At 41.6% G+C, this 103,795-nt stretch carries 82 protein-coding genes and 1 pseudogene; 37 read left to right on the forward strand and 46 right to left on the reverse strand.

Translation table 11 applies throughout. From position 1 onward, the window contains the following. Positions 1–431: 431 nt before the first annotated feature. From CJ305_RS15255 to CJ305_RS15270, 4 genes are all read right to left on the reverse strand, one after another. A complete protein-coding gene (locus CJ305_RS15255) occupies positions 432–2,348 on the reverse strand; it encodes a putative porin (protein ID WP_223248890.1) in 1,917 nt (638 codons plus the stop codon). A 202-nt stretch (positions 2,349–2,550) separates the two neighbouring features. Continuing rightward, the gene (locus CJ305_RS15260) at positions 2,551–5,811 is read right to left on the reverse strand and encodes a VCBS repeat-containing protein (protein ID WP_099647162.1); all 3,261 of its coding nucleotides are present in this window, start codon (positions 5,809–5,811) and stop codon (positions 2,551–2,553) included. A gap of 80 nt (positions 5,812–5,891) precedes the next feature. Next, positions 5,892–7,406 (reverse strand): RagB/SusD family nutrient uptake outer membrane protein, encoded by a 1,515-nt coding sequence (locus tag CJ305_RS15265; protein ID WP_099647163.1) that lies wholly within the window; start codon positions 7,404–7,406, stop codon positions 5,892–5,894. 12 nt (positions 7,407–7,418) lie between these two features. Further along, positions 7,419–10,664, reverse strand: coding sequence for a SusC/RagA family TonB-linked outer membrane protein (locus CJ305_RS15270; RefSeq protein ID WP_099647164.1), 3,246 nt, complete (start codon positions 10,662–10,664; stop codon positions 7,419–7,421). A gap of 225 nt (positions 10,665–10,889) precedes the next feature. Here CJ305_RS15270 and CJ305_RS15275 point away from each other — a divergent pair, with 225 nt between their 5' ends. The 3 genes from CJ305_RS15275 (at position 10,890) to CJ305_RS15285 (ending at position 14,975) form a co-directional block, all read left to right on the forward strand. Beyond that, positions 10,890–11,492, forward strand: a complete 603-nt coding sequence (locus CJ305_RS15275; RefSeq protein WP_099647165.1) for a ribonuclease HII — start codon at positions 10,890–10,892, stop codon at positions 11,490–11,492. Positions 11,493–11,594: 102 nt separating this feature from the next. After that, a complete protein-coding gene (locus CJ305_RS15280) occupies positions 11,595–14,081 on the forward strand; it encodes a hypothetical protein (protein WP_099647166.1) in 2,487 nt (828 codons plus the stop codon). Between the two features lie 180 nt (positions 14,082–14,261). Beyond that, entirely contained in the window at positions 14,262–14,975 is a 714-nt protein-coding gene (locus CJ305_RS15285) for a TapB family protein (RefSeq protein WP_099647167.1), read from the forward strand. Here CJ305_RS15285 and lipB read toward each other — a convergent pair. Both lipB and CJ305_RS15295 read right to left on the reverse strand, forming a co-directional pair. After that, a complete protein-coding gene (gene lipB, locus CJ305_RS15290; protein ID WP_099647168.1) occupies positions 14,950–15,675 on the reverse strand; it encodes a lipoyl(octanoyl) transferase LipB in 726 nt (241 codons plus the stop codon). The genes CJ305_RS15285 and lipB overlap by 26 nt on opposite strands. A gap of 35 nt (positions 15,676–15,710) precedes the next feature. After that, entirely contained in the window at positions 15,711–15,863 is a 153-nt protein-coding gene (locus CJ305_RS15295) for a YqaE/Pmp3 family membrane protein (RefSeq protein ID WP_099647169.1), read from the reverse strand. A gap of 166 nt (positions 15,864–16,029) precedes the next feature. Here CJ305_RS15295 and lysS point away from each other — a divergent pair, with 166 nt between their 5' ends. Beyond that, positions 16,030–17,724 carry a lysine--tRNA ligase gene (lysS, locus tag CJ305_RS15300; RefSeq protein ID WP_099647170.1) on the forward strand — a complete coding sequence of 565 codons (1,695 nt, stop codon included), beginning with the start codon at positions 16,030–16,032 and terminating at the stop codon, positions 17,722–17,724. Between the two features lie 53 nt (positions 17,725–17,777). Here lysS and CJ305_RS15305 read toward each other — a convergent pair whose 3' ends face one another. Next, complete coding sequence (locus CJ305_RS15305) at positions 17,778–18,032, reverse strand: hypothetical protein (protein ID WP_099647171.1); 255 nt, start codon at positions 18,030–18,032, stop codon at positions 17,778–17,780. A 124-nt stretch (positions 18,033–18,156) separates the two neighbouring features. Between CJ305_RS15305 and CJ305_RS15310 the strand changes: the two genes are divergently transcribed. Next, positions 18,157–18,648: a hypothetical protein gene (locus CJ305_RS15310; RefSeq protein WP_099647172.1), complete on the forward strand. Its 492-nt coding sequence runs from the start codon at positions 18,157–18,159 to the stop codon at positions 18,646–18,648. Between the two features lie 76 nt (positions 18,649–18,724). On the opposite strand, the gene hemL is transcribed toward CJ305_RS15310, so the two are convergent. Genes hemL through CJ305_RS15325 form a run of 3 tightly spaced genes read right to left on the reverse strand, consistent with a single transcriptional unit; the run spans position 18,725 to position 21,796 of the window. Then, complete coding sequence (gene hemL, locus CJ305_RS15315; protein ID WP_099647236.1) at positions 18,725–20,014, reverse strand: glutamate-1-semialdehyde 2,1-aminomutase; 1,290 nt, start codon at positions 20,012–20,014, stop codon at positions 18,725–18,727. Between the two features lie 2 nt (positions 20,015–20,016). Beyond that, the gene (locus CJ305_RS15320; RefSeq protein WP_099647173.1) at positions 20,017–20,850 is read right to left on the reverse strand and encodes a glucosaminidase domain-containing protein; all 834 of its coding nucleotides are present in this window, start codon (positions 20,848–20,850) and stop codon (positions 20,017–20,019) included. 1 nt (position 20,851) lies between these two features. Continuing rightward, positions 20,852–21,796, reverse strand: a complete 945-nt coding sequence (locus CJ305_RS15325) for a 1-aminocyclopropane-1-carboxylate deaminase/D-cysteine desulfhydrase (RefSeq protein ID WP_099647174.1) — start codon at positions 21,794–21,796, stop codon at positions 20,852–20,854. 264 nt (positions 21,797–22,060) lie between these two features. Between CJ305_RS15325 and CJ305_RS15330 the strand changes: the two genes are divergently transcribed. The 3 genes from CJ305_RS15330 to CJ305_RS15340 all read left to right on the forward strand — a co-directional run bounded on the left by CJ305_RS15330 (position 22,061) and on the right by CJ305_RS15340 (position 25,007). After that, positions 22,061–23,848 (forward strand): hypothetical protein, encoded by a 1,788-nt coding sequence (locus CJ305_RS15330; protein WP_099647175.1) that lies wholly within the window; start codon positions 22,061–22,063, stop codon positions 23,846–23,848. Positions 23,849–24,231: 383 nt separating this feature from the next. Continuing rightward, a complete protein-coding gene (locus CJ305_RS19505; protein ID WP_394340053.1) occupies positions 24,232–24,390 on the forward strand; it encodes a DUF5522 domain-containing protein in 159 nt (52 codons plus the stop codon). 65 nt (positions 24,391–24,455) lie between these two features. Beyond that, positions 24,456–25,007 carry a DUF4136 domain-containing protein gene (locus CJ305_RS15340; RefSeq protein ID WP_099647177.1) on the forward strand — a complete coding sequence of 184 codons (552 nt, stop codon included), beginning with the start codon at positions 24,456–24,458 and terminating at the stop codon, positions 25,005–25,007. A gap of 46 nt (positions 25,008–25,053) precedes the next feature. Here CJ305_RS15340 and CJ305_RS15345 read toward each other — a convergent pair whose 3' ends face one another. Continuing rightward, positions 25,054–25,806: an enoyl-CoA hydratase/isomerase family protein gene (locus CJ305_RS15345; RefSeq protein ID WP_099647178.1), complete on the reverse strand. Its 753-nt coding sequence runs from the start codon at positions 25,804–25,806 to the stop codon at positions 25,054–25,056. A gap of 116 nt (positions 25,807–25,922) precedes the next feature. Between CJ305_RS15345 and CJ305_RS15350 the strand changes: the two genes are divergently transcribed. Then, positions 25,923–27,689: an aromatic amino acid hydroxylase gene (locus CJ305_RS15350; RefSeq protein WP_099647179.1), complete on the forward strand. Its 1,767-nt coding sequence runs from the start codon at positions 25,923–25,925 to the stop codon at positions 27,687–27,689. On the opposite strand, the gene CJ305_RS15355 is transcribed toward CJ305_RS15350, so the two are convergent. From CJ305_RS15355 to alaS, 15 genes are all read right to left on the reverse strand, one after another. Further along, positions 27,686–28,087 carry a response regulator gene (locus tag CJ305_RS15355; RefSeq protein ID WP_099647180.1) on the reverse strand — a complete coding sequence of 134 codons (402 nt, stop codon included), beginning with the start codon at positions 28,085–28,087 and terminating at the stop codon, positions 27,686–27,688. The two genes, CJ305_RS15350 and CJ305_RS15355, sit on opposite strands and share 4 nt — an antisense overlap. Further along, a complete protein-coding gene (locus CJ305_RS15360) occupies positions 28,074–29,870 on the reverse strand; it encodes a sensor histidine kinase (protein ID WP_143469397.1) in 1,797 nt (598 codons plus the stop codon). The genes CJ305_RS15355 and CJ305_RS15360 overlap by 14 nt, the downstream gene beginning before the upstream one ends. A gap of 7 nt (positions 29,871–29,877) precedes the next feature. Next, positions 29,878–30,495 (reverse strand): DUF4230 domain-containing protein, encoded by a 618-nt coding sequence (locus tag CJ305_RS15365; RefSeq protein ID WP_099647182.1) that lies wholly within the window; start codon positions 30,493–30,495, stop codon positions 29,878–29,880. Positions 30,496–30,590: 95 nt separating this feature from the next. Then, on the reverse strand, positions 30,591–31,241 hold the full coding sequence (locus CJ305_RS15370; RefSeq protein WP_099647183.1) for a response regulator: 651 nt from the start codon (positions 31,239–31,241) through the stop codon (positions 30,591–30,593). A 23-nt stretch (positions 31,242–31,264) separates the two neighbouring features. Then, the gene (locus CJ305_RS15375; RefSeq protein WP_099647184.1) at positions 31,265–31,990 is read right to left on the reverse strand and encodes an NUDIX hydrolase; all 726 of its coding nucleotides are present in this window, start codon (positions 31,988–31,990) and stop codon (positions 31,265–31,267) included. Between the two features lie 82 nt (positions 31,991–32,072). Further along, positions 32,073–33,878, reverse strand: a complete 1,806-nt coding sequence (locus CJ305_RS15380; protein WP_143469398.1) for a tetratricopeptide repeat-containing sensor histidine kinase — start codon at positions 33,876–33,878, stop codon at positions 32,073–32,075. Positions 33,879–33,959: 81 nt separating this feature from the next. Next, positions 33,960–34,220 (reverse strand): hypothetical protein, encoded by a 261-nt coding sequence (locus CJ305_RS15385; RefSeq protein WP_099647186.1) that lies wholly within the window; start codon positions 34,218–34,220, stop codon positions 33,960–33,962. A 12-nt stretch (positions 34,221–34,232) separates the two neighbouring features. Further along, positions 34,233–34,583 (reverse strand): hypothetical protein, encoded by a 351-nt coding sequence (locus CJ305_RS15390; protein WP_099647187.1) that lies wholly within the window; start codon positions 34,581–34,583, stop codon positions 34,233–34,235. A 10-nt stretch (positions 34,584–34,593) separates the two neighbouring features. Then, positions 34,594–35,328, reverse strand: a complete 735-nt coding sequence (locus CJ305_RS15395; RefSeq protein ID WP_099647188.1) for a DUF6498-containing protein — start codon at positions 35,326–35,328, stop codon at positions 34,594–34,596. Next, the gene (locus tag CJ305_RS15400) at positions 35,309–35,695 is read right to left on the reverse strand and encodes a hypothetical protein (RefSeq protein ID WP_099647189.1); all 387 of its coding nucleotides are present in this window, start codon (positions 35,693–35,695) and stop codon (positions 35,309–35,311) included. Before CJ305_RS15400 ends, CJ305_RS15395 begins: the two co-directional genes overlap by 20 nt. 64 nt (positions 35,696–35,759) lie before the next feature. Continuing rightward, a complete protein-coding gene (locus CJ305_RS15405; protein WP_099647190.1) occupies positions 35,760–37,664 on the reverse strand; it encodes an outer membrane protein assembly factor BamB family protein in 1,905 nt (634 codons plus the stop codon). Between the two features lie 251 nt (positions 37,665–37,915). Then, entirely contained in the window at positions 37,916–38,428 is a 513-nt protein-coding gene (locus CJ305_RS15410) for a DUF6252 domain-containing protein (RefSeq protein ID WP_099647191.1), read from the reverse strand. A 71-nt stretch (positions 38,429–38,499) separates the two neighbouring features. After that, complete coding sequence (locus CJ305_RS15415) at positions 38,500–39,447, reverse strand: GSCFA domain-containing protein (RefSeq protein ID WP_099647192.1); 948 nt, start codon at positions 39,445–39,447, stop codon at positions 38,500–38,502. A 789-nt stretch (positions 39,448–40,236) separates the two neighbouring features. Continuing rightward, on the reverse strand, positions 40,237–40,674 hold the full coding sequence (locus CJ305_RS15425) for a hypothetical protein (protein ID WP_099647194.1): 438 nt from the start codon (positions 40,672–40,674) through the stop codon (positions 40,237–40,239). A 43-nt stretch (positions 40,675–40,717) separates the two neighbouring features. Next, positions 40,718–43,330: an alanine--tRNA ligase gene (alaS, locus tag CJ305_RS15430; protein ID WP_099647195.1), complete on the reverse strand. Its 2,613-nt coding sequence runs from the start codon at positions 43,328–43,330 to the stop codon at positions 40,718–40,720. 210 nt (positions 43,331–43,540) lie between these two features. Between alaS and CJ305_RS15435 the strand changes: the two genes are divergently transcribed. The 6 genes from CJ305_RS15435 (at position 43,541) to CJ305_RS15460 (ending at position 47,440) form a co-directional block, all read left to right on the forward strand. Then, positions 43,541–44,518 (forward strand): M23 family metallopeptidase, encoded by a 978-nt coding sequence (locus CJ305_RS15435; RefSeq protein ID WP_099647196.1) that lies wholly within the window; start codon positions 43,541–43,543, stop codon positions 44,516–44,518. Then, positions 44,518–44,847 carry a MerR family transcriptional regulator gene (locus CJ305_RS15440; RefSeq protein WP_099647197.1) on the forward strand — a complete coding sequence of 110 codons (330 nt, stop codon included), beginning with the start codon at positions 44,518–44,520 and terminating at the stop codon, positions 44,845–44,847. The genes CJ305_RS15435 and CJ305_RS15440 overlap by 1 nt, the downstream gene beginning before the upstream one ends. Before the next feature lie 12 nt (positions 44,848–44,859). Then, the gene (locus tag CJ305_RS15445; protein WP_099647198.1) at positions 44,860–45,474 is read left to right on the forward strand and encodes a LemA family protein; all 615 of its coding nucleotides are present in this window, start codon (positions 44,860–44,862) and stop codon (positions 45,472–45,474) included. Further along, positions 45,474–45,914, forward strand: coding sequence for a TPM domain-containing protein (locus CJ305_RS15450; RefSeq protein WP_099647199.1), 441 nt, complete (start codon positions 45,474–45,476; stop codon positions 45,912–45,914). The genes CJ305_RS15445 and CJ305_RS15450 overlap by 1 nt, the downstream gene beginning before the upstream one ends. Positions 45,915–45,949: 35 nt before the next feature. Next, entirely contained in the window at positions 45,950–46,720 is a 771-nt protein-coding gene (locus tag CJ305_RS15455; RefSeq protein ID WP_099647237.1) for a TPM domain-containing protein, read from the forward strand. A gap of 258 nt (positions 46,721–46,978) precedes the next feature. Then, positions 46,979–47,440, forward strand: a complete 462-nt coding sequence (locus CJ305_RS15460; protein WP_099647200.1) for a DUF5063 domain-containing protein — start codon at positions 46,979–46,981, stop codon at positions 47,438–47,440. Positions 47,441–47,488: 48 nt separating this feature from the next. Here CJ305_RS15460 and yiaA read toward each other — a convergent pair whose 3' ends face one another. Further along, complete coding sequence (yiaA, locus tag CJ305_RS15465) at positions 47,489–47,956, reverse strand: inner membrane protein YiaA (RefSeq protein ID WP_099647238.1); 468 nt, start codon at positions 47,954–47,956, stop codon at positions 47,489–47,491. A 147-nt stretch (positions 47,957–48,103) separates the two neighbouring features. Between yiaA and CJ305_RS15470 the strand changes: the two genes are divergently transcribed. Then, positions 48,104–49,564, forward strand: a complete 1,461-nt coding sequence (locus CJ305_RS15470) for a hypothetical protein (protein WP_099647201.1) — start codon at positions 48,104–48,106, stop codon at positions 49,562–49,564. Here the strand turns inward: CJ305_RS15470 and CJ305_RS15475 are convergent. From CJ305_RS15475 to der, 3 genes are all read right to left on the reverse strand, one after another. Next, the gene (locus tag CJ305_RS15475; protein WP_317044008.1) at positions 49,539–52,334 is read right to left on the reverse strand and encodes an outer membrane beta-barrel protein; all 2,796 of its coding nucleotides are present in this window, start codon (positions 52,332–52,334) and stop codon (positions 49,539–49,541) included. The two genes, CJ305_RS15470 and CJ305_RS15475, sit on opposite strands and share 26 nt — an antisense overlap. A 115-nt stretch (positions 52,335–52,449) precedes the next feature. Beyond that, positions 52,450–55,113: an outer membrane beta-barrel protein gene (locus CJ305_RS15480; protein ID WP_223248891.1), complete on the reverse strand. Its 2,664-nt coding sequence runs from the start codon at positions 55,111–55,113 to the stop codon at positions 52,450–52,452. A 192-nt stretch (positions 55,114–55,305) separates the two neighbouring features. Continuing rightward, positions 55,306–56,607, reverse strand: a complete 1,302-nt coding sequence (der, locus tag CJ305_RS15485; RefSeq protein WP_099647204.1) for a ribosome biogenesis GTPase Der — start codon at positions 56,605–56,607, stop codon at positions 55,306–55,308. Positions 56,608–56,847: 240 nt separating this feature from the next. Here der and CJ305_RS15490 point away from each other — a divergent pair, with 240 nt between their 5' ends. The 3 genes from CJ305_RS15490 to CJ305_RS15500 all read left to right on the forward strand — a co-directional run bounded on the left by CJ305_RS15490 (position 56,848) and on the right by CJ305_RS15500 (position 59,043). Beyond that, positions 56,848–57,639, forward strand: coding sequence for a DUF547 domain-containing protein (locus tag CJ305_RS15490; protein WP_223248892.1), 792 nt, complete (start codon positions 56,848–56,850; stop codon positions 57,637–57,639). Positions 57,640–57,750: 111 nt separating this feature from the next. Next, complete coding sequence (locus CJ305_RS15495; protein ID WP_099647239.1) at positions 57,751–58,455, forward strand: TIGR04283 family arsenosugar biosynthesis glycosyltransferase; 705 nt, start codon at positions 57,751–57,753, stop codon at positions 58,453–58,455. A gap of 153 nt (positions 58,456–58,608) precedes the next feature. Beyond that, a complete protein-coding gene (locus tag CJ305_RS15500) occupies positions 58,609–59,043 on the forward strand; it encodes a hemerythrin domain-containing protein (RefSeq protein WP_099647206.1) in 435 nt (144 codons plus the stop codon). On the opposite strand, the gene CJ305_RS15505 is transcribed toward CJ305_RS15500, so the two are convergent. The 3 genes from CJ305_RS15505 to CJ305_RS15515 all read right to left on the reverse strand — a co-directional run bounded on the left by CJ305_RS15505 (position 59,040) and on the right by CJ305_RS15515 (position 60,893). After that, the gene (locus CJ305_RS15505; protein ID WP_099647207.1) at positions 59,040–59,570 is read right to left on the reverse strand and encodes a VOC family protein; all 531 of its coding nucleotides are present in this window, start codon (positions 59,568–59,570) and stop codon (positions 59,040–59,042) included. The genes CJ305_RS15500 and CJ305_RS15505 overlap by 4 nt on opposite strands. Positions 59,571–59,631: 61 nt before the next feature. Further along, positions 59,632–59,787 (reverse strand): YqaE/Pmp3 family membrane protein, encoded by a 156-nt coding sequence (locus CJ305_RS15510; protein WP_099647208.1) that lies wholly within the window; start codon positions 59,785–59,787, stop codon positions 59,632–59,634. Positions 59,788–59,873: 86 nt separating this feature from the next. After that, complete coding sequence (locus CJ305_RS15515; RefSeq protein WP_189319471.1) at positions 59,874–60,893, reverse strand: glycoside hydrolase family 113; 1,020 nt, start codon at positions 60,891–60,893, stop codon at positions 59,874–59,876. 124 nt (positions 60,894–61,017) lie between these two features. Between CJ305_RS15515 and CJ305_RS15520 the strand changes: the two genes are divergently transcribed. The 4 genes from CJ305_RS15520 to CJ305_RS15535 are packed head-to-tail and all read left to right on the forward strand — an operon-like array spanning position 61,018 to position 64,809. After that, entirely contained in the window at positions 61,018–62,304 is a 1,287-nt protein-coding gene (locus CJ305_RS15520; RefSeq protein ID WP_099647210.1) for an NAD(P)/FAD-dependent oxidoreductase, read from the forward strand. Between the two features lie 46 nt (positions 62,305–62,350). Beyond that, the gene (locus CJ305_RS15525) at positions 62,351–62,911 is read left to right on the forward strand and encodes a transposase (RefSeq protein WP_223248893.1); all 561 of its coding nucleotides are present in this window, start codon (positions 62,351–62,353) and stop codon (positions 62,909–62,911) included. 52 nt (positions 62,912–62,963) lie between these two features. Further along, positions 62,964–64,553: a 4Fe-4S binding protein gene (locus CJ305_RS15530; protein WP_099647211.1), complete on the forward strand. Its 1,590-nt coding sequence runs from the start codon at positions 62,964–62,966 to the stop codon at positions 64,551–64,553. 43 nt (positions 64,554–64,596) lie between these two features. Beyond that, positions 64,597–64,809, forward strand: a complete 213-nt coding sequence (locus CJ305_RS15535) for a PLDc N-terminal domain-containing protein (RefSeq protein ID WP_099647212.1) — start codon at positions 64,597–64,599, stop codon at positions 64,807–64,809. 207 nt (positions 64,810–65,016) lie between these two features. Here CJ305_RS15535 and CJ305_RS15540 read toward each other — a convergent pair whose 3' ends face one another. Then, the gene (locus tag CJ305_RS15540) at positions 65,017–66,015 is read right to left on the reverse strand and encodes a fasciclin domain-containing protein (protein ID WP_099647213.1); all 999 of its coding nucleotides are present in this window, start codon (positions 66,013–66,015) and stop codon (positions 65,017–65,019) included. Between the two features lie 41 nt (positions 66,016–66,056). Next, a complete protein-coding gene (locus tag CJ305_RS15545; RefSeq protein WP_223248894.1) occupies positions 66,057–66,938 on the reverse strand; it encodes a hypothetical protein in 882 nt (293 codons plus the stop codon). Positions 66,939–67,095: 157 nt separating this feature from the next. Here CJ305_RS15545 and CJ305_RS15550 point away from each other — a divergent pair, with 157 nt between their 5' ends. The 6 genes from CJ305_RS15550 (at position 67,096) to CJ305_RS15575 (ending at position 73,702) form a co-directional block, all read left to right on the forward strand. Next, on the forward strand, positions 67,096–67,566 hold the full coding sequence (locus tag CJ305_RS15550) for a toxin-antitoxin system YwqK family antitoxin (protein ID WP_099647214.1): 471 nt from the start codon (positions 67,096–67,098) through the stop codon (positions 67,564–67,566). Continuing rightward, positions 67,566–68,255, forward strand: a complete 690-nt coding sequence (locus CJ305_RS15555; RefSeq protein WP_099647215.1) for a glycosyltransferase family 2 protein — start codon at positions 67,566–67,568, stop codon at positions 68,253–68,255. Before CJ305_RS15550 ends, CJ305_RS15555 begins: the two co-directional genes overlap by 1 nt. Continuing rightward, on the forward strand, positions 68,255–69,727 hold the full coding sequence (locus tag CJ305_RS15560; RefSeq protein WP_099647216.1) for a cellulose synthase family protein: 1,473 nt from the start codon (positions 68,255–68,257) through the stop codon (positions 69,725–69,727). The genes CJ305_RS15555 and CJ305_RS15560 overlap by 1 nt, the downstream gene beginning before the upstream one ends. A 147-nt stretch (positions 69,728–69,874) precedes the next feature. Then, positions 69,875–71,275, forward strand: a complete 1,401-nt coding sequence (locus CJ305_RS15565) for an MptA/MptB family glycosyltransferase (protein ID WP_099647217.1) — start codon at positions 69,875–69,877, stop codon at positions 71,273–71,275. Between the two features lie 64 nt (positions 71,276–71,339). Next, positions 71,340–72,788 carry a gliding motility-associated C-terminal domain-containing protein gene (locus CJ305_RS15570; RefSeq protein WP_099647218.1) on the forward strand — a complete coding sequence of 483 codons (1,449 nt, stop codon included), beginning with the start codon at positions 71,340–71,342 and terminating at the stop codon, positions 72,786–72,788. After that, a complete protein-coding gene (locus CJ305_RS15575) occupies positions 72,785–73,702 on the forward strand; it encodes a PorP/SprF family type IX secretion system membrane protein (protein ID WP_099647219.1) in 918 nt (305 codons plus the stop codon). The genes CJ305_RS15570 and CJ305_RS15575 overlap by 4 nt, the downstream gene beginning before the upstream one ends. Here the strand turns inward: CJ305_RS15575 and CJ305_RS15580 are convergent, their stop codons facing one another. The 10 genes from CJ305_RS15580 to CJ305_RS15625 form a co-directional block, all read right to left on the reverse strand. Next, complete coding sequence (locus CJ305_RS15580; RefSeq protein ID WP_099647220.1) at positions 73,703–75,343, reverse strand: ArnT family glycosyltransferase; 1,641 nt, start codon at positions 75,341–75,343, stop codon at positions 73,703–73,705. It abuts the gene before it with no gap. Further along, on the reverse strand, positions 75,340–75,969 hold the full coding sequence (locus CJ305_RS15585; protein WP_099647221.1) for a lipid-A-disaccharide synthase N-terminal domain-containing protein: 630 nt from the start codon (positions 75,967–75,969) through the stop codon (positions 75,340–75,342). The genes CJ305_RS15580 and CJ305_RS15585 overlap by 4 nt, the downstream gene beginning before the upstream one ends. Then, the gene (locus tag CJ305_RS15590; RefSeq protein WP_099647222.1) at positions 75,962–76,681 is read right to left on the reverse strand and encodes a glycosyltransferase; all 720 of its coding nucleotides are present in this window, start codon (positions 76,679–76,681) and stop codon (positions 75,962–75,964) included. Before CJ305_RS15590 ends, CJ305_RS15585 begins: the two co-directional genes overlap by 8 nt. 149 nt (positions 76,682–76,830) lie before the next feature. Continuing rightward, complete coding sequence (locus CJ305_RS15595) at positions 76,831–77,805, reverse strand: deoxyhypusine synthase family protein (RefSeq protein WP_099647223.1); 975 nt, start codon at positions 77,803–77,805, stop codon at positions 76,831–76,833. Next, complete coding sequence (gene speB, locus CJ305_RS15600; protein ID WP_099647224.1) at positions 77,795–78,739, reverse strand: agmatinase; 945 nt, start codon at positions 78,737–78,739, stop codon at positions 77,795–77,797. The genes CJ305_RS15595 and speB overlap by 11 nt, the downstream gene beginning before the upstream one ends. Further along, positions 78,726–80,126 carry an arginine decarboxylase gene (locus CJ305_RS15605; RefSeq protein WP_099647225.1) on the reverse strand — a complete coding sequence of 467 codons (1,401 nt, stop codon included), beginning with the start codon at positions 80,124–80,126 and terminating at the stop codon, positions 78,726–78,728. The genes speB and CJ305_RS15605 overlap by 14 nt, the downstream gene beginning before the upstream one ends. A 145-nt stretch (positions 80,127–80,271) precedes the next feature. Then, complete coding sequence (locus CJ305_RS15610; protein ID WP_099647226.1) at positions 80,272–81,126, reverse strand: pseudouridine synthase; 855 nt, start codon at positions 81,124–81,126, stop codon at positions 80,272–80,274. 105 nt (positions 81,127–81,231) lie between these two features. After that, the gene (locus tag CJ305_RS15615; RefSeq protein ID WP_099647227.1) at positions 81,232–82,143 is read right to left on the reverse strand and encodes a geranylgeranylglycerol-phosphate geranylgeranyltransferase; all 912 of its coding nucleotides are present in this window, start codon (positions 82,141–82,143) and stop codon (positions 81,232–81,234) included. Positions 82,144–82,193: 50 nt separating this feature from the next. Beyond that, entirely contained in the window at positions 82,194–83,132 is a 939-nt protein-coding gene (locus tag CJ305_RS15620; protein ID WP_099647228.1) for a mevalonate kinase family protein, read from the reverse strand. A gap of 28 nt (positions 83,133–83,160) precedes the next feature. Next, positions 83,161–84,243: a diphosphomevalonate decarboxylase gene (locus CJ305_RS15625; RefSeq protein ID WP_099647229.1), complete on the reverse strand. Its 1,083-nt coding sequence runs from the start codon at positions 84,241–84,243 to the stop codon at positions 83,161–83,163. 100 nt (positions 84,244–84,343) lie between these two features. Here CJ305_RS15625 and CJ305_RS15630 point away from each other — a divergent pair, with 100 nt between their 5' ends. Next, positions 84,344–84,820, forward strand: coding sequence for a TspO/MBR family protein (locus CJ305_RS15630; RefSeq protein ID WP_099647230.1), 477 nt, complete (start codon positions 84,344–84,346; stop codon positions 84,818–84,820). On the opposite strand, the gene CJ305_RS15635 is transcribed toward CJ305_RS15630, so the two are convergent. Beyond that, positions 84,813–86,084, reverse strand: a complete 1,272-nt coding sequence (locus CJ305_RS15635) for a BaiN/RdsA family NAD(P)/FAD-dependent oxidoreductase (RefSeq protein ID WP_099647231.1) — start codon at positions 86,082–86,084, stop codon at positions 84,813–84,815. The two genes, CJ305_RS15630 and CJ305_RS15635, sit on opposite strands and share 8 nt — an antisense overlap. 519 nt (positions 86,085–86,603) lie before the next feature. Here CJ305_RS15635 and CJ305_RS15640 point away from each other — a divergent pair. The 7 genes and pseudogenes from CJ305_RS15640 to CJ305_RS15670 form a co-directional block, all read left to right on the forward strand. After that, positions 86,604–89,654: pseudogene (locus tag CJ305_RS15640) on the forward strand (SusC/RagA family TonB-linked outer membrane protein); the annotation flags it as partial. Positions 89,655–89,673: 19 nt separating this feature from the next. Further along, complete coding sequence (locus CJ305_RS15645) at positions 89,674–91,296, forward strand: RagB/SusD family nutrient uptake outer membrane protein (protein ID WP_099647242.1); 1,623 nt, start codon at positions 89,674–89,676, stop codon at positions 91,294–91,296. Between the two features lie 179 nt (positions 91,297–91,475). Beyond that, a complete protein-coding gene (locus CJ305_RS15650; protein ID WP_099647233.1) occupies positions 91,476–94,757 on the forward strand; it encodes a VCBS repeat-containing protein in 3,282 nt (1,093 codons plus the stop codon). A gap of 75 nt (positions 94,758–94,832) precedes the next feature. Then, complete coding sequence (locus tag CJ305_RS15655; protein ID WP_099647243.1) at positions 94,833–98,183, forward strand: CRTAC1 family protein; 3,351 nt, start codon at positions 94,833–94,835, stop codon at positions 98,181–98,183. A 25-nt stretch (positions 98,184–98,208) separates the two neighbouring features. Beyond that, on the forward strand, positions 98,209–101,415 hold the full coding sequence (locus CJ305_RS15660; protein WP_099647234.1) for a VCBS repeat-containing protein: 3,207 nt from the start codon (positions 98,209–98,211) through the stop codon (positions 101,413–101,415). Between the two features lie 22 nt (positions 101,416–101,437). After that, positions 101,438–102,796: a vanadium-dependent haloperoxidase gene (locus CJ305_RS15665; protein WP_099647244.1), complete on the forward strand. Its 1,359-nt coding sequence runs from the start codon at positions 101,438–101,440 to the stop codon at positions 102,794–102,796. Between the two features lie 52 nt (positions 102,797–102,848). Beyond that, positions 102,849–103,763 (forward strand): GyrI-like domain-containing protein, encoded by a 915-nt coding sequence (locus CJ305_RS15670; RefSeq protein ID WP_099647235.1) that lies wholly within the window; start codon positions 102,849–102,851, stop codon positions 103,761–103,763. The last annotated feature ends 32 nt before the right edge of the window (positions 103,764–103,795 follow it).

The following is a 103,795-nucleotide window of genomic DNA, read 5'->3' on the forward strand; positions in this document are numbered from 1 at the left end:
AGCTTTATCCCACTTTTTAAAATCTTTTTTACCAAAGCCTAAATGCCAATCACTTACAGCCCAAAGTTTTTTTAAAGTTTTCTAAAAACCCGGTCCTCTACCCCTAATTACTCACCCAACAGAAAACTCAAAAACCACAAATCATCCCGAATTCCCCGAAAATGGCGTTGAAATGCAAAGGTCGCATACTTTAAACACACCATTTATAAGGAGGACTGCAATCAAAGTCGATTTAAAGCAACGCAACAAAAGCGCTAATGAGCAAAAATGAAGATCAAAACGTACACGCAAACCCTAAAAAATGGCCTTAACTTAAACCGGCTTAGCGATGGAGCGGCATGTGTGAGCTCTTTTTTACGACCGCAAGGAAGTGAAAAAAGCGAGTAGCGACAGCGCGGTGATTGCCTAAAGCAATCAAAGCCCATAGGAAACTAAAGAAAGAAATTCCACACCAATCCGAAACGGAATGTGAAATCGCGGTACGGATAACCCGGAGCGCTGAAGTAATCATTAGGCGCAAACAGGGCATTAATATGTTCTCCTATAAAAAAGATGCGGGTTTGACGCACTTTCATATTAAAAAACAAATCGATCAAGGGAAAGTCACCGATCTCTTCGTCATTCTGCACATAGAATTCCGCCAAAACCGGATCATAGCCATCCATAGTATAGGAGGTAAAGTATTTCAAACTTAGGCCCGTCTGCACAAATAATGCTTTATTAAACCATTCATCTGAAAAATATAGGGTGTTTCGCGTGATAAGCTGTGGTACATTGAGGTATTGATCACCACCAGTTACTTTTTGGTACGCTATGGTGTTATCTAGCGCAAATTTACCCAGGCGAAACTCCTTATTGACCTTTGCCTTTAGGTAGGTAATATTATCTCCGGTTTGAAAGGACTTAACCAAACTATCTTCAGGGCTTCTGTCAAAGTATGCGTAATCAGACATATTAACCAGACTAACCGAAGCATTGAGCCAGTCGTCAGATTTCATCTTAAAATCTAAAGACTGCGTTTTAATCGTTTCATACATCTCTGCGTTATACCAGTTGTAATTTTCATAACTACTCTGGTAAAGCAGATGGTTGTAATTTGCCGGAGATGCGTTAAGATGCAATCCTCCAACAAAACTCGCCTTATCTTTATACGTATAACCCGCTTCGGCATCCAGATTATAGCCTGTAAAATCTCCTGCCACATTAAGCGCAGCCTTCCCCGAAAGCTGAAAGCCTTTATACTCTTTTTTATACGTGGCTCCTGCGGCGATTATATTACCTGTAATTTGATTAGGAATACGACCTGTGTCCTGAATTAACACTGAATTATAACCGTACTTATAATAAGAATGAGAAACCTGAAAACTCAATCGACCCAAAATATTATTAGTATAGGCCACATAGGTTGTATTGTCAAATGTTCTCAGATCGGTTTTATCAGAAATATTTTGAGTAACAAATGAATTCCCGAACAGGCTTGTTGCCGGAGCTGCCTGATCATATCTGTAAAACTTGGTTTCGTAATTTAGAATATGTCCCAGCTCAATTCGGTTTTTGGAAAGCGTATCCTGCTGGATGAGATCGTATTTATGATTGAGATAAAAACGAGCTCCGTCCAAAATACTTTCGGCATTTTCAAAATTTACAGAAAGTACAGCTCTGTCATCAAACTGTGAGTCATCGCTCCTAAAGTTTATCAAACCTTGTTCTGTGAGTCCACCGTTTTCCTGGTTTAATAAATCCTGAGCTACATAATGCGCCTTGAGGTCATAACGACCACTTTTATTCTGATAATTTACCGTGAACCTAAAATTACCGGTACTGGTGAGAATGTTCTGATAATTACCCAAACTTCGTAAGCCTTTGTAAGCGATTGAAAAATTAAATCGTCTGGACTTATTCATTGTAAAAAATGCATCCAAATTCTGACCTTGCTGGAATACACTCTTATAGTATAGTTCAGTTAGCGGTGTGGGAACATTGTAATAATAAATGTCATCAACTTCCATATAATTGAAATGCCTTGCGCGTGCGCCAAACAGTGGAAGTATATGAGCACCCGAAAAATCACGCATCAATGAGTTGTAGGATTGCCCCTCGTTAGAAAAGGGCAGCAACTCAAAATTATCTTTACGCAGGTAATTAAACTTATAGAATTTCTTTACGGTAAGCGAAGTATCTACTGTAGTAGTATCATTCGCTACAGAAATGATTTTATAGAGGTCGATGGGTGGGCGTTCTTTTTTATTTAATTTTGACCCTGGATTTGCGATACCCTGACGTTCCAAATCTTCATCACCATCCATTCTGTTTAATGAACCACTTCCTAATGTACGCTGAGAGTACAACTTTTCAGAACCAACTAATATTAAAAAACAACAAAACAACAGATTTCTAAAGTGCATCTACATTAAACTTTACTGCGAAAATATTTAAAAGAAACTGTTATTATCTGCATTTTTAGAAAATTAATTATTTAGCTACCCGCCATGAATTGAACAATCGTATATGTGAAAAACTCAAACGATTTGTTCTAAGAAATGTTTCAATTCAATTGGTATCAAAACTGCCTTCGGTCGAGTCGTATTTGTAAGTAATTAATTTAGCATCATTCTTTATGAGAACAAGAAGCTTCCCATTATCAAAACTTAGAGAGGTTGCTCCAACCAGTTGTTCACTTACAGGGTCAACACCAAAGTCAGATAAGTAAAAGTACTCTCTCAAAGTTTTTACTGCAAACCCCTTCAGTGACGTATATCCACCATGATAGGTATTTACATCAAGAGCATTGCCAAAGACTAATAATATTTTCTCTTCGCCTATTTCAGCAACATTGAGGACGCGCATTGGAGCTACTTGCAATTCTGCATCAAATGCTTTAAAAACGGTGAATTTTCCATTTTGATTCTCTAAATACCCGGAAGCTAAGACATTAACCTCATATTTTAAAGCTTCAGAAATTGCATCCTGACCAAAGATTTGTTGCAAGGTTTTGCCTGAAAAAACCACATTAGAATTAAACCGCCTTGCTAAAAAATTCATTTGTGAGATCAATTCCTGCCGGGAATTTATAGGGTATTGATTATCATTTACGGTGTACGAAGTTACCACCTCACTTTCCCCGTTTTTATCAAAGTCTGAAAAATACATATTGACAGGAAGATCTTGTATGCTGTATTTAGTGTTCAATCCATAATTACCTAAGATGATATCCAGGTCGCCATCTTGATCTATATCAAAAGCTTCTACTGACTGCCAAAGACCCTCTAATGGTTTAGGAAGAGTTTCTTGTTTAAAAGTTCCCTGTCTATTATAAAATACATAAGGCGCATCCCATTCTGCACTAATAACCAAATCTACCCAGCTATCCTTATTTAAATCGACCCAACAGGCATCTGTAACAAATGATTCTACCTCAAATTCAGTGAGCTCCTTAAAATATCCAGTACCGTCATTTACCAACAGTTTGGATGCGGTGGGCCTACCAAAATTCTGAGGTGTAGATCTATTACCTACGAAAAGATCTGTATCGCCATCCAGGTCAAAATCTTCTGCTATAACAACGGATGTATTTAAAATATTCTGGGGAATACGGTTCTGACTCTTTTCAAGAGTCCCATCAATATTAATATACAATCTGTCCTGATTTGGGCCTCCTTCTTTACCAATGCCAGAACCAACATATAAATCCAGATCACCATCTTGGTCTGCATCAAAAAAGCAAGCGGCACTATCCTCAAAAGCAGCATCTTTTTCAAACGCTTTCGGGGTGCTCTTTTGAAAATAAGTTCCTTTGTTGAAAAAAATAGTTGCAGACCTGTTTTCTGAATTACCTATGAATAAGTCTTCTCTTCCATCACCATCAACATCTCCTTTCGCGTACGCGGGATCTTTCATTGAAAGACGGTAGGGTATTAAACGTTCATCTAAAAAATCGTATGTCGAATTCTCTTCGTGAGAGAATGAAATGGATTCGATTTCTTTAAAAAGATTATTTTGAGATTTAGGACGGAATTTTGGCTGAATTATTTTTGCCGGATTGTATGCCAAACTTACCTTTTGGTTAGCCTTAAGATCGTAAAATCCTTGTTCACTTAAATCTGGCCAAACCACCTTTATTGAATCAATTGAATTTGCATCGCCTAGTCCAAAATGTAAAACACCTTCAACGGAAGATAAAAACCCCCTTGATTTTTGCAGCCATTTTGTTTGCGCCCCCAAAGTGTCATACACGACAACTTTGGCGCCTATAGATTCAAGATTTGCATCCTTATATTTAAGCGCAATTTGAATGAAATTATTCTGTTTTGAATTATTAAGATAAATATCAGCAGGTGCGTTCAGATTATTTATAACGAGATCTAAGTCGCCATCAACATCAAGATCTACATAGGCCGCTCCTTGAGAAAGTGACGGCTTATCGGCTATCCAGCTTCCAGTCGTATTTTCAAAACCATCGGGCGAGCCTTTAAAAATTTGGTTTGCTACTTTTCCTGAAGGCATCTCATTGATTGAATTATACAACCATCGTAAACCCTGATTGCTATCTCGACCTTTGAATGAATTGGCTACATAATTCTTAAAGTCAAGTGCGTTTGGTCTTCTTAAGATCCCATTAGTAATTAGAAGATCATGAGATCTATCATTGTTAAAATCGCCAAACAATGCAGCCCAACTCCAATCTGTACTCGAAAGATTATTAAGGATAGCAGTTTCTACAAAAAAGTTCCCGCTGTGGTTAATTTGAAGCATGTTTCTTGAATACTGATCCTTATACCCCAATCCTCTCAGTTTCTCACGCATGTTAAACATTACGTCATCACCTTCGGTCTCCTTAATGATTTTCTCGTCTCCCGGAAGCATATCCAACGTAATAAGGTCAACAAAACCGTCTTTATTAAGATCAGCCGTATCGCTACCCATTGAAAATCGACTTATAGCCGAAAAATAGTTATTCAATTCCTCCGTAAAAGTACCATCCTGATTATTGATGTAGAGATAATCATCCTCGTGAAAATCATTACAAACGTAAATATCTTCCCAACCATCGTTATTGAAATCTGCAATAGAAGCACTCAAACCGTAGCTATTGACGCCTCCATAAATATTGGCAACTTCACTTACATCAGTAAATAAACCACCATCATTTCGGAATAATATATCACCAACCAAAGGAGCTCTAGTCTCTCGTAATGCAGCAGGACCGTGAGAAAGTGTCGTATGAATTGCGTGATTGACCAAATACATATCCAGATCGCCATCTTTGTCATAATCAAAAAAATAGCTCTGTGTAGCATAACCTTGAAAATCGAGCCCGTATTCTTTGGAGCGCTCGGTAAATGTACCGTCTCCATTATTAATAAACAGCTCGTTGTGCCCTTGAAAATCTAGTAAACCAGACACATTACATACATAAATATCAAGCCACCCATCTGCATTGATATCAACCATCGTAGCTCCACTACTCCAGCTGCCGGAGCCAGATATACCGGTGCGGTCTGAAACATTTTCAAAAGATAGGCTTCCTTTATTGAGGTATAATTGATTGGGATTTTGATTTGAAACAAAATACAGGTCTGGCAAACCGTCATTATTCACATCACCTGTAGCCACACCACCGCCATTATAATAATAGATATAACTTAAGATTGAATGCTCCTGATCTTCGCGTATCTGGTTTACGAAATCAACAGATGAATATTTAGGATCTAATTTTTCAAATAAATAAGATTCCTTTTTAAAATCTTCAATCCTTTCAGAGCAAGCAATTGTTAACAAAAGACTGAAACTGGCACCAAAAAAAAACCGCATGAACTTAATCTATTTTTAGGGAAAAATAAAAGCCTCTGATAACTGAATATCAGAGGCTTTAAATTAAGCTAAATTATTTACTAATTCTGAGAATCAATGAAATTATTATCCTGAATCTCTTGTTGAGGAATTTCGAAAGACAAACGCTCATCATCAAAACGAATAGGCACTCCAACGAAAGACAAGTGGTTACTGCCACGCGTCACGGTAGCTTTATTACGCTTCATTGCAAGATAGCTCTTACCTTCACCCCAAAGCTCTAAACGCGTTTGCTTGTAAATCTCATCAAGAAGAGCCTGACCACTAAGACCATCTACAAATGAAGGATCAGCAACACGCGCAGCCACTAAAGTCTTAAGTGCAGTTCGCGCAGGACCGGTCTGACCAGCTCTTGCCTTGGCTTCAGCGTTAAGGAGAAGAACTTCTGCATATCTCATATACCAGTAATCTGCTTTAACAATTTGCGAGGTTCCTGTAACAACTCTATCACTATCATAGAACTTATTAATAGGCTGAAGATATCTACCTGAGGACTGGTTAGTTAAAAACTGAGTTCTTCTTATATCATCTGCAGGCATACTGTTATAAAGAGCTGCATCCATAGCTTTGTAATCGCCATATGCCGCATAGCTATACGAGAATGTATCTATTTGACCCCACCAAGAGATCAAACCCAAACCAATTTCAGCATTGATATCAACACCCCACATCCATCCTTGAGAGCTAACATCGTTAAAACCACCAAGAACACCATTTGCAGTTCTGCTATTATCCATCAAGCTAGCATTAGTACCTGCAAGAGCTTCATTAGTAAGTGTAACTACATCATTCCAACGATCTCTTCTAGAACCTAAAACATAAGCTAAGATGGTCTGAGCAATAGGTTTATCAACCTGTAATTTTGAACCTCCTGGTCTTGTATAACCATCCAATAAATCAATAGCTCTTCTAAGATCATTCTCCATTTGAGCATACACCTCTTCAGTTGTAGATTTCTCTTTTCCTGAAATTAAGGGCTCAGTATATAGGGGCAATGTAGGCTGAGTCCAGCTTGCCTCAACATCATTGATCATATATTGAGTAAGATAGAAATAAGAGTGTGCTCTCATCGCTAAGGCCTGCCCGTAAACATAGCCTTCCTCAACGCTTTCAGGTACTGCATCATTTCCTCCTAAACTTTCAATAACCAAATTTGATAAGTTTACTACTCTGTAGTAATATCTCCAAACCTGATAGTTATCTAAGAAAGTGAAATCTTGAGTACCCTGAAATTCAGTAATACTTGAACGGTACCAACCAAATGTACTTAATGACAACGCCATATCACCGCAAAGCATATCCGCAAAAACATCATAAGCTTTATGCCCAAAATCATCATGACCTCCGGTACCACCACTACCAACATCAAACATAGTAGCATATATACCAGTCATTGTAGCCTCTCCTAATTCTGGATTCAGAGTAATAGCATCACCTAATTGATCTGCATTGATGACAGAACCTGTAGGTTCTTCAACCAAAAAATCATCACTACAGCCTACAAGCAATACTGCCATAGCCGTAATTCTAATTGAGTTTTTAATAAAATTTTTCATGTTTATTTTTTTTTAAAATTTAGCTCGCACACCAACAGTAAAGGTGGTCAATGGAGCATAAAGTGCTCTTCCTGAGTTACCACTTTGGCTGGTTGTTGGCAAGAAGCCCTGACGCGCTGTTTTGTACATTAAATTATCTCCAGATGCAAACAAGCTTAAACCAGAAAGACCCATATTCGATAAAGTTCTACTATCAAAAGTATAATTTAACAATACGTTATTTAAGGCTATGAAGTCAGTACTTGTTATAAATCTAGAAGATTGAGAATTAACGTTTGGAATAACATTATCAGCAATAAGAGGTACGCTGGTTATATCACCAGGTTGTCTCCATCTGTTTCTTACATCAGTGTGACGGTTAGTACCAATTATACCTCCATTGTTGTCGTGCATAAGTTCAGCATATTGTGAGTCATAAGCATAACCACCTAATGAATATGTAAATTGAGTCGAAAGGCTGAAATTATATGCCTGAGCTGAAAGCCTGAATGCACCATAAACTACAGGAATACCTTTTTTCTCAATAAATAACTGAGTTGCATCAGCATAAGCTTTCGTAGTTTGGCGCGCTACTGTTGCATCAGGATTTTCATCCAGGAATGGCGTAAGAGATGGTATAGACTCTTCTCCACTATCCAATACCCCATTACTGTTGGCATCGTTAAAGTATTGATACCACATTGGGTAACCATCGGCCGGGTCAACACCTGCATAATCTCTCATATAGAAGTCGTAGATAGATCTTCCGTTAGCATAACCATAAGCTCCTACATTTTGGAATACCGCTGGCTCCTGGGTTTGATTATCTAATGGCATCGTAGTTATCTCATTATTCGGCAAAGAACCGTTAATCGATAGATCTAACGAGTAGTTTGCTGTTTTAACAAGATGCCCTGTTAAATCGAATTCCAGACCTGAGTTTCTTAAAACACCATCATTAACATCTATAATAGCAATACCCGTTGAAGGCGCAATTCGTCTTTCAAAGATTAAGTTTTCTGTATCCTTAACAAAATAATCTACACTAAGGTCCAACCAACTACCTAAATCTAATTCAACACCTGCCTGGTATTGCTTAGCAGTTTCCCAGGTTAAATCAGCGTTAGCAAAAGTATCTGGAGCAACAGCAAATCCTCCGTTTACATTGGTTACACCAAATAGGTTAATTCCTGAGAAAAAGCCTACTCCTCCCTGATCTCCCGTCAAACCGTAAGATGCTTTTAACTTCAAAAATCTAATTAAGTCGTTAGAGTTAAGGAAATTTTCATTAGAAACTACCCAGGCTGCACCTACAGAACCAAAGGTATCCCACTTATCACGGTAAAATCTTGATGAACCATCTCTACGTAAAGAACCAGTAATGAAGTATTTATTGTCAAAATCATAATTAATTTGACCAAAATAAGATTCTAGAGTATTTCCAGCTTCGGTTCCTGTTGGCGCTGTAGGGAAAACAATGTAGTTGCTCAACTCTCTTCCACCAGGGATAATCGCCTTGGTCTTAAATGTAGATGTGAAGTTTTGTCTATATTCATTGCTTTCGTGCGCAGCAAAGGCTTCAAAAGAATGTAAGCCAAATTGCCTTTTGTATCTAAGTAACTGCAAAAAGTTAGTCACAGTACGCTCTGTAACGTCCTGATCTAAAGTTCCACCACTACCCGAAGCTACACCATAAAATTGGTTACCTAACTCGTCATCAATATTATTAAAATACTGCAAACCAAAACGCGTCTCGAAAGTCATCCCTTCAAAAATATCAATAGTTGCGTTAACATTAGCATTGATTTCATTCCTAATCGCTCCATTGAAGTCATACTTAGCTGATGCTATTGGGTTAAGATTATCAGCATTAGGTCTTGGTCTAAACCCAGACTCTGATCCATAATCGTACTGGAATCCACCAAAAATAGGATCTGGCACTAATTGATAATTGTCATCTCTTAAGAAAACTGGATAGATTGGAGGAATCTTATCTGCAAATTCAAACAAGTTTTCAGCCCCATCAGTTTGACCGTTAGCAATAGTTTCAGAATAAGCGTAACCTATGTTTGCCCCAATATTAGCCCAAGGCTTAATTTGTGAAGAAACATTTAAACGGGTCGTGTAACGCTTATAACCCGTGTTGATTGCATAACCGTCATCATCAAGGTAACCAACAGAAAAATAATATCTAGATTTATCTGTTCCGCCACCCATACGTAGGTTAGCCTCTGTTCTAATAGCCGAGTCGAATGCTGCATCTTCAAAACGCTCAGGCGTATAACGTCTCGTAACACCCGGACGAACCTGACCTGTTGCAGGGTCAATCAGCTCAGCACCATCAGCAACATTCCACATATTGTAACCTGGAGCCAAAATTCGATTTCCTACAGTGCCACCTCCGAAAAGATTGGTATTAACAAAATCAATTGCATCAGCTCTTGTCGAACCGTTTAAAACTTGTCTGTTAACTTTTGCTTCCCACATCAAACCGATTGATTCTTCTGGAGATGTAATTACACTATAACGCGGGATTATAGAGGCGTTAACACCAGTTTTGACATCAACCTCAATGTAAGTCTCTGTTGACGTTCCGCTTTTAGTAGTAATTAAAACAACACCGTTCGCTCCTCTTGAACCATAAATAGCAGTTGCGGTAGCATCTTTTAATATCGTAGTTGAAGCGATATCTGAAGGGTTAATAGAGTTTAGACCACCAGTGAAAGGAACGCCATCCACTACATAAAGAGGATCTCTATTACCATTTATTGAACCAAAACCTCTAATACGAATAGTGGAAACTGTACCCGGCTGCCCAGAAGTATTAATGACCTGCACACCAGCAGCTTCACCAGCTAAAGATTGAGAAACGTTTGCAAAGTTTTTAAGCTCAATATCCTTAGCTTCAATAGTAGAAGCAGAACCCGTAAAAGCCTGTTTTGTAGAAGTACCATAACCTACTACAACAACTTCCTCAAGAGATTCTCCCGCCTGCATTGTGATACTATAAGTATCTGCTGCGCCTACTGTAATAGATTGCCGTTCAAAACCAACATAAGAGAAGATAATTTTATCTCCCTGATTTGCTGAAATTGAATAATTCCCGTCAAAATCTGTTTGAGTCCCAGTGTTCGTACCTTCTACCAATACGTTTACACCAGGCAATGCCAGACCTTCAGAGTCAACAACAGTACCGGTAATTGTTTTTTGCTGCGCAAAGGCAAACTGCATTAAAAGCAGGAATACCGATGCAAAGCACCATGTAATTTTTGATTTCATAAATTTATTTATTTGAATTAGCCGTCGCAAACATCATAAAAGTTTTTATTAATTGCAACAATAATCTTAAGAGCTCCTTAATTTAACATAGTGTTTCCTTAATAAATCATTCCGCGATTTGGTTTTATTGAGGAAAAATCACTGTTTTCACTTTATGAGTGAAAATAATTTATTAATCCAGACCATTATATTTACGTTGCTTTTATTATCTTAAAATAAATCAATTTGACTTTAATTACCTTTTCACAAGTAAAAAATACTGAATGCGGAACCGATGAGGCCGGTCGTGGTTGTCTTGCGGGGCCTGTCACTGCTGCTGCAGTCATTCTGACTCCAGACTTTCAAAATCAACAGATTAACGATTCTAAACTACTCTCCACAAAGTCTCGGGAAGCTTTAAGAAAAATCATTGAGGAAGAAGCACTATGCTACGCTATTGCCCACGTTTTCCCGGAAGAAATTGATAAAATAAATATTCTCAACGCATCTATTCTAGCTATGCATAAGGCTATTAAAAAACTAAGCCCACAACCCAGGCATATTCTTGTTGACGGAAACCGATTTAAAACCTATATGACTTGTACTCACCAATGTATAGTCAAAGGAGACCAAAAGTTTACAGCAATAGCGGCTGCTTCGATCTTGGCAAAAACAGAACGGGACAGATATCTAACTGATATGCATAAAAAATTTCCTGAATACAACTGGAAAAAAAACAAAGGCTACCCTACTAAAGAGCATCGTGAAGCAATCAGAAAATTTGGAATCACTCCTTTTCATCGCAAAAGTTTCCGATTATTGCCGGAGCAACTTAGCCTCGATTTATAATGAAATAATTATTCTTTTAGTCATTTTAAACCGGCCAATCAGGTTCTGCTTAGATTAACTTTCTAAATTTGCGCGAATCATTCAAAATCAAGAATTATTTATATGAGGAATTTAATCTGGGCTTTAGGTTTTTTTATTTTTCTTACCGGCTGTGCAAAGAGTCCTGAGACCGAAACAGACCTTATACATCTTATTCCTCAAAAAACAGCTGCAATACTCAGAGTCCCACAATGGGAAAATTTCAAAAATAACTTACAAAGTTCCAAACTCTTAAAATTGAGCTCTGAGACACGCTTCTACACCGAGCTTGATAAAAAAAGTGAGCTTTTAAAGCATTTCAACCCTTCTCAGGAATCCTATATAACCTGGATCGCACTGGGTGACGATGATTATGACCTGGCTCTAATCTCAAAAGCTTCCAAAAATATCATACCGGCAGATTCGGCTTTTACAAAGCTTATAAATTCTTACGCTTACGAAGGAATAACTATCAATGGATTAAAAATTAACAATACCGAAGTTTTTTACATTCGCAATGACTCCTATTTTCTCGCAAGTACGTCAAAACTGATTTTGGAAAATACCATCTTGCAGTCTAATTCCGGTCGCGATCCGGAAGATGAGTCCCTTAAAAAAATACTGAAAACCAGCTCTGCACAAAGCCCTAATCTGCTTATCAATGGCGCGTATTACAAATCACTTTTTAGAGACATTTTTGACCATTATAGATTTCAAAATTCAAAACCGGCATTTGACTGGGTCGCAGTAGACCTTGAGATAGAACCTGATGCCCTTGAAATAAGTGGCGTGCTGCAATTCAGCAAGCAAACGAATCAAAGCTCTGAACTTTTAGCAAACTTAGAACCGACCTCATCAGATATAGCTGATTTTATTCCGGTCAATGCCCGGGGTTATTCCTATTTTAATATACAGGATTGGGAAACCTATAAATCAAATCTCGCCAGTCATCGCGGGGCTTTGTTAAAAGATTTTCAGCTTTCCGCAGCTGATTTTATGAGCAGTACAAAAGGTATCGGCTCCCTGACACAAGAAAATAATACCATTTTAGTAGTCAGCACTTCTGATCCTGAAAATGCTGAAATTCAGCTTCGATCTATTTCCGGCGAAGCCGAAATCTTCAGAGAATTACCCATACGCAAACTCACAGACTCCAGTCTTTTTCAAATTGCTTTTAAAGAACTTTTCAATCCCCCGGCTGTTCATTATTATATGTCCTGGGATAATCATTTTTTCTTCGCTAGAACGATGGAAGAACTCAAAGATTTGACTGCAAATTATCAAAACGGAGCAGTATTGAGTAATGACGCCTCCTATAAACAATTCAGAAAAAATCTGAGCGACACCTATACCGCAGAATACTATACAAACCTCCCTAAGTCTTCAGCCTATTTATCAAAAAAACTCAGCAAAGAAAACGCTCAGGGCTTAAAAAATCTTGATTTGCAAAACTACCCGCACGCCGCAATGCAACTCAGCGCTTCTGATGATTACCTATATCTGAATGGAGGTATTTATGAAACTCCTCTTTCTCAAACTAAGTCTCAGGTCGTCCAGCTAGCCAGCATAAAACTTGATAATGACTTATTAAACACTCCACAATTTCTCAAAAATTACCGTACTAAGGGACAAAATATACTAGTACAGGATGTTTCAAACACCTTGTATCAAATCAATCAAAGCGGAAAGATTGACTGGAAAAAACAACTTGACGGCCCTATTCTCGGCACTATCGAACAGGTAGATCTTTATAAGAACGGGAGACTACAATATGCATTTGTAACCCCGCATCATTTTTATGTAATTGCGAGTGATGGAACAATCGTAAAGCCCTTTGATCTGGATTACAAAAACACAATCACCCAGCCTCTTGCCGTGTTTGATTATGATGGAAACCGGGAGTACCGTTTTGTTCTGGTTCAGGATCGTGATGTGCAGATGCTTGACCGTGAAGCCAAAAGCGTAAAAGGTTTTAAATATGACAAAGCAGAAACTGGTATAAGTAAACTTCCCCAACACATTCGCATTAGCAATAAAGATTACCTACTATTTCCATTAGCAAATGGTGATCTCAAAATTTTGAGCAGAACCGGAGACGTTCGGGTGAAAGTCGGCGACAGCTTTCAGTTTTCTGATTACCCGGTGTTTACCGAACAATCAAATTTTGTTGTAGTAGAGCCAAACGGAACAAAGATTTCAATTTCGCAAAGCGGAAAAGTAAGCCAGCCCAAATCAAATACAAACACCGATTTACTTTTTGCCCGTAACGGAAGCATGGAAGCAAAACTCAAAGAGAACTTATTAAGTATAGGGTCAACAGATATTGAACTCGACTTAGGCATCTACAAAGGGCTACAGGTATTTACAATAGGTTCATCTTCCTATGTTGCGCTAAGTGATTTACAGACTAACAAGGCCTTTATTTATTCTTCAAAGGGCAAGTTGCTCCCTAATTTCCCGGTATATTCCGCCTCGCAGGTCGATTTAGCAGCCTCCGGAAATTCAGGAAATCTCCTACTTACCTGCAAAGGTGAGTCAGACAGCGTCATTATTTACCAGATCAACCCATAGACATAAGTATCTGAAAACTAATATGTTAAATATAATATCTTTCTATTATATTTGAGAGTTATACTGTATTTTCACAGTATGTAAGCATTTCCCCTTTTCTGATAAAAGCAGATTTATTCTTCCCCCCAGCTTTTTCAGGTATGCTGCAATCCCCTTTTGTTTAAAAGAAATGCAGCCATTATGAAAACCATTTTCAACCTGTTCGGAATTCTATTCATTCCTTTTCTAGCCAGTGCTCAAACAGAAAAACAATCCATTGTGTTACTGGAAGAGGTTTCAAACCTCACCTACACAACGTTCAATACGGAGCATCAAATTACCTCAGAAACTTTCTACGAGGTAACTTCGGCATTTAACACGCTAAATGGAAAAAAGGCCGTACTGATGGCCAATGAAAAACCATTAGAAGACCCCGTAAATACCACTTATAATTCTATTGAGCAGGATGCATCAGGAATGACGCTGAAAATACGAAACATCATTCCGGCATTTATGTTTGATTCGTACAGCAATATGCAGATCAACCTTGCTTCGGGCGATTTTCAGGTACCGCTAAATTTTCGTAAAGATCAACAACTTTCTAACCTCACACTCAAGATTAGCGCCAGCATTACTCCAATTACACATACTATAGAATATAAACTTAAAGAAAGGCGTGTTGTAAAGAAGGAAACTGTAAACACTCCTGCAGGTACTTTTGAATGTCTTGTCATTGAATCAAAAACACATTTTTTACCAAAAAGCGATAAAGATGGGATTTCAAAACAATGGTTTGCTCCCGGCATCGGTCTTATTAAGCAGGTGCATTACGATGAAGATGGCACAATGACCGGAATGACCTTGTTGACAGGTATCAATACTTCAGAAGTTAGTTCGGGCTTTGCACAGAATTAAGACTGATGAATTCAGCTTCAAATAAAACTTTAAAATGCTCAAGCAATTTTTGCTTGACCTCCGCCTCATCTACCTGAGCCTTACCTAGTTCTACATTAAGTGAGGTCACCGCTTTCTCTTTAATCCCGCAAGGAACGATATTATCAAAATAGCCTAAATCTGCATTTACATTAAAGGCAAAGCCGTGCATGGTTACCCACCTGCTCGCTCTGACACCCATCGCGCAGATTTTACGGGCAAAAGGAGTGCCTACATCAAGCCATACGCCGGTTTCTCCCGGTGATCTTTCGGCTTTAATGCCATAATCAGCCAGAGTTAGAATAATCATTTCTTCCAGCAGACGCAGGTATTTATGAATATCAGTAAAGAAATTCTCCAGATCCAGAATAGGATATCCCACGATCTGCCCGGGCCCGTGATAGGTAATATCCCCCCCCCGGTTAATCTTATAAAACGTTGCGTTTTTAGCAGCTAGCTGTTCTTCGTTGATGAGCAAATTAGTTATATCTCCGCTTTTACCCAGGGTATAAACATGGGGATGCTCTACAAACAAAAAGTAATTGGGCGTAGGATGATTGGTCTCTTCCCTACGGTTCTGGATTTTTAAATCCAGAATAGACTTAAAAAGTGTTTCCTGGTAATCCCAAACTGCCTTGTAGTCCCGGTTGCCTAAATCTTCAAGTTGTATTTGCTTATTCATTCTGCAAAGATACAATTCCTTTAAAGAGACCTGCTTTACTTTTTATTGACAATGACCAAAGCCGCAATGACACCGGGAATCCAGCCGCAAAACCATAAAACCGTAACGATAAGAATAGAACCACAACCCTTATCCAGCACAGCAAGAGGTGGTAAAAAAATAGCGATTAAAGCTCTAAAAAAACTCATTTCCAATTTGATTGATGATGATTGATGTATCTATAGGTATAAAGTTATAAGCTTTCGTTACAATCATTGATTTCTAGATGCTGAGTTGTTATATTTGCCGCCTTAACGCGTGAAGCGAGGAATGGACAGCAAACCTCGCAAACACCTATTACATTAAAGACAGCTTATGCAACTTTCAGAACAGGAACAAATACGCCGTGAAAAACTTGCCGAATTACGCAAATTAAACATTAATCCCTATCCTGCAGATTTATACCCTGTAGATCATACTGCCACTCAGATTAAGAAGAATTTTGAGGAAGGTAAAAAGGTGGTAATCGCAGGGAGATTGATGTCGCGAAGAATACAGGGTAAAGCTTCTTTTGCAGAGCTGCAGGATTCTACAGGCCGCATACAGGTGTATTTTAACCGTGATGAAATTTGTCCTAGAGATGACAAAACGCATTACAACGACGTTTATAAGAAACTCCTGGACATAGGAGATTTTATTGGTATTGAAGGTGATCTTTTCACCACTCAGGTGGGTGAAAAAACCGTAATGGTTAAAAAATTCACCTTGCTTAGTAAAGCTTTAAAACCGCTTCCATTGCCTAAAGTAGACAAGGACGGGAACGAGTTTGATAAATTTAACGATCCTGAGATGCGTTACCGCCAGCGGTATGCAGACCTGGTTGTTAATCCCAAAGTGAAAGAAGTTTTTGTAAAGCGAACCAAGCTTTTTGCCGCTATGCGAAATTTCTTTAACGATAAAGGCTATTTTGAAGTAGAAACACCAATCCTCCAGTCTATTCCCGGTGGAGCTGCAGCACGTCCTTTTGTTACGCATCACAATGCTTTAGATATTCCGCTTTACCTGCGTATTGCAAACGAACTTTATCTAAAACGTCTTATCGTAGGAGGTTTTGACGGGGTTTATGAGTTTTCGAAAAACTTCAGAAATGAAGGAATGGACCGTACCCACAACCCGGAGTTTACCGCGATGGAAATCTATGTAGCCTACAAAGACTACAACTGGATGATGGAGTTTACCGAAAAACTTTTAGAGCACTGCGCAATAGCGGTTAATGGTACTACCGAAGCTACCTTCGGGCAACATAAAGTAGATTTTAAAGCCCCGTATGCACGAGTTACTATGACCGATGCGATTAAGCAATTTACAGGATATGACATCACCGGAAAGAGCGAAACAGAGCTACGTGAAGCAGCTTTAGGAATGGGTCTTGAAGTAGATGAGACTATGGGTAAAGGCAAACTTATCGATGAGATCTTTGGTGAAAAATGCGAAGGTAATTTCATTCAGCCTACATTTATAACCGACTACCCCAAGGAGATGAGTCCGCTGTGTAAGGAGCATCGTGAAAACCCGGAATTGACTGAACGCTTTGAACTGATGGTTTGTGGTAAGGAAATCGCGAACGCCTATTCAGAACTAAACGATCCTATTGATCAGCGTGAGCGTTTTGAAGAACAACTGAAACTAGCTGAAAAAGGAGATGATGAGGCTACCGAGTTTATTGATCAGGATTTCTTAAGAGCTCTGGAATACGGTATGCCGCCTACTTCGGGTCTGGGCATAGGAATGGACCGTCTGATTATGTTTTTGACTAACAATCAGTCTATCCAGGAGGTTTTGTTCTTTCCTCAAATGAAGCCTGAACGCAAAAAAGTAGAGCTTAGCGAAGAAGAGAAAACCATTTTCGCGATCCTTAAAAAGGAAAAATCTATGGCACTTGACCAGCTTAAAGACGCCAGCGGCCTCAGCAATAAGAAATGGGATAAAGGCATTAAAGGCCTTACCAAACATAAACTGGCTAAAGTAGAAAAAGAAGGAGACAACCTAAGCGTTCTGCTTATCGAGTAAGTTCTTAAAAACCGAAAACTATCAAAGCCTTTCAGTCATTCTGAAGGGCTTTTTTATTGATTAAAAACCGCGGTTAAAATCCCGATGCCGCCTGCCAGAAATAAAAAGCCAAGAACGATAATCAGTACGATTAAGGCAATAAGCAATTTACCTTTTGCCCATTCCTGCAAATGCAGATTTTCACTGCTGCTAAATGCCCAAATCAATAGCATTATAAAACCGATTATGGGAATGCTTGAAATAAAGATATAAAGCGCCCAGCGCTTAGCTCCCAGGTTGTTGCTCGGTTGTGAGTAGATTTGATTCATGGTCGTAGATATTTATCTATAAGTAAGACCAACTAGATAAATGTTACAAAAAATTACGAATTCCCTGTTTTAAACCTTTATCCAAACTCAAAGTCATAAGAACATAACTTAAACATTTAGAAATATGAAAAAATTAGCTTTAATCCTTACGATTTTGGTAAGCTGCTCGGTTTTTGCACAGCGCGACGGGCGTCAGGATCGTATGAAAAAAATGATGGAGGCCAGTCCCGAGGAGATGGCTGATATTCAAACCAAGCGTCTTACTCTGGCCCTTGTGCTTGACGACAAACAGCAGAAAGCAATTTACGATCTGGAACTGGAAGCCGCTAAAGAACGCAAAGCCCAGTGGCAGAAACGCGCCGAACAAATGAAAAATAGTGAAAAACCTAGCGAAGAAGAACGCGCAGCGATGCGCGAAGCACGTAAAGATCGCTATGCTGCAATGCTCGACAAGCAGATTGCACATCAGGAAAAAATGCAGAAAATCTTAAACGAAGAGCAATTTGACCAATGGCGTAAAATGAAAGCAAAGCAAAAACAGCGTATGGGTATGCTTGATGGCAAACGCGGTGAGCGACCAGACGGGCGCAGAAGAAATCACCGTGAGGGTAAATAACCCCCGGTTTTATGTCAAAAAAGAATCCCCTTCGGTTTGACCGAAGGGGATTTTTAGTTTATCCAAAGCTATAAAATCACTTCAGACCGGGAGCTACTTTAGCTACCGCATTGATGGTTTCGTCCAGATCCTGGTAGGTCAAGGCATCCGTGATAAACCAGGTTTCATAAGCACTGGGTGCGATATAAATACCTTCTGCCAGCATGCCGTGAAAGAATTTTTTAAAAGTATCTGTAGCCGCGTTTGCAGCACTAGCAAAATCAGTCACAGGTTTTTCAGCAAAATGAACAGATATCATAGAACCCAATCGGTTTATGGTATGCACCACGCCATTTTCAGTAAGTACTTTTGACATCCCTTTGTGCAGATATTCGGTTTTTTCTTCAAGACGTTTGAAAATCTGAGGATCGGAGTCTAATTCTTTCAACATTGCCAGACCGGCGGCCATCGCCAGCGGATTTCCACTTAAGGTCCCCGCCTGATACACGGGACCAACAGGCGCCAGGTAGTCCATAATTTCGTTACGGGCAGCAAAGGCTCCTACAGGCAAACCGCCACCTATAACCTTTCCGAAGGTTACAATATCAGCTTGCACCCCCATCAATTCCTGCACACCTCCTGCGGCCAGTCTAAAACCGGTCATCACCTCATCAAAAATGAGCAGGGTTTTATGCGTATCACAGAGCTCTCTCAGGCCTTCTAAAAATCCTTCGGACGGAGGAATACAGCCCATGTTTCCGGCAACGGGCTCAATAATAATTGCTGCTATTTCATTTTCATTAGCCTCAAAAAGCTTTTGAACTTCCGTCAGGTTATTATACGGCGCAAGCAACGTATCTTTTGCCGTACCTGCTGTTACGCCGGGACTATTGGGTGTACCAAAAGTTACCGCACCACTACCCGCCTGAATCAAAAATGAATCAGAATGCCCATGATAACAACCGGCAAACTTGATAATCTTATCGCGACCGGTAAACCCGCGTGCGAGGCGTACGGCGCTCATACAGGCTTCGGTACCGCTATTTACAAAACGTATTTTATCAATACCCGGCACCATTTTTACGGCAAGTTGTGCAATTTCGGTCTCGATTTGCGTGGGCATGCCGAAGGAGGTTCCCTTCTGAGCCTTTTCAACCACCGCATCTACTACAGGTTTATAGGCGTGACCTAAAATCATAGGCCCCCAGGAGTTGATGTAATCAATCAGGCGATTACCGTCTTCATCATATAAATAAGCACCTTTAGCTTCTTTCACAAAGATGGGATCGCCTCCCACGGCTTTAAATGCCCGTACCGGAGAATTTACTCCGCCGGGGATTACCTGTTGTGCTTCTGCGAAAAGTGCGCTGCTTCTTTTATAAATCATCATTAAAATCCGTTATACTGTGGGGTAACATTCAATTGTTGCCCAATGCTTATCGTATTATCACGCAAGCCGTTATTCTTTTTCAATTCGTCTACCGTCAGGTTGTACATTCTGGAAATACTGTAAAGCGTTTCCCCTTTTTTGACCGTATGCAAAACCACCTTATCAGAAGGTTCGGGTTTAAATTCTTTAATGTCAGTGCCTAAAACTTCAGCATCGTAATTATACATCGCATAGCGTTCTATAATAGCTATAAGTTTTTCCGGGTATTTGGGATCTGTGGCATAGCCGGCCTTACGCAAACCACGGGCCCAGCCTTTATAATCGTCGGGATCAAGTTTGAACAAATCTGCATACCGACTTCTTCCGGTTAAAAACAACGAGTGATCGCGGAAAGAATATTTGGGATCGCGATACTTCCGGAAGCATTCCCCCTTTTCATCATCATCGTGATAGACCACTGCGCCGGTCCAATTGTGGCATTTAATACCAAAATGATTGTTGGCTTTTTTGGTAAGGTTACCATTGCCGGCACCACTTTCTAAAACCGCCTGGGCCATCGTGATGCTTGCGGGAATTTTATACAAACGCATTTCTTCTTTTGCTATGGGTGCAAAATGTTCAATATAATCCTCAACTTTATTAAACGGCGCATATTCATAAGCCTTCTCTGTTTCTTCGGTTACAGCAGCAGGTGTGGTTTCTCTTTTAGTCACCGGTCGTTCTGAGGTTCTTGATGATCTTACGATTACTTTACGCTTTGAAGCTCTTTTGCTTCCGCCGCAACCTACCAGTAAAATACTTATTAATAGAAGAATAGTTATTTTTTTGATCATTCTAGATGCTAATTGTAGATCGTCCCTGTTTTTTAAGTCTGTCATTCATTCCCGGAATACCTTGTAGTCCTCCAGTATGAACGGCAAAAATACGGGTATTTTTAGAGAAATACCCATTGCGGATAAGATCTGTCAAACCGTACATCATTTTCCCCGTATAAACAGGATCAAGCTGAATGTTTTGCTCTTTCTTAAACCTATTGATGAAACGAATTAACTCCTCAGAAGTTTTAGCGTAACCCCCAAAATGGTAATCAGGTATCAGCTCCCAGTTGGTTTTTGATGTGTATTTTTTGATCTCATCTTCTAAAAAATCTCCTTTCAACGCCGGGAAACCCAAAACCTTTTGATGCGGCAAACTGGCCTCAATTATACCGGCGATTGTGCCGCCTGTCCCCACGGCGCAGGCGATGTAGTCGTAATCGACTGTTGTTGCACCAAGTATTTCGTGGCAACCTTTGATAGCGAGTTCATTCGTACCACCTTCAGGGATCTCGTAAAAGGTACCGTATTTAGTTTTTAAGCTTTCGCGAAAAGACTCCGTGTTCTTTTCACGGTAGGCGGTTCGGGTAACAAATTCAAACTGCATCCCGCATTCGTATGCAAATCTCAAGGTAAAATTCTTCTGAAGCGTGATGTCTAAATTCTTCCCCAGCTCTTCCCCCCGGATCACTCCAATGGTTTCTAAACCAAAAAGCTTTCCGGCTTTAGCAACGGCTGCTATATGATTTGAAAACGCGCCTCCATAGGTGAGTATTGAGTAATGACCCTCTTCAAGAGCCTGAAGCATATTGTATTTGAGCTTTCTAAACTTATTCCCGGAGACTTCAGCATCAATGAGATCTTCTCTTTTGAGATCAACTTTAATATGCTTATCCCCGTAAACTGTGCTTGAAATTGAGTTTACGGGTGTCTCGGGAAATGTAGTAGTGCTCCAGATTTTCATAAGTGCAAATTACCGTATTCGACTTAGAATTAAAATTGAAGGCTGAAACTCAATAAAGCCTTCTCATCAGCACCCTGATCTTCAAAAGATTGACTAAAACAAAACTTAAAAGCACAAAAACTCACAAAAAATAAAAAAATACCGATAAAGTACAAGTATATATCGACAAAAGTATATATATTAGTCGCGCATAACAAAACGTATTCACTTAGAGGATAAAATAATGCATTTAATCTGATTTGTGAGTGAGTAATTCAAACCCCTATGAATCTACGCTCTTTAATTTTAACAGGCGCCTTATTGAGCGCCAGCTACGCTGTCCACGCACAAGTGGGTATAGGCACTACTAATCCGGTTTCCGGCGCTCTTTTAGACATTTCTGCAACAGATAAAGGTCTGATGATTCCCCGAGTGTCTCTCACCGGAACAGATGACACCGCTACAGTTACCCCGGCCGCAACTACAGGCCTGCTTGTTTTCAACACCGCTGTTACCACAGGCACAAATGCTGTCTCTCAGGGATTTTATTACTGGGATAGCACGAAATGGGTAAAGATTTCGGCAGGCTCTGATGACACAAGTATCTATGCAAACGACGGAACCTTGTCAGGAGATCGTATCGTTACGCAAAACAGCAACACCTTAGATTTTGTAGGAACAGGAGGAAGAGGCATCCTTGCTATAAAGCGTACTGACAATGCTAATGAGATTGGATTAAGCTTTAGAAACAGTGGCGATAACTATGACGCTTCCATTTTTATGGAGAGTGGCTCTAATAGTGGGCTCGCGATTGCCTCGGGTTCTAATCAGGGCAATGCTGCTAACCTGACAAATACGGTGATTTTTAATAATGACCAGACGAGTTCCTTTTCTAAGGAACTAAAGGTTTACGAAGCTGATGCGAATCTAAATGACATTACATCACGTCTGTATAGTTCAACAGATGACGGGATTCTTGATCTTTACGAGAATAACACGTATAACCACAGGCTTGCAGCAAATGCAACAACTATATTTAATGAAAAAGGGCTTGATCTTGATTTTAGGATAGAAACAGATACCAACGAGAATACCTTCTTTGTAAAGGGGAGTACTAATAGAGTGGGGCTCGGCACAAATGACCCGCAGGCAAGACTACACATTCTGGAATCTGTAGGCACGCCTGCATCTGCTTCTACCGGAACTATAGTTTTAGAACACGGTAACGCAGGAGGAGAATCTTCTATAGTTTTCAAAAGCCAGTCTAATAACAACAGTGACTACGGGTATCTCAAGTATTCTGATGACGGTAGCGGAAACGGAAGCACAGGCGAAAATAGCTTGCTCGAACTCGGCATTCAAAATGACACCCCGGGACTCTATCAGGATGATATCAATATCGCCTCTACAGGAAATGTTGGCATAAGCAATACCGCTCCAAAAGAAAAATTACACATTTCCGGAAATACCTCTACCATCAGAGTAGATGGATTAAATACCACAAATAATGCTACAAATGTTGCCGGTGATCCTATGCCTGTCTATGTGGATGATAATGGAACGATGGTATTAAGACCATCTCTGGTACAGACATATTTGGCTGCAAATGATTATAATTTTTTAACTGGTACCGGGAATGCTGTTATATCTGACTCTAATACAGGTGCAGCTAAAGACATCCTTCTTTTGACCAAAACTATAACTCTAACTCAAGCTTCCCTAGTCGAAATGAAATATATGTATAGTGTAAGTGTATCCAGAAGAAACGATGCGGTGATAACTGACGGCGCTCCAAGACTTTACAGAGGGTGGATTACAGTTAATGGTGGCACAGAACATTTTGCTTATGATTCAGGAACTTACAATCAGGCACATACTTCTACAGGTGGTGGAGGCAGCACAACCACCTATGCTGCTGGATTTTACTATCTTAATGGTTCATCCTATGTACAACTTCCTGCAGGTACACATACATTCCGACTTTACGGTAGAGGCTTTGGAGCTGATTTTGATTACAAAATGATATTCGGTGAATCTGACCATGATCGTTTTCAATTAATCGTTCACAGATAATCTAAGACTTCAGGAAACCCCAAAATTTTCGATTTTTTAAATACGAAAAGTCACATTCGTTTTGATAAGCCTCTCGTTCAAAAACTATTGAGCGATAGGCTTTTTGTTTGGAATACCCCTTAGTACGATAGTAAGTGTATTCCAACATATACCATATATAAAATGGAAGAACAAGCAATTCTAACTGTTGACGCAGATGAATACGCTCGTGATTCATAAATACTTTATTGCGTTTTAAATCCTTTTGCTTAATCAGAATAAACGGCCATAACGCACACCCTGAAAAATGCCTTAAAAGTTTGGGAGCCGTAATACAAATCATTATTCTAGTTTTACCATGGTAAACACAAAGTATGCCGTATCTTTTTGTAAATTTATAGATGATGCTGTTTAAAAATAAAGTTACCATTGAAGAAGGTGATTATTATCTTACTCCCGAGGGTTACCGGTGCTTCACAGAGCAATACCACTTGAAGAGAGGTTATTGCTGCAAGAGCGGGTGCAGGCATTGCCCTTATGACTTTGATAAAACCAAAGAATAAATTCTTCTTGGTACAATTCTTGAGGCATTAAAATAGCTGTTCTGTTGAATTAAAAAAATATACTTATGAAAAATTTTAGACCCTTTTTGCTTTTAGCGCTTGTCGCTATGCTAGCTTCCTGTAGTTCTGTGCGTGTATCTTCAGATTATGATCAGTCGGCCAATTTTAACGAATACAAAACTTTTGCTTTCTTCAAGCCCGGTATTGATAAGGCCGAAATTTCGGACCTTGATAAAAAGCGCATTCTTCGTGCGATTGAAGATCAACTGATGGCAAAAGGTTTTGTCAAATCTGAAAACCCGTCTATGCTCGTAAGTATTTTTACTACTGCACAGGAGCGTGTAGATGTATACAATAATTACGGCTGGGGCTGGGGTGCTTGGGGCGCCTGGGGTCCTTGGGGTCCTTGGGGCGGTGGCTTTGGCAATACAGTATCGCGCAGCACCGAAGGAACATTATACATCGACCTGATTGATGCTCAGAAGAAAGAATTAGTATGGCAAGGTCAGGGAACCGGCTATTTAGCCCGTGATGTAGACCGTAAGCAGGAACGCATCAATGAAATTGTAGGAGAAATTATGCAGGAGTATCCTCCTAAGAAAATGGCTTCTAACTAAAAACAGAAGTCCTAAAACTTAAAAAGCCCTCAAATGAGGGCTTTTCTTATTTATAAGATTGCAATTTCTCTTTAGTAAACTGAGAGAGTACTAATTTCCCGCTTGTCTCAGCCCGCGCTTCCAGAATACTCTGCCATTCATCTGTCCCCTCCCAGAAAATCTTTTTAGCTGCCCTTAAAGCTTCCGGATTGTAACTCGCCAGGTGTTTTGCCAATTCCGCTACACGCTCATCCAGAGCTTCATTAGATTCTAAAACCTCAGCAAAAAGTCCGTTAGCTTTCGCCCATTCGGGTTTGTAAAATTCCTGCGCATTCAACGTCATTTGTGAAAATGCCGAAACACCTATTTTACGTTCTACAGCAGGTCCTATCACAAACGGACCAATACCTATGCTCAGTTCGCTCAGTTTTATACTCGCGTACGTACTTGCCAAACAATAATCTGCCGCAGCGGCAATACCTACTCCGCCCCCAACAGTTTTACCCTGTACACGAACAATAATAGGCTTCGGACAATTGCGCATGGCCAGAATCACCTTAGCAAAACCCATAAAGAAGTCTTTGCCCTTGCTTTCGTTGTCAATCGCAATCAATTCGTTAAAACTGGCTCCTGCACAAAATGTACGATCTCCTCCACTTTGCAAAATAACTACATTAACGTTCCTATCATCTGCCACTTCATTAAGCACCGCCTCAAGACGATTTAATATTGCCGTAGGCAATGCATTGTGATGCGGCGTAAAAAAAGTGACCGTAGCAATAGTATCTTTAATATCAAGATTAACAAATGAGTCTTGCATAAATTTTATTCAGTAAAAGTGGGTTCTTATTGGATAATCTTCAAATTTAGCTCTAAATTACGTATTGTTTTTCCGTTAAGAAAGAATTGAGGAAATTCCGCTTAAAAATATAACGCATGTCAGAGATTCTAGATAAAAATATTGAAAGTAATCCACTTATAGACCGCCTGCCTCCGCATTTAAAACAGTATATAAAACCTCAAAACTACGAGGATTACACCCCGATTAATCAGGCTGTTTGGCGCTATGTAATGCGTAAAAACGTAAGCTACCTCAGCAAAGCGGCTCATAAATCCTATCTCGATGGTCTTAAACAGACCGGGATTTCTATTGATCAGATTCCCAATATGTATGGGATGAACCGCATTTTAAAAGAAATCGGCTGGGCAGCAGTGGCGGTTGACGGTTTTATTCCTCCGGCAGCCTTTATGGAGTTTCAGGCCTACAACGTTTTGGTTATCGCTTCAGACATACGTCAGCTTGAGCATATAGAATATACGCCTGCTCCCGATATTATCCACGAAGGCGCAGGCCATGCCCCGATAATCGCAAACCCCGAATATGCCGAATACCTCAGACGTTTTGGGGAAATAGGCTGCAAGGCGATTTCGTCAGCTAAAGATTACGAGCTGTATGAAGCCGTGCGAAAGCTTTCCATTCTCAAAGAAGCCGAAAACACTCCTGAAGAAGCCATTCGGGAAGTTGAAGAACAGGTAGACTATCTTCAGAAGAATATGGGTAAGCCCAGCGAAATGGCCCTCATACGCAATTTACACTGGTGGACGGTTGAATACGGACTTATAGGCACTCCTGAAAATCCTAAAATTTATGGCGCCGGCTTACTATCATCTATTGGCGAGAGCGCATGGTGTATGACCGACGCGGTTGAAAAAATTCCGTATGGTCCTGAAGCGGCGCACAAGGAATTTGACATTACCAAACCGCAGCCTCAATTGTATGTGACTCCAGATTTTGCTTTTTTAAGCGAGGTACTCGAAGAATTTGCAAATACCATGGCTTTACGCACCGGTGGGCCGGAAGGGCTTCAAAAACTAATTGAAAGCAATAATCTGGGTACAGCTCAATTGAGTACCGGTCTACAGATTTCCGGGGTTTTTGATGAACTGATTACCCATAAAGGCAAAGTGACTTATTTACAAACCAAAGGAGCAACCGCGCTTGCTTATCACGAAAAGGAACTGGTAGGACACGGCACTTTAAATCATCCTAAGGGTTATGGTACCGCGATAGGTAAGCTTAAAGGAATTAATCTTGCTATCGAAGATATGAGCCCCAAAGATCTCAAGGCTTATAAAATTTATGAGGGCGAAAAGATTAAGCTGGAGTTTGAAGGTGACGTTGTTGTAACCGGAAAAATCATTACCGGCACCCGTAACTTACAGGGAAAAATCATCCTTATCAGTTTTGAAGACTGCACGGTTACACACCAGGAACGTCTGCTTTTCAAACCGGAATGGGGAGTTTATCATCTGGGAGTGGGCAAAAAAATTACTTCGGCATTCTCAGGTCCTGCAGACTTTAAATCATTTGACCTAACACATCACAAACCCGGCTCTGAGACTATTAAGGCCTCTAAAAATGACAAGCGGCAGGAGCTTGAATCACTATATCAGGCAGTGCGCGATTACCGCAATGGCAAAGACACACCATTTGCTCCTGAAGCTGTTTTTGATATCCTAAAAAAATCTCATCCGGAAGATTGGCTGCTACCTGTAGAATTGTATGAACTCGCTTTTGATGAAAACCGTTCTGAATTTTGTCAAAAAATCGAAGAACACCTCAAAAAACTTTCTGAAGAGCGTCCTAAACTGAGTCATCTTATAAAAGATGGCCTAGAGCTCATACGTTCAACAAGAAATTAATCTTCGGTAATTGAATCACGTATGGCTTCCAATTGTTCTAAGGTCACCGGTTTAACCACATAGTTAGATACGCTGTTAAATCGCAGAGCACGCTCCTGATCGCGGGGATCAATAGATGAGGTGAGAATATAGATGGTGATTTTTTTGGGCGGATTGTATTTCGTAAAAGCCTCAAGAAACTCCCAACCGTCCATTACCGGCATATTGAGATCTAACAAAATCAAATCCGGTATTTGTTCTCCATTCTTAAAAATAGCGATGAGCGCATCTAATGCCTCCTGACCATTACTATAAACCAGGAAATTCTCGCAAAACTTCACAAGTTTCATCATCTTTTTAAGTCCGAAAACTACTATCGGGTCATCGTCTACCAAACAAGCCAGTTTAATCTTTTTCATGGAGTTTTATTATAAATGTGGTTCCTTCGCCCACCTTACTTTTTACGTCTATTGAACCGCCCATCACCTGAATCTGCGATTGCGTCATATACAATCCCAAACCCCGGGCATCTGAATGTTTGTGAAAGGTTTTATACAGGCCAAAAACACGATCACCATAGCGGTCTAAGTCTATACCCGAGCCATTATCACTAACACTTAAGATGGAGTATCCTTGTTTGCTTTCTGCTGAAATCTGAAGCCAGGATTTTCTATTGCAATCCCTATACTTTATAGCGTTTGTAAACAAATTCAGCAAAATGCTTTCTATGTATGCAGGAACCGCATATACTTTGAAACCTTCAGGCACGTGATTGTAAACCTTAAAATTAGCATTCACGATTAAACCACGCAGAGAACGCTCGGTATTATTGACATAACTATGAAGATCAAGTTCTTCCTTATCCTTCACGTCTATATCTACAGAAACCACCTCGTTTAAGTGATCAATAGTTTCATTAAGCATATCTGAAGCCTGATTCAACATATCTAATTGAATCTCGCGCTCTCCCTCATCTTCCTCGGCTTTGAGAAAGTTTAACAACATACTGATGTTGCTGGTATGCGATCTGAGGTTGTGTGAAACGATGTGCGCAAAATTTATAAGCCTGGTATTTTGATCTGTAGTGACTTCTACAAAACGATCTACTTCTTCTCTTTTTTTCTTTAGCTCTGTTACATCCTGGATCTGAACAATAAGCTCTTTAGCCCTGTTATTGGCATCGTAAATAACGGAAGCAAATAGGCTGCAGGTAAGTATTTCCCCAAAGCTGTCCTGAAAGAAATACTCTCCTTCAATCTTAGGGATCTTAGCCTCAATTAAGTTTTGAAATTTTGCAGCGTATCTGTTGAAATCTTTTGACGTGAAGAAATCCGTCAGTTTTTTAGTTTTTAATTGCTCGTCATCATACTTAATCAGTTTTTGAAAAGCCTCATTAGTGCGTAAAATCTGAAATTCTTCGACACCTAAAATCAAAAAGCCGATGGGAGAATTATCAAATGCTAACCTAAACTGTTCCTCACTACTTTTAAGTTTAAGACTTCGGTTAACGCGCTCTGTAATATCCTGAAATGTTCCCACAAGGCGCACACATTTCCCGTCTTCAAACTCCGCTTTACCCCGTGCATTTACGTGCCTTTCTTTACCGGTATGTGTAATGATGGTATAGTCCCCTTCCCAGGACTCCCCGGTTTGCATCCCTTTTTGAACTGCCTCAGAGATACGCTCTCTGTCCTCACCTTCTTTATAAAAACTAACCCCGGTTTCCAGATTGGGTACAAAGTCTTCCGGCACCTCGTGAATTTTACGGGTTACCTCAGACCAGAAAATCTTACCCGTTAAAATATTGAATTCCCAGAAGCCAATATCTGCAACCTTATTGGTTTCCTGTAGTAACAGCTCTTTCCGGTAATCTTTAGGGCGGGTAAGTAAAACCTGCTGAATAAGAATCAGGCACGGGTTTTCATCTATTCTCCTGAATTTGTATTTATACCGAGTTTGCTTGTGAGGCAAATCTTCAACAAAATAAGCGTGCTCACCCATTACGGCTTTCTCAAAAGCCAGGTCAAATTTTAAACGAATTTTACCCGATTCTCCCGAAGTACCTGTAAACGCTAAAAGCAATGCCGAATCCCATTCCTTACTTTGGGAAATAATAGCCAGATCTTTATCGACTATCGCGAATACACCCGGCATTTCGCGTATGGCCTCAATCAAAATCTGTGATGTTTTTACTACTGCCATCCCCGTACTAATCAATAATTACCTTTTGAAGCTGATCATTACTCTTAATGGCAGTCTTATTATACCTCAACTCCCACCCCAACGCATTAGTGACCGCATAGATACTTGCCAATTCAGAAATGAGCCGCTGCTCGGCCTGCTCAGGAAGCTCTGAAGCCTCTACCTTTTTGCGAACACTTGCAGTAACTCTCTTTTTGATGGTATTATAGTCTGAAGCTTCAAATTGATTAAGATAATCCTGAGTTACATCATAATATTCAATATCAGGATTGATATTGATTTCCGGTTTTGGGATGCTCAGAATAGTTATCGTTTTGTTTTGCTCATCAATTTCGGTCTGCATAGCCCGTAAATCATAAGCAATACTTACTTTAGCATTGACTACCACAAGCGCCTTTTTATTGGCCGTGAGCAAATCAAAATACATCCGCTTTGAATCGTTATAGGTAAAAACCTGAGCAAAGGTTCCTTCGGTCACAATGAGTTTACCCACATTGCGCACCTCTTTTTGAATCAGAGCAGAACTCTCGACAAGACGCTGCCTGGACTCATTTCGCTCTGCGAAATAATTATAGGTAAAAATGCCCAGAACTATCAGAAGTAGGATAATTAGAAGTTTACGCACTGCTCGCAGAATGAGGTTAAGTTTACTAGTTTGAAACAGGACGGGCGTTCCCGGTTCACTTTGATTCTAATATTACAAAATTATCTCAGGTAATACTAGATTAAATTGTTATTACGGGCTTTTTTAACAGCTTCAAGCTTGTTATGCACCTGCAGCTTTTTATAAATATTCTCGATGTGTTTACGGACGGTACTTGGAGAGACCACTAAATTTTCGGCGATTTTAGTATAGCTTAACCCTTTTTCCAATTGCTCTAAAACTTCTATTTCGCGCTGCGAAAGCTGTATTTCTTCCTGTTTATCCAAATGCGTGACCGCATCGGGATTACGCAACAGTTTTAAGGTTCGCATCGCTATAGCGGGCGTCATTGCAGCTCCACCTGCCAATGTTTCTTCAATACCGGTTTTGAGGGCTTCCGGCGGAGTTTCTTTTAATAAATACCCGTCTGCACCGGCCTGAATCGCATTAAAAATATGGAGATCGTCATCAAAGACCGTGAGCATGATTATTTTGACGTGTGGAAATTCGTCCTTGACAATTGCCGTAGCTTCTATTCCATTAAGAACGGGCATCTCAATATCCATCAAAATCAAATCTACATGAGGTTGCTCCCGAATCTTTTCAACCAAAATCTGTCCGTTCTCTGCAATCAGACGCAAATCAAAATCCTTGAAAAAGGAAAGCTTTTCTTTAAGCGACTGCGCCAGATAGAATTTATCTTCAGCTATTGCTATGCGTACAGGCATCTTTTACTATTGTTGATTTGGGATCAGATTTCGAAGTTGTAACCACTTTCAAGCAGCTCCTGATACTTTTCAGAATCAAAACGGTATAGATAAGCGCCGCGCTTGCTGCCCGACTTATCTTTTTCATCAAGCTTTACCAAAACTTTTAAGGAAAGAACTTTCTTTCTAAAATTACGCGGATCGAGTTCGCGCTGATAAATTGATTCGTAAAGCTTCTGCAACTGAGGAATCGTAAATTTTTCAGGCAACAGCTCAAATCCTATGGGTTGATACCGTGCTCGTCTGCGCAGTTTATCTAAAGCATCACGCACCATATCCTGATGATCAAGTGCCAGTTGGGGCAGCTCCTGCAGCGTGTACCAAAAAGCTCCGTGGCTCTGGGTAAGTTCGCGATCGTGATCATTAATTCGCATCAAGGCGTAATGCGCTACCGAAATACAGCGGTAACCCGGATCTCTTTCGGCTTTGCCATAGGTTTTTGACTGCTCCAGATAGATCTCTTCGAGACCAGTGATTTCCTTTAAAACCCGCCGTGCAGCCTCATCAACGTCTTCATCTATCTTGACAAAGCTTCCTATTAGCGACCAGATTCCGGAGTCTGGCTCTACCCTCCTTTTAAAGATCAAAAGTTTTAGATCCCCATCATCAAAACCAAAAATAATACAGTCTGTAGCCACATATAATTTATCGTGCGCTGCATAAAAATCATTATTAGAAGCTTGAGCCGTACTGGCAGAACTGGGAGTCATAGGTTCGATTTTAAGCGTTTAAAATACGTTTTTTATTTAGAAAGCAAAACCATTACCTCATTTTAGCCCGAAACCCTAATAATTAAAATTCTGATGATTGCATATGTGATTCGGTTACCGGCTTAACGAGTTCAATTGTACTGCCTTCTCCTAAACTACTGGTCACCAATAACTCTGCTTCAATATCTGCCGCTCGTTTACGCATATTGTTTAAACCATTTCCGGCGTTGTGTTTTGTTTGGTCAAAACCTACTCCGTTATCTTTGATGCTTACTTTAAAAACCGACCGTTCTAAACGCATTTCGATTTTCAGATTTCCGGCCTTAGCATACTTAATCGCATTGTTTATAGCTTCCTGAATGATTCGATACATATTTATCCCCTCAAGAGCGCTAAACGTAAGTTGATTTGTTAAATCCTGAAGTACCATTTCAAACTGCGTTTCGGTATCACTTTCCTTAGCTTTATCAATTAAGCCTTTGATACGCGATTCTAAATCTGCCAGGCTAATGTGTTCTTTATTCATCGCCCAGACGGTATCACGCAGTTCATTAATCGTTACCGATGTAAAGGCGCTGATGGCCGCAATGCGCTCCCTGACCTCTTGCCCGGTATCTTTCACCAAATAATTCAGGTTGTCTAAACTGATAATAATAAACGTAAGCTGCGAACCTATATTATCGTGTAAGTCCCTAGAAATACGCAGACGCTGTTCTTCAAGCCGGTTTTGGGTTTCGATTTTTGCCAAAGCGATCTGAAGCTCACTTTCTTTTTGAAGTTGTCTGTTTTTCAATTTCTGACGGCTGTAAATCAGGTAACCCAGCAAGCCTAAAATAATCGCGAGCCCAAGACTGCCATAGATATACAGATTTTTACGTCTAACCTCCAGATCCTTTTCGGCAAGTTCTGCCCGTTGTTTTAGAATCTCGTTTTCCTTTTTCTCCGTTTCGTATTCCACATTAAGCTCAGCCATTCGTTTATTTACATCCAGAGAATTGATGCTGTCTTTATAAGCCGAATACCGCTCAAAATAGAACAAGGCAGAATCGGTTTGGCGCAATTGCTTGTAAGCTTCAGACAATTGCTGATAAGTATACTGAGTTAAAAACCGGTACTCCTCTGAGATGGCGAGAGGTAATGATTGCTTAAAAAAGGGAACTGCTTCACCGGGTTTACCCTCGGCCAGATAAACTTCTCCTATCTGTGTAAAATTTTCCGCAATGCCTTTACGATCATTTATCTGCTCACGTATAGCTTTCGCCTTATAAAAATACTCGCGTGAAAGATCGTAGTTGCCCATCTGCCCGTAAACCCCGGCCAGATTACTGTAGCTGTAGGGCAAACCTTCGGTATAGTTTCGTTCTTCAACAATAGCCAGACCCTTTTTATAAAAATAAAGCGCGCTATCCAGTTGACCCTGCATTTCTTTTAGCACACCGTAGTTATTATAGGTACGATCTAAAACTTCTTTATAGTTTCCTTCCTCAGCCATTTTCAGGCCCTTGTTCATATAATACTGCGCACGCTCCATATTGTCACGCTTCATCCCATAGCCCATTTCTCCATACAGGTTTGCCGCCTGCGGTTTGAGATCATTTTCTTCAAAAATGCGTATCGCTTTTAAGGAATATTCCAGCCGCTTATCAAGCTTGCCATCATAGCCGTAGACTATCGCCGTGTTTTTAAGAGCTTCCCCCATTCCCTTTTGATACTTCAGCTTTTCTGCGGCTTTATAAACGCCATCATAAATTACCAGAAGCGAGTCCGTTTTAAGCGAAGAGTTTTGAACCAAAATGGCATTTATAGAATCTATTTGTTGAATATTCTGCGCTGAAAGAACGCCAACATTAAGAAAAAGAAATAAAGTCCAAACGTAATAGTGTTTCATAAAAATCTGATTGCTTGCATTTTGCAAGCTAATATAAATAATACCACAATAGATTTCTTTTAAAAATCGGTTGGAATAGTTTTATCTCACTATAATTTCAGGCTGAATGATTAGCGCTTCGTTAAGATTATAGGCTAAAAGATTGTAGGTATTCAGGTACTGCTTCCGCTTTATCAGCTGATCCCGGTTGCGCTGAACGTTTTCATTTAAATGAGATAACCTCATTTCAGCTGCTTTTTGATCTTTCCGTTTTAGCCTTTGAAAATACAGCAGCATCAGAAGCAATAGCAGCAAAACTGCCGCTACGATTAAAGCTTCCGGTATTGAAAAAATACTGCTCATTTCCATTCCGCTTTAGGTTATAGCCTGCCCGATAAATACAAAACCTATGACCAGATATAAACCTGTGAGAATTCCTTTAATTCTTGGCCTTAAATTGCTTTTTAATACTGAAACCAGAACCAGGAGTCCGGTTAGGTATGGGGGCAAAGCCGTAAATACGGTACCTGTAAATGTAAAATCCCATACCAAAATGAGCATAGGAAGCAGAAGCAGTACCGCCAGGATGCCCTTCAAAGAGTCTGGTTCGGTCGCAAGAACGTATTTGCTCGCAATCCACAAAACCAATTTGTAAGCCACATAATATAGTAACGTACTAAAAGCTACCATCAAAATCAACCATACAGATCCCGAAACTGCATCCATTACTTAAAATTTATTCACTAAACAGTAGCAATTGCTTTTTGATTTTTTCAAAACTCATTTGACTGTTCTTCTCAGCATACCAGGACGCAAAGCGGTCTAGCGCTTCTGTATTTTCGCGTAGGCCTATCAAAAACAGATCGAGCGCCAATCGAAACAGGATCAGAAGCACCGCGGCTATCATTCCGGCTTTGAGAAACACCAGAAAAAAACCAGAGAGTATGACTACAAACTGCTGCACAAAAATGCGCAAGTAGGGTTTGGACATCAGTTCATTTGCTGTGAACTCTGTGTAGCGCTTTTCGGCTAAAAAATTCATCACAAAAGCCAGCAGGTTTGTAAACACAATGCTGGCGATAAGCAGCCACATTCCCTCAAGCTTTAACAGATCTGAATAATTCTGAATCAAAGCAAAAGGCTCCTTAAACAGGCCACCTTCCATCTCAAAAAATGAAAAAACGAAAATGCTCTGTATCGCAATAAAAAAACCATAATGAAAACAGAAGAATAGGATCAGGCTGTAGTTGGCGCTTCCACCTCCCTCTGTTCTATTAGCATACGAAGTGCTAAAACCCATTTTTACTGCATTAAAAACACCTAAAATGATACTCTCAATAAAATAAGCCATTACTACGGCAAGGGCACTCACATAACCTACACTCAGCAAACCCAATAAAAACAGGGCATTTACATACACCATATAATTTTTGGTGTTAGGCCTGAGCAATTCAAAAACCAGGGTTTTCAAAATTTAAACGAAATAAGTAGCGATTTAAAAACGCAATTAAACTCAGTAATGCTAAAAGCAACGCAATTGAAAACAACACTAAAAACAGTATATACATTTTTTTACCGGCCCTCAAACTTCGGTATCTACCAGCACAGAAGTAACCGGTAATCAAACAAGGCACGCCTATCAACACGTTGATGTAATACACCCACATCCAACTCACCACCAGCGCTGCCAGCGCATAAACCAAAGCTGCGTAACCATAAAAGAAGGCAATTTTTGACTGCGAAAAACCTCCCCCGATGTGGTGCTCTATAAAGCGGAAGCCAAAATAACTCAGCCCAATTACCAGGCTTACAGAACTTAGAATCAAAAAATAATTCATCCTTTAAATCAAAACTGCCCGAAACAGCTTCAGGCAGTTTCTAATATTAATTAATAGCTTGAGATTACCTCAAATTGTATGCATAAATGGTTTTGTTATCGGCTTTGTAATACAGCACACCTCCAAAATCATCTACCTCATACTCCGGTTTTTTGTCTTTAAGCAGAATTTCTTTTTCCACACTCCCGTCAGCTTTGCTCAATTTTACCAGTCCAACACCGTCATCCAGATTAGAAAGGATAAACTGAGAATCTTCGGTCGCCGCAGAAGCTTTAAAGCGTTTGCTAAGGTATTCAAAGGAAGCTCCTGCCATCGATGCAAACATATCCTGGGCGCGCTTGGCTTCTTTTCCGGTTTCATTATAACTGTCCAGATTATTCATATCCATCCCATTACGATTTGCTCCTGCAGAAGCAGCCATGGTCACGGTAAGTGCTGTGGTTGCTACCGCTGTAATACCGCCCATAATTTTACCAAACGTGCTTCGGCCCGGAGATTTATAATACTCATGGTACTTTTCGTTTCCGTCAAAGTCAAGTAAGGTCATGTTTTGATCACTCCCTAAGAAAATACCATTATCGCGCACTGCCAGTGTGGTTGGATTTTCTTTTTCATCAAACTTTACATTCGCCAGAGTTGATACGTCTCCACTCGCTGCGTCTACAGCAAATAACTCATCATCCGCATTGATTAAATACCGGCTGTGTGCCTCATCAAAAGCCGAAGTAACACTCTCGGCCTTCTTGAATTTTAAAGGTTTATTCCAAATAGATTCTCCGGTTTTGAGATCTACAATATTGGCATCTTCTGAGGTAATGTAGATCAATCCCTTCGGAGTTTCGGCCATGATCTGAATATTCTCTCCGGTTTTGAGCGGCTTTTTGAACAATGGAGTCCCGTCAAAAGCGACTTTATTGATTCCACCTTCATAAATACCGAATAGAATCCCATCTTCCATCACATAGAAATGCTGCACAAAACCACCGGTTTTAGGTGCTTTGTCCCAAAGATCCTCACCATTAGCTGCGCTCAGCAGATTGATTTTTGACTCAGACCGACCGGCAAGCACACTTTTTCCGGAAGTATCTTTATCACTCACTACAATCAGACCCTGGGGTACAATTTGAAAATTGCTCACCACCCCGTCAACTTTTACCTTGTCTCCCCAGGCTTCACCGCCATCAGGCTTCACTTTTATGATTTCGGTTTTACTCCCGGTGTCGTTTACGTCAAAAGCATAAATTTCTTTCTCGTCTGCGCTTGAGGTCATCCAGTTCACATCTTTTACGTCATTTTCCCAAAGCGTTTGCCCCGAATGACTTTTCGCATAAATACCCTGAGTCGTAGGCACCAATAGTTTGTCTTTTAATAATAAAGGCGTCCCCGTTACAGCAAAATATTTAGCTGTTGTTTTACCCGGCTCGTTCAGGAAAAAGGAATAATCGAGATTACCGGTAATGAGATCATAAACAGCCAGTTTAGCTGTGTTCTTTTCAGCCATCGAACCTTCTTTTTGAAGTCCGCTGATGACGAGCTTGTTATCGGGCATAATCACATCTGCTGTTTGAACGGTCTTCCAGCCTTTACTTTCGGTAGTGAAAATCACTTTACCTGAAATGTAATCAATGACCGCTTTTTTGCTCGATAAAGCCGACAAAGCTTTAAGACCCCCAACGCCTCCCTGGTCTACGATAAGATAAGGTGAAGCAGGAATATACGTCACCTCTTCAGGCTTTACGCTACCGTAATCGGTAAACTTAAATACCAGCTCGTTAGAACCCGGCTTAATACCCACGAGACCATCACTGGTTGAGACGACCATCGTTCCGGCCAAAGTCAGAGTCATGTCGTTAATGTTTCCGCCTACATCGTAGGTATAATCTGGAGTTTCAGCTTTTTGAGCGAAAAGGCCTCCGGTAAAAAGCAAAAAGCATACGATGCTGCTTAAATGGTGTAATTGAATTTTCATAAGTCTTCGGTTTATAAAGTTTTTACACTCCAAAAGTCCCTGAAAATCAACCGCTAATCAATAGGGCAATTGCCGTATATTTTGACGTAGGACAAGAGAAAACAAGAGCTGAGGCTCGAGATAAAACAGTACTGAAGTACCTATTTTTAAAAATATTGTCTGCCCTAAAAGTAATAAAGCCGAAAACAGAATTGCTCCTGCTTCCGGCTTCGTGTAAAAACCTCAACACTTGAGATTTTCGATAGTAATACTTACTTAATTTTTACGTTGAAATCGCCTTCGCTCACCACCACCTTTTTGGTGGTATCACTGGTAAGATACCCCGTAAAACTGAAGGTTCCCTTAACGCTTTCACCTTTGGTATACTCCGCGATTTTAATCTCGCCGTTAGATGATGCGCCCGTCGCAGTAGAAAAAATCTGAGCGCTCATAAAATCAGATTTGTCTTTAAGATAGGTGTAAGTGCCCAGGCTTGCCGCATTCAGGTTGTAAGTCCCAACGCCTTCAAAACCAATAATGGTTATCTGAATGTTTTCAGAATCTGCACTACCGCCGCTAATGGTAATGATTTCGATATTGGCGGAAGAACTCTCCTGAGCAGTAGTCGCAGCAGGCATAGACTTGTAGGCCTTACCATCTACTTTTGCGGTAAGATTGCCTTCACCGGAAGCGCTGTCGCCCCCGTCATCATCTGTAGAGCAGGACGTAAGACTTAGGGAAAGACCCAGAAAAAAAATGGATGTGAATTTGATAATTGTGTTCATGGTTTTGGTTTTTGATTACAAGACAAATCTCCTGTTAATCAAAACACGAATCCATAAGGCAATTGCCGTATTTAGAATTGAATATGAGGGATTTCCCGCTGCAGCCGGGCTATTTTTTGCTGCAGTTTTTTAAGGAATTGCTGATGCTGATCTGAATTTGGGTTAAAAGGCCTGTGCTCTAAACCACGCTGAATTTCTTCAACCTGCTTTTTTAATTCTTTAGCCTGCGGCGAAAGGTAAACCGACTCAAAAGCTTCCCAGATGTAATCAACAGCAATAGCGTTAGGATGTATGAGGTCGCGGTCGTAGAAGCGGTAATCGCGTAGCTCGTCCATTACAATTTCATAGGCCGGAAAGTAAAAAGCACGATCACTCCGCTCTACCAAAGCGTGTGTCGCGGCAATAAGATGCGCTTTACTGCGCTGGTTTTCGACAAAACCATCTTTAATATGGCGCACGGGAGAAACGGTTAAAGTTACCGAAGCATTGAAATTAAGATTTGCAACAGCTGCTAACATCCGGCTTATCGCCGCTTCAATATCTACCACCGAAGCCAGTTCTTTCTTATACTCCCGCTGTGGGATTTTATGGCAATTGGCTACGATCTTATTTTGAGTTTTATGGCGATATCCCCAGGCTGTGCCCAGCGTGATAAAGATATGCGTGGCTTTTTGGAGTTGGTAGTGGGCATCAGCCAGGGCTGTATTAAGCTGCTCTATCGCAGCTTTTGCCGAAGTTGCACTCAATTTAGAGTGCGCATCAAACGAGACAAAACTTCCGTTTACTTCTTCAAAATCACTTTCTTTAAATTCTCTTTGCTCAGCCACCTGCTCAAAAAACCGGGCAATAGCTTCCGGGTGAAAGAAAATCCCAAACGGATTTACGCTATTCCTAAACTTATAATATTCGAATTTCGCCCCAATATTTTCAACAAAACAACTGCCCACGAGCATAATCTGCGAATCGTAATCTATAGGATTAGCGGCAGGTTGAAGCGGGATTTTGGTTTGGAGTTGCAAAAGTTATTGTTTTTGTTATTTCAAAAAATGCGCGATACAGTCATCTTAGTATATGGGTCTCGACTGCGCTCGACCTGACAACGGCGATATTTTATTGTTATTCCTATTTGTGATTTTTTATTTCGTATTTCTCAACTCGGCTGATTTACTAATTCCATTTTTTATAGCCCAACCAAAATTCATTAAAAAAACCAAGGCTGAAAAAAACAATAGAGTCAGGACGATACCTGAACTCAGGGATAAAATCGCTTCTACTATAAAAATCAGGAAAATAGATATCAAATGAATTATTGAAAGAATCTTATTCGTAGAATATCTCAATAAGCTTAGAACCCCATACCCTAAAAACACTGTTATCCAGAGAAAAGGCTTAGTAATTATGATCCAATACTTAAAATCGAATGACCAACCTATGGTTCTATTGTAAGATGTGATTTCATTCGATCCAAATATCATTATCTTCATAAGAATAATAAGTATTTGTGAAATCAAAAACAGAACAAACATTCTTTTTTGCACTATACGATCAATTGTCACTTCTTTTGTTTTATCAGAACCAATTCACTTTTAAGGTGTTTTATTGATTGCAGATTTTTATTTAGTCCTTGTGAGGTTAAATGATATACCGTTTTCCTTAAAAAATACTAGAAACAATGTGCGATACAATCGCGCAAGAGCGGATGAGTCTCGACTGCACTTCGACGAGCTCAGTGTGACACGCTCGACCTGACAAGATTGGGTTATTTAAATATCCTGAAATAAAAATCAAATTGCTGGATAGTAGGCAGTTTATTTATTTTTTATCAGATCCCTTGCATTTTTTATTCCGCAACCAATTACAAAAATTCGAGTTCTTAAATCTTTCAAGCCACCATAAGGAATTTTATCAGTCCAAAACTCTATTCGACGTTTTTTGAGTTCACCTAATATCTTCTCGACTATTTGCTCAGATGAATACATTCCAATGTAGTGCCTGTTTGCGTGTTTATCTGCTTTAATCTCTTCACAAGCATACTGAACAGCTTCTTTTTCAGTATTGAAGTATTTCAAAATACTCTTGTTACCTCGCTCTGTATAATACCACTGATAAAGTCCTCCAATATTTTCAAGTCCACGACCTTCAATAATAGAATTGCCATTTATACTGTAATTATCCTTTGAATAACAATTTTCTTTTAGCCACAGTTCTAATTCTAGAACTGTATTGATCTCAGGTTCATTCACCATTTGAATCTAGTTTAACAACTAACGTAACAATGAAATCAAAGCATTAAACCAGATACTTCTTCACTGCATCTAGTGCGGCAACAATTCCATCGGGATTTTTTCCGCCGGCGGTAGCAAAAAACGGCTGGCCTCCGCCACCTCCCTGAATGTATTTACCCAGTTCGCGTACAATGGTACCCGCATTTAAGTCTTTCGCTTTAGCTAAATCCTTATCAATATAACAACTTAACAAAGCCTTACCGCCCTGACGGGAAGCCAGTACCAAAAAGAGATTTTCAACCTCACCTCCTAACTGAAAAGACAAATCTTTGATGCCGTTTGCATCCAGATCCACCTCACGGGCAAGAAACTGAATTCCGTTGATTTCTTCCAGATCTGCTTTGAGTTCGCCTTTTACATTTTTGGCTTTCTCAGCCAATAACGACTCGAGCTGCTTTTTGAGTTCGTTGTTTTCTTCCTGTAGGTTTTCAATGGCTTTTGCAGGTTCTTTCGTATTGTTAAGCAGGCCACGAACAGATTCAAGCGTTTCGTCCTGTTCTTCAAAATACTGCATCACCGCGTCGCCGGTTATCGCTTCAATACGACGAATTCCCGAAGCAACCGCTCCCTCAGATTTAATTTTAAAATACCAGATATCACCGGTATTGTCTGCGTGGGTACCGCCACACAACTCCATCGACTTGCCAAAACGTATGGTACGCACCGCATCCCCGTATTTTTCACCAAATAGCGCAATCGCCCCCTCAGCAATTGCCTGATCGTACGGAATACCGCGCTGCTCCTCAAGTGGCAACTGCTCCTGAATACGGGCATTTACAAACTGCTCTACTTCTTTCAATTCTTCAGGCGTTACTTTTGAGAAGTGCGAAAAGTCAAAGCGCAAATAACCGCTGTGCACCATAGAACCTTTTTGCTCAACGTGAGTTCCTAAAACGGCGCGCAGGGCCTGATGCAACAAGTGTGTCGCGGTATGGTTTGCCTGCGTACGGTTCCGTTGCCTCGCATCTACCACCGCGGTAAAGGTTTCTTCTAAATTCTTCGGAAGGTTTTTAGCCAGGTGAATAATCAGGTTATTTTCTTTTTTGGTATCGGTGATGTAGATCACATCACCATTTGGCGCTTCGAGATAGCCTTTATCGCCCACCTGACCGCCACCTTCTGCGTAAAACGGAGTCAGATTAAAAACGAGTTGATACTGATCGCCTTCTTTTTTGGTATTTATTTTTCGGTAGCGGGTAATGCGCACGGGCGTTTGGAGCGTGTCGTAACCCACAAATTCTTCTTCGGCATCATCCTCGAGTACCGTCCAGTCCCCGGCTTCAATTTTTCCGGCAGCACGCGAACGGTCTTTTTGTTTTTGCAATTCGGCCTGAAATCCTTTTTCGTCGAGGCTGTACCCCTTTTCGCCCAAAATCAAAGCGGTCAAATCTATAGGAAAACCATAGGTGTCGTACAGCTCAAAAGCTTTGGTACCCGACACTTCTTTGCCTTCCGTTTCTGCAATAATGGAATCAAGCAAAATCAAGCCCTGATCCAAAGTTCGCAGGAAGCTCTGTTCCTCTTCCTTGATGACGTTATAAATGAGGTTTTGTTGTTTTTTAAGTTCGGGGAACGCTTTGCCCATCTCATCAACCAGCACGCCTATCAACTTGTAAATAAAAGGCTCTTTGGTGTCCAAAAAGGTAAACCCGTAACGTACCGCGCGTCGTAAAATACGGCGTACCACATACCCGGCGCCGGTGTTGCTGGGCAACTGTCCGTCTGCAATGGAGAAAGCAACGGCGCGCACGTGATCTGCAATCACCCGAATGGCGATATCGGTTTCTTCTTTACTTCCGTATTTAGAATTGGTGATGGTCTCAATCTCGCGGATAAGCGGTGTAAACACATCAGTATCATAATTTGATTTTTTGCCCTGTAGCGCCATACAGAGACGCTCAAAGCCCATCCCAGTATCAATATGTTTTGCGGGTAGATTTTCAAGCGACCCGTTTGCTTTTCGGTTGTACTGAATGAAAACCAGGTTCCAGATCTCAACCACCTGAGGATGGTCTGCATTGACCAGTTGAGCTCCCGGTGTTGTTGCCTTTTCTTCTTCAGAACGCAAATCGACGTGAATTTCAGAACAGGGTCCGCAGGGTCCCTGATCGCCCATTTCCCAGAAGTTGTCTTTTTTGTTTCCGTTTAAGATACGGTCTGCAGGCACGTGCTTGCTCCAAATGTCATACGCCTCGGTATCGCGCTCCAGATTTTCACTGCTATCCCCTTCAAAAATGGTAACATACAAGTTATTTTTATCCATTTTGAAGACTTCGGTAAGCAACTCCCAGGCCCAATCGATGGCTTCCTGCTTAAAGTAATCGCCAAAACTCCAGTTACCCAGCATCTCAAACATCGTGTGATGGTAAGTATCTTTACCCACTTCTTCCAGATCGTTATGCTTTCCGCTAACGCGAAGACATTTTTGTGTATCGGTCACCCGGGTATCTTTGGGCACTCCATTCCCCAAAAAGTATTCTTTAAATTGATTCATACCGGCGTTTGTAAACATCAGCGTGGGATCGTTTTTGATCACCATAGGTGCTGAAGCGACGATGGAATGGTTTTTGGACTTAAAAAATGAAAGAAAAGTATCGCGAATTTCCTGGGATTTCATGAGTAAATTTTAGACTGGTTTTTGCCAAAATGAGTTTAACGGCAAACTATTTTTTATATTTGTTCGTTACCCTTCTGATTCAGGAGGGATTTTTGAGGATTTTAGACTGCTTTCAGCATTAAAAATCTTCCGTTAAATCCTGAGGTTTTACTCAAGATTCACCCACGATTCGCGGGTTTTCATTAACGCAAAAATAGAATAATTTAAACAATGTCTAAGGTTAAATATTATTACGACAAAGAGACGCTTTCCTATAAAAAGATAGAGAAGCGCAAGGGTCGTAAACTGGGTTATGTAGCGTTATCTATTGTTGCCTCGTTTCTTGCAGGTTTTATTTTACTAATCATTTATCTCAATATTCCCGATCTGGAAACGCCCCGCGAAAAAGCACTCGCACGCGAATTGCAAAATATGAAAATGCAATACGGAGTTCTCAATAAAAAACTGGATCAGGTGCAGACCGTTCTGAGCGAAATCGAAGAACGCGACAACACCATTTACCGGCTTTATTTTGAGGCCAATCCCATTCCTGATGAGCAACGCAAGGCCGGTTTTGGTGGGGTTAACCGCTACAAAGACCTTGAAGGTTTTGATAACTCTAAAATGATTATTGAAACGAATAAGCGTCTGGACATTTTGACCAAACAACTCGTCGTACAAAGCAAATCGCTTGACGAAATCGCAGTCTTGGCCGAAGAAAAAGAGAAATTACTGGCCGCAATCCCTGCCATTCAACCGGTGGCTAATGAGAACCTAACCCGTATCGCTTCGGGTTATGGGTATCGTTCAGACCCGTTTACCAAGGAACGCAAGTTTCACTACGGGATGGATTTCACAGCCCCTCGAGGAACTCCGGTTTATGCGACAGGTGATGGTGTAGTTGAACGCGCCGATAATAATGCCACGGGATACGGAAATCACATACGTGTAGATCATGGCTATGGCTATGTAAGCCTGTATGCTCACCTGTATAAGTACAATGTGAGACCGGGACAAAAAGTGAAACGCGGTGATCTCATAGGTTTTGTGGGCAGTACCGGGCGCTCTGAAGCACCGCATTTGCATTATGAAATCTTCAAGGATGGTGAGCGCATCAACCCGATAAATTTCTACTACGGAAACCTATCGCCTGAAGAGTTTGACGTAATTTTACAGAAAGCACAACTCGAAAACCAATCGCTGGATTAATGCACGTTGACCTGCCCGAAAAATTATACTACAGCATAGGCGAAGTCGCTGATGCCTTTGGCGTTAACACCTCGCTGGTGCGCTTTTGGGAAAAGGAATTTGATGTATTAAAACCCAAAAAAAACGCGAAAGGCAATCGCAAGTTCACGCCCGAAGACATTAAAAATCTCGAGCTCATTTACCATTTGGTCAAAGAACGGGGCTTTACGCTGGAAGGCGCAAAAACGCATTTGAAAGAAAATAAACACCAAACACTCAATAAATTTGATCTCATCCGCAAGCTGGAAGCCATAAAAGCCCAACTGCAGGATTTAAAAGATCAACTCTAATCAATCAAAATCATGAAAAAAGGAATTATTGCAATTATAGTTGTAGTTATTTTAGGCTTTATAGGATATTCATTCTTTAAAGGTTTTTACAATACTGCGATCACGCTAAAAGAAGATGCTACCGCGCAATGGGGTAATGTGGAAAGTGCCTACCAACGCCGCGCAGACCTGATACCGAATATCGTAAACACAGCAAAAGGCTATGCCGAGTTTGAGCAAAAAACGCTGACTGACGTAATAGAAGCCCGTTCTAAGGCAACCGGTGTTAATATCGACCCGGCTAACATCACACCCGAGCAGCTGGCGCAGTTTCAACAGGCTCAAAGTGGGGTGAGTTCGGCTTTATCCAGACTTTTGGTTACCGTAGAGCGTTATCCCGATCTTAAGGCTAATGAGAATTTTAAAGAACTCATCAACGAGCTGGAGCGTACCGAAAACCGCATCAATGTAGAACGTAACCGCTACAACGAGGCGATTAGACCTTACAACAAGCACATCAAAACCTTCCCAAATAACATCGTCAACAACTTCATAGGCAACTTTGAAGAAATGGGTTATTTTGAAGCCAATGACGGCGCCGAAAATGCACCTGAAGTCAACTTCGACTTCAATAACGATGAAGCCTAATGGCATCTGTCGTAGAAGATTTTCTAAACGCCAAAGAAGAAGAGGAAGTTGTAGAAGCCATTCGCCAGGCAGAGCTGAAAACTTCCGGAGAGATACGGGTGCATCTGGAACGCAAGTGTGAGATAGACGCCTTTGAACGTGCGAAGGAGTTGTTTCACTTTCTGAAGATGGACAACACCAAGGCTGAAAACGGCGTGCTTATTTACGTGGCCGTTGACGCTAAGAAGTTCGCCATTTGTGGAGATCGCGGCATCAACAAGGTGGTTCCCGAAAACTTCTGGCAAAGCACCAAAGACCTTATGCAAACCGAATTTAAAAACCGAAAGTTCAAAGACGGTCTGGTAAAGGGAATCAATTCTGCCGGGGAGCAGCTCGCGAAGTTTTTCCCGTGGGATGCTGATGATGTCAACGAACTTTCAGACGAAATATCAACCTCTTGACCTATATAACTCAGCGATATCAATTCCGTAACTTTTTGCTTGTGGCATTTCTTTTTTGCCTTACGGCGAAAAGTTTTGCGCAATACGATATACCTCCCGTTCCTCAAGAAGAAACCAGCGTTTACGATTATTCCGGTTTATTGAGCACGGGGCAAAAAGCTTCTTTGGAAAACAAACTGGTCAAGTACAGCGACACGACATCTACCCAAATCGTGGTGGTGATCATACCCAGCACCAAAGGAGAAGACATCAGTTTTCTGGGAGCCAAATGGGGCCAGAAATGGGGAATTGGTCAGAAAGACAAAGACAACGGTATTCTCATTACCCTGGCTACGCAAGACCGGAAAGTGGACATCAATACCGGTTATGGGATTGAAACTATCATCACAGACCGAATGGCCGAGCAGGTCATCAACCGCATTATGATCCCTCAGTTTAAAAAAGGTGATTATTACGCGGGGCTCGATCAGGGTTCAGACGCGCTGTTTCAAATGCTGCAAGGCGAATATCAGGGAACACGTCAAAACGACTCTAAAGGCTTTAATATCTTCCCGGTGCTTATCATTTTTATTGTGATCATTTTTATCCTGAGTCGCTCGCGTGGCGGTGGCCGCAATGGCGGAAGAGGTGGCGGCGCAGGCAGTCTGCTTGATGTCATCATCCTGAGCAGCATGGGCCGTGGCGGCCTGGGCGGCGGTGGCTTTGGAAGCAGCTCTTCCGGTGGAGGATTTGGCGGAGGCGGCGGCTTTGGTGGCGGCTTCGGCGGTGGCGGCTTTGGAGGCGGTGGGGCTTCCGGGGGTTGGTAAAGCAATTATTTTTATTGCTATTGCTATTATTATTCCTATTGGTATTAGTAAAAAAGTTAATGGTTACATCCATCCCCAACCCTTCTTTCAAAGGAAGTGAGCCTCTAATATATTTAGAACGAAAAGCCTCCCTTTGAAGGGAGGTATGGAGGTTTTTTTTAATTCAGAATTATGAATTCGGAATCCACTGAGCCACGGCTGAGTACATTTTATATCTAAGCCAAAGAACCCAATAATCAAATAACCTAATAAACTCTTTTGGAAGCTTTTCTCAATCTCATTCAACGCATTACACAATACGGTACTGAAACCATTGCAAACCCAGATAAGCCATTGACTTTAAAGAAAGCACTGGTTGATCTATATGCCCTCTATGTGAATCTGGAACCTTCCTTTGATGAACGTTTGTACGAAGAGATTGAACGCCTGGATTACGGACTCGTTTACGCACACGTAAAGGTAAATTTTCCCGAGTTTCACGATTACGCACAGTTAGCGCAATTTCTCGACCCCGACCAAAAACCGGAAATCCTCACAGGCGATGCGATAGACGATCTTTCTGACCTCATTATTGACCTCAGCGAAGTAGCCTGGAGGTTGCAAAATACCAGTCTTGACGATGCGCTTTGGTACTTCAACACCTTAATGCGTATACACTCTGAAGAACATCTGCTTAATTTATTGGGGTATTTAAAAGCTTTGGAGGATAGTAAAAATTAAAAACAGGAGTTTCAGCAACTCCTGTTTTTCTATTTAGTACAAGTAAGCCTATTTTTCATTTTTTTCGATCCACTTGAGATCTCTTGTATTCTTTTGTACGGTTACCGCTGCAAATAAACTGAGAAGAAATGACATTCCGTAAAAACCCTTTTCGCTTAAAAGCATATCGGCATTCCACAAACCTATTATGAGTAGTAGAATAGATGCCAAAGTTGTAAACCAGCTGATTCCGTAATACATGTCAGTCACTTCAATGCCTTCCTGACGATCACGTACACTCTTTTGCACGGAAACCACCGAGAACAGGCCAAACAGTAAAAGAGTAAAGTAATAGCCTTTTTCACTTAGCCACATATCGGCATTCCATAATCCCACACAAAAAGAAACCATCCCAATCAGCAACGCAGTCCAGGCAGCCGAAACAAATGCTGCAGTGGGTTTAAATTGAGAATCTTCTTTTCTTTTGGTCTTAAAATCAGTTGCTTCGCTTTTTGATTTTTCAAAATTCGTTTCCATAATTTGATTGTTTTGTTGAAACAAAGATTGGTAACCCCACAGACATTTTAAAAACCAAATTTTCAAAAAACTTACGATTTAATTCTTGTACTTATGCCATCTACGATTATTAAAACAGTAACTTATCTTTACTAAAACTTATGATTTATGAAGGCAGTATTCTCTTTAGTTCAAAGCTTTTCTGCACCAGAGCAAAAGGAGGCACGAGCATTTATTGAGAATCGCAATCGCCGGGGAGATGTAAAAAACCTGATTTTATTTGATCAATTGTGTCAAGACAAAACAGACCACATTCAACACAAACTTTACGGCACCAAAAGTCGCAATGCCTATCATGCATTAAGCAAGCGTTTACAGGATACACTGATTGATTTTTTGGCTTCTAAAAGCTTTGCTACAGAAGCAAGTGATGAAATGAGCGTTTTAAAATTGATTTTAGCCGGCAGACTACTATTCGAAAAACAACAGAATAAACTAGCCTGGAAGACTTTAGCAAAGGCCGAAACCATAGCCAAAAGTTTCGATTTCTACTCAGCGCTACAGGAGATTTACCAGACGCAATTGCAATACGCGCACCTCAAGAATGATCAATTTTTAAAACGCGTTTTACTGGCGAGCACGGCCAATATGAAAAACATACAAAATGAACTTCATCTTCAACAGGCCTATGCTTCTTTAAAATTGAACTTAAAATCTAATCCTAAAAATCCGATCCAGCTTCTTCACGAAACTTTAGATCGGTTTGAATTAAAGCTATCCCAACATTTCACCTACAAATCCCTGTATCAATTTATGGAGGTGCTTACCGATGCTGCAGCACTTTCCGGAGCTTATTACAGCATTGTCAACACCATTGAAGAAGCATACACGTTTGTACAGGAAAAAAGCAACCCGGACAAGCACCTGTATTATTATTTTCAGATACGATATCTTCTCGCTGATGTCAATTTGCGAAACAAAGATTTCAGATCCTGCATTGAAATTCTCAATGAAGTTGACAATGCTCTCCCTGAGAAGTATCGCAAGCTATTCAATCACAAAACCGAAACACTGAGAGCACTTGCTTTTAATTATTCGGGAAATTATAAAGAGGCTATTCGTATCGCAGAGTTATACGCTGAAGATTCAGAAAACTTAAAACTGCTTTTAGTAACGTTTCGCTTTCAGCAAGATCAGATACGTGAAGCCTATGATCTCTTTAAAGGTTTTCGAAAAAGCGATCAGTACTACGAGCAAAAAAATGGTTTACTTTGGGTGATTAAAAAGGAGCTCATAGGGCTCTTACTGTTGATTGAACTGGATAAGCTGGACCTCATTTCAGGCAAAATCCAAAGTGTTAGGAAGCGGTTTAGTTCAAAAATCAATTCATCTCAGGAAGAGCAGCTGCAACAATTTCTCAAACTGGCATCAGCTTATTACGAAAATCCAAAACAAGCTTCATCATCACAATTTAGATCCCGTGTTGACGAATCATTCAAATGGCTGGGATTTGAACGCGAAGACCTGTTTGCAATGAGTTTTTATGCCTGGCTTAAATCAAAAATGGAAAACAAATCGCTTTATACGACCACTTTAGAATTGGTTAGTCCCACCAGCTATTCTCCCTAACCTCGCCTTTTTTGCCTAGTGTATTAAACTTATAGCTGAAGCTCAACATAAAATACTGCTGTAAGACGGTGCTCTGCACATCTTCTATATACGACTGGGTGGCTGTCCTTCTTGAATTGGTATTTTGGTTCAGCAAATCATACACTTTAAAAGTTACCAGCGCCTTATTTCCAATAAAGGAATAGGCAAGTGAGCTATTCCAAAAAACGGCATTCCTTTGAAATCCTGAGCCCACATTAGGGTTATAGATGTAATTGATATCATTTTCCCAGGTCAACCATTCGGGGAAAAACGTAGTTGTACGCAAACGGCCGTTGTGTTGTGTAAAACTTCTTCCATCAAAGAAATCCCGATTGAAATTAGTGCGATTAAAACTGATGTTATATTCAGGTCTAATCTCAAACCAGTCTTTCCAGGTAAAACGCAGCCCGATATTAGGCTCTAAACGTCTAGTGACACTGGCATACTGATCTGCATTAAAAAAATTCACAAAACGGTTTATACTACCGAACATACGCGTTTCTACCTTGAGCGTTCTAAGACTATCTAGTTTAAAGTCCTTATTATAACTAATGCTTGCATAGGTATTGTAAACGCCATCAACGTTTGTAAAGGTGGTTTCACGAACAAAATTATCGTCTACTGTCGTTTTATTTACAATCTGATCATTGGTGACACTAACTCCTCCGTACATATAATAACCCGTTCTGGATTCCCAGTCATAATTATTGATTGAGATGTTGAAATCATGGCTATTAGTAGGTCTCAAATCAGGATTACCCTGCAACGTATTAATAGGGTCTGAAACATCGAGATATGGAGATAATTGGCGCACATCAGGCGCATCATTATTTAAACGATAAGAGGTCCACAGGCTTAACTTCTTTGTGAAGTTGTAATTGAATCTTGCCGAAGCTTCAAGAGCATTAAATGTATTGTCAAAATCAATATCACGCACCCGGCTCCCGTTAGTATCGGTGAGTAAGTCTTCACCGGTAAGTTTACGGGACACCCAGGCTGCACTTATACCAGCCCGCATTTTTTCGGAGTTGTAAGAAAGTCCCAATTGAGGCTTATGGCTTCTGTTTGTGCTTTCAAAATCGGTACTCTGAACGGTTATTAACTGATTGTAAGTTTGAGAATTTTCGTCAAAATCATAAACCAATTGCGTATTGGTTCGATTTTGATTATCAAACTCATACTCTGCGTCAACAAACAACTTTTTACTGATCAAAGGAATCCTCCAGGTAAGATTTGATTGTATGCCATTGTTAGTATTGGCTCCATCAGTAAATTGATTTCTTAAAATCTGATTGGGGTTATCCCCATACACTTCGGTCTGTGAATTCGTAAAATCTGCACTCTCGGTTTCATCAAACTGTAGATTACCGTTTAAACGTATAAATGCTCCTTTATTACCATACCTTTTGGTAGCAGAGATTCTGTTACCAAAGTTACGCGTGGTGCGATCACTACTGTTATCATAGCTACTTTCGTTTACCAGATTACCAGCCTGATTACGGGTCGTTGAACTCCCATTACTTAAGTTTCTACCTTCGGTATAGCGCAATCTGGGAAGCACTTCAACCATCAAAGTGGAATCGATTTTTGCCTGAAATCTTAGGTTTGCTGAGTGATCATCTGTAAAGGATTCGGTGCGGGAATCGCTCTCAGAAAGAAACCGATCTTCAGGCAGAATGTTTTCCCGGACGCTCTGTCTTTCATTAAAACTGTTGGCACCGGAGTAAAAATAATCTGCCGAAGTCTCAATTTTTTCACCAAAATCATTGGCGAAGTTCATACCTGCATTACGAGAATTTACGATACCATCTCCCCAACCAAAACTTCTTCCTCCAAAATTAAAGCCTCCGCTACTGTTTACAGAGATTGAATTAGCATTACCAAACATTTTTTGAATTTCACCAAAACTAAAACCGGGTGAGTTAATGTTGTTTCCGCTGCCTAATAAACTCAACCTTAAATCGTTGTCAAAGTAGTTTCCAATACCCGCATATTCAAAACGATCATCAGTACCCCCACCGGCAGCAACCCGGCCAAACATCCCTTTATTTTTATCTTCGTCAATCGTAATGTTTATGGTCTTATTTTCACTATCTCCGGCTTCGCCTGTAAATTCTTCAGATTCCGTTTTGGTATCTACTACCTGAATTTTATTGATCAATTCTTTGGTAAGGTTGCGTGTAGCGATTGTAGGATCGTCGCTAAAAAAAGGTTTTCCGTTTACGAGAATATTACTTACCGGCTTTCCGTTAATACGGATTTGACCATCTGCATCAACCTCTGCGCCGGGTAATTCTTTAAGTAAATCTTCCAGAGTAGCATCGGGCTTTGTTTTAAAGGAAGCTGCGTTAAATTCTAAAGTATCCTTTTTAATAATTACTGGAGCTGCCCGCCCTTTAACTACAACATCCCCCAGGGACTCTACCTGAAACTCCAGAGTAATATCTCCTAAATTCTGCGTTCGGTTTTTGCTCAGGTCAATTTTGCGCTCATAAGACTGATAACCCACAAAAGTGACAAAGAGATTGGCCTGATCAATATTTGATTTTCCTTTTAATTGAAACTCCCCATTACGATCGGTTATGGTGTATGTAATCATCGTAGAGTCTTTGAGGGTTTCAAGTACTACAGTTGCAGCTTCAAGAGGTGTTTTTTGCTCCTGATCTACAAGGCGACCGGTAATAGAAAAATCCTGAGAATAGGATAAAAAGGAAAATAAGCCCAAAGCAAGGCTAAGCAGAAAACGCATGTTCATTTTGTTTTTTGATTGATTGATATGCGAATAACACCATTATTTCTAAAACTATAAAATTAGTTTTATGCTTTAAGAAAACATTAACAAATATAAAGGTGTTGAATATCAACTATCTTCGGTAACCGCCCCTGCCTCTATTTTGGCTGGCTCCTCCAAAATTGCTCAACTTATAGGTAAAGCTGAGCATCGCATATTGGGTAAGGATCAGGCTGTTTGTATCCTGCACAAAATTATCACCGGTTATCCGTCGGGTATCTACCACCTGATCTAATAAATCATAGACCTTGATTTTTAGCGTAGCTTTTTCCTCCAGAAATTGATAACCCAGACTGGTATTCCATAAAATCGACGAATTCTGAAAACCCGGGGATACATTGCCATTGTAGTTGTAGGAGATATCATTTCCAAACACCACGTTTTTAGGCCAAAATGTAGTCGCTTCAAAACTGGCGGTATGATTGATGAACTCCTGATTTCTACCCGGATTTAGCGAAAAGTCAGTCTTGTTATAGGTAAGGCTGTAACCGGGATTGAGTTCAAAAAAATCTTGAATTGCAAAAGTTAACCGAACTCCCGGACTGACCCTAAATTGATCTGAATTGAACAAGACAGCATTATTAAAGCCCACATTGCGGTCATAACTACCGGTCAAACTCAAGCGGTACCTAAATTCCTTTTCTTCCTTACGGGTGCTGTTTGTATAAAACACACGCGCTGAAGCAGAGCGCTTACCATCAACATTTGCATAGGTCGTGGTCTGCCTTAAATCGTCGTCAATAGTAGTTACCTGCGCCACCTGATTTTCGGTAAAACCCAGTGAAAACGAACTAAATATCCCACTTCCTCCCCCAGCAGCAAAGTTAAAACTTCTAAAATCTGCATTGATGTTATGGTTAAAAGTAGGTCGCAAAGCGGGATTTCCCACCACAACATTTAGGGGGTTGGTCTGGTCTATTACCGGCTGCAACTGGTTTATTGACGGCGCATTTGCGTTAGTAATGTAATTGATACTGACGGTTTTGGAACGCTGCAGCTCGTACTGCACGCGGGTGCGTATGGAGAGATTGTTAAACGAATTGTCAAAACCGCCCGTGCCAAACAAATTCTCGTTTTTCAAAACGGTATTGATCAAACCCACATCTGCATTGATACGCCAGGCTTCGTGATCATATCTCAGTCCTACGGTAGGGCGGTTTACGAAAGTCCGCACTTCAAAATTACTGCTGAGTGAATCGTTAAATACCGTATAATTCCCACTTCCGTCCGCATCATAAATAAAACGCTTATTGGTTGACTTAGAAGATGAAAAATCATAGTTTAAATCCATGAAAAAGTCGGTTGCCAAAACAAATCGCTGCTCAGCGCCAATGGAATACCGGTATTCCTGCTGATCCTCGTCAATAAACTGATCCTGAATTTCTGTACGCGGATCACCGACAAAAAATTCACTCTCTGAGAAATAGAAATTATCGTTTTCCTGATTGTTATACTGCTGCGAAAAATTTAACCGTAAAAAAGCCCCACGGGAGCCAAAACGCTTTATAAAATCAAGGTCATTTTGCAGTTCAAAATTATAAATCTCTTCCTGATCTACAGTTTCGGTCGTATTTACCAAATCCCGGTCGCCATCGCTGGAAGAAGCCTCTCGATTACGTACTGCCCGGGTTTTACTGGTGTTAAAGCGCGGGCTAAAGGAAAGCCGGGTCAAGGTATCAAATTCAACTTCAAAACGCACATTAGCCCGGTGCCTGGTGTTTACCGCATTACTGGAGTTCTCAGAACTTGAAAAATAGGTGGTATCCGGCAAAATATTCTCCCGTTCAGTACGGCTTCGCGTATCGGTATTGCTACGGTCAAAGTAATAATTACCGCTTGCTTCATAAGTATCATTCCAGTCGTTACTATAATCAATGCCTGCTGTTTCAGCCTTGGTAATTCCGTTATTATTTCCTCCCTGTACGGCCCGGGCACCGCTACGACCCATCATCCCGTAAATGTCATCAAAGTCAAAGCCCGAACTGTTGATGTTATTAGAGCCGGCAAGTACGGTGGTGCGCATATTATCTTTAAAAACATTGCCTATCCCGCTCATTTCATAGCGCTCATTAGTACCCCCACCTATCGTTGCACGAGCAAAATAACCTTTGTTCTTATCTTTCTTTATGGTAATGTTGATGGTTTTATTTTCACTGTCTCCGGCTTCGCCCGTAAATTCCTGAGCTCGTGATTTCGTATCAACCACCTGTAATTTCTCAATAATCTCCTTCGGAAGGTTTTTAGTGGCGATTTTAGGATCGTTGCCAAAAAACTCTTTTCCATTTACTAAAATTCGGGTGATCGGTTTTCCGTTGATGGTTATAGCACCATCACTGTCTACCTCAGCTCCCGGAAGCTTTTTAAGCAATTCTTCCAGATTAGCATCGGGACGGGTTTCAAAAGAGGCCGCATTAAACTCAAGCGTATCTTTCTTCAGTACAACCGGTGCGCGGTTGGCCACCACAACCACCTCGTCAAGCTGATTGTCCTGTACCTTTAATTTGATTTGACCTAAATCTGATTCCTCTTTAATCTCAACCTGTTGCTTTAATGGCTTAAAGCCGGCGTAGGATATAAACAAGTTGGCCGTTTTGACCTCTGTATTACCTTCCAGTTTAAAAATTCCATTTTGGTCAGATATGCCATATGTGACTAAAGTGCTATCGGCAATTCTTTCCAAATAAACTGTGGCCGACTCAAGTGCTACGCCATCCGGGTCTGTGACCGTTCCTTTCATAACAAATTCTTGAGAAAAGGAATTTTGCAAACTCAATAAAACAAACAACAACAGGTATAAATACTTCATAAACTGGATATGCGTAAAATGTACATTTATACCTATGACCGAAAAAATGACTCAGGGTTTAAAACCAAAAGCCCACTTTTTTGAAAAAAGCGGGCTTTTAAAGGCTTAAGGCTGTAAAAAAATTTATTTTTTTCTGAAATATACCGAGATAGGCACTCCCTGAAAATCAAATTGTTCGCGCAACTTATTTTCTATAAAACGCTTGTAGGGATCTTTTACATACTGTGGCAGGTTGCAGAAAAAAGCAAACTGCGGGTGCGGTGTAGGCAACTGCATGCAATATTTGATCTTGATGTATTTTCCTTTATTCGCCGGTGGCGGATAGGCTTCAATAATCGGCAACATCAGTTCGTTAAGTTCACTGGTTTTTACGCGTCTGCTTCGGTTTTCAAATACCTGAACTGCGGTTTCAATCGCTTTATACACCCGCTGCTTGGTTAACGCTGAAATGAACACGATAGGCACATCGGTAAAAGGTTCCATTTCCTGGCGAATTTGCTTCTCATATTCACGCATGGTTTTGTTTTCCTTTTCGACCAAATCCCATTTGTTCACCAGAATAACAATCCCTTTTCGATTTCGCTCTGCGAGCCAAAAAATATTTTGCACCTGCCCGTCAAAACCACGGGTGGCATCTAAAACAACCAGACACACGTCACAGTGCTCTATTGCACGCACCGAACGCATGACCGAGTAAAACTCAAGATCTTCCTTAACCTTAGACTTGCGGCGTATACCAGCAGTGTCCACCAGATTAAATTCAAATCCAAAACGGTTGTATTTAGTATCTATAGCATCGCGGGTTGTCCCTGCGACATCTGTCACGATATAGCGATCCTGACCAATCAGGGCGTTGATAAATGAGGATTTTCCGGCATTGGGACGACCTACAACGGCAAAGCGCGGCAATATGCTTTCTTCCACTTCCGGTTTATCTGGTAAAACCTCAACCAGCGCATCGAGTAAATCTCCGGTGCCGCTACCGCTAATACCGGCGATGGTATAGTAATCACCAAGCCCCAGACTGTAAAACTCCACAGCGTTTTCTTCACGCATAGCGTTATCTACCTTGTTAACCACAAGAAACACAGGCTTGTTCTGGCGACGCAGCAAATTGGCCACATCTTCATCCATCCCCGTTACTCCGGCTTCCACATCAACCATAAAAATGATGGCGTCAGCCTCATCTATAGCCAGTTCTACCTGCTTGTCAATTTGTTCTTCAAAAACGTCATCACTCCCTTTTACATACCCACCGGTATCTATGATTGAGAATTCTTTTCCGTTCCAGTCGGTTTTGCCATAATGGCGATCGCGGGTTACCCCACTCACCGAATCAACAATCGCCTCGCGGCGCTGAATTAATCGGTTAAAAAGGGTTGATTTACCCACATTAGGTCTCCCTACAATTGCTACAATACTCATATGTTATACTTTGTGCTTTTAAAGCGCTGCAAAATTACGATAAATACCTGCACGGTTGGCAATTGCTTTGCTTTAAGCTAAATCCTGGCAATAAGCCGTCTGTTTACGGTCCTAAACAGTGCATACTATTAAATCTTCCCTAAATTCTGTTAAGACAGCTGTTAATTACCCGCCAGATAAAACCGGAGGTGCACTACCTTACGTATCTATTAGCAAACAACACAAGTTATGTATCACCTTATGAAACGTATTATAGTAGGTCTTTTTGCAGCTTTTATCTTATACAGCTGTAATCTCATTTCAGCAGCCGGACTCAGCAGCGCCGGGCAACCCACAAAAGAAGTTAATGGGGACCTCACCTCAACCACTGCAAATTCTGCCGAAAATGTAGACCACAGCGCCTGGGACGCCTTGCTTAAAAAACACGTAAACGCCGCCGGAATGGTAGATTACGAAGGTTTTCAGAAAGACCGTGCAAAGCTGGATGCCTACCTAAAAAAATTATCATCCTACAATCCAAGCGATGACTGGTCGGTTCAGGAACTTTTGGCCTATTACATCAATTTATATAACGCGTATACGGTTGAGCTGATCCTAAATAATTATCCGGTAAAAAGCATCAAAGACATTGACGGTGCCTGGACCAAGGCTATTGTCCCCGTAGGAAATCGTGAACTTTCTTTAGGCGGAATTGAAAACGGCGTGCTGCGTAAAATGAACGAACCTCGTATTCACTTTGCCATCAACTGCGCATCCATGTCCTGCCCAAAATTGCTGAATGAAGCCTATACCGCCGGTAAAATCAATGAACAGCTTGATAAAGTGACCAAAGAGTTTGTGAACTCAGACAAAAATGATATCACAGCTTCAAACCCTAAAGTATCTTCAATTTTTGACTGGTATAAGAGCGATTTTATCACAGACAAAACACCAACGGTGATTGATTATATCAATCAGTACAGCAAAACCAAAATCAATAAAGGTGCTACACTGACGTATAAAAATTACGACTGGAATCTTAATAAACAATAGATTTCTCCTTTAGTACGGAAATATCCCGCTCTATGCGGGATATTTAATTTTATGTCCTGACGAATTAGTTTAGTTTTGAATACCCATTCTACCCCCGCCGAATTACCTTTTATGCTGAGTATCATTATTCCCGTTTACAACGAGTCTGCCAATTTACCGGTGCTGCTGAAACATCTCCTGCGCAGTGCAAAAGCCCCGGAACTTCTGGAAATTCTGGTAGTTGACGGAGGTAGCACTGATGACACCCCGGCTTTGGGCGAAAAATTTAAAGCGGCTAACCGCGTTAATCTTCAACTTTTACAATCCGGAAAAGGCAGGGCCAAACAGATGAACACCGGGGCACGGGCTGCCCGTGGAAGTATTCTTTATTTTTTACATGCCGATTCTTTTCCGCCGAAGCATTTTGACCAGCATATACGTGATGAGGTTGAAAAAGGAAATCCTGCCGGATGCTTCAGAATGCAGTTTGACAGCAAGCATTGGTGGCTGCGTCTGGCCAGTTATCTCACTAAATTCAACTGGAGAGCCAGCCGTGGCGGCGATCAAAGTCAGTTTATCACCCGCGAACTTTTTGATGAGATAGGTGGTTACGATGAAAGCTACATCATCTACGAAGACAATATTTTGATCAATGAGCTTTATGCCCGTAAGAAGTTTGTAGTCATTCAGCAGCCGCTGAAATCTTCTGCTCGTATGTATGAAAAATACGGCGTCTGGTATGTACAATATCATTTCTGGAGTATTTATGTCAAAAAATGGATGGGCGCTTCGGCCGAAGAACTTCACGCCTACTACTGTAAAGTGCTTAAAAAATAAGAGTCTACAAACTCTTCAAATCAATCTTTCGCTTTGCTTAAAATTAGTTTTGAAATTGAATTATTAGTTTCAATGCTAAATTTTCATAGTTTCTTAACAGCAATCGCACGGGCTTCGATGTAATTTGAAACTGAATTTAAAAAAACTCTAACCATGACAATTTTTGAAGCGATACGTAAAGACCACGATAAACAACGCGAACTCTGCCGGATGGTTACCTCAACCAGCGGCGAGTCTAAGGGTCGCAAGCAAATGTGGGAAGACCTTAAAAAAGAGTTGCAGATACACGCTGATGCTGAAGAACGCACTTTTTATTCCCCACTTATTCATAACGATATGATGCAGGAGCACGCCCGTCACGGCATCGCCGAGCATCACGAAATGGACGAACTCATTGAAAAAATTGACGCTACTGAGATGGACTCCCCTGCCTGGCTGGTTTATGCCAAACAACTATGCGAGAAAGTAGAGCATCACCTGGAAGATGAAGAGCACACCTTTTTTCAGCTGGCCGGAAAAGTATTCACCGAAAAGCAAAAAACCGAGATCGCTACTGAATATCAAAAAGAAATGAAAGCCAATCGCTAATTACCGTTGCTGTAATCTCCTATGACTTCAATAAAAACGCCATCAGGATCCCGCAGTAACAGTAAATAATTATGCTCTCCAAGTTTAATAGGCGTATCGGCTTCGGGCTGTACGCCTTCTTTTTTGATTGCTTCCATAATACCATCAAGCGTATACACCTGCAGGGTCAGGTATTGCAACCCCAGTTGCTGCTGAATTCCGGCTTTAACCGAATCGATTTCCGCCTTTGGCAAATCAAATGATGCAATTTTTAGCTGTGAACTCCCGGGGATGGTGTCAAAAGCCAATCGGGTTACTTTAAAAGGAAGGCCTTGCGACAGCCCTAAACGGGTTGCAAACGGGGCATCAACCGTAAAACTCCCCACTTCGTGAAGTCCTAAAATATCTTTGTAAAAGTGTAAGGATTGTTGCTCGTCGCTAGCGACTACAGCAACAGTAAGTGCTCCGGGTTTAAAGTTAGATTCCTGGCCTTTTGAAACCAGAGCAAAACCGAAAAGAGCTAGCAAAAGAAGTACACGATGGCGCATAAAAAAAAGGGTTTTAGTAAAGATACTTTACAAAACCCTTTTTTCGTCAATTCGTTATCGTTTATCTGCTCTGCACGTAGAAACCGTGAATAACTCCCGGCAACCATCCTAAAAGCGTCAGTATGACATTGATGATAAAATCTTTGCCTAAGCCTTTATTCATTGCAACTGCAAGAGGTGGTAGTAATATGGTTATGATAATTGAAATAATTCCCATTGTGTAATTTTTTGGTTAGTGTTCAGTCCAAAAATATACAGCCTGCCTCTTCTAATGCCTTAACACTTTGCCAATTGAGATAAGTTTCACGTTTTTTCAAACCACTTTTTAAGCACTTCTTCAGCCGGTTTTCCTTGAGGGGTAAAACGATTATTTTCCTGCGAAATCGTACGCTCGTGATTGGGAAACCACTTCCAGACGAAACCTCCTGCAAACCAGGGCTCATTCCAAAACTCTTCAAACAAAGCTTCGAAGAGATTTACCTGAGCTTCCGCATTCATCTTCCCGTCGTGACGATCACTAACCCATGGTTCTTTCCCCGCAAAGTCTGCACTACGGTATCCAAACTCTGTGAATAAGACAGGTTTGTTGTACTTTCGCGAAAGCGCAACAAACATCTTTTTATGCGGCTGCCAGCCTGCTTTGGCTTCGGCAATCGTTGGTGTTTCGGCTTCTGAAACCGGATAATAGGCGTCAGCACCAATATAATCGAGCTGCGACCAAAAATTCACTTTGTCTACCTTATCCCAGTTTTCGGCATAGGTGAGCTTCCCGGTATACACCTCCCGTACCTCGGCGATCAGGCTGTTCCAAAAATCAGGTCTCTCGTTCACAAAATTATAAAGCTCTGTACCTATGCAAAAGAGTTCGGCTCCGGTTTCCTGAGCCAGCTTTGCATACAACAGAATAAACTCCCTGTAGGATTTTTCAAAAGCAACCCAGTCTGCGTCTGACTTCATCTGCATATCGCCGGTAAACGTGCCGCGGCCAATCCAGATATGGGGCTTGACCATGACTTTGATTCCACTTTGATGTAAGGCTTCGATGTATTGCTTCGCTCCTTCATAGCGCTCGCCGTACCATTGGCGTTCCGCATTAAAATACAACTGCGGATTGTCGAGATCGCGCACAAAACCGAAAGGCATTATGGCTACGTGACTCGCTCCCACGCGCAAAACCGGATTGATATCTTTCTGCACCAGCGTATCGCCCGAAGCAACAAAACTCACCCCATCAATTTTTTGGCTTACATAAGGCGTGGCAGAGCAACCTCCAAGCGCGAGGCAACCTATTACCAATAACAAAAATGAATATGTGTATTTCATACCCCTAAAAATAGGCGAAATAAATGCTCCTTTAATCTCATTTTCTCAAAAAAACCACCAAATTGAGCGTGACACCATTCTAAGTTATTATCTTTAAGAACAACCTCAACGCAACAGCTTTTTTATGGAACATGTGGTCATTGTAGGCAATGGCATCGCCGGAGTTACGGCTGCCCGGCACATCCGGAAAAATTCAGATAAAAATATCACCATCATTTCTGCCGAAAGTGATCATTTTTTCTCCCGCACCGCACTGATGTATGTCTATATGGGGCATATGCGCTTTAGAGATCTCAAACCTTACGAAGATCAGTTTTGGTCAAAAAACAACATCAATCTTAAAAATGCCTTTGTTGAACGGGTTGATACCGATGCACAAACCCTGCATTTGGCAAAAGGCGAAACCATCACCTACGACACACTTATTCTTGCAACGGGGTCGATCCCTGCAAAATACGGCTGGGAAGGTCAGGATTTAAACGGCGTTCAGGGACTGGTTTCCAAACAGGATTTAGAACTGCTCGAAAAAAATGCACCCAATAACGAAGTCTGTCCCAAAGCGGTCATCGTAGGCGGCGGCCTCATTGGCGTTGAACTCGCCGAAATGCTGCACACCCGCAAGATTGAGGTAACTATGATCGTGCGTGAACACGCATTTTGGTCGGGTGTTTTACCTGATGGCGAAGCCGAAATGATTAGCAGACACATTAAAAATCACGGGATTGATTTAAGATGCGGAGCAGAACTTGATAAAATTTTGGATGACGGCCAGGGGAATGTAAGCGGAATAATCACTAAAAAAGGAGAGCAGATTGACTGTAAGCTCGTAGGCATCACAACCGGCGTTAAACCCCAGATTGAATTTTTCAAAGACTCCAAAATAGAGACAGACCGGGGCATTCTGGTCAACCGAATGCTTGAAACCAATATTAAAAACGTCTATGCCATTGGTGATTGTGCGCAGCAGCGCGAGGCCATAGGATTACGAAAACCGGTGGAAGCCGTATGGTACACCGGCCGAATGATGGGCGAAACGGTTGCTCAGACCATTTGCGGCAGGCCTTTCGAGTACAGTCCGGGAAATTGGTTTAATAGCGCCAAGTTTTTTGACATCGAATACCAGACCTACGGCTGGGTTTTTAGTACCAAAAACAAAAAAGACTACGAGCAGCATCTGCACTGGAAGCATTCGGATGACACCAAATGCATAACCATCGCTTTTCATAAAGACACCCGCGAATTTTTAGGCATCAACAGCTTTGGTATTCGCCTACGCCACGACGTACTTGACCGCTGGCTGAATGAAAAACGGGACGTGGCCTACGTTACCAAAAACCTTAAAGAAGCCAATTTTGACCCCGAGTTTTACAGGCATTACGAATCTGAAATTCAAAAAGAATTTAAAGTCTAGCCAAAACCTCACAGGTTTTAAAAACCTGTGAGGTCTAAATAACTGAATGATGCAATACGAACCTATTTCAGCTGGAAACTACTATCATATTTATAACCGTGGGAATAATTATGAAGATATTTTTATTGAAGATCGCAATTATGAGTATTTCCTTAATCTGGTCGCAAGGCATCTGACAAGTGTATTGGAAGTTTTATCGTATTGCCTTTTAAAGAATCATTTCCATATGATAGTCAGAACTTTTGATAATACCGAAGACCATTTGATATCAAGGAAATTTTCAAATTTATTTAATGCGTATGCAAAAAGTATCAATAAAGCGTACGGAAGAAATGGAAGCTTATTTAAAGACCGATTTTCGAGAAAAAAAATTGATCAGGAAAATTATTTACGCAACCTAATCATTTATGTTCATTTGAATCCGACAAAGCATTTTGGAATTGATTTTAAAACGTATAAATATTCCTCATATCAGGCGTTTATATCAAACAAAAGAACTTTATTAAACAGGGACTTTGTTCTGGGTCTGTTTGACGATGAACCTAATTTTAAAGCAGCACATTGTCTGACCACATTTGACCCTAATAACGAATATTTACTGGAATAACCCAGACCTCACAGGTCTTCGAGACCTGTGAGGTCTAAATAACACTAGCTTTATGAGCACCATACAACGCGATATGTCTCTTACCGGCCAGCCGCCGGCTTCTATAAACGCCATTCAAAAACTGGGAACTGCTCTTGGAGTGGCGGGCTTATTAATTCTGCTTCTGGCGGCCTTTAACGTAAATTTCCCGGAAAAACAGCTTTGGCTTAGTATTGCGCTCGGCAGTTTGTTTGGCGGAATCCTCATCTTTACTTACGGCGCTTACTCCGGGAAGCACGAAGGCATCAAGAATGACGGTGTCTGGTTTAAATCGGTTTCTAGCAGGGGGTTTTTAGCCTGGGTTGCGGGGCTGGCTTTGACAGGGTTTTACATCATCCTGTATTTCAAGGCAGAATGGTTAGGTCTTAACACCGAAGGTGATAATACCGGTCTCATCGCGCTTTTTGATCCACTAAGCAGAATATTGAGCGGTAACCCTGCAAGCCAATGGTTTGTGTACGGTACGCTCTATACCATCGCAATTTTGGCTTTTGGGATCAAATTCTTCTGGAAATACCGCCACAACCGTTATGAAAGGCTGCGCACGCTGAGCGTGATGTTTTTTCAGACCGCTTTTGCCTTTCTGATTCCTGAGTTTATGGCGAGGCTCAATTCAGAAAATTTCAATCTGCCCTATTATGATTTAAAGAATATCTGGCCGCTCAATTACTACAATTTTGAGCAGTACCGTGTCAACGATTTTATCTCTGCCGGCAATGTAGGTCTTGCCTTATTGCTTTTCGGGATCGCTTCCATCTTTGTTATTACGCCTATTCTCACTTATAAATACGGAAAACGCTGGTATTGCAGCTGGGTGTGCGGTTGTGGCGGATTAGCCGAAACTGCCGGAGATTCCTTTAGACACCTCAGCGATAAAAGCACCTTTGCCTGGAAGGTAGAGCGCTGGGTGGTGCACAGCGTTTTGGTTTTTGTGGTGGTGATGACCACTGCAGTGGTTTCGACCTATCTGGGCTACGATGCCGATAAATATTGGCTGACTAAAGATGTATTCCTTATTGGCGTAGCAGTTTTTCTTACCCTGCTTTTTGCCGGAATTTGGTTTTTCAAGAAGGAAGAATTAAAACAGGACGCCCGTTACGGAGCTATTGGGTATCTGGTAATTGTTTTGGCATTAATCGGCATTCATTACGCTAGTGGAAGCACCTTATTTTTAATAGACGCCGAAACTTTGCGTAGCAGTTATGGCTTTCTTATTGGTGCGATTTTTAGTGGGGTAATTGGTACGGGCTTCTACCCTATTTTTGGAAACCGGGTGTGGTGTCGTTTTGGCTGCCCAATGGCTGCGATTTTAGGATTGCAACAGCGTTTGTTTTCAAAATTCCGAATTACCACAAACGGTGGACAATGTATTTCCTGCGGAAACTGTTCCAGCTATTGTGAGATGGGTATTGATGTACGAGCTTATGCTCAAAAAGGCGAAAACATAGTACGTGCCAGTTGTGTGGGTTGTGGGATCTGCTCTGCCGTTTGTCCACGTGGTGTGCTAAAGCTTGAAAACGGAGCAACGGATAAGCGCATCAACAGCCGCGAAATTCTTTTGGGCAATGACGTAGATTTGATGGATTATGTAAACCAAAACTAGTTTAAAACAAATCGGTTAACTTGGATAACCTAAAAAACGAATTATGATATTAGGAATGGTAGGCCCCTGGCAAATTTTATTAATCCTCATTTTGGGAGTTTTCGGGCTCATCTTACCCCTTATCGCGCTGATCGATATTTTGCGGAACGACTTTAAAGGCAATAACGATAAGATCATTTGGGTGCTGGTTGTTTTGTTCTTCAACATCATAGGATCTATCCTGTATTTCGCTATGGGCAGAAAGCAACGGGTTTAGCGCTGTAAAGCTTTCGCGAAAGCGCAAAAAATAAAGGCGCAGATCTCCACCCACGCCTTTTCTAACAAATCAATACTAAACAAACATTATCTATTTCATTTACGGATGAATGTTTGTTTCGGTTTTCTAATCCCTGTTAAATTGAACCCAAAAGAAAAAGCAGAAACCGAAGTCCCTGCTTTTCCTCTAATCAAAACTTAAACAACATTATAAGTTGGGCAGCAATACCTGATCAATCACGTGTACGATTCCGTTTGTGGTTTGCACATCGGGGATTACCATATTTGCGGGCGCAGCATTACCTGATCCACTAACGCTTAGAACTCCATCTGTAAACGCTCCGAGGGTAATATCATCAGAACCCAAAGCATCATAAGTCCCTGCGTTTAGTTCCGAAGTAAACTTCCCGGCACTTACGTCTGCAAAAACGTGATTTAATAAAACCGCAGTCACTAAATCTTTATCCAGTTGTCTAATATCTGAAGGCTGGGTAAATGTTAAACCTAAGGCAGTACCCAGGTTAATAAAAGCCTGATCTGTTGGAGCAAAAACCGTAAAACTCGCGGCAGGATTGCTCAATGCCTCAGCTAGTTCAGCATACACAACAGCTTCTACTAGGTAAGTAAGTCGAGGATTTTTAAATACTGAAGCGCTTTGTAATGCCAAAGCGGTTTCAACAACATTAGCACCCGAAGCAATCATCACCTTATCAATGACGTGAACCGTTCCATTTGAAGCCGAAATATCGGTCGCCAAAATCTCTGAACCGTTAATGTATAGCGTACCGTCACGGTTGATAAAGCGACGTGTAGGCCCCAGTAACGAAGAAGCTGTACCACCATCATTGATTGAACTACTCAATAAGTTTCCATTAGAAACGTGATACAACAAGGTGTTTTTTAAGAAGGGTTGTTGTAAAACACCTAAAGTGGTTTCTTCTAATCCCAAACGTGCAAAAGCATCGTCTGTAGGTGCAAAAACGGTAAAGTCTCCTGAAGGATCACCTGCATTGCTATTGCTCAAAGTTACCGCAACATCACCTAAAACCGCAGCGGCTTCAAGCGTGGTAAATGCGGGGTTCGCTACAGCGATAGCTGCAATTGACGCCGGCTCATCTTCATAAGCCGAGTCGGTCTCACACGAAGTGGTCAAAACGGTACCTAAAAACGCAAGCGCGATACCGGTATATTTATATAGATTTTTCATAATATTTTATGTTTTATTGAAATTAATTATCGGTATCGATCTTAGAACGAATAGGTTATACCCCAGTTAAAACCGTCTGCATCTCCCAGGTTACGCCCTTCAATGTAATTAGCATATCCGCCGGAAACACCAATGCCTTTATAAACGGGCACATACGCATTAAAGCCGATACGGGTATAGTTTACACGAGTTGCCGGGAAGAATCCGTTAAAGCCTTCGCCCAAAATATCCACACCGCTGTCGTCTGACAATTGATTGGCGATATACGCGTCCAGATAGAATTTAGAAGCGGCATAACCCAGCTTGAGTTCGCTTAACAATGCGTTAGGAACGCTGTTGCTGCGCAGGCTATAGCCTATTTGCCCGGTGGCAAAAATCCCGTTGTTGTGCTTGTAGTTTGCAATCGCAAGACCGGTGATGTCTGTAGAACGGTTACCTATCGCGATGATAGACTGTAGGCCTTCATCTGCGCGGTAATCACCTAATGGTGTTTCAATACCCGCCGCAGCGATAAAATTGATCATTCCCTTAGGAGTAGCGGTAGAAGCAAAACGGTATTTCGCATACAGACTCACGTCCTGTACCCCTTTGCGTTCGTTTTCATAACCTAGATTATCTAAAGTTTCAGGTGTAGCTTCTCCTTCAGATTTGATGTACGGAAGATTAAATACCAAATTGAAATTATCTGAAATTCCATATTCCGCATATAAGGAATAACTGGTGGTCTGCACCTCGTTAAAAACCGGCACACCGTCTACCTTTTGTGGTACCAGAAATACCTCATCGTATTTTTCCGAAGAAAAAGAGGCTGTAATGCTCCCTTCTCCTTTCGCCTTCATAAAGCCGCTTACCGGACTCTGGGCAAGCATCGTAACAGGAAGCATTAAAAGCGCACCTGCCAGCAATCGTAAATTTAAGTTCATCTTTTTTGTTTTTGGTTTACAGCAACACATACGCTGGAAACGCATCGCCGGTTTTCTTAATGTTTTGTTAAAGAACCAAAAGCGCTTTATTCTCGTATACTTAATGCCTCACACCGGGTGTCAGGTACTTTTTATTCATTCGACTTAAAAACGGCAAATGATTTTACGACTGGTAATTCTTTTAGTATGTGCGGTAGGCTTTTCGCAAAGCGGAAAACACTACAGCAAAACCTACTATGAAAACGGAAACCTTAAAGCCGAAGGTTGGTTGCTCAATGAATCAAAAACCGATTACTGGTATTTTTACAATACGAATGGAAGCCTTAATGCCAAAGGATCCTTTACCGATGATAAAAAGAATGGATATTGGTACTTTTACGCAGCAGACGAGCAACTGCTTAAAGAAGGGCATTATAAAAATGATGAGGCTGCAGACTGGTGGATTTTTCACAAACCGGGCGGCATTTCAGAAAAAGTACAGTTCAAATACGGCAGCCGTCAGGGTTATGCCTTAATCTATAAAAATGGGACACTTTTTAAGGCAGAACGCTATAAAAATGATATTCTTACCGGCTCCTGGACCAGTGTTTCACAGTTTAAAAAAGACAATCCTAACGCCCGCTTTTAATGTATAACATCAACGTAATTATACCGGCCTTTAACGAGGAAGACTCTATAGGCCTGGTTGTGGGCGATATTCCAGACCTCGTAAGCGAAGTCATCGTAGTGAGTAACAATTCTACAGACGCTACCGAAACCGTGGCCGCCGCGGCAGGTGCCACTGTGCTGGTAGAAAACCGAGCCGGTTACGGCTATGCCTGCCTGAAGGGAATGGACTATATCGCTGCCAAATCTGAAAAGCCAGACATCGTGGTCTTTCTGGATGGGGATTACAGCGATTATCCCGAGCAACTCAAGGAACTGGTGGCTCCCATTATTGAAAAAGACCTGGATTTTGTTATTGGCGCCCGGGTAAAACACCTGCGTGAAAGTGGCAGTATGACCTTCCCGCAGCGCTTCGGCAACAAGCTCGCAACTACGCTGATGCGCTGGTTTTTCAACTCCCGTTTTACCGATTTGGGACCTTTTCGCGCCATCAAATACGACAAGCTTTTGGCTCTAAATATGGAAGACAAGACCTACGGCTGGACGGTCGAGATGCAGCTTAAGGCCCTGCGCAAAAACTACAGTTATGTAGAAATCCCTGTAAAATACCGCAATCGCATAGGCGTCTCTAAAGTTTCGGGAACCGTTAAAGGTGCTATATTTGCCGGTATAAAAATTCTGGGTTGGATTTTTAAGTACAGTTTTAAATAATGGAAACCGCAATCATCATCATTTATACTCTTGCGCTGGCAGTTATTTTCCTGTACAGTCTGGCACAGCTCAACCTGCTCATCAATTACCTCAAGGCCAGCAAAAAAACAGACGATGCTCCGGTTTTTGATTTGAACAATCCCAAGGAAGTTCCTTTTGTGACCGTACAGCTCCCACTTTATAACGAACTCTACGTCGTGGAGCGTCTGCTCGACAACATCGCGAAACTGGATTATCCTAAAGACAAACTCGAAATTCAGGTGCTTGACGATTCTACTGACGCCAGTCTCGAAACCACCCGCGAGAAAATAGAAGTTTTAAAAAATGCCGGAATCCCCATAACCCACATCACCCGCACCAACCGTAGCGGTTTTAAAGCCGGCGCGCTCAAAGAAGGGTTACAGATTGCAAAAGGCGAATTTATCGCAATTTTTGATTCCGATTTTGTGCCAAACGCAGACTGGCTGCGTAAGACCGTGCCTTATTTTAAAAATGAAAACATCGGTGTGGTACAAACCCGCTGGGCTCACTTAAATCGCGATTACTCGTTGCTAACGCGTATTCAGGCATTTGCATTAGACTTTCACTTTGTGCTGGAGCAGGTAGGCCGCAATTTTGGGCATCACTTCATCAACTTCAACGGTACTGCGGGCATCTGGCGTAAAACCTGCATCCTTGATGCCGGAAACTGGCAGGGCGACACCCTTACCGAAGATCTCGATCTCAGCTACCGCGCTCAGCTCAAAAAATGGGATTTTAAATACCTGGTTGATGTAGAAACACCCGCCGAACTTCCGGTTGCCATTAGTGCGGCGCGTTCTCAGCAATTCCGCTGGAACAAAGGCGCGGCAGAAAATTTTCAGAAACTGTACGGCCGTTTGCTTAAAGACCCAACAGTTTCCTTTAAGACTAAATTTCACAGCTTTTTTCACCTGCTCAACAGCAGTATGTTTCTGCTGGTTTTGCTGGTCGCAATCCTGAGCGTCCCGGTGCTCTATATCAAAAACAACAATCCCGCGTACAGCGGTTACTTCAATGTCATCGCCGGTTTTGCGTTGAGTACGCTTATTTTCTTTGGTTGCTACTGGGTTACTTATAAGCGCATACACGGCGGCGGTTTTAAGAATTTCGTCAACTACATCGGGATGTTTTTTACCTTTTTCTCGATAGCAATGGGCTTTAGTGTGCACAACTCACTGGCCGTTTTAGAGGGGCATTTCGGGAAAAAATCAGAGTTTATACGTACGCCCAAATTCAACATCAGTAAACTGGGCGATAACTGGAAATCAAACATCTACCTCAAAAAAAGCCTTTCGCTCAACACGCTACTGGAAACCCTGCTCTTTCTTTACTTTGGCTTTGCCATCTACAGCGCCGTACAATTGAATGATTTTGGTCTCATCCTGTTCCATCTGATGTTATTTGCAGGCTTTGGCTTTGTCGCTTTTAAGTCTATTTTTTCACGGGTTTGATTATGTGGGCGCCTGTTTTCGGGCTTTTGGCCCGCAAACACCGCGCTTTCCGCTTTATCTTTAGGGCTTCACAGCCCTAAAGGATGCCGCTGCAATCGCTGGCGCAGGTATTAAAAACCTATTTTTGAACATTCATGTGCCATACGTATGCTTCAACTTTTAAAAGCCTATAAAATTCAGCTTCTGCTCGTTCTGAGTCTTCTGGCGTTTTACGCAGCTTTTGCTTACGACCTGGAACGCAGTGATTTCATAAAACTCATCACGCTTTATGCAGGTCTATTTTTTATAAGCTTTAAGCTCATTCAACTCTTGAAGATTGATTTTAAAACTTTGATGGTTTTGGCAATTCTGGTACGACTGGTATTTCTGGTTGCTATCCCGAATTTATCCCAGGATTTCTACCGTTTTTTATGGGATGGCCGACTCATGGCTCAGGGGCTCAGCCCATACCTATTAACTCCTGACGCATGGGTACTAACCGGAAACCTGCCCGTAGCACAGGCAAACGAACTCCTAAATGGAATGGGCAGTTTGAGCCGGCAGCATTATTCAAACTATCCGCCGGTAAACCAGTTTTTCTTTGCTCTGGCCGGTTTCTTTGCCGGCAAATCGATTTTTGGCGGTGTAGTGGTTTTACGCCTGTGCATCATCGCTGCAGATTTGGGTGTTTTGTGGCTTGGCCGCAAGCTGCTCAAAGTACTAAAGCTTCCACAGCATCAGATTTTTTGGTATGTGCTCAATCCCTTTATTGTGATCGAACTTACCGGCAACCTGCATTTTGAAGGGATCATGCTGTTTTTTTTATTGGCCGCCCTTTATTTACTGCATTCCGGGAAGTGGTTTTTTTCTGCCGTTTTACTGGCGCTCTCCATTTCGGTAAAGTTGTTGCCGCTTATGATGCTTCCCCTTTTGTTTCAATTTTTGATCAGACCCACTGAACACTCAAGCGAATCGCAACACTTTTGCCACTACTTAAAAAACAACTTTGCTCAATCACTCTGGCGATTGAGCCGCTATTACGTTGTGGTCCTTCTAGTCTTTGCCTTAAGCTTTCTTCCCTTTTTAAATTCAGCTTTGCTGGAACATTTTACGGCTACAATTGCGCTTTGGTTTCAAAAATTTGAGTTTAACGCCAGTATCTACTACCTCGTACGCTGGGTTGGCTTTCAGGTAAAGGGTTATAATATTATTGCGACTTCAGGTAAAATTCTGCCGCTCGTGGTTATCGGCATCCTGGCATTGCTTGGTTTTTTGCGGAAAAACGACACTACGCCACGTTTATTTGGCGTCTTACTTTTGGGCAGCACGGCTTATTTTATGCTCTCTACCACCGTGCATCCCTGGTACATCGCTACACCCCTACTGCTCTCGGTTTTTACACGTTTTCGCTTTGCGATGGTATGGAGTTTTGTAGTGATGCTGAGCTATTCGGCCTATAAACCCGAAGGAGTAGAAGAAAACCTATGGCTTGTCGCCCTGGAGTATCTCATCCTGACAGGTTTTATGATTTGGGAGTTTGCACAAAAAAGAAAGAACAAATTAGTTTAACACTTTAAGGATCAGGGAAAAGCTATTTTTATATATTCAATCTATTTGAAAATAAACTTTTGCTTTGAACACCTATCTACATCGATTTTCAGGAATTGTTGCTTTGCTCATTTTAAATGTATTTCCGGAGCAAAGCACCGTCCCGGTTGATCGTCCAAAGGAGGCTATTCTCCATATTGACACCACCTCAGCAACCGGTTTTGTTCTGGCTAAATCAGGAGATTTATCCGATAGCGTAACATCATATAATCATTCAGTAAACAATCGTTCTTCCGCTACAGGAATTGCTATCCTCCAAGAAGAAAACCCACCATCCTGCACCAATTTGCTGGGTCCGCCAGATCGGACGACCAATGTAGGAGTAGGTGCCTCGCTTCACTGGGGGGTGGCTGCAGGCGCTTCGGGATATAAACTTTATGTTGGTACATCCAGCGGAGGTACAGATTTGGTAAACGCTCAGGATGTAAGCAGTAATACCTTTCAGTTTCCGGAAAATCTACCGGCCTTTACCAAAATTTATGTGCGTATTGTTCCCTATAACAGTTCAGGGAGTGCTGCCGGCTGTACTGAGGAGTCTTTCACTACCGGCAGTGCCCCACAACCACCAGAGTGTACAACGCTTACCAATCCCGGACCGGGATCAACCAATGCATTTATAACCGCAACCATAAGTTGGGAACGAATAGACTCTGCGACCGGCTATCTGATTTCTATGGGTCTTGATCCGGAAGCTACTTCTTACGTGCAAAATCGAAATGTGGGAAATTCAGACACCTTTTTTCTGGGTGAAGCCCTGCCCTATGACACTGACATTTACGTAAAAGTCACCCCGTATAATTCTTCCGGAGAAGCTCAGGATTGCAGTATACAAACATTTAGGACCCGCAAAGATCCTAATGAGCCCATTAGTTTTGAATGTACTGAATTAAAAAGTCCACAAAACGGTGCAACGGCTGTCTCGACTACTACTTTGTTAACCTGGGACCCCGTTCCTGAGGTAGTGAGTTATCTCCTGACTGTAGGTACCAGCTCCGGTGGTGGTGAAATACTAAATCTGGTAAACGTGGGAAATAGCACAAGTTTTGAATTTATAAATGAATTACCCGAAAATACACGTATTTACGTGACCCTAACTCCGGGCTACGGCAGTGGTGCTGCTTCAGATTGTCTTGAAACCTCCTTTACAACCGGCACTAGATCAAAACCCACAGGTCCCAAGGCAAAATCTCGCTATGGTATTTCACCTGATGGCGATGGTATCAATGAGATTTGGGAAATTGAAGATTTGGATCGCTATACCAATAATACCGTTCAAATTTTCAATCGATGGGGAGATCTGGTATTTGAAACTACCAACTACGATAACACGCAAAATGTATTCAGAGGCCTAGCCAACCGAAAAACGACTACCGGAGCCGGTAATTTACCTGAAGGCACCTACTTTTTTAGAATCACTTCAGAAAATCCTGAAATCACGGAACCTGCAACAGGATTTATAGTACTCAAGCGATGAAAATTCAAAACCTTACGTTCTGGGCTCTGTTGGTTTTTACTTTTTCTTATAAAGTAATGCAGGCGCAACAACAGCCTGTCTTTTCAGAATACAATTACAATACGATCATGCTTAATCCTGCTCATTCGGGTTATTATGCGAACAGTGAATTTACGCTTTCCAATCAGAGCAGCTACAGCGGAATTGAGGGTGCTCCATCCAGTTTAAATGCTACACTAAATCTTACTTTAAACAACCAAAAGGTAGGTCTGGGAGGCGGTTTTATAAGGGATCAAATAGGTGTAAGCGCAGTAACGAATGCTTTTGCCTCATACGCCTATAAACTTTATTTCGGACAACAGGCAAAGGCTCCCCGCTATCACAATTATAATCCTAATATTATTTCGTTTGGTATATCCGCAGGATTATTGAATTATTCTGAAGATTTACAATCGCTAAACATCACTGATGATCCTCAATTTCAACAAAATTTAAACGGAACCATACCTACCTTAGGGATTGGTATTTTATTCAATCGTGATCAAATCTATGCGGGACTTTCTATTCCTAACCTTTTAGGCAATGCGCTTGCTCCTGATGATGCGATCAGCATCAATTCTGTGGCTTACGCCTATGCAGGATACCGCATATATACCGGGGTTTTTGATGAGTTGGAAATCAAACCTAATACCTTGATCCGGTATGAACCGGGGGCACCACTTTCCGTAGATCTAAATCTTATCGTAAACTATAAAAACAAGGTGGAGTTTGGGGGCGGTTACCGCACCTCTTCTGCAGTAAATGCGCTCGCAGGAGTTTATTTATTCAACAACCTACGGCTTATTTATAATTATACCTTACCTCTTCGAGAAACACCCTTACCCCCAACCCACGGCCTGGTTTTAAGCGTACGTTTTGGAAAAGGCTACAACTAATTACTTTTTTAAAGTAGCTCTATAAATACAGCCTATACGCCGCGATTTGTAATTGCGATCTGCTTTTGAAGTGATGTTACCGTCGTAGCATTCGGTGAGCTCCAGATTATATTCCGGAAGTTGCTCTTCTAAAACATCAACCCGATCTTTCTCGACTACTACGTAAAAACTATCGGCTTCGGGTAATTCTCTTTCGCCTTCAGAAATTAAAACCGGTAGCCGTTCTCCAAAATCCCAAATCAATTCCGGGGAGCTGTTGGTCAAATAATAAAGCGGGTTTCCGCTTTCCTGATAACGCTCAATTACGAGTGCAATCTCGCGGTAATCGGGATTGGTATAGGTCAAACGCACTAGCGGAAAGGCAAAGGTGATGATGGCACAACACATGGCAACCACCGAATAGAACGCAGGCTCAATCCTTTTGCTTTTTAAGCTTCGAATAAAAACGAGCGCAATGGCAACCATACTCAGCTGAAAAAGAGCAAACCAAAGCCAGTCTGTAGTTTGTATATCAGAAGCAAAAAGATATAATACTGCAGGTCCTGCAAGTAAAGTTATAAGCGTTAAAAGACCGAAATAAAAATAAACCGGATACGTCTCGCGTTTATCGGTAAGCACTTTAAAGCAGCGCACCAGATATTCCATATAAAAAGACGTATTAAGCGCCAGCGGAATAAGCACAGGAAGCAGGTATCTTGATTTTTTTTCCGGGATACACGAAAGCAACACCACGGCAACCAGCGTCCAGATCAGACTGAAACGATACACCTTTAGATCTGAAACCCGGGATTTTAAATAGGGGTACAATAAGGCTATAAACGTAGGAACCGTCCAAATTCCGCTTTGCGTGAAAAAACTCCAGTAATAGTAAAAAGCACGGGTATTGTGATTAGCCCATGCAGCCGACTCCTTATCTGCAATGGACTGTGCCGTGTCTGAATCGCCAAAATAGATCGCCAGCGCCCACCAGGCACTAAACACCAAAGCAACAACCAGAAGCATCGTAAAAGGCGCTATCCTGCTCTTAAAACTCCTGAATTTATAAACCCATGCATAGGCAATCAAAAATGGAAGCAGCAGCGCAAAATGGCTTACAGGACCTTTACTCATAAACGACAGGCCTATAAAAATTCCGGTAAGGATGGCGTTTTTATATCTGCGGTTAGTTTCGGTGAAAAATGCGAATAAAAAGTAGATACCTCCCAGCATAAAGCTGTGAGCAAAAATATCCCAGGTACCATTTCGCCCTGCGAAAAGCACATAAAACGAAGTCGCTAAAATAAGTGCTGCATATAAGCTTTGCTTTGCCGTGAGGCAAAGACGCTTTCGCGAAAGCGTATAACTAAACAAAACCAAAACTGTGGTAATCAAAGCTGATGGCAGACGCAATGCCCAGAGTTTTGTCAACCCAAAAACAGCTGCCGAAAAAGCGGCAAGCCAGGTGGGTAATGGCGGCTTTTCATAACGCGCTTCGCCATTCATCGTGGTAAACACCCAGTTGTTAAAATGCAGCATTTCGCGGGCGGTATTGAAGTTACGCGCTTCCATAATGTTTGCATATAGCACATCAAGATGCGGGAAAAACAACAGCAGGCAAACCGCTACGAGGAGAACAGGATAATATTTTTCAGGAATGTTCATGATTTATCAATTCCTATTGAGAGTCGCATATTTCTAAAATAGATAAAAACACCCATTAAATGTCCTACGAAAAGTACCGGGTCGCGGCGTAAAATAGCATAGGTTAAAATCAGGAGTCCGCCTACGAGGCTCAACAACCAGAATCCTAGAGGCAGACTTGATTTTTTCTTCCTTTCGGAATAAATCCACTGATAAATAAACCGAAGGGTAAAAATTACCTGGGCTATACTGCCCAGAAGCAATAGCCAAAGTGGAATATTCTCATTTCTAAACAGTTTGTCTACGTCGTAATCGCCGTTGTTATAACCGTAAATCACTATAAGCACGGGGAAAATCCATAAAAACCAGCGGATTGCTTTGGGCGATTTCACCCACTGTCCCTGCAGTTGCAGATTGCGGATATAAATAAAATAGGTCAGCGTTTGCCCCAGCATTATCGCAAAGTCATCCCGCAAATAGCCGTAAACGAAAAGCAAAAAGGAAGCACCCAGACTCAGCCACCAAAAAGTTGAAGGTGTAAGCACGCGCTTTTGCTTTTCAGATAAAAACCACTGTATGATGAGTCGCCCACTGAACATCAGCTGGGCCAAAAACCCGATGGTATATATCCAGAACGGACTATGCATTTGACTTCTTGCCCACTTGGTAATTAATATACTTTTTCTTCATCCAGAGGTAAGCAAAACAATCGATGAGCGGACCTATGAGGCGGTTCCACAGCCCAAACTTAGCTGTACCTGCAATACGTGGAAAATGGCGAATGGGTACCTGAATGGTCTTGCCATTCTGAAGCATAATCATCGCTGGCAAAAAGCGATGCAAACCTTTAAACATAGGAATGCGCTGCGCGTAATCTGTCTTTATTATTTTAAGCGGACACCCGGTGTCATCCATCCCATCATGGGTAAAGGCACGCCGAATTTTATTGGCAATCGTACTCGACATATTTTTTACGAAAGAATCTTTACGATCGGCACGGTGGCCGGTAACCAAATCGTACTCGCCAATGTATTTGAGCAGTATATTAAAATCTTCAGGAGTGGTTTGTAAATCGCTGTCAATATAACCTACCAATGGCGTTTCGGTATAATCAAACCCGGCTTTGATCGCTGCACTGAGCCCACAATTCTTTTGAAAGGATATATACTGAAAACCGCTGCTGCGCTTACAAATTTCTTCGATAAGCTGCTGACTGTTATCTTTTGAGCCGTCGTTGACAAATAAAACCTGTGTAGGAACGTCTGCTATTTTAAAGTAGTCTTTAAACACCTGTTCTACACGAAGCAAATTATCTTCTTCATTGTATACCGGCACGACTACTGTAAGTTGATAGGTCATAGTAAAAAATGAGTACGCGAAAATAAGCAATACTTCTAAGGCAAATCTAAAGATTGTTGAGTTTTGTTAAAGCTTACTTAAACCTCAAACAGAAAAAAGCCTCATAAACACAAGGCTTATGAGGCTTTAAATCTTTTGGCAGATTTGCTTTACATATCAAGCAAATAGGCAAAAACGAGAGGAGCAACAATGGTTGCATCACTCTCTATGATAAATTTTGGAGTATTGACATCTAATTTACCCCAGGTAATTTTTTCGTTAGGCACTGCCCCCGAATACGAACCATAACTGGTTGTTGAGTCTGAAATCTGACAGAAATAACTCCAGAAAGGCGTGTCTTCACGCTCCATATCCTGATACAGCATAGGCACCACACAGATTGGGAAATCCCCGGCGATACCTCCACCTATCTGGAAGAATCCAATTCCGTTCTCGCTGTTATTTGTGTACCAGTCTGCAAGGAAGGTCATATACTCAATCCCCGACTTCATCGTAGATGCTTTAAGCTCTCCTTTCAACACATAAGAAGCAAAGATGTTACCCATCGTACTATCTTCCCATCCCGGGCAGATAATAGGCAGGTTTTTCTCGGCTGCTGCGTACATCCAGGAATCCTTCAGGTCGATCTCGTAGTACTCTTCAAGCACTCCGCTCAACAACATCTTATACATGAATTCATGCGGCAGATAACGCTCACCGGCATCATCTGCATCTTTCCAGATTTTGAAAATATGTTGTTGCAGTCTGCGGAAAGCTTCTTCTTCAGGAATACAGGTATCGGTTACCCGATTGAGTCCTTTTTCTAAAAGATCCCACTCTTCCTGCGGGGTTAAATCACGGTAGTTAGGCACACGCTTGTAGTGCGAATGCGCCACAAGGTTCATGATGTCTTCCTCAAGGTTTGCACCGGTACAGGAAATGATTTGCACTTTATCCTGACGGATCATTTCGGCAAAAATCTTACCCAACTCTGCGGTACTCATTGCACCTGCAAGAGAAACGAGCATTTTGGCCCCGTTCTCCAGCTGTGCTTCATAGGCTTTTGCAGCGTCTACAACCGAAGCTGCATTGAAGTGTAAATAGTATTTTTCTATAAATTGAGAGATTGCTCCCTTAGTCTTCATCGTCATCTAAATCGAATTTATTGACACCGCCTTTTCCAGTTTTTGCGGTGTAGGTGTTATCATATTCTTCTTCTGCGTCTTCTCCTTCAAACTTATAGCTCAACATCTTGTAGTACAGTTTTGCTGCTAAAAAATCTGAAGATTTATCGTTAGCGTTAGGGCAAAGCTCCATAATATCGAAGCCTACCACATTACACTCCGAAAAAACACGTTTAAGGAAATCCATAGTCTCGTACCAGAACAATCCGCCGGGCTCAGGAGTTCCTGTTGAAGGCATAATTGAAGGGTCAAGACCATCCAGATCAAAGGTGATGAATACATTTTCGGTACACAGATCTATTACATTATCTACCCAGTATTCATCCTGAACCATTTGATGGGCAAAAAAGGTCTTATCCTCGTCCATCACAGTTTTTTCAAGCACATTCATACTGCGGATGCCTACCTGAATTAAATTGGTACTTTGGCTGGCTTCATACATTGCGCAAGCATGGTTGCATTTGCTGCCCATATATTCTTCACGCAAATCAGCGTGAGCATCAATCTGAAGTACAGTCAGGTTATCATACAATTCATTAAACGCTCTGATTGCGCCTATAGAAACCGAATGTTCCCCGCCAAAAAGCGTTACAAACTTATTACGCTTTATAAAATCTTTAGTCACTTTATGTACCTGAGAAACCATCGCTTCAGGTGAGCCTGACTCGGTAATTGCAGGAGCCAGGTAAACACCCTGTTTATATACCTCAGTATCGGTCTCGATATCGTAAGTTTCCATATTTTCTGAAGCTTCTAAAAAAGCCTGCGGCCCCTTGTCTGCACCTTTACCCCAGGTACTCGTACCATCATAAGGCACAGGGATCAATACAATTTTTGAAGTTTCAAGCTTGGCAAACTCATCAGGAATGCCCGCATAATTTTTAGTTGTACTCATAACCTAAAATCTTAAGCAATTGTTCTGCTTTTTGTTGTTCGTTAAATATTTGGGTTGTTAAGTTACCATTTTCATCCCGATCTATCAGAATATGTTTAGGCTGAGGGATTAAACAGTGTTGTAGACCTCCGTAGCCTCCAATGGTTTCCTGATAGGCTCCGGTATTGAAAAAACCAATGTATAAAGGTTTATCTTTTTTGTATCTGGGTAAGTAAATGGCGTTGCTGTGCTGCTCACTGTTGTAATAATCGTCGCTATCGCAGGTTAGACCTCCCAATAAAACTCGCTCATACTCATCATCCCAGCGGTTAATAGGCAACATAATAAATCGTTTACTAATTGCCCAGGTATCTGGTAAAGTGGTAATAAAAGAAGAGTTGATCATATTCCACTTCTCGCGGTCATTTTGCTGCTTTTGGTAAAGCACCTCATAAATGGCACCGCCGCTCTCTCCTACTGTAAAGCTTCCAAACTCAGTAAAAATATTGGGAACAGGCACTTCAGCCTCATCGCAGGTTATTTTGATCTGATTAATGATTTCGTCTACCATATAGGCATAATCATAATCGAAAGCCAGCGAATTCTTTATAGGAAAACCACCGCCGATATTCAAGCTATCAAGAGTAGGGCAAATCTTTTTAAGTCTGATATAGACCTTTAGACATTTGTTAAGTTCGTTCCAATAATAGGCATTATCGCGAATACCGGTATTAATGAAGAAATGTAGCATTTTAAGCTCAACCTGATCGTTATTCTTGATCTGATCTTCGTAAAACGGAACGATGTTTTTATAGCCAATACCTAAACGTGAAGTATAAAATTCAAACTTAGGCTCCTCTTCTGAAGCGATACGTATCCCGATTCTAAAATCGCCTTTAATGCTTTCGGTAAGCAGATTGATCTCTTCGTAATTATCAATGATGGGAATGCAGTTTTGATGGCCACCATTAATCAAATTGGCGATATTGTCGATGTATTGATCGCGCTTAAAACCATTACAAATGACATAGGTTTCATTTGTGATTTTCCCGTTTTCCTTCAGTTTATTAACAATATTGATATCAAAAGCCGAAGAGGTTTCGATATGAATATCATTCTTTAGAGCCTCATCAAGCACATGCTTAAAATGAGAACTTTTGGTACAATAGCAATAATTGTAAGAACCTTTATAGTTGTGTTTCTCTATCGCATCTGCAAACCAGGCCTTGGCCCGGTTGATGTTTTCAGAAATTTTTGGGAGGTAGCTAAATTTTAAAGGAGCTCCATATTGCTCCACAAGCTCCATCAGGTTGATGTCATGAAACTCAAGCTGATTGTTTTCAAGTTTAAAATCTTCCTGAGGAAAATAAAAGGATTGATCTATTAGATCGATGTACTTAGTATTCATTAACTGGTTATGAAATTGAAAAATAAAAAAAGTAAATGATATAGCGCAAACTCTTTATATTAAGGTATTGTGAAAGAAGTAATTCTAAGGCAAAAAAGAGTATGAAAGAGTTTTTTTAGCTGTCAACTTGATAAGAGCCTTACTGTTAGAGCATCATCAGGTTATTGATTTCCTGTTGACTCAGGTGTTTGTACTTTCCTCTGGGAAGGTCTTTTTTAGTGAGAGGTCCCAGTGTCACGCAGTCAACACGAACCACCTGATACTCCAGATGTTCAAAAATAGTGCGGATGATTCCGCTACCTATATTGCGAATTTTAAGACCGACTTCTTTTTTAGGTGCACCATCTACATAGCTGATGTCTTCCACCTCATATTTCTTACCCTGAACGGTAAGCCCTTTTTTAATTTTGTCTAAATCTTCGGCTTTAAGATTTTTATCAAGTTCAATGTGAAATAGACGCGGCATACCTACTTTTGAGTTGGTAAGCTTCTGCATCATTTTTTCGTCATTGGTAAACAAAATAAGACCGGTAGCATTGCGCCCCAGTCTGCCTACAGGCTGAATGCGTGATTTTGTGGCCGGTGCCACGAGATCCATCACGGTCATCCCTTTTGAATTGCTGGTTGTAACCGAAAAACCTTTGGGTTTATTCAACAATACGTAGGCTTTAGCTTCGGGATTTATACGACGCCCGTCAAAGCGCACGTCGTCATCCAGATTGACCTTGTATCCCATCTCGTTAATGATTTCCCCATTAACAGAAACCTGCCCCGTAGAAATGTACATATCTGCTTCCCTGCGTGAACAAATTCCGCTGTTAGCAATGTATTTGTTTAATCTTATCCCCCCTTTACCGGAAGTGCGTACTGAAGCACGGCCTGACTGCGGCGCAGCTTTTTTGATAGGCGCATTACCACGTGCCTGACTTTTACTTCGTGAATTATTACTTCCGCGACCAGACGCTTTCCCGCCTTTATTCCTGTCCTGATGTCTGCTCATAGTTTATATTTTGCGCAAAGATACATATTTAATAAACGAAAAAATCAGACTTACTCGGAGCAGCCAGAGCTGCTGCACAGTAAGACCTTTTGTATTAAAAATGGATTAAAAAAGCTTATCGATTACCAGATTGGGTTTAATGAGCAGGATACTAAATACACCCAGAACTAAAATGAGCTTTAGAATGTTATGAAGCAGTAGGTAATGCAATTTTAAACGGGAATTCCAAAGCCAGAAAAGATAGACCAACAAAAAAGCGAGACTTCCATAAAAATAATAATTCATCAGACCTACATCAAAAGTTTTTATAAGCAGGTGTGTGGGAATAACCGTTAGCCCAACCAGAAGCGTTATAACCGCCTTGGCAGAGCGCTCTCCATACGCGATAGGAATGGTATGATAACCCAGTGCCAGATCACCTTTTAGATTTTCGAGATCTTTGGTCAGTTCACGTATCATAATGATAAGACCCAAAAAGGTTGCGTGTACAAAAATGACCGTTTCAAAATTTCGGTAATAAATAAAAACTGCAAAAAAGGGAGTGAGTGCGAGGGAGGCAGAAGTAAGGTTACCTATAAATGCGATTTTCTTCAGCTTGTGCGAATAGAACCAGATTCCGAAAATGTAACCGGAGAAAAATAGCACCGCAAAGAAAGATACGTAGCTGGCGACAACAACCGCCAGAAAATTGAGTACAAAATAAAGTGTCAGAATCTTTTTTTGACTTACGAGATGATCAAGTTTTGTTTTCTGAGGCCTGTTGATCAGGTCCTTTTCACTATCATAAAAACTGTTTATGATATATCCTCCGGCGATAACGAGCGCTGTCGCAAGAACTATTAAGAACAGATTCAGGTCAAAAATGACAGCTCTAAGGGGCAAGTCTGGCGACAAAATAAATATAGACGCCAAATACTGGGCAATTACAATTATGAGAATGTTGTAACCGCGGACAACCGAAAACAAACTCAGAAATTTTAAAAGCAGGAGTTTGTTTTTACGGCTGATATGAGACATAAGTCAGGAATTAGTTTCCGGGCTAGAAAAGGCTTGCAAAAAATTAGTGCCTAAAAATTGTAAACAACTTCAAGCTTATAGTCCTTCAAGGCTTTTCGGGCTTTATCAATATCTTCCGTAAAACCCAAAATGTAGCCACCACCACCAGAACCGCAAAGTTTCAGATAGTAATCGTTAGTGTCCAGGCCCTGCTTCCATAAGTCATGAAAGCTTGCAGGAATCATTGGTTTAAAATTACGAAGTACCGTTTTAGAAAGTTGCTTCACATTGCCAAAAAGCGACTTCACATCACCCTTGAGAAAATCCTCCACGCAGGCATCAGTATGTTTTACAAACTGATTTTTGATCATCTTACGAAAACCTTCCTGCTTCATGTTTTCCATAAAAATGTTGACCATAGGCGCAGTCTCTCCAACGCTACCGCTGTCTAACAAAAACACAGCGCCCTTACCATCAGGAGTTTGGGATGGAATACCTGCCGGCTCAATATCATCTTTGCTATTGATTAAGATAGGAAGACTCAAATAACTGTTCAGCGGATCAAGACCGGAAGACTTACCGTGGAAAAAGGATTCCATCTCCCCAAAAATCTGCTTTAGTTTAAGCAGCTTTTCACGGGTAAGATTTTCAAGAACCGTAATCTTATCAAAAGCATATTTATCGTAGATCGAAGCTACCAGGGCCCCGCTGCTACCCACACCGTACCCCTGTGGAATGGTAGAATCAAAATACATTCCGGCTTCTACGTCCTGCTTCAATGATGCAATATCAAACTGAACCAAATCAGGCTTTTGCTGCTGAAGCTCTTCAAGGTAATTAGCAAAACGGGCAAGACTTTTGTTTGAAGCTTTGGCGACCTCATCAGGATTTTCGTCAACTTTTAAAGCCCCGTTGTAAAAATTGTACGGTATAGACAACCCCTTCGAGTTTTTGATAATGCCATACTCACCAAACAATAAAATCTTAGAATAAAATAGAGGTCCTTTCATCAGGCTTAACTTATTAATAGAGGCAAAGTTACAATTTTAAAGCTCCATCACCCACATTGTCAAAAATATAACGATTATCCTGACAATAAGAACTTAATTCAGATTTAACAAAATCTTGTACATCTTCACGATTGTTCTGAGGGAACAACACGTGAACATTAGCTCCTGCATCAAGCGTAAAACACACCGGGATTTTAGTTTCCCTGCGGTATTGCCAGAGCTCTTCGATGATTTTAAGCGTATTGGGTTTCATCAAAATAAAATAGGGATTGCTGGTAAGCATCATGGCGTGCAGGGTTAAGGCCTCACTTTCCACAATATTTACAAACTGATCCAGGTCGCCGTTTTCCAAAACCGGAATAAGACTTGAAAGATTTTCAATCGCCTGATTAAAGCGACTGGGAGCATAGGCATGGTTATGCATCAAATTATGCCCCACCGTACTACTCACCTGCTTTTCTCCCTGATCAACCAGCAAAATTGCATCCTGATAATTATCAAATACTTCGTGTACCGCATAAGGATACGATACTCCATAAATATCGCTACTCCCTTTGATCTCCGGATGCTCACCCCAAACCACAAGAGGCCCTTTTAGTGAACGGCAACCGCTACCAGACCCCAGCCGTGCTATAAAAGAGGCTTTCTGATCAAAAGTTTTCTGACTCATCTGAGGATTAAGCTCACGCTCCATCTCCATCAAACAAAGAGCCAAAGCACTAAAACCACTGGCCGACGAAGCAATTCCTGAACTATGTGGAAAACTGTTTGTGGTATCTATAGTAAAGGCATAGTCCCTTACAAAGGGTAAATATTCAACCACACGACCAAAAAACTGGTGGATTTTAGGCTCAAAACCCGGTTTGTGCTTACCGTCAAGAATTACTTTGAGTTCATAATCCTCTTTATGATTTGTACGCTCTTCCCAATTTAGAATTGTGGTTGTTCTACAGTTATTAAGTGTAAAACTGATCGATGGATTTTTAGGTATTTGCAGTCCATGTTTTCCCCAATACTTGATTAAAGCTATATTGCTTGGAGACTGATAACTAACCGACTGCGTCTGGAGTTTCCCATTAGACTTGCCGGGTAAAAATTTTGTAATTGTCATAATGCAAATATAAAGTCTCTGACTACATCTGAAAGTGGATGAGGCAATTTTAGAACCTATATACAGACATTTTTTATAAATTAGGCACAACGCAACAGCCATGACAACACGTAAGACTCTCCACATACTTATCCCCGTTGCAGTTTGCCTGCTTGTAGCATTTTTGTCGGCCATTGCGACACAAACCAGCGTGAACACGTGGTATCCAGGCTTAAACAAACCGGCTTTCACACCTCCGTCGTGGCTCTTTGGCCCGGTATGGATAGTACTATACGTACTTATGGGCACCGCTGCCGGCTTAGTCTGGGATCGGGGTTTTTATCATAAATGGGTAAAGACGGCACTGTATCACTTCGGATTTCAACTTATACTAAATGCTTCCTGGTCCTTGTTTTTCTTTGGTGGTAAGATGATTCTGCCTGCGCTGATTATAATAACCGGTCTTTTGATTTTTCTGTTTTTTACCTACAGATGGTTTAAAATCGTAAACCCAATAGCAGCCTATTTGTTGATACCCTACATCATCTGGGTGGGTTTTGCCACTGCGCTAAATTTTGAAATCTGGCGCCTTAACTAGCAGCCATTTCAGAAACTCTTCGGGCAATATCGCGGGCAGCTATAAAACCCCCTGTCCAGGCATTTTGAAAGTTGAATCCTCCCGTAATCGCATCTATATTCAGAACCTCCCCTACTAAATATAGATTGTTATAGTTCTTAGACCTAAAACTTCTAAAATCGATCTCTTTCAGGTCAACACCTCCGGCAGTTACAAATTCTTCTTTAAAGGTACTTTTTCCGCTAACGCGAAAAATCCCCCGATTCAATTCATGACTCAGAGATGTGATTTCCGCCGCGCTTAAATCAGCCCACTTCTTACCCGGTGTAATATCTGAAGATTCGACCAGACGCTGCCACAGTCGCTTGGGTATATCCAAAGGAGCATAAGTAGAAATCTGTTGCTTAGCTAAATCAAATCGAAACTGATTAAGCTGCTCACTCGCTTCCTCTAAAGACAGCTCTGGCAACCAATTAATCAGAATTTTGAATTGATACCTCAATTCGTTTAAAGTCCGTGCACCCCAGGCCGATAATTTAAGAATTCCCGGACCGCTTAAACCCCAATGCGTAATCAAGACCTGACCCTGCGCCTCACCATCAAATACGCCCCCCTTTTCCATTTTAACAGCATTACCGTCCAGATCCAGTAACGAAACAACCGCATTCGTACTAAGGCCGGCAAGACCCTTTATACGGTCATCCGTTATATTAAATGTAAATAAAGAGGGCACCTGTGGTTCAATACCAAAATCCATCTCTTTCAGAATTTGCAGGATTTTGGGATTACTCCCGGTAGCTATAATCAGGTATTGCGATGTGAATTTCTGACCTTTAGAATGCACGCACCAATTGGAGCCCTGCTGTTCAAATTTAATTACTGAAGTCTTTTTAAATACAGTAATGTCATATTTGGCAGCTTGTTCGGTAAAGCAATTTATGATGCTTTGCGAACTATCTGAAACCGGGAAAACCCGTCCATCCTCTTCAATTTTGAGTGAAACACCCAAATCTTCAAACCACTGCATGGTGTCTCCCGTCATAAAAGAATGGAAAGGCCCCAGCAATTCCTGCCTGCCCCGAGGATAATGTCCGCTTAATGGTTTAGGCTCAAAAACCGCGTGGGTTACATTACAACGACCACCACCCGAAATACGTACTTTTTCTAATACCTCAGCACCTCTTTCTAAAATTGCAATTTTTAAATGAGGCTGAAGTTGCGCACAATTTATCGCTGAAAAAAAACCCGAAGCACCTCCTCCTATTACTATAATATCAAAATTCATTCTGCAAAGATACTATTAGGATTAAATCCTGACGAAAATTGATTTCAAAGTCATTTTTACTTAATCGATTTAGCCTCTTTATTCATAACGGATTCACATTTCTTTAACGCCTCTATTTTCAAAAATTGACGTTTCTGTACCTTAAAAATGATTTTTCAGACTGTCTAATTACGAGAAAATGGCAAAATTTAACATTTCATCCAAGTTATTTCTGACTAAAATTAGGCCAAGCTCCTCACGCGCTGATTTTCAGCCTATCCGAAAAAGCCTTGAAGATTTGATAAATTTTTCACTATATTTTACCAACTCATTAAATATTTACTAAATAATTGTCAATAAACGTATAATTTACAGTTTTCTTAACTATATCGATTTCGTTACTTAAACGTTATAGTTGCCGTTATTTGATAATTATTTATATAAATTTGAGCACCAAGAAACACTTTTGGAAAACCAAATAATTCAATTAAAAATTTCAAACTTATGAAGCATGTAATACTTAGAGGTATGTTGTTTTTTGCTTCGCTCTTACTGGCAGGTATAGCGAATGCGCAAACAGTTACCGGGACAGTATCGGAGCCTAACGGCCCATTACCAGGCGCAAACGTTCTTGTGAAAGGAACAACAAATGGTACTACAACAGATTTTGACGGTAACTATACCTTAAATAATGTACCCTCTGATGCCACACTGGTTTTCAGTTATGTAGGTTTTGCACAGCAGGAAGTTGCTGTAAATGGAAGGTCTACTGTAAATGTAACATTAGAAGAAGATGCTGCTGCTCTTGAAGAAGTTGTAGTAATCGGTTATGGTACAACCACAGTACGTGATGCTACCGGTTCTGTTTCTTCTGTAACAGCAGAAGAATTTAACCAGGGCGCAATAGCTTCTCCCGAACAACTTATTCAAGGTAAAACTGCGGGGGTTAACATTTCTCAGAATAGTGGTGAGCCTGGTGCTGGAAATAATATTCGTATCAGGGGTTCAAACTCTATCCGTTCAAACAACAACCCTCTTTTCGTAGTTGATGGTATTCCACTTTCAGGTGAATCAACCACTCCTTCAGGAGGTGATATTATTAATGGTGCTAACGCAACCAGAAACCCGTTAAACTTTATCAACCCTAACGATATCGAGAGCATTTCTATATTGAAAGATGCTTCTGCTACAGCAATCTACGGTTCTCGTGGAGCGAATGGAGTAGTAATCGTTACTACTAAAAGTGGTCGCGGTGCTCAGGGAGGTGTTTTTGAGTTTTCTACTAATATGAGTTTCTCTGCTCCGGCAAGAGAATATGACCTTTTCAATGCTCAACAATTTCTTGCAAATACTGCAGAGTTGAGAGGGCAGGATATTGCTAATGATCTTGATTTTGGTAATGATACTGATTGGCAGGATTATATTACCCGTTCAACAATATCTACGAATAACAACCTTTCGTATTCGAACAACTACAACTCAGGTAATATTCGCGCAACCGTAAGTTATGGTAATATTGAAGGGGTAATCCAAAATTCATCTCAGGAGCGTATCACTACACGTCTTAATGCTAATCAACGCTTTTTTGATGATAAATTAAGTTTTGCATTACAGGCATCGTATTCTCGCGTAAATGATGAAGCACCTCCTATTAGTGGTCAGGGTGGAGCTAGCGGTAACCTTATTGGTGCTGCTTATTCAGCTAACCCTACCTGGCCTGCTGATCCTGAATTCTTCTTTGCAGGAAACCTTTTGAACCCCGCAAACTATTTGAATAATTACAATGCAAACACAGAAACAGACAGATATTTAATCAACCTGTCTACGGAGTACAAATTTACTGATGCAATTACGGGTAAAGTAAGTTTAGGTTATGATAACTCAGACGCTGCTGCACAAGCTTCTGTATCTCCAAACATCAACAACTTTAACCGTGTAACTGACAACGGTCAGGCTTCTTACAATACTCTAGAAAACACAAGCAAGTTATTAGAAGCTACTCTTCGTTATGCTAAAGAATTTGACAATTTCAAAATTGACGCACTTGCAGGTTATTCATTCCAGGATTTTAGACGTCAGGGATTTAGTTCTCAAGGTTATGGTTCTCCTGTAACCGACCTATTAGATATGCAGGATGCCTTAAGAGGTGCTGTAAATGATCTTCGTGGCAGAATCAATGTGCCTTATCAGCAATTTGGTTATGACAGCAACGGGGCTAATACATTCCTAAACTCACTTGTTCCTTTTGACGATAGCGGTGTATTACCATCCTTTACCGGCGTTTACGAGTCTCTTTGGTTAGACACTTTTGACAATACAGACGAGTTACAGTCGTATTTTGCTCGATTACAATTTACATTTTCTGAAAAATACTTACTTACAGCGACGATGAGAGCTGATGGTTCTTCTCGTTTTGGTGGAAACAATAAATATGGATATTTCCCTTCTGCGGCATTCGCATGGCAGTTAGGTGACGAAGATTTCATTGGCGATGCGTTCTCAACTCTTAAATTGAGAATTGGTGCAGGTTCTACTGGTAACCAGGAAGGTTTAGGCTATGCTCAGTATTTAAACAGACAGCGTTTTGGCGGTCCTGGTATTACTGATGACGGTACGGTGAACAGACCAGGTCTTGAAACTGTTGCGGTTCAGAACCCTGATCTTAAATGGGAATCTACAATAGACCTAAACTTTGGTATCGACTTCGGATTTAATAATGACCGTTTAAATGGATCACTTGATCTGTATCGTAAAGCAACAAGAGATCTACTTTTTAGATCTCCTGCTCCTGCTCCTGCATTTGATCCTTTCCGATTTGTTAACCTTGAAGATGGAGAGGTTATAAATAAGGGTGTGGAATTGGCTCTTAACTACGATTTTATTCAAACCGAAGATGTAAACTTCTCGGCTTCTTTCAACATTTCTTATAACCATAACGAGGTAACAGGTTTAAATGGAGCTGTTGCAAACTTTGGTGAAGTAAACGGACCTGGTCTTACCGGGGCATTTGTTCAAAGACTTGGTGAAGGCAGATCATTATTCTCCTATTATATGGCAGAATATGCTGAAGATGCAAATGGAAACCCAAATTTCTCTGCAGATGACAAAGATTTTGTAGGTAAAGATGCATTACCAGACTGGAACACCGGTTTGTCTTTAAATTTGAGTGTTAAGAATTGGGACTTTTCTACGTTCTTCACTGGTCAGTTCGGGTTCTATGTGTATAACAACACTGCAAACGCATTCCTTAACAGACCAACATTCTTAACTTCAAGAAATGCTACACCTGATGGTTTAGCATTGGTTTCACAGGAAGTTTCTACTCTTTATTTAGAGAGCGGTGATTTTGTAAGACTTCAGAACGCCTCAGTAGGATACAACATTCCGATGCGTGATGGTTCTGCAATACAGTCTTTACGTGTAAATGTTACGGGGCAAAACTTGTTGTTAATTACAGGGTACAGTGGCCTAGATCCTGAAGTTTCGTCTTCAACTGGCGACTTTGGTAGCGGTATTCCTAGTGCGGGTATTGATTATACATCATTCCCGAGACCTACAACCGTTACTGTTGGCTTAAATGCAAGATTTTAATCTTAAAAAAATTGATAAAATGAAAAGACTAAACAAATTTAAATTGGTTTTTCTCAGTATCTTAACGGTTACAGCTTTTAGTGCCTGTACCGATCTGGAAATTGAGGAGACAGATTCGATACTTACCGATGGCTTTACAGGCATCCCTACTGCTGAAGAAGCAACAAGTACTGTAAGTGGCATGTATAATAATATTAGAGGATACGTCGGAGATCAGGCCAACCTATATGCTCTTAGTGAAGTTACTACTGATGCGCAATTGGTTCCTACCCGTGGTTCAGACTGGGGTGACAATGGGATTTGGAGACAACTTCACCAACATACCTGGACTGCAGATCACCAGTATATCAGAACAGTATTTGATCAATGGAACGAGCTGCAATTGACCGCCAGTACAGTACTTGATGAACGATCAGCTTCTGACGCCGATGCTCGAGCACAAGCCTCTTTCTTAAGAGCCCTAGGGATGTTTGTAATTCTGGATAATTTTGGTCAGGTTCCATTTAGAGATACCACTGCTGATCCACGTGAAAATCCTGAAGTTCTAACTGGTGCAGATGCTGTGGCTTTCATCGCTTCTGATTTACAAAATGCTATTTCTGGTTTACCAAGTTCTTCTGCCGGAGACGACAACCCGCGTGCAACAAAGGCAGCTGCACGTTACCTTTTGGCTAAACTTCATTTGAACAGACACATCTATGAAGGAACAGGAAGTCCTGCCGCTTCAGATATGAATGAAGTTATCTCTTTAGTTGACGATATTGAAGGAGATGGATACGCATTACAGGATGGTTATTTTGAAATGTTTGAGCCTTCTGCTGATACTGAAACCATTTGGTATGTAGACACATCAACAGGTAACCGTATCTGGAATACGCTACATTATAATTTCACGCACCCTGATAACACTGGTGGTGGTTGGAATGGTTTTGCTACACTTGCTGAATACTATGATCTTTTTGAAGGTCCTGCTAACTCTAACAACCCAGGTGAAGGACAGGAAGAGCGCAGAGGTTTCGTAGCACAAGGTGGTGTAACCTTTACTGGACAGGAATTTATGACTGATACGGATAACGATGGATTTGCCGATGCTTCAAACGTGGGTTACGGTTTCTTAATTGGTCAGCAATATGCCTTAAATGGAGACCCTCTTACCGATAGAGGTAATGTGCCATTACAATTTAAACGTGATTTTGTTGACGCTGGTACTGGTCAACCGAGTCTTGTTGAAAACGGCGAGCAAACAGGGATTCGTGTAATTAAATACAACCCAAGAAACGGTGCCTTCAGAGAGCACGAAATTTTCTTCCGTTACTCAGATGCTTACCTGATGAAAATTGAAGCCATTCACAATGGTGGGACCAGTACTGATAACGCACTAGCTCTTATGAATGCATTAAGAACAGTAAGAGACGCAACTCCACTTACAACTTTAACCGATCAGGATATTATTGATGAAAGAGGACGTGAGTTATATTGTGAATTTTGGAGACGTAATGACTTGATTCGTTTTGGTCAATACACCAAAGACTGGGCATTTAAAGATCCATCTGCAGTAGGTAATACAGACAAGAATTTGTTCCCAATACCTAATACTCAGGTTATCCTTAACCCTAATTTAGTTCAAAACCCAGGTTACTAAATTTTAGAATTTGCCAAATACTAAAAGAGGGTCATTTTTTAAATGATCCTCTTTTTAAATTTTAGAAAGCACTCATTTAGAGTAGCAAAAACATTTAACGAGTACTATATAAAGTCTATACAGCCTTTTAGAATTGGCTGCGTTGTACCTATATTTCCCCAAATTTTAGAACACCCTTCATGTCCCGAAGTTGTCTTTCTTTTTTAATTGCCTTGCTGATACTAGCATCCTGTGCAAAACAAAGCCAGGATCCTGTTATGCTGACGGCTCTTGAAGATACCGGTATTGACTTTAGTAATGATTTGACCAGCACAACCCAACTCAACATTCTCAATTATTTGTACTTCTACAATGGCGCCGGGACGGCAATTGCAGATTTTAACAATGATGGTCTTCAGGATATTTACTTTACCGGAAATCTGGTAAACGATAAACTCTACCTCAATCAGGGCAACTTAAAATTTAAAGACATCAGCAAAGAATCCGGAATAAAGAATACCGATTGGAACACCGGTGTTACCACAGTTGATATCAATGCAGACGGTCTTCTTGATATTTATGTGTGCACGGTAAGTGGACATCTGGATCTTCAAGGTCACAACAAATTATTTATCAATCAAGGCGTAAAAAACGGAGTTCCCTTATTTAAAGAAGTTGCCGCAGACTACGACCTGGATTATGCTGGTCTTTCAACTCAAGCTACTTTCTTTGACTACGATCTGGACGGTGATCTCGATATGTACCTGCTCAACCACTCGGTTCATCCCAATTCAAACTATGGCCGGGCGGCAATACGCGCTGTTTCAGACAGCCTGCGAGGCGATAAATTATATCAAAACAACAATAGCTATTTTACAGATGTCACTTCAGCTGCCGGGATTTTAAGCAGCAAAATAGGCTACGGCCTTGGGGTTTCGGTTTCTGATTTAAATAATGACAACTACCCGGATCTCTATATTGCCAATGACTTCTTTGAAAACGACTACGTCTATCTCAATAATCAGGATGGAAGCTTTACAGAGGTAAATACATCAGAAAATCTGCTTGGGCATACTTCTCACTTTTCAATGGGAAGCGCTATCGCCGATCTTAACAACGATAGCCATCCCGATATTTTGAGTCTTGACATGCTACCCGAAGATCTCGAAGTACTGAAAGCTTCAGGTACCGAATACACCTACCCCATCTATCAAAATCAATTGCGCAACGGTTACGATTATCAGTTTATGCAAAATGCGTTGCAACTCAATCTGGGAAACAACCGATTTGCCGAAACCGCCTTTCAAAGCGGTATCGCCGCAACCGAATGGTCTTGGAGTCCGCTGGCGGCTGATTTTGATAATGACGGCTTTAAAGATTTATACATTGCCAACGGGATTTTGGGCGCAACCAACGATATGGACTTCGTGAGTTTTATCTCAAACGAATCCATTCAAAAGCGATTGGGCAAAAACATGTCTGGAGCCGAACTCGAATTTATCAAGCAATTACCGCAAACCCACGTGCCCAATTACGCCTACAAAAACAACGCTGACGGCACCTTTACCGATGTGACCCAAAGCTGGACAGCAAACACGCCCTCGTTTAGCAACGGAGCTTCGTATGCCGATCTGGATAATGACGGCGACCTCGATATAGTGGTGAATAACATCAACGCGAAAGCTTTTATCCTGGAGAATAAAACCACAAACCCCGGGATTCAGATTCAGTTTAAGGGTGAAAAAGAAAACACCTTCGGAATCGGCACAAAACTCACCACCTTCTCTGGCGATACCATTCAGTTTTTTGAGAATTATACCGCAACCGGGTTTATGTCTGCCGTACCGCCTTCGGTAGTAATCGGTTTGGGTAAAGCTTCCCAAATTGACTCAATTCAGGTCCTTTGGCCTTCCGGGAAAACCCAGTCTTTGAAAAACATCAGCACCGGTTTGATTTTAGAAGAAAAAAATGCTCAGGTAAAACCCCTGACAAGAACTTTGATAAAGCCCGAAATCAACTGGATTCAGGATTCTCTGAACCTCAATTTCACGCATAAAGACGGTTCTTCCATCGAATTTAGCCGCGACCCGCTTGTGCCTTACGCCGGCACAAATACGGGTCCGCAAATTGAACGGGGTGACTTTAATCAGGACGGATTGGATGACCTAATCATTCTCGGTGCCAAAGCTCAAAAAACGGCACTTTTCCTTCAAAATAAAGACGGAAGCTTTACAGATTCTTTTTTACCCGCAGCCGATGACGATGCCATCAACGAGGATACTGCAGTCGCGATTTTTGATGCGGACGGAAACGGTACTCCCGACATTGCCATCGCCAGTGGCGGCAACGAGTTCACACAGGGAAAAGCACTTACTCCACGCCTCTATCTCAACACAAACGGAAGCTTTCAGAAGTCAAAAAACGCATTTGAAGGCATTAATCTTAACGCTTCTCAGATTAAAGCGGTTGATTTAAATGCAGATGGAAGTCTCGATCTTTCGATTACAGCTGATTTGGTTCCGCAGGAATTCGGGGCCACACCACAACAGTACCTGTTGAAAAACGACGGCTCCGGTAATTTTACAGATATTACACAAAGCTATGCTCCCGAATTTCAAAGCATCGGTAACGTAAAAGACATCATCTGGGCAGACCTCGATCAAAATGGTTATCCCGACGCTATCGTATGCGGCCATTGGATGCCGATTTCCATCTTTACTAATGACGGAAAGCAATTAAAACCGGTGGATTCGGAAAGTTTGCACTACACAAACGGACTTTGGAACAGCCTTCAGGTGGCCGATTTTGACGGAGACGGAGACTTAGATATCGTTGCCGGAAACTGGGGCCTGAATACCCGCCTTAATGCTTCGGTTGAAGAGCCGCTGAACCTGTACCGTTTCGATTTTGACGCTAACGGAAAAATTGATCCGGTGACTACTTATTTTTATAAAGGAACCGAAACGGTTTTGGCTACTAAAGACGAACTCGTAAAACAGCTGCCCTATCTCAACAAACGTTTTCTGAGTTATAAAGCTTTCGCGAAAGCGAGCATTACCGATTTACTTTCCGCAGAGAAACTGAAAAAAGCCGAAAAAAAACAGGTATTTACTCTCGCAAGTACGTATTTTGAAAACACCGGTAATTTCAGTTTTAAAGCACATCAGCTTCCTTTTATGGCTCAAATTACCAGCGTGAAAAACATCGTGGCTTACGATTTTAATGAAGACGGACGTGAAGATCTGCTTTTGCTGGGCAACGATAGTGAAATCAGCACCCAACTGGGCAGACTCGACGCTTCTCACGGTGTATTTTTACTCAATAAAGGCACAACATTTGAGTACGCAGATGCACCGAAAATTAACATTACCGGAGCGGTGCGCAGCAGTGCATTTTTTAATTTAAACAGCGAACCCTATCTTATTTTGGGGCGCAACAACGACAAACCTATTTTTATAAAAAAGCCCAAAATGGGCTTGTAATAATTAATATCCGAAAACCTGATTCTAGCATAGTGCATCTGTGCTTAAAAAATATAATTGATGAAAAATGTGTTTATGAATAGCTTAAAGCAAATTACCTTTTTCGGCTTATGCCTTCTTTTTGCAGCCTGCGGCAAAGACAGTTCAGAAACCCAGGAAACCGGGCCTCAGGAACCCAAACTTTTTAGTCTTTTGGGGCCTGAAACCACAGGTATCGATTTTGTAAATGCCATCCAGAACGAAAAAGACTTTAATATTTTCAAATACCGCAATTTCTACAACGGCGGTGGCGTGGCTATTGGCGATATCAATAACGACGGACTTGCAGACATCTATTTGACTGCCAATATGGGCCAAAACAAACTTTACCTTAACAAGGGCGATTTCAAGTTTGAAGATATTACCGAAAAAGCCGGTGTAGCTGGTAATAAACCCTGGTCTACCGGTGTGGTGATGGCCGATGTAAATGCAGACGGCCTGCTTGACATTTACGTTAGTAACGCAGGGAATATGGAAGGCGACAACCACGACAACGACCTGTACATTAACAACGGCGACCTTACCTTTACCGAAAAGGCAGAACAATACAATCTTGCAAAAACCGGCTTCTCCACTCAAGCAAGCTTTTTTGACTACGATAAAGATGGTGATCTCGATGTGTATATTCTTAACAACAGCAACGTACCTGTAAGTGGTTTGGGCTATGCCGAGCAACGCGATACCCGTGCTGAAAACTGGGAAAACGTACCCGATATCTTTAAAGGCGTGGGCGATCTCTTGATGCGTAACGACGGGGATACCTTTACTGATGTGAGCGAGGAAGCAGGCATTTACGGCAGTCTTATTGGCTTTGGTCTGGGCGTAATGGTTACCGACATCAACAACGACCTTTGGCCGGACATCTACATTTCAAACGACTTTTACGAGCGTGATTACCTGTACATCAACCAGCAGGATGGTACGTTTAGCGAAGAGATTAAAGACTGGACCTCGCACCTGTCACTTTCGGCGATGGGCGTTGACATTTCAGACGTCAACAACGATGGTTTGCAGGATATTTTTATCACCGATATGCTTCCGGAGCCGGAAGAGCGCGTAAAATCGGTGATGGAGTTTGACAGCTACAATGTGTACAAACTCAAGCAGAGCAAAGACTTTTACCAGCAATTTATTCAGAATACGCTACAGATCAACAACGGTAACGGCAGCTTTTCGGAAACCGCTTATTACAGTGGCGTTGATGCGACCGACTGGAGCTGGGCGGGCTTGCTGGTTGACCTGGACAACGACGGCTACCGCGATATTTACGTCACAAACGGTATCAATCACGACCTGACTGATCTGGATTTTGTTGATTTTTTCGCTAACGAAATCATTCAAAATATGGCTCTTACCGGCAAACGCCAGGCCATTGATTCCATCATCAATAAAATGCCGAAAAAACCTTTGGTGAATGCGGTTTACCGAAACAAAAAAGAACTGAAATTTGAAAATGCAGCCACACTTTGGGGACTTGACCAGCCGGGTATGTCAAACGGTTCGGCCTACGGGGACCTCGATAACGACGGCGATCTGGATTTGGTAGTTAATAATGTAAATATGCAGGCCTTTGTGTACCGCAATGAGGCCGAAGAGCAAACCCAAAACCGTTACCTAAGCATCAGCTTTAAAGGTGGCGAGAAAAATCCGTTTGCCGTGGGCGCTTCGGTACGACTGTATTTTGACAATCAGCAGATTTATCAGGAATTGTATCCGGTGCGCGGTTTTCAGTCTTCTATGGATTATGAGATGACCATAGGTCTGGGACAAACGCAAAAGCTCGACTCGTTGCGCGTACTTTGGCCTAACGACAAAACCCAATTATTGACCGATGTTGCCACCAATCAAACCCTAAATCTCAGTCAGGCAGAGGCCACCGAAACTTTTGTTCCGCGTAAGAAAAATGCAGGACCTCAGTTACTCACTGAAATTAGCAACAACAGTCTTAAAGCCAATCCCGAGAACGCCTACAACGACTTTGATTATGAAGGTTTGATCGCCAAAAAACTTTCGCAGGAGGGTCCGGCTCTTGCCGTGGGTGACGTAAATGGAGATGGAAACGAAGATGTTTTTGTGGGTGCCCCAAGCGGAAGCGCGGCAACACTCTATCTGCATTCCGGTGACGGAAAACTGACTCCGAAAAATCAGGCTGTTTTTACGACTGACGACTATTTCGAAGACACCGCCGCTGCGCTTTTTGACGCCGACGGTGACGGAGACCTCGATTTGTTGGTGGCTTCGGGCGGAAACGAGGTAGATAAAAAAGAACTCTTCAGACCCCGATTATACCTCAACGACGGCAAAGGGAATTTCACCAAATCGCCCAACGAACTGCCTTCGGCCTTTCAAAATATGAGCGCGGTAGCACCAAATGATTTTGACGGTGACGGCGATATCGATGTGTTTATCGGTTCGCGCAGTGTAGTGGGCGTTTACGGGGTTGATCCGCAGCAGTTGTTTTTAGAAAATACCGGCAACGGCATTTTTGTAGATGCGACTGAGCGTTTGGCCTACGACCTCAAAGATGCCGGAATGGTCACCGATGCGCTTTGGCTTGATATTGATAGCAACGGTTTTGACGATCTGATCACCGTTTCCGAATGGGGCACGCCACACATTTACCGCAATTCAGGCCGCAGACTTTCTGAAAAAGAAAGTAACCTGAGCGATAAAACCGGCTGGTGGAACACCCTTGCGGCAACCGATATTGACAACGACGGCGATATGGATCTGGTTTTGGGTAACGAAGGCGAAAACCTGCATTACCTGCCCACAGTCGAAAACCCGATGGTGATGTACATCAATGATTTTGACAACAACGGCACCATCGAGCAAATCACGACCATGCGTAAAAACGGAAAGGACTATCCGCTGCATCAGAAGAAAGAGATCACGGCGCAAATGACTTCGCTTAAAAAGCAAAACCTGAAAGCTTCAGACTACGCAAGCCGTTTTATAGACGAGATCGTTTCGCCTGAAAGCCTTAAAAACGCTATTAAAAAAGAAGTGAGCTACTCCCAATCGGTGATCGCGATTAATGACGGCAAGGGGAATTTCAGCTTTAAAGCCCTGCCTTACCAGACGCAACTGTCCTGCGTGTGTGATATTTTGGCTACAGATTTAAATAAAGACGGCCTTGCAGACCTCATTATGGCGGGCAACAATTTTGAATTTAAACCGCAATATTCGCAACTGGATGCCAACTATGGTAACGTTTTGCTCAACACCGGCGGCGATAATTTTGACTGGCAGAATTACAGCAAAAGCGGATTCTTTGTAAAAGATGAAGTGAAGCAACTGGCGACTTTTAGCGATAAAAACGGAAACACCTTTGTCATCGCTGCCATAAACGATAAAAAACCAAAGATTTTTGAACTCAATAACTAAAATAAGCCTGCTGGCTCTGCTTGGGATGCTTAGCTACTCGTGCTCAGATAAGCCCGAGTTGTTTACCAATCCCGATACGCAAAAGGCCGGTATCAGCTTTCAAAATACACTGACCGCCAACGAGGATATGAACATCCTCGACTACCTCTATTTCTACAATGGTGGCGGGCTCGCGATAGGTGACATCAACAACGATGGATTGCCGGATATTTATTTCTCAGGAAATCAGGTGAAAAATCAGTTGTACCTCAATAAGGGCAATTTGCAATTTGAAGACATAACCGAAACCGCCGGTGTGGCCGGAAACAGCGACTGGAATACCGGCGCGGTGATGGGCGATGTTAACGGTGACGGCTTTCTGGATATTTACGTGTGCGCCGTGGTGGGCCTCAACGGTCTGGATGGTAACAACGAACTGTTTATCAATAACGGCGACGGCACCTTTACCGAAAGTGCTGCGCAATACGGCCTGGACCTTGACACGTTTTCGTCTTCTGCTGCCTTTTTAGATTACGATCTGGATGGAGATCTGGACGTCTACATCCTCAATCACGCGGTGCATACGCAGAGCTCTTTTGGCAAAGCCGAATTGCGCTACGAGCGAAATCCGCAAACCGGAGACCGCCTGATGCGGAACGATGGCGGACGTTTTACAGACGTGAGCGAAGAAGCCGGTATTTACGGCGGAATCAATTCGTATGGCCTGGGTATCGCGGTGTCTGATTTTAACCTGGACGGCTATCCCGATTTGTACATTGGCAACGATTTTCACGAGGATGATTATTACTACATCAACAACGGCGACGGCACTTTTACCGAAGATTTAAAAGGTCATTTTGGGCATACCAGCAGATTTTCAATGGGAAGTGATGTGGCTGATCTCAATCACGACGGCTGGCCCGATTTGATCTCGCTTGATATGTTGCCGCAGGATGAAAACGTACTCAAGTCAACGGAAGGCGATGACAACATTCAAACCCAGCGTTTGCGTACAGACCGCTACGGCTATCATTATCAGTTTACCCGCAATATGCTGTTTATAAACCGCGAGGGTGGCGATTATCAGGAAACCGCATTATTGAGTGGCGTTGCAGCGACCGACTGGAGTTGGAGTGCGCTTTTTGGCGATTACAATCAGGATATGCAGCAGGATTTGTTTATCTCAAACGGAATCCCAAAAAGACCTAACGACCTCGATTACATCAAATTTGTTTCGAGCGATCAGATTCAGAATAAAATCAACAACACGGCGCTGATAGATCAAAAAGCCCTGGAGCTTATGCCCGGCGGCGTTACCCGCAACTATGTTTATGAGGGCAGTGAAGACCTTCAGTTTAAAGACCGAAGTGAAACCTGGATCGCAAACGACACGCTCGTGTCGGGTGCTACGGCTTACGCTGACCTCGACAATGATGGAGATCTTGATTTGGTCACTAATAACATCAACACCGCTCCTACCCTTTACATCAACCAAACCAACGATAAGGCCAGCTATCTCAAACTCTATTTGAAGTCGGCTTGGCAAAATGATTTTGCGCTGGGCGCGAAAGTCCATGCCTATGCGAACGGGGTGCAGCAATTTAAAGAACTGTATCCGGTACGCGGGTTTCAGGCATCGTCTGAGCCGGTGATTCATTTTGGCTTTGGAAACCAAAAACAGGTAGATTCGATACGCATCATTTGGCCAGATCGCACCAGCCAGATGCTGGCCAATATTGCTACAAATCAGACGTTGCAGATCAAACAGGAAAACACTTCGCCTTTTGACTATGCCACACTCAGACCGAAGCGAGAACTACTTTTTAAACCGGTAACTGACTCGCTGGGTCTTGATTTTGTGCATCAGGAAGATGCCTATTCTGACTTTGACCGCGAAAAGTTGATTCCCTATCTGGTAGGAGATCGCGGACCGGCTGTGGCTCAGGGCGATTTAAACGGCGACGGCAAAACCGATTTGTTTTTTGGCGGTTCTAAGTACCTATCCAGCAAAATCTATCTCCAAAGCGATTCAACTTTTGTAGAAACGAAATATCCCGGAATCCAAAACGATTCGATTAACGAAGAAGTGGTTGCTGTGATTGCCGATTTCAACAATGACGGTAAAAACGATTTGATGACCGGTACCGGCGGAGGTGATTTTTACAACCGTGCAAAACCCCTGCTTGATGTGCTGTATCTTAATGAGGGAGCTAGTTTTAAAGCTTCGGCCCTGCCGGAATTGTTTGAAAACACTTCGGTTTTAGCGACCTACGATTACGACAGCGACGGCGATCTTGACGTATTTGCGGGTTCACAAAGCGTCACGGCAAGTTTCGGAAAGTTGCCTTCCTCCTATTTGCTTGAAAATAATCAGGGTACTTTTCGCGTAGCGCAGGAATTTAAAGAGCTTGGAATGGTCACCGCTGCGGTTTGGGATGATTTTGACGGAGACGGCAAAGCCGATTTGATCGCGGTGGGCGAATGGATGGCACCAACCTTTCTAAAAAACGAAGGCACAAAACTTAAACTGGTTTCTAAAACCGAAGAAGACCTCGAAGGCCTTTGGCAAAGCATCATTCCGTTTGATATAGATGATGATGGCGATACCGATTATATTGTGGGAAATTGGGGCGAAAACAGCAAGTTTCAGGCTTCGGCAGAAACGCCTATGAAAATGTATTACAGCGACTTTGACAACAACGGCCAGACCGAAACTATTGTAACCACAGCAAAAGACGGTAAATACTATCCGCTTATGGGTCTTGATGCGCTGGCGTCACAGGTGGTAAGTTTCCGCAAAAAGTATCAAAGTTACCGGGATTTTGCCGGACAGAGCATTGAAGATATCCTTAGCGATGAACAGTTAAAGAATTGCAAAATTCTAAACGTAAGTACACTGAAAACCGGATACTTACGAAACAACGGAAATTCATTTGATTTCGTACCTTTGCCGCGCGATTTACAGGTTGCTCCCGTTATGGCTTTTTGCCTGTTTGACTTTGATGGAGATGGTAAGGAAGAGGTGCTTGCAGGTGGAAATTATTTTGGCGTACAACCCTTTCACGGAAGACTCGACAGTTTTACCGGAGCCCTGATTAACAGTGAAAGCAACATCGTTTCGGGTGAAAAACTCGGGTTAAAGTTTGCCGGAAAGTCCATACGTGATTTGTCTGTAATTCGTTTAAACGGGAAAAATTATTTGATGGCAACTGTAAATGACGCGCCTGTTCAGCTTTATGCTTTACAACCCTAATTTTAGAAACAAGAAGTTTAGAATGATGTTTAAGAATTTTTCAATCCTGATTTTCAGCGTATGTGTGTTCATCTCGTGTAACACCGAGCAAAAACCTCTTAGCGTTACGCCAGATGACTACAACAACGCCGTAGATAAAGTTACCGAGGTTATCATTCACGATATTTTTTCACCTCCGGTGGCGAGTCGTATTTATGCTTATTCCAATATTGCGGCCTATGAAGTATTGGCTCAAAACCATCCTGAGTACAATTCGCTGGCCGGTAAATTAAATGGTCTGGGCGAAACGCCAAAGGCTGAAAATCCTGCTGTAAACTATGATGTAGCGGCTTTGATCGCGCAAATGGAGATGGCTAAAAGCCTTATTTTTAGTGAAGATCGAATCACCGAAGTTCGCGACAGTCTGTATAAAACATGGGAAGATCAAAACGCTGACGAACTCGTGGCGTCAAAAGCATACGGACTTCAGGTTGCCGATCACATTAAAAGCTGGATGGATGGCGACAATTACAAGCAAACCCGTACGATGCCCAAGTTTTCGGTAAATGCTGATAATCCGTCACGCTGGCAACCCACTCCTCCTGCCTATATGGACGGGATTGAACCGCACTGGATGAAGATTCGCACGTTTGTGCTCGATTCGGCTTCACAGTTTAAGCCTGTGCCGCCACCGGCTTTTTCGATGGAAGAAGGCAGCGAGTTTCACAACCAGCTTATGGAAGTCTTTAACGTACGTAATGAGATGACGGCTAAAGGTGACGATTCTGAGGAAGCAGCAATCGCTAAATTCTGGGATTGCAACCCGTATGTATCAACCCACAAAGGCCATCTGATGTTTGCAACCAAAAAAATCACTCCGGGCGGTCACTGGATTGGAATTGTAAAAATCGCCACCAAAAAGAACAATGCAGACCTCATGGAAACGGTTTATGCCTATACCAAAACTTCAATCGCCCTGTTTGACGGCTTTATAAGCTGCTGGGATGAAAAATACCGCAGTAACCTCATTCGTCCGGAGACCTTAATCAATCAATATATTGATGACAGCTGGACTCCGGTATTGCAAACACCTCCATTTCCTGAATACAGCAGCGGTCACTCGGTAGTTTCAGGAGCTGCTGCAGAGGTACTCACCGAAATTTACGGCGATAATTTTCAATTTGATGACGACACCGAGACCGCTTATGGTCTGCCCGTACGTAGCTTTGATTCTTTCAGAGCAGCATCTTCAGAAGCCGCTTTAAGTCGTTTATATGGAGGCATTCATTATCGCGCAGCCATTGATGAAGGTCTAAAGCAGGGGAGACAGGTAGGGCAGTACATCGTGAGTAACCTGCATATGAAAAATGACGGCGAAGCCCTTTCGCACAGCGGAAACTAAAACTATTCTTTTTATAAAATACTAAATCAAACCCCGGTTTAAATTAAAATCTATGATCAAGAAAATTGGTTTTGTAGTTATTACCCTGCTCTTAGTTGCGCTCGCCTGGTATCTTTTTGTAAAACCCAGTGATTACATCATCAATTTCAAAGTGAAAACTACTCCGGGTACGGTTGTTCAATCTGTAAAAACCTGGAACAGCAATTTGTCCGCGAGTACTATTACAGAGCAACACGGAACTTCGGCTATTGTTCAGGAGCGGCAGTTTGGTGATTCTACAGTTACGTACACCTATCACGCCTACGCCATCAACGATTCAATCACCAAAGTGAGTGTTGGGGTTAAAGATGCCGAACACAGCCTGAAAAACCGACTTACAGTACCTTTTGCCAATACGCTTTTTAAGGAGCGTAGTACTGCAAATGTCATGGAATTTTTTGAGGCACTAAATGAACACCTCAAGCAAATTAAAATCGAAATCACCGGTATTGAGAAAACACCTTCAACCTATTGCGCTTACATTCCGCTTAAAAGTATGCAGGAAGCTAAAGCTTTGGGAATGATGCGTAACTACGGGTATATAGGGGATGTGCTGGTACGCAATAATGTTGAAATGAACGGACCTCCATTTGTAGAAGTGACCGAGTGGAATCAGGAAACAGACAGCATCTCGTACAACTTCTGCTTTCCGATAATCCGCTCTGAAAATCTGCCCATTACAGACGATATTAAATACAAGCGTTTGTTTGAAAAAGAGGCCATTCACGCGGTGTATAACGGGAACTATATAACCTCAGACCGCGCCTGGTACGCTTTATTAGCTTACGCAAAGCAAAATAATATCGAAGTTGATGCCAAGCCTTTAGAGGTCTTTTTCAACAACCCAAATATGGGAGGCAATGAGCTGGAATGGAAAGCAGACATTTATATGCCGCTGAAGCAGGAGAGTCCGGTGCAGATGGATTAATGAGCACTATCTCATAAAGTGTGTAACTAAAA

It is taken from the genome of Leeuwenhoekiella nanhaiensis (genome assembly GCF_002744755.1).
GTDB lineage: Bacteria > Bacteroidota > Bacteroidia > Flavobacteriales > Flavobacteriaceae > Leeuwenhoekiella > Leeuwenhoekiella nanhaiensis.

Bases quoted from the DNA above. Each gene is read 5' to 3' on its own strand.
- CJ305_RS15260 (WP_099647162.1), bottom strand. From the start codon at position 5,811: ATGCGGTTTTTTTTTGGTGCCAGTTTCAGTCTTTTGTTAACAATTGCT.
- CJ305_RS15265 (WP_099647163.1), bottom strand. From the start codon at position 7,406: ATGAAAAATTTTATTAAAAACTCAATTAGAATTACGGCTATGGCAGTA.
- CJ305_RS15270 (WP_099647164.1), bottom strand. From the start codon at position 10,664: ATGAAATCAAAAATTACATGGTGCTTTGCATCGGTATTCCTGCTTTTA.
- CJ305_RS15280 (WP_099647166.1), top strand. From the start codon at position 11,595: ATGAGGAATTTAATCTGGGCTTTAGGTTTTTTTATTTTTCTTACCGGC.
- CJ305_RS15285 (WP_099647167.1), top strand. From the start codon at position 14,262: ATGAAAACCATTTTCAACCTGTTCGGAATTCTATTCATTCCTTTTCTA.
- lipB (WP_099647168.1), bottom strand. From the start codon at position 15,675: ATGAATAAGCAAATACAACTTGAAGATTTAGGCAACCGGGACTACAAG.
- CJ305_RS15295 (WP_099647169.1), bottom strand. From the start codon at position 15,863: ATGAGTTTTTTTAGAGCTTTAATCGCTATTTTTTTACCACCTCTTGCT.
- lysS (WP_099647170.1), top strand. From the start codon at position 16,030: ATGCAACTTTCAGAACAGGAACAAATACGCCGTGAAAAACTTGCCGAA.
- CJ305_RS15305 (WP_099647171.1), bottom strand. From the start codon at position 18,032: ATGAATCAAATCTACTCACAACCGAGCAACAACCTGGGAGCTAAGCGC.
- CJ305_RS15310 (WP_099647172.1), top strand. From the start codon at position 18,157: ATGAAAAAATTAGCTTTAATCCTTACGATTTTGGTAAGCTGCTCGGTT.
- hemL (WP_099647236.1), bottom strand. From the start codon at position 20,014: ATGATTTATAAAAGAAGCAGCGCACTTTTCGCAGAAGCACAACAGGTA.
- CJ305_RS15320 (WP_099647173.1), bottom strand. From the start codon at position 20,850: ATGATCAAAAAAATAACTATTCTTCTATTAATAAGTATTTTACTGGTA.
- CJ305_RS15325 (WP_099647174.1), bottom strand. From the start codon at position 21,796: ATGAAAATCTGGAGCACTACTACATTTCCCGAGACACCCGTAAACTCA.
- CJ305_RS15330 (WP_099647175.1), top strand. From the start codon at position 22,061: ATGAATCTACGCTCTTTAATTTTAACAGGCGCCTTATTGAGCGCCAGC.
- CJ305_RS19505 (WP_394340053.1), top strand. From the start codon at position 24,232: ATGCTGTTTAAAAATAAAGTTACCATTGAAGAAGGTGATTATTATCTT.
- CJ305_RS15340 (WP_099647177.1), top strand. From the start codon at position 24,456: ATGAAAAATTTTAGACCCTTTTTGCTTTTAGCGCTTGTCGCTATGCTA.
- CJ305_RS15345 (WP_099647178.1), bottom strand. From the start codon at position 25,806: ATGCAAGACTCATTTGTTAATCTTGATATTAAAGATACTATTGCTACG.
- CJ305_RS15350 (WP_099647179.1), top strand. From the start codon at position 25,923: ATGTCAGAGATTCTAGATAAAAATATTGAAAGTAATCCACTTATAGAC.
- CJ305_RS15355 (WP_099647180.1), bottom strand. From the start codon at position 28,087: ATGAAAAAGATTAAACTGGCTTGTTTGGTAGACGATGACCCGATAGTA.
- CJ305_RS15360 (WP_143469397.1), bottom strand. From the start codon at position 29,870: ATGGCAGTAGTAAAAACATCACAGATTTTGATTGAGGCCATACGCGAA.
- CJ305_RS15370 (WP_099647183.1), bottom strand. From the start codon at position 31,241: ATGCCTGTACGCATAGCAATAGCTGAAGATAAATTCTATCTGGCGCAG.
- CJ305_RS15375 (WP_099647184.1), bottom strand. From the start codon at position 31,990: ATGACTCCCAGTTCTGCCAGTACGGCTCAAGCTTCTAATAATGATTTT.
- CJ305_RS15380 (WP_143469398.1), bottom strand. From the start codon at position 33,878: ATGAAACACTATTACGTTTGGACTTTATTTCTTTTTCTTAATGTTGGC.
- CJ305_RS15385 (WP_099647186.1), bottom strand. From the start codon at position 34,220: ATGAGCAGTATTTTTTCAATACCGGAAGCTTTAATCGTAGCGGCAGTT.
- CJ305_RS15390 (WP_099647187.1), bottom strand. From the start codon at position 34,583: ATGGATGCAGTTTCGGGATCTGTATGGTTGATTTTGATGGTAGCTTTT.
- CJ305_RS15400 (WP_099647189.1), bottom strand. From the start codon at position 35,695: ATGAATTATTTTTTGATTCTAAGTTCTGTAAGCCTGGTAATTGGGCTG.
- CJ305_RS15405 (WP_099647190.1), bottom strand. From the start codon at position 37,664: ATGAAAATTCAATTACACCATTTAAGCAGCATCGTATGCTTTTTGCTT.
- CJ305_RS15410 (WP_099647191.1), bottom strand. From the start codon at position 38,428: ATGAACACAATTATCAAATTCACATCCATTTTTTTTCTGGGTCTTTCC.
- CJ305_RS15425 (WP_099647194.1), bottom strand. From the start codon at position 40,674: ATGGTGAATGAACCTGAGATCAATACAGTTCTAGAATTAGAACTGTGG.
- alaS (WP_099647195.1), bottom strand. From the start codon at position 43,330: ATGAAATCCCAGGAAATTCGCGATACTTTTCTTTCATTTTTTAAGTCC.
- CJ305_RS15435 (WP_099647196.1), top strand. From the start codon at position 43,541: ATGTCTAAGGTTAAATATTATTACGACAAAGAGACGCTTTCCTATAAA.
- CJ305_RS15440 (WP_099647197.1), top strand. From the start codon at position 44,518: ATGCACGTTGACCTGCCCGAAAAATTATACTACAGCATAGGCGAAGTC.
- CJ305_RS15445 (WP_099647198.1), top strand. From the start codon at position 44,860: ATGAAAAAAGGAATTATTGCAATTATAGTTGTAGTTATTTTAGGCTTT.
- CJ305_RS15450 (WP_099647199.1), top strand. From the start codon at position 45,474: ATGGCATCTGTCGTAGAAGATTTTCTAAACGCCAAAGAAGAAGAGGAA.
- yiaA (WP_099647238.1), bottom strand. From the start codon at position 47,956: ATGGAAACGAATTTTGAAAAATCAAAAAGCGAAGCAACTGATTTTAAG.
- CJ305_RS15470 (WP_099647201.1), top strand. From the start codon at position 48,104: ATGAAGGCAGTATTCTCTTTAGTTCAAAGCTTTTCTGCACCAGAGCAA.
- CJ305_RS15475 (WP_317044008.1), bottom strand. From the start codon at position 52,334: ATGCGTTTTCTGCTTAGCCTTGCTTTGGGCTTATTTTCCTTTTTATCC.
- CJ305_RS15480 (WP_223248891.1), bottom strand. From the start codon at position 55,113: ATGAAAGGAACGGTCACAGACCCGGATGGCGTAGCACTTGAGTCGGCC.
- der (WP_099647204.1), bottom strand. From the start codon at position 56,607: ATGAGTATTGTAGCAATTGTAGGGAGACCTAATGTGGGTAAATCAACC.
- CJ305_RS15490 (WP_223248892.1), top strand. From the start codon at position 56,848: ATGAAACGTATTATAGTAGGTCTTTTTGCAGCTTTTATCTTATACAGC.
- CJ305_RS15495 (WP_099647239.1), top strand. From the start codon at position 57,751: ATGCTGAGTATCATTATTCCCGTTTACAACGAGTCTGCCAATTTACCG.
- CJ305_RS15500 (WP_099647206.1), top strand. From the start codon at position 58,609: ATGACAATTTTTGAAGCGATACGTAAAGACCACGATAAACAACGCGAA.
- CJ305_RS15505 (WP_099647207.1), bottom strand. From the start codon at position 59,570: ATGCGCCATCGTGTACTTCTTTTGCTAGCTCTTTTCGGTTTTGCTCTG.
- CJ305_RS15510 (WP_099647208.1), bottom strand. From the start codon at position 59,787: ATGGGAATTATTTCAATTATCATAACCATATTACTACCACCTCTTGCA.
- CJ305_RS15515 (WP_189319471.1), bottom strand. From the start codon at position 60,893: ATGAAATACACATATTCATTTTTGTTATTGGTAATAGGTTGCCTCGCG.
- CJ305_RS15520 (WP_099647210.1), top strand. From the start codon at position 61,018: ATGGAACATGTGGTCATTGTAGGCAATGGCATCGCCGGAGTTACGGCT.
- CJ305_RS15525 (WP_223248893.1), top strand. From the start codon at position 62,351: ATGATGCAATACGAACCTATTTCAGCTGGAAACTACTATCATATTTAT.
- CJ305_RS15530 (WP_099647211.1), top strand. From the start codon at position 62,964: ATGAGCACCATACAACGCGATATGTCTCTTACCGGCCAGCCGCCGGCT.
- CJ305_RS15535 (WP_099647212.1), top strand. From the start codon at position 64,597: ATGATATTAGGAATGGTAGGCCCCTGGCAAATTTTATTAATCCTCATT.
- CJ305_RS15540 (WP_099647213.1), bottom strand. From the start codon at position 66,015: ATGAAAAATCTATATAAATATACCGGTATCGCGCTTGCGTTTTTAGGT.
- CJ305_RS15545 (WP_223248894.1), bottom strand. From the start codon at position 66,938: ATGAACTTAAATTTACGATTGCTGGCAGGTGCGCTTTTAATGCTTCCT.
- CJ305_RS15550 (WP_099647214.1), top strand. From the start codon at position 67,096: ATGATTTTACGACTGGTAATTCTTTTAGTATGTGCGGTAGGCTTTTCG.
- CJ305_RS15555 (WP_099647215.1), top strand. From the start codon at position 67,566: ATGTATAACATCAACGTAATTATACCGGCCTTTAACGAGGAAGACTCT.
- CJ305_RS15560 (WP_099647216.1), top strand. From the start codon at position 68,255: ATGGAAACCGCAATCATCATCATTTATACTCTTGCGCTGGCAGTTATT.
- CJ305_RS15565 (WP_099647217.1), top strand. From the start codon at position 69,875: ATGCTTCAACTTTTAAAAGCCTATAAAATTCAGCTTCTGCTCGTTCTG.
- CJ305_RS15575 (WP_099647219.1), top strand. From the start codon at position 72,785: ATGAAAATTCAAAACCTTACGTTCTGGGCTCTGTTGGTTTTTACTTTT.
- CJ305_RS15580 (WP_099647220.1), bottom strand. From the start codon at position 75,343: ATGAACATTCCTGAAAAATATTATCCTGTTCTCCTCGTAGCGGTTTGC.
- CJ305_RS15585 (WP_099647221.1), bottom strand. From the start codon at position 75,969: ATGCATAGTCCGTTCTGGATATATACCATCGGGTTTTTGGCCCAGCTG.
- CJ305_RS15590 (WP_099647222.1), bottom strand. From the start codon at position 76,681: ATGACCTATCAACTTACAGTAGTCGTGCCGGTATACAATGAAGAAGAT.
- CJ305_RS15595 (WP_099647223.1), bottom strand. From the start codon at position 77,805: ATGAAGACTAAGGGAGCAATCTCTCAATTTATAGAAAAATACTATTTA.
- speB (WP_099647224.1), bottom strand. From the start codon at position 78,739: ATGAGTACAACTAAAAATTATGCGGGCATTCCTGATGAGTTTGCCAAG.
- CJ305_RS15605 (WP_099647225.1), bottom strand. From the start codon at position 80,126: ATGAATACTAAGTACATCGATCTAATAGATCAATCCTTTTATTTTCCT.
- CJ305_RS15610 (WP_099647226.1), bottom strand. From the start codon at position 81,126: ATGAGCAGACATCAGGACAGGAATAAAGGCGGGAAAGCGTCTGGTCGC.
- CJ305_RS15615 (WP_099647227.1), bottom strand. From the start codon at position 82,143: ATGTCTCATATCAGCCGTAAAAACAAACTCCTGCTTTTAAAATTTCTG.
- CJ305_RS15620 (WP_099647228.1), bottom strand. From the start codon at position 83,132: ATGAAAGGACCTCTATTTTATTCTAAGATTTTATTGTTTGGTGAGTAT.
- CJ305_RS15625 (WP_099647229.1), bottom strand. From the start codon at position 84,243: ATGACAATTACAAAATTTTTACCCGGCAAGTCTAATGGGAAACTCCAG.
- CJ305_RS15630 (WP_099647230.1), top strand. From the start codon at position 84,344: ATGACAACACGTAAGACTCTCCACATACTTATCCCCGTTGCAGTTTGC.
- CJ305_RS15635 (WP_099647231.1), bottom strand. From the start codon at position 86,084: ATGAATTTTGATATTATAGTAATAGGAGGAGGTGCTTCGGGTTTTTTT.
- CJ305_RS15645 (WP_099647242.1), top strand. From the start codon at position 89,674: ATGAAAAGACTAAACAAATTTAAATTGGTTTTTCTCAGTATCTTAACG.
- CJ305_RS15650 (WP_099647233.1), top strand. From the start codon at position 91,476: ATGTCCCGAAGTTGTCTTTCTTTTTTAATTGCCTTGCTGATACTAGCA.
- CJ305_RS15655 (WP_099647243.1), top strand. From the start codon at position 94,833: ATGAATAGCTTAAAGCAAATTACCTTTTTCGGCTTATGCCTTCTTTTT.
- CJ305_RS15660 (WP_099647234.1), top strand. From the start codon at position 98,209: ATGCTTAGCTACTCGTGCTCAGATAAGCCCGAGTTGTTTACCAATCCC.
- CJ305_RS15665 (WP_099647244.1), top strand. From the start codon at position 101,438: ATGATGTTTAAGAATTTTTCAATCCTGATTTTCAGCGTATGTGTGTTC.
- CJ305_RS15670 (WP_099647235.1), top strand. From the start codon at position 102,849: ATGATCAAGAAAATTGGTTTTGTAGTTATTACCCTGCTCTTAGTTGCG.